Origin of the sequence: Pseudomonas sp. DWRC2-2 (assembly GCF_049897885.1) — a bacterium.
In the GTDB taxonomy this organism is placed as follows: domain Bacteria; phylum Pseudomonadota; class Gammaproteobacteria; order Pseudomonadales; family Pseudomonadaceae; genus Aquipseudomonas; species Aquipseudomonas azotoformans_A.
On sequence record NZ_JAFCXD010000001.1, the window covers coordinates 1445981 to 1559822 of the forward strand.

The following is a 113842-nucleotide window of genomic DNA, read 5'->3' on the forward strand; positions in this document are numbered from 1 at the left end:
GGCGTGCGGCGGAGCACCTGTTGACGATCATGGCAGGTAACAAGATCGCCAAGCCGGTGGTGGACATGGGGTTTGAGTTGCAGGTGCGGGAGAGTACCTGACCCTGCTAGATTGGTTGCTCTCCACTGCCAGGGAAGCACCATGGGACACTCACTGAAAATCTTGGGTCGCACGTCCTCCATCAACGTGCGCAAAGTGCTCTGGACCTGTCAGGAACTGGGCATCGACTATCAGCGTGAAGACTGGGGCATCGGCTTCAAGCCCACCCAGTCCGCCGACTTCCTCGCCTTGAACCCCAACGCCCAGGTGCCGGTGCTGATCGATGACCACGGCGTGTTGTGGGAATCCAATACCATCTGCCGTTACCTGGTCAGCCTCTACCAACGCCACGACCTGCTCCCCGCCGACCCCGCGCCACGCGCCCGGGTCGAGCAATGGATGGACTGGCAAGCCACCGAACTCAACCCGTCCTGGGGCTACGCGTTCCATGCGCTGGTGCGCCAGAATCCGGACTACCAAGACCCGCAGCGCATCCAGGCCGGCGTGCAGGCCTGGAACGACAAGATGAGCCTGCTCGAACAACAGCTGATCAAGACCGGCGCCTACGTCACCGGCGATGAATTCACCCTGGCCGACATCCTCGTCGGCCTCTCGGTACACCGCTGGCGCAACGCGCCGCTGGAGCATCCTCCCTACCCGGCGGTGGAGGCGTATTACCAGCGCCTCAGCCAGCGCCCTGGCTTTAAAACCTTTGCCCTCGACGGCCATAACTAAAACAAGGACTGCACCGTGAAAGGACTCAACGTACTGCTCACCGGCGCCTGCGGCAGAATCGGCAAGACGTTTTTCGACGCATCCAAAGACCGTTACCGCTTTACCCTCACCGACCGCATCGCACCGGATTTCGACTTGGGCGAGCACCGCTTCGTGCACGCCGATCTCAGCGACCCATCCAAACTCGCGGCCTTGCTCGACGGCATCGACGTGATCGTGCATCTGTCGGGCATCCCCCACGCCAGCGCCTCGTTCGATGAATTGCTGCCAAACAATATCCTCGCCACCACCTACCTGTTCGAAGCGGCCGTGACGGCCGGGGTAAAGCGCCTGGTATTCGCCAGCAGCGCGCAAACCATCGAAGGCTACCCGGTAGACCGCCAGATCACGCCCGGCATGCCGGTGCTGCCGGCCAATCTGTATGGCGTGAGCAAATGCTACGGCGAGGCGCTGTGTGGCTACTACGCGGCGAAAACCCCGCTATCCACCATTGCCCTGCGCATCGGCGCCTTCGAATTCCCCGAAACCCACGACCTCAACAACGCCCGCGACCTCAGCGCCTGGCTCAGCCCGCGTGACGCGGTGCAGTTGCTGCAACGCTCGGTAGAAGCCGAGGGCGTGAAGCACCTGATCGCCCATGGCATTTCCAATAACCGCTTCAAGCGCCTGGACCTGAGCGAAACCACGCGGGTGCTGGGTTACCATCCCCAGGATGATGCGTTTCAAACATTCGAGATTCCGATCACTTATTGAGTTTCCCCATGCCCGCACTCTCTAGCACCGACGGCATCGATCCGATCCGCGCCGCCCATATCAGCGCACGCATCGATCGCCTGCCTGCCGTCGCCACGGTCTGGCGCCTGGTGGCGTTGCTGTCCATCGGCGGCTTTTTCGAGCTGTACGACCTGTTCCAGACCGCCTACATCAGCCCCGGCCTGATCAGTGACGGGATTTTCCACACCGGCAGCGAAGGCGTGTTCGGTTTCTCGGACCAGGCCGCCTTTGCCTCGGCAACCTTCCTCGGCCTGTTTCTCGGCGCCAGCCTGCTCAGCCCTATCGCCGACCGTTTCGGACGGCGGGCGATCTTCACCTTTGCGTTGATCTGGTACACCGTCGCCACGGTATTGATGGGCATCCAGACCTCCGCCGTGGGCATCATCTGCATGCGCTTCCTGGTCGGCATTGGCCTGGGCATTGAGCTGGTGACCATCGACGCCTACCTCTCGGAACTGGTGCCCAAGCGCATGCGCAGTTCGGCGTTTGCCTTTGCGTTTTTTATCCAGTTCCTGTCCGTGCCGGCGGTGGCGTTGATGTCGTGGTGGTTGGTACCACAGGCGCCGTTCGGCGTGTCCGGCTGGCGTTGGGTGGTGTTGTCGAGCGCCGTGTTTGCGCTGTTTATCTGGCAATTGCGCAAGCGTTTACCAGAGTCGCCGCGTTGGCTTGCACAAAAAGGACGTTTCGAAGAAGTCGGTGTGATCATGGACAACCTTGAAGCGCGCTGTCAGAAAGATCACGGCAAACCACTGGATGAGCCCGAGCCCGAAGCCGTCAGCGTGCAGGGCAGCGGTCGCTTTGCCGATATCTGGCAACCACCATACCGCCGCCGCGCCTTGATGCTGATCGTGTTTCACGTGTTCCAGGCCATCGGCTTCTTCGGTTTTGGTAACTGGCTGCCTGCGTTGCTGTCGGGCCAGGGCGTCAGCGTGACCCACAGCCTGCTCTACGCCTTCATCATCACCCTCGCCTACCCGCTGGGGCCGTTGCTGTTCGTGAAGGTGGCCAACCGCTTTGAGAACAAATGGCAGATCGTCGGCTCGGCGTTGGGCGCGATGGTCTTCGGCAGCCTGTTCGCCCTGCAAACCACGGCGGTGGGGCTGGTGATCTGTGGGGTGATGATCACCTTCTGCAACGCGTGGCTGAGCTTCAGTTATCACTCGTACCAAAGTGAATTGTTCCCCACCAACATCCGCGCACGGGCGGTAGGGTTCTGTTACTCGTTCAGCCGTTTGTCCACGGTGTTCAGCAGCTTGTTGATCGGTTTTATCCTCGAACACCTGGGCACACCGGGGGTGTTGGCATTCATTGCCAGCAGCATGTTGATCGTGATGATCACCATCAGTTGGTTCGGGCCGCGTACGCGGAACCTGGCGCTGGAAAACATCGCCCACTGACAGCAACGCTGCCATTTGTCGTGACTGTTATTTCTGACAGTAGACTTGAAGTCGCTATAGGCATCAGATTTTGAGCAGGGCTTGGACAGCTCTAGAAGTCCCTTAGCGAACACATCAGGATAACGTCATGACAAATTCCCAAGTTGAACGCGACGACAAAAATCCCACCAATGGAACATTTACCGCACAACTGGTCAGGGGCAGCGTGATTTTTGAATACATCGCCGACGAAATCAGGCTAAAGAAAACGCCCTTCGGCTATGTATTGGATACCACTATGCAAGGCTCAAATGCCGCTTACCTGGAGTTTCACCTCCCAAGTGGAATTACGGGAGACCGAGACAAATACACCATCAGCAACCCCAGCGGACAAGTGACCGCCAGCTGCGAATTGAAATACACCTCCGACCCTGCTCCCCTCAAGTTTCAAGCTTCGTCCGGAGAAATTACATTTTATGAATTCAATACCAGCACTGGAAAAGTCCATGCCCGGTTCTACATGAGAGCCACAGGTGCAGGGGGTGAGTTGCTGGAAGTCAATGGAGGGGAGATGCAGTTAGTGGGTATCGGCCTTTGAGATAATGAGCAGGCCTGCAGGGGCTTTCAAACTGCCAGCAACCGGCAAGAAATGGCCGGCAGCAGGACAACTCTTGCCATAGCAGCTTGGCCAGGCCCCAAATTCCCTAGCGTTCACACCCGGCACGCTATTTGCTCCACCTGTGGCACCGAACATTTCCCCAGGTGACGATCATGCTGGTTAACAACAACACCTTAGCCGTGTCGACCGTTCAACAACTCAAACGGCCCGACATGGACCCCGCCAACGCCGCTGCCAGCGCGCTGTACAGCGGTGCCCTGCAAGCCGCGCAACAAAGCGTGACCGTGCCGGCCGCGCAGAAGGAACTGGACAAGGCCAACGACCGCATTGACGAGGCCTTCGCCAAGACCCGCGTGCAGTTGCAGACTTCCACAGAGGCCGTCACTGCCGCTACGACGACACCGGACGTACCGAAAACCGGCGCCACCGCCAGCACCGCACGCTCTGAGTTCACTGACTACATGAGCAAATCCCCGGCCGAGCGCATCCGTGAGCAGTTGCTCAAGGAACAGGGTTTGACTGAGGCGGACGTGCAGAACATGTCCCAGGAAAAGCAGGATGCGATTTCCAAGCAAGTGGCCGAACGCCTGAAGCAACAGCAAGAGCAGCAGGTAGCGGCAAAGACCGTTGACCCGCAAGCGCAGGCAGTGAAAGAGACCCTGGCGGCGATCTAAGCCGCACCGCAGATCAACGGTGAAAACCGTCTTGTGTGGGAGCTGGCTTGCCTGCGATGCGGATCACTCGGTATTTCTGATGTACCGAGGTGATGCTTTCGCAGGCAAGCCAGCTCCCACAGTGATCGGGTTATCAAGCCGACAATGCGTTTATTGCAGTTGCAACGTCGAATTGAACTGCCCGATCGCATCCACCACATGCCGTGACCCTTCCTGAATCTCCAGGATCACCTGCCCCGCTTCATTCGCCAATTCCACCCCCAAGCCCGTGCGGCTCAAGCTCGATTGCATGCTTGATACCGCGCTCAGCGACAAGTCGTGGTTCTTGCGCACCACATCGACGATTTCCACCGTCGCCTGGCTGGTTCGCGCCGCCAGGCTGCGCACCTCGTCCGCCACCACCGCAAAGCCGCGCCCATGCTCACCGGCCCGTGCTGCTTCGATCGCGGCGTTGAGCGCCAGCATGTTGGTCTGCTCGGCAATGCTGCGGATGGTCTGCACGATGGCGCCGATGATGTCCGATTGTTTGCTGACCGCATCGATGCTCTGCGCCGCCTGGTTCAGGTCGTGGGAAATTTCCTCGATGATCTGCACGGTTTGCTGCACCACCTCCGAGCCCTTGCGGGCGCAGGCGTCATTTTGCACCGAGGTGGCGTGGGCCGAGTCGGCGGCGGTGCGCAAGGTGGTGACTTGGTCAGTGATGTCGCTGGCGAACTTCACCACTTTGTACAGGCGCCCATTGGTGTCGAAGATCGGGTTGTAGGACGCCTCCAGGAACAGGGTCTTGCCGTACTTGTTTTTGCGCTCGAAGCGGTGCGAGTGGTATTCGCCACGATTGAGCGATGCCCAGAACGCCTTGTAGGCCGGCGACTCCACTTCGTTGCGGTGGCAGAACAGGCTGTGGTGCTGGCCGACGATTTCATCCAGGGAGTACTGCACGGTCTTCAGGAAGTTTTCGTTGGCGTTGATGATCTGGCCCTGCGGGGTGAACTCGATCACCGCCATGGAACGGCCAATAGCATCGATCAGGCTCTGGTTTTCATGTTCGTGGTGGACCCGCGCCGTGATATCCGACGCGACTTTGATCACGCTTTGAACGTGATTGGCCTTGTCCAGCACCGGCATGTAGCTGGCTTCCAGCCAGACTTCCTGGCCATGCTTGTTCAGGCGCATGAAGGTGCCACTAAGGGCCTCGCCCCGCGCCAGGTCGCGCCATAGCTTGGCGTAGGCGTCGGTATGGGTGTAGGGCTCGTCGCAAAAGAGCCGGTGATGTTTACCGCGTATTTCCTCGACGCTGTAGCCCATGGTTTTGCAGAAGTTGTCGTTGGCGTCGAGGATCACGCCACTGGGGTCGAACTCGATAATGGCCATGGAACGGCTGATGGCGGCCAGTTTGGCGTTGGATTCGGTGAGGGCGCAGGAGAAACGTTCGATTTGTTGCAGGTCGGATTTGTGATGGCGGTTGAACATGGTCAGATCACCCTAGATTCCCGGCGCCTGGAAGGCGCATTCCATTCATTTGTTGGATATTGCTGGCACACCTTCATGGGGAAATAACCATCCGAATCGCTTTATATGCCAAGCGTCATCAACGGTTCTGGGTGAGCATAGACAGGGCTTGGCGCTATGCAAGGCCACTAGTCAGCCAGCATTTTTAACAATGCGAGGGCGGCGGCTGACGGTGGGCGGTCCGGCGAGCCGACCAAGGCAAATTCGCGGTGCAGCGGCACATCCAACGCCATCACGCGCAGGCCCTTGCGCTGGGACGGCAAGGCCATTTCCGGCACCAGTGTGACGCCGACGCCCTCACGCACCAGGCTGAAGGCACTGTTCCATTCACGCACCTCCACGCGGATATCGCGCAGGGTCAGGCCTGCCGCGGCGCCCAGGCTGCGGGCATTGGCGGTGCAGCCACCGGTAGCCAGCACGAAAGGCTGCTCAAGCAATTCCTCAAGCGACACCGTGGCATCCGCCGGGCGTTGCGCCAGCGCATGCGCCACTGGCAGCACGGCCATCCATAAGTCACGGCCCAACACCGTCGCATTGCGCTCGGGCGTGGGGTTGAGCACCACGCCTAAATCGATAAGGCCAGTGTCGAGCAGGGTGAGCACTTCGTTGTCAGTGACATCCAGGGTGGTGACCTCGATACCGGGATAGAGCTGCGCAAAACGCTGCAAAGCAGGTGTCAGAAACGTCGCCAGCACCATGGGGAAACTGGCGATGCGAATCGTCCCACGCAGCATCGGCCTGGCTTCGTCCACGGTGCTGCGAATCGCCTGCAAGGCCCCAAGCATCACCCGCGCCTGCTCGATCACACTCAAGCCCAGGGCGGTGGGCAGGGTTTTGCGCGGTTCACGGGTAAACAACTGCGCACCCAGCGTCGCCTCCATACCGGCCATGGCCTGGCTGGCGGCGGATTGGGTCATGCCCACCCGTTCGGCAGCGGCAGTGATGCTGCCGTGATCGGCCACGGCCACCAGCAAGCGCCAGTGCATCAGGTTCATCATGGCAGTAGCTGTCCTTATGGCGGGGGTCTGAACATTTAATTTTACGCACGGTGCCACGCCCGCGAGACTGGCGCAAATTCAACGGAGCTGCCCCAGATGAAACTGTATTTCTTCCCCCACGCCTGTTCCCTCGCCCCGCATATCGTGCTGCGCGAATTGGCGCTGCCGTTCGACCTGGTCCTGGTGGATAACCAAGCCAAGACCACCGCCGACGGCGACGACTTCCTGCAGATCAACCCCAAAGGCTACGTTGCTGCGCTGAAACTGGACAACGGCCAGGTGCTGACCGAAGCCAGCGCGATCCTGCAATACCTGGCCGACCTGAAACCCACCGCAGACCTGGCGCCGTCCACTGGCAGCTGGGAACGCGTGCGTCTGCAGGAATGGCTGAACTTCATCGCCACCGAGATTCATGGCGGCTTGGCGGTGTTCTTCAACGGCGCGATCCAGGGCGAGGTGAAGGCCTCATTCCAGGCCACCCTGTTCAAGCGCTTCGCGGTGCTGGTGCAGACGCTGGAGCGCGAGGATTACCTGTTGGGTGCGCGGTACTCGGTGGCGGATGCCTACCTGTTCGTGGTGCTGCGTTGGGCGGCGTTTCATGCGATTGATTTGGGTGAGTGGCCGGCGCTGGCGGCGTTTCAGCAGCGGGTGGGTGAGCGACCGGCGGTGATTGCGGCGTTGGCCGCCGAAAACCCATGAGTCGAGATGAAGGCACTCAACGCCAGCACATCCACCGAACCCGAGCGATCCTGGTCCAGGTGGACCACCTGGCTACGCACGGTTTCATGGATCTGCCGAGCGCCTTCACCTAAACGTAGCTCGCCGCGCAAGTCCACCGCCTGCGCGGCAACGATCAGTTCAATGCTGACCAGCCACAACACCCGCTCGGTCAAGCGACGGGTCTTGTCGACCACGGCCAAAGCCTGGCCCGCATAGTCTTCAACACGGTCCGCCACCGGCACGCTCACCGCCGGCAGCGGATTGGCCAGGTGCCCGATTTCCGCGACCAACGCCGAACTGGTGCGCTGCAAGGCGGCCATACCGACATGACCGGGTTGAGTGATGAGGAAGCGCGGCAGATCACTCGAAGCCGGCGATAGCAATTTGGCAATCCGCTCGGCGCTGCATGCGGCTACTCGATTGAGCGCCAGGCCCAAGCCTTCAGCTGCCAGCGCCAAATGCGTGCTGTCGAAATTCGCCGTGGCTAACACAAGCGCCTCTTCGCTGATCAACGCCGGGTTATCCGCACCGCTGCGCAACTCCAGTTCGACCAGCTCATGCAACTGTTGCAACGCCTGCTGCGCCGCACCCTGGACCACCGTGGCACAGCGGAAGCTCAAGGGGTCCTGCAGACGACGCGGGCTGTCCGCCAGCTCACCGCCCGCCAGCAACTGCAACAACGCCGCCGACTGCTCGGTTTGCCCCGGTGCCGGCCGCAGGCGCGAAGCCCATGGCTGGAACGGACTCAGGTTGGCCCGATAGCCCTCGCACGATAACGCCAGCGCCGCCAGCACCGCTGCCAACACTTGCTGTGCCTCGGCGACCAGCAATGCGCCGAGCCCGACACTGGCGGCATTCGCCGAGACCAGCGCTAATCCATCCTTGCCGGTCAAAGGCACCGAGAGCGCCAGGCTCAAGTGTGCCAACGGCGCCAGGTCGCTCTCGCCCAAGGAACCGAGCAACGGCACCTCCGGTTCGGCACCCGAGTTAAGTAAATCCAGCAACGCCTGCGCAGCTTGCGCTGAAATACCCGAACGCCCCTGAGCCAATCCGGCCAGGCGCGCAGCAGTGATGGCGCGCAGCTCCTGGCGATTGGCCAAGCGTCCGACACCCACCGCGCGCCCCAACGGAATACTCGCCTGCACGGGTGCCACGGGCGTGTCCACCGCAGCACCGAGGCCGGTGTTTACGCCATAAATTGGCGTGCCTTCAGCCGCCAGTTTCACCAACAACTGGTGGCCTTCATCGATGCGCTGACGGGCCTGCACAGAGAAATCCGCCGGCACATCCTGCCGGGCAATCGCCAGCAAATCTGCCAGGGCTAAACCTTGGGGATCGAAGTGAATCATGCCCAGCGCAGCCGCTGGCCAATCCCCAGGCGCTTGGCTTTCTCCAGCAGTGCATGGCCCAGCGCGATGTCACTGAGGCTCAGGCCACGATGCCAGAACAGGATGGTTTCCTCAGCGGTTTCCCGGCCGTTTTTCAAGCCGGCCACGATCTGGCCCAATTCGGCATGCAGGGTTTCGGCACTGAGTTTGCCTGCGTCGACATGGGCACGTAGCGCGCCAAAAAGCCCGCCTTTGCACTGGCCCCAATCATCCACGACCAACTTGCTCATGATGTCGGTCAGCGACAATTCCACCGCGCTCATGGTGCCGTAGGGCACCACAAAGGCGCCGGGTTTGATCCACTCGGTGCGCAACAAGGGCTCGGGCTGGTCCAGGCGCGACGCCTCGACCACGATGTCGGCGCCACGCACGGTGGACTCCCAATCGTCGGTGACGATCACGGGTTTTCCCAGGTCCTTGCGCAGGCGCTCAGCGAAGGCTTCGCGGCTTTCGCTGCGGCGTGAGTGCACGCGGATTTCGTCGAAGTCGAACAGGTGATCCAGCAAGCGCACGTTCCAATACGCCGTGCCACGCGCGCCAATGTGCGCCAGCACTTTGCTGTCGGGCCGGGCCAGGTATTTGGCGCCGATGGCCGTAATGGCACCGGTGCGCATATCGGTGATCGCCGAGGCATCCAGGATCGCCTTGGGAATCCCGGTGGCCGGGTCCAGCAGGTTGAGGATGGCCAATTCCGAGGGCAAGCCCTTGCGGTAGTTGTCGACAAAATCCCCCACCACTTTGACGCCCGCATAGCCAATATCGCCGCCGAGTACACCGCGCAATACGTTGAAGTGGCCGTTGATCTCACCGCCGGGAATCAGGTGGGTCCGCGGCTCGATCACCGCCTCGCCACGGCCCTGGATCGCCAGGCTGGCTTCGATGGCGGTGAGGATCTCGTCGTTGGTGAGGCCCAGTTCGTCGATGTCCAGGCCGTTGAGAAAGTCGATGTAGATCGGTTGCATGGTCATGGCGCCTTGAATACCGCCTGCTGCACATCGACCTTTTTCGGGATCAGGCCGTTGGCAAAGAACAGGTCGGCCGTGCGTTGTTGGTTGCCGACGTCAACCGCTTCCAACGGGCGAATCGGCGCGGGCGAGCGGTGTTCGAAGTAGCTTTTGACCACGGCCGGTTGCAGGCCCAGGGTCTTGGCCATCAGTGCGATGCTGTCTTCGGGCTGGTCGAGGGACAGGCGCTGCGCCTTGGCCAGGGTCTGGATGATCGCGCCAATGGATTGCGGATATTGCTTGGCAAATGGGCTGCTCACCACGAAGAAACTGCCCGCTGGATTGAGGCCCTGGCCGTCGCCCAACACGCGGGCAGAACCGTCGACCACGGCCGCGGAGTAGTACGGGTCCCACACCACCCACGCGTCGACTTTGCCTTGCTCGAACGCAGCGCGGCCATCGGACGGCGACAGGTACACCACGTTCACGTCCTTCCATTGCAAACCGGCGCGCAGCAGGCTTTTCAGGAACAGGTTGTGGGCGCTGGAGCCCTTGAGCAGCGCCACGCGCTTACCCTTGAGTTCGGCCACGCTCTGCACGCTGCTGGCTTTGGGCACCAACACTGCTTCGGTCTTGCCCTCGTTGGGTTCGACGGCGAAATACTGCAAATCGATGCCTGCGGCCTGGGCGAAGATCGGTGGGATGTCACCGATATTGCCGATGTCCAGGCTGCCGCCGTTCAGCGCCTCGATCAGCGGCGGGCCGCCGAGGAACTCGATCCACTGCACCTGGGTACCGGGCAACGCGTCCTCGAAGAGTTTGTGCTCACGGGCCAGCACCATGCTCACAGAGCTTTTCTGGTAGCCGATGCGCAACGTGGCCGGTTCGGCCGCCAGCACCTGACCGGCGACCAGTGAAAGTACCGCAGCAGCGAATATTTTAAGCATCAGAGCGCCCCCTTCAGCTTGGCCGCCACATCGGCTGGCACCCATTGTTGCCAGACGTCTGGATGGTCTTTGAGGAAGGCTTCAGCCACTTGGCGGGGCGGCGTGCGTTTCTCGCTCATTTCCCCGAGGATGCCGTTAAGCAGATCAATCGGCAGGTCGACCTTTTCAAACACGCTCACCAGTTGCGGATACTGCGCCTTGAACGGTGCCGACACACCAATGGCCAGGCGCGCCGGCATCGAGCGGGTGCCGATGGGGTTGGGGTTTTTCGCGTCGGACAGGGTCTTCCAGGCTTCGGCGTTGAACGGCGGCTCTTCCAGCTTGACCAGCTTGAACCGCCCCAACAGCGGCGTCGGCGACCAGTAGTAGAACAACACGGGTTTACCACGACGGATCGACGACGCCACTTCGGCATCCAACGCCGCGCCAGAGCCGGTGCGGAAGTTGACGAAGCTGTCGGTGAGTTTGTAAGCCTTGAGTTTCTGGCTGTTGACGATCTCCGAGGTCCAGCCGGTGGGGCTGTTGAGGAAGCGCCCACGGCTCGGGTCTTCGGGGTCGCGGAACACGTCCTTGTAGCGCGGCAGGTCGGCCACCGACTTCAAGTCCGGCGCCAGCGGCTTGATACCGCGCGCGGCATCGCCCTTGATCACGAACTCCGGCACCCACCAGCCTTCGGTGGCGCCTTTGACCGTGTCGCCGAGGCCGAACACCTTGCCTTCGTTTTCCGCCTTGACCCACGCCGGACTGCGCCCGGCCCACTCTTCACCGATCACCTGGATATCGTCCTTGGCCAGGGCGGCTTCCAGGCTCACGGTGCTGCCGGGCAAGGTGTCGGTCGGCAGGCCGTAGCCTTTCTCGACGATCAGGCGCAGCACTTCGGTGATCAGGCTGCCGCTTTCCCAGGTGATATCACCGAAGTGAATGGGTTTGACGGCTTCGGCGGCGTGGGCGGCTGGGGTCAGCAGGCTCAGGGCCAGCAGACCACCGCCCAGGAGTTTTTTCAGATGCTTCATCGGCAACCTCATAGTTGTGCGGTGATGTTCGTTAAAAGTCATAACTGAGCCGCGTGTAGTAAAACGCCCCTTCCGGCGCCGACGGCGACAAGTAGCTGTACTGCTGGCCCGGGGTCTGGCGCAGGCGGGTGTTGAAGTCGTCGGGCTTGCTGTCGAACAGGTTGTTGGCGCCGACTGACAAGCGCAGTTGTTTAGTGAAGGCGTAGTTCACGTCCAGGTCGGTGTTCCACTGTGCGCCGAAGGTCTGGTCGTACTGGGCGTTGGCTTCGCTGGCGGCGTATTTGCGGTATTCGCCGTAGCGGGTTTCGCTGAGGGCGATGGTCCATGCGCCGATGCGGTGGGTCGCGCCGAGTACCAGCTTGTCTTCGGGGTAGCCGTGTTCCAGAAAACCACGGGCTTCGCGGGTGAGGATGTCGAAGCCGTTGGGGTTTTCGTGGACCTTCTCGATGGTGGTGCGCGCCTTGGTGTAGCCGGCCGACAGGCTCAACGCGCCGTACTGCGCCAGGTCCAGGTTGTACTTGCCGACGATGTCGACGCCACGGGTGCGGGTATTGGCCGCGTTGGTCATGAACTGCGCCCAGGTGTACTGGCCAAACCCGGCGTGCTGCAGGATCTGCTCGGCACGTGGCCCGGAAATACCGCCGCTGTAGAGCAGGCGATCACGAATCGAGATCTGGTAGGCGTCGATGGTCAATGAAGCGTTTTCGACCGGGCGCAACACCAGGCCCAAGGAGTAGTTGGTGGATTTTTCCGGTTTGAGCGGCTCGGCGCCCAGCGCACGGGCGGCCGGGTTGTCGGCGGGCAACATGCGCGTCAGCACCGGGTTGCCGTTGATGTCGACGTTGGTGGTGGTGGTCCACGACGTGCCGATCTGGCCCAGGGTCGGCGCACGGAAGGAGTTGTTCACTGTGGCGCGCAAGCCCACCTGCGGCGTGAAGTCATACCGCGCCGAGAGCTTGCCGGTAGTGGCCGAACCGAAGTCCGAATAGTGCTCGGTACGCCCCGCCAGGCCGACCTGGAATTTGTCGGTGAGCTGGTGCTCAAGGCCAAAGTAAACGCCGCCGACATCCCGCTTGTAGGTGCCGGCGTCGTCTGGTGTGAGACCGGAGGCTTGCACCGCGCCGACCTGCACACCGTTGATGCCGCCAAAGGAGTAGGACTCGTAGTCGCCCTCCTCCAGACGATACTGCTCATGGCGGTAGGCAATGCCCGCCGAGACGGTCAGCGGATGGCTCGACCAGTTGACGTCCAGGTCCTTGGCGTAATCCAGGCCAAGGTTGGTCTGCTCGTTGACCAATGTCGCCACGTCAAACTTGGTCGGGCTGTTCAGGCCGTAGCTCGGGTTGACGGTGTTAAAGGCCAGTTCATCGTGCTTGTCGCGACCGTAGGTGGCGCTGAGGTCAAAGCGGCCAAGCGTGTCGTCTTCATAGCGGGTGCCGACGGTGAGTGCGCCGTCTTCATAGCGGTAGCGGTATTTGGGAATGGTGCCGTTGGGGTAAATGCCCTGCACGTTATTCGGATTATTCGCCAGCAACGGCGGCGTGTTGTTTACCGATTTGTCCTGGCCAAAGGTGGCGAAACTGTAGAGGCGCCATTGGTCGCTCAGGCCGACTTCGGCGTTGGCCGCCAGGTTGAATTTATCGCGCCCGGCACCGCCCCAGCGCGGGTCTTGCAACTGGCCGTCGGCGACGTATTGGTCGCCAATGTCGGTGGGTTTGTTGTTGAGGGTGTTGAAGCTCAGGGTGAGAAAGCCATCCCCCGGCAACCCCAGGCCGTACCAACCGTCAGTGGTTTTGCTGAAGCCGTCGCCCTGGGCGTACTTGCCCAGTTGGGTGTTGACCTGGCCGCCGCTGTCACGCTCCTTGAGCACGATGTTGACCACGCCCGCCACCGCATCCGAGCCGTATTGCGCCGAGGCGCCATCGCGCAGCACTTCGACGTGGTCGATGCTGCTGATGGGGATCATGTCCAGGTCCACCGGCTGCGCGCCAATGAACGGCACGCCACCGGAGATGTTCACCACCGCCGAGGCATGACGGCGCTTGCCGTTGATCAGCACCAGCGTCTGGTCCGGCGCCAGGCCACGCAGGGACGCGCCCTTGGGGTTCTGGCCACGGGTGGCGCTCTGGTTTTGCGGGAAGTTGAACGACGGCAGCAGTTGGAACAGCGCCTGGTTGAGGCTGGTGGCGCCGGTCTGCTTGAGCTCTTCGGCGTTGATCACATCCACCGGCGCGGCGCTGGTCAAGGCGGTGGCGTCACTGCGCCGTGTGCCAATGGCGACCACGCGGTCCAGGGTCGGCGCTTGCGCTGCACGGGTTTGCGCGTTGACGTTGCTGGTGGCGTTTTTGCTCGCGCCTTCCTTGATGATGAACGCGCCGTCCGGGCTCACCTGGACTTGCAGGCCGGTGCCCTTGAGCGCGGCGTCCACCGCCTGTTGCGCCGACAGAGAACCGTCCACGCTGGCCGAGGAATAGTTACCCAACTGCGGCGTAAACGAGATCACCTGGCCGCTTTGGCGGCTGATGTTCAGCAGCACTTCATCCAACGGGCCAGGTGCGATGTGATAGACCTGGCGCACCTCTTCGGCACTCGCGGCAAACGACAACAACAGACTGGCGAACGGCACCAGGGCAAAGGTTCGAAGCGGCACACGGTTGAACTGATTCACTTTGGCTCCCCCCAAGGAAACTCGACGGCGCTGCTCCCCGCAGCGCTTACGGGAGTGATGTGGGACGGCGGGGGGAAAACTTGCAGATCGTTTGGTTATGTCGATAGAACCGAGGTCACGCAGCATTGACGGTCACCCAAAAACCGGTGCGGCGGGTGATGTGGATCGGCAAGGTGCGCGCCAGGGTGTCGAGGATTTGCTGGGGGTTGTCCAACCGGTACAAGCCGCTGACGCGCAGGCCCGCCACAGCGGGGTCCAGGCGCAGCACGCCGTTGTGATAAGGCCGCAATGCGTCGATGACTTCGGCCAGTGGCCGGTCGCGCACTTGCAGGAAGCCATCGACCCAGGCCGTGGCCCCGGAGGAACTGGCCTGCACCGGGCCGAATCCGACGCGGTCGTAATGCACTTCATGGCCGGCGGCGAGTTGCAGGCGCTCGCCCTGCTGGCCGTCGATTTCCACTGCGCCGTTGAGGGCAACCACCTGGCCCTGCCCTTGCCGTTCACGCACCAGGAAACGGTTGCCGTAGGCGCGCAGACGCGCCTGGTCGGTCTGGATCAAAAACGGTCGGATGCGGTCGCTGGCGACCTTGGCCAGCAACTCGCCCTCGCGCAGGCGTATCAGGCGGCGTTGCGGATCAAACTGGATGTCGGCCGCGCTTTGTGCGTTGAGCAGCAATTCGCTGCCATCGTCCAACGCGACGGTGCGGCGCTCGCCAGTGCCGGTGCGGATATCCGCCGTCAGTTCAGTCAATGGCAAGCCCAGCGACTTGGCCAGCAAGGCCGCGCCAACTGCCACACCAGCACCGGCCAGCGCGACCTGCAACACCTGCCGTCGACTGGACGGTGCCTCCAGCGCCTGCTGCAACACCTTGCCACTCACCCCTTGCGCCTGGGGAACCTGGAACACGCCCAAGCGGGTTTCCAACTGTCGGCACAGGGCGTCATGACGCGGGTCGGCGGCGCGCCATTGTTCATAGCGCTGCCAGTCGCCCGTCGAAGCTTGGCCGGAGCGCAACAGCACGTACCAGCGCGTGGCGCTGTCGATCAGTTCGTCGCTCATTCCAGGCAAAGCCGCAGGCAGCGGTTGAAGGCGCGGGTCATGTAGTCACTGACCGAGCGCTGGGAAATCCCCAGTTCGCTGGCGATTTCCGGGTAGGTCAGGCCATTGAGTTGGGAGAGCAAAAAGGTCGCCTTGACCTTGGCCGGCAAGCCGTCGAGTAACTGGTCGATGGCTTGCAGGGCTTCGAGCATTTGCGCCAGCTCTTCGGGAGAGGGCGCGGTGGAGGTTTCGTCGTTATCGAGTGCGTCGAGGTAGGCCCGTTCCAGATCACGCCGGCGCCACAGTTGATACATCAGCCGCTGGGCGATGGTGGTGAGCAGCGCACGCGGCTGGCGAATGGGCATCACCCCCGGCGCACTCAGCAGCTGGACGAAGGTGTCGGCGGCGATGTCTTCGGCGTGGGCGCGGGAATCGAGGTGGCGGTGCAAACGGCTGCACAGCCAGTCGTAATGACTGCGGAACAATCCGCCCACGTAATCGCTGTGAGAAGTGTCGGCGCCGGACATAGTGGCTCCATCTGAGTAGGCTGCGCGTTATGTCCGGTGTTCCGGTGGAGCGATCCTAACAAGGCTGCTTATTCTTTAATAATATTTAAAAGGTATTTTTATATAACCTTATTGAAGTACTGGGTAGCCCGCGCTGGCGGCTTGTTGCTCGTAGCCCAACAGCACTTGATAGTCGTCTTCGCTGGCGGGCAGTACGGCTTGCAGGCCCAGCGTCTCGGCCACCTGCGGTAAATCCTGCAGTGCCTGGTTCATGGCCTGACGGATCTGAATCACCTGCTCATCGCTCAAGCCAACCGGGCCGATATAGGGCAAGGTCGGGCTCGGTGCGCTGCGCGTGACGATGCACAGCGCCGCCACTTCCTGCGGCGCAAAACGGGCGAGGTAGTCGTAGGTGACGCTGTCGATGGCCGCCAGGTCGGCGCGGTCTTCGCGCAGCCAACGCAGGCTCTCGCGGTGGGCGCCGCTGATGGCGACGCTGGCGAAGAAGCGCCCGTCGCGTTGCAAGGGGGCCAGGCATTCGCGCAGCAGGTTCATGCCGCTGTTGGAGTCGTGGCCGTTGATCACGCCACGGCTGTTGTAGAAGTCCGCCAGGGTGTGACGTGGGTTGTCATCGCGGGTCAGCAACAGGCTGCAATGCTCGCCCTGGCTGCTGTGGGGCAGCGCGTAGCACGGTCGGCCAATGACGCGGACCTGGCCGCGCAGCTGGGTCATCAGTGGATAACCGCAGGTCTGGGTCAGGAGCAATTCAGGCGCGAGCCACAGACCGTGCAGGTCGAGGTGATCGGCATTGCGCCGCCCCAGGTTCAGGTGGTCGAGGATGCGCGCAATCCACTGCTGGTTGGCCTGCTCGATCGGCTCGGGCGCGACGTACATCAGCAGCTCGGCATAGTGGTCACTCATGGTCATCTCTCACGCAAAAGGGTGCCGGGGGCTGTCGATGGCCTTGAGGCCGTGGCGGCTGATCAACTGGCCGTAGCCCTGCACCAGGAAGCCGCCGCTGCGCGCCACCCATTGCTCACGCCGGGCCCGGTAGACCGTGGGCAGCAAGTACCAGGGCAGTTTCGGCAGGTCGTGGTGCACCAGGTGCAGGTTGTTGTTGAGGAACAGCCAGGTCCACGGCCAGGACGCTTCGTTGAGCACGGTGCGTTGCTCCGGCTGCGGGTGCGGGCGGTGTTCATAGTAGGAACGGATCGACGCCAGGGACAAGGCTGGCACGCTGACCAGCAGCAGGTAATGCCACACCGAGAGCGCGCTGTAATGGGCGATGAAACTCAGCATCAACACGGTGACGACGCCATGGGCCAGCCACATCGGCCACACTTGGGGCAGGCGCCGGAATTCATGCCGGGCCAAACGCCCGATTGCCAAAGGGGCGGCCAACACAAAGCGACCCAGAACCGTCTTGGTCAGCCAATGCACGCCACGCTCGAACAACGAACTGTTGTCCCATTGTTGCTGGTTGAGGTAACGGCTTTCCGGGTCGATGCCCGGCAGGGTCAAGTCTTCGTCGTTGTGGTGCAGCAAGTGACTGTCGCGGTACAGCGTGTACGGGTACCACACTGCAAAGGGCGCGTAGCCAAGCAGTTTATTGAGCAGCAACGAACGGGTGGGATGGCCGTGGAGCAATTCGTGTTGCACCGACAGCCACAGCGTCACGATTGGAATCAGCAGCAAGAGGCTCAACCCCAGGCCCAGCCAATGGCTGCCCAGGATCACGGCAAACCAACCGGCGTACACGCCGATCAGCAGCAGCCAGGTCGGCCATTCGGTTCTTGCGGTAAAGGTGCTGGCCAGGGCTTCGATTTCCCGGCGTTGGGTTAGATCAAGGTAGTTGGCCATCAGCCGCTCAGAGCAGGTGTTTCCTGCTCTGTGCAATGAGGCGGGAAAATCTTGCAGATCGTTTGGTTCTAAGCTTGTAACTCAGTGACCGAACAGGCCTGTTTCAGACTTCTTGGCCTTTTTGTCTGCGCGTTTTTCATCGGCGGTCTTTGCCGGTTTTTTCTTCGCGGCTTTCTTTGAATCCATACCTTTGGCCATGATGCATGCTCCACTGACAGGGGGTGTAGCACTGGGTATACCACCTATTGCCCGGCAGAAGGCGCTTATAATCCAAGGCCCTGGATAACGCTGCCTGAACACCATGCCCGAATTGAACATCGAACCGCTGGCAGAGCCGCTGTGGCCGCTGCTGAACAAGTTTTACCGCAACCACAACTCGTCAATGAAGGCCCTCAAGGGTGGGCGTTTGTGGGTGGCGCGGGACGCAGAGATCGTCGCCGGGTTGTGCCTGACGCCGGTGGTGGGAGGGCAATGGTTGACCGGGGTGTTCGTTGACCCGGCCTATCGCGGCCAAGGGCTGGCGGCGCGGGTGATCGAGGCCGCGGTTGCCGATGTCGACGGCACCCTGTGGTTGTTGTGTCATCCAGACCTGGAAGGGTTGTATCAACGGATGGGCTTCACCCAGGACACCGTGCTGCCGCAATCCCTCAGCGAACGCTGGGTACGCTACAAGCGCAACAAACCCATGATCGCGATGGGCTTAGATCGTTTGGTGAGGTCGACCGCAGATAATGTGTGATCGGCGCCTGCAGGCCCCATGCTAGCCTCGGCGGCACAGTGGCCCTTTACAGGATGATCATGAAAACGACGCTTGCAGCTCTCTCCCTCACCGCCCTGCTCGTTCCGGTCTTGAGCCAGGCAGCCGACGCACCCATCACCGCCCAGCAGTACCAGAGCGCGCTCGCCGGCACTTGGCGCGACCCGGCCAACAGCGCCCGCGACGGCTATCGCCATCCGCAACAGACGCTGGAATTCTTTGGCCTGGGCGCCAAGCAGACGGTGATCGAAATTACCCCCGGTGGCGGCTGGTACAGCGAAGTGCTGGGGCCGTTGCTCAATGAGCATGGGCATTACATCGCCGCCGTGCAGGCGGCGAGCAGCAGCGCCTACGCGCGTACGTCCGAAGAGAACCTGAAAAAGAAGTTCGCGGCTGATCCAGCTCGCTACGCCAAGGCCGAGGTGGTCGAGTTCGACCCCAAGGCGCCGGTGTTCGGCAAGCCAGCGTCGGCGGATGCCGTACTGACCTTCCGCAATGTGCATAACTGGGTCGAGGCAGGCACTGCGCCGGCCACGTTCAGTGCGTTCTACAAGGTACTGAAACCGGGCGGCGTGCTGGGCGTGGAAGATCACCGGGCCAAGGATGGGGCGGATCTGGAAGCGATCAAGGACAGCGGCTACCTGACCACCGCACAGGTGGTGAAACTGGCGACCGATGCCGGGTTCAAGCTGGCGGGACAGAGCGAGGTGAATGCCAATCCGAAGGACACCAAGGATTACCCGGCAGGCGTGTGGACGTTACCGCCGACGCTGAGATTGGGCGAGCAGGATAAGGCGAAGTATGTGGCGATCGGGGAGTCGGATCGGATGACGTTGCGGTTCGTCAAGTCCACCCAGTAATCCGTTTGAAATGCATTCCAACTGTGGGAGCTGGCTCCCACAGTTCGACCTCATTGGGCTTGAAAGCTAGTCGTCAGCCGTGGGATCCATGTCCGGGAACATCACCTCGATAAACCCGAACTTGGTGAAGTCGGTAATCCGCGACGGGTACAAGCGCCCGATCAAGTGATCACACTCATGCTGCACCACCCGCGCATGAAAGCCCTCGGCAATGCGCACAATCGGCTCGCCCTTGGGATCGAAACCCTCGTAGCGAATCTGTTGGTAACGGTCCACCGCCCCCCGCAAACCCGGCACGGACAGGCAGCCTTCATAGCCCTCTTCCAGCACCGGGCTCAGTGGGGTGATCAGCGGGTTGATCAAAATCGTCTGCGGCACCGGCGGCGCGTCCGGGTAGCGTTCGCTGGCTTCGAAGCCGAAGATCACCAATTGCAGGTCCACACCGATCTGCGGCGCGGCCAGGCCGACGCCGCCCACGTGTTCCATGGTCTGGAACATGTCGTCGATCAATTGCCACAGCTCGGGGCTGTCGAACATTTCCGGCGGGACCGGAGGCGCGATGCGCAGCAGGCGTTCGTCGCCCATTTTCAGGATTTCACGGATCATCGCTCAGACTTCATCGGCAGTGGGCTTGGAATGGTCCCGGCCGAGGCCAGAGACGTGCTGTTTTTCATCGGTGTGGCCAGGTTCGTCGAATTCTTTTTCACCCGGATCCTTGCCCTCGGCGGACATGTGCTCGATCACCGCGTTCATCTCCGCGCCCAGCAACAGCACGGCGGCGGAAATGTAGAAGTACAGGAGCAACACGATGATTGCGCCGATACTGCCATACATGGCGTTGTAGTCAGCAAAGGTTTTGACGTAGTAGCCAAAACCCAGCGACGCGACGATCCACACCACCACCGCCAGCACCGAGCCTGGGGTGATGAAGCGGAATTTCTGCTCGACGTCGGGCATCACGTAGTACATGAGGGCCACGGCGAACATCAGCAAAATCACGATCAACGGCCAGCGCAGGATGGTCCACAAGGTCACCACGAATTCCTGCATGCCGATCTGACCGGCCAGCCACTCCATTACCTGCGGGCCCAGCACCATCAGCGCAGCGGCGGCCAGCAACATGCCGGCGATGCCAACGGTGTAGAAAATCGACAGCGGGAAGCGCTTCCAGATCGGCCGGCCTTCAACCACGTCATAAGCGGCATTCATCGCGCTCATCATCAGGCGCACGCCGGCCGAGGCCGTCCACAGCGCGATCACGATACCTACCGAGAGCAGGCCACCCTTGGATTGCTGCAACTGGTCGATTACCGGGTTGACCTGCTCCAGGGCCTGGGGCGGCAACACCAGTTCCGACTGCAGGCGCAGCCAGGTGAAAAAGTCCGGCAGGTGCAGGAAACCGATCAGGGCAATCAGGAACAGCAGGAAGGGAAACAGCGAGAACAGCATCTGGTAGGCCAGTGCCGAGGCGTAGGTGGGCATTTCGTCATCGACGAATTCCTTGACGGTGCGCAGCAGCACTTTGTGCAGCTTGAGACCATCGAGAACCGGAAAAATCATAGCGTCTCCTTTCGCCGCAAAAAGGTTGAGTTCGTGGGCGACTCAGGGGCCGTTTTCTACATCAAGGTAGCCTATTTGGCGACCTTGAAACAATTTCGAAACTTTAATCACAGCATGTGACATAAAAACGGCCATCCGTAGATGGCCGTTTGGACTGCTTGAAAGCGCGCTTACTTGGTCGCTTTTTTTACAGCGTCCTTGGTGTCGCCAACCGCTTTCTGCACTTCGCCTTTCTTTTCCTGAACCACACCTTCAGCGCGCAGTTTGTCGTTGCCGGTGACTTTACCGACACCTTGCTTGATATTGCCGACCGCCTCGTTTGCCACGCCTTTAACCTTGTCAGATGTGCTGCTCATGGTATTTCTCCGAAGGAACAATCAAGGGTTTTGGGTCATTACCTAAAGATTGACCCGAGGCCGTTCAGCAGAGTTTCAATTATTTTTGCCCACGCATTTCATCGCCAGCCGCAGGTTTGGCTTTATGTTTTGCCGCCAACCCCTGAGAATGCCCGGCACATTCAGGCTCAAACGCTGAATAACAGATCCCGTAGGAAGGTTATGAAACTCAATAAAGCACAGGCCATCGCCCGCCGAAACACTGAACTGGGCGGTGCCGTACTCGGCGTCAACAACTGCCATTTCACCGACCTGGACCGCAAACGCAACATCTGGTGGTTCGACCTGCCGGTGGGCCGTATTGCCGTGGGCCAGTACGAGTGGATCCATCTGTTGATGCACAACGCCGAGACTGACCAGCTGCTGCACCTGAAGGTGCCGACCGCGTTTTTGCGTGAGCACATCGAAGGGTTGGTGGTGCGCAATGCGAACAAGCGCAAGCCGGAGATCACGCTGGAGCTGAGTGCCGACAAGGACTCGTTCTTGAAGGATGTGCGGCCAACAGGTGCTAACGTGAGCTTCGCGCATTTCGCCCTGTAACCCCCCTTCAATAAAAAACCCCGCTTCGGCGGGGTTTTTTATGGGTTACTTTTTAAGACCGAGCTTCTTCAGCTCTTCATCGCGCAACTCACGCCGCAGGATCTTGCCCACGTTGGTGGTCGGCAACGCATCGCGGAATTCCACAGCCTTGGGCACCTTGTAGGCGGTGACGTTGGCGCGCATGTGCTCCATCACCTGGTCCTTGGTCAGGGTCGCGCCCGGCTTGACCACAATGAACAGCTTGATGTGTTCCCCGGACTTCTCGTCCGGCACACCGATGGCCGCACACTGCAAAACGCCCGGCAGGCCTGCCAGTACATCTTCCAGCTCGTTGGGGTACACGTTGAAGCCCGAGACCAGGATCATGTCCTTCTTGCGGTCGACAATGCGCATATAGCCGTCGGGCTGGATGATCGCGATGTCACCGGTCTTGAGCCAGCCTTCGCTGTCGAGCATTTCGTCGGTGGCGTCCTGGCGCTGCCAGTAGCCCTTCATCACTTGCGGGCCCTTCACGCACAGCTCGCCGGTTTCACCCAGGGCGAGTTCAGTGCCGTCGTCAGCGATGACTTTGCACACGGTGGACGGCACCGGAATGCCGATGGTGCCGATCTGGATGTGCTGGATCGGGTTCACCGTGGCCACCGGGCTGGTTTCGGTCATGCCGTAGCCTTCGCAGATGCCACAGCCGGTCACGGCCTTCCAGCGCTCGGCGGCGGCCAATTGCAGGGCCATGCCGCCGGACAAGGTGACTTTCAGCGCGGAGAAGTCCAGCTTGCGGAACGCCTCGTTGTTGCACAGCGCCACGAACAGGGTGTTCAGTCCGACAAAGCCGCTGAACTTCCACTTCGACAGTTCCTTGACCATCGCCGGCAGGTCGCGCGGGTTGCTGATCAGGATGTTGTGGTTGCCGATCAGCATCATCGCCATGCAATGAAAGGTGAACGCATAGATGTGATACAGCGGCAGCGGCGTGATCAGGATCTCGCAACCTTCGTTGAGGTTGGAACCCATCAGCGCCTTGCACTGCAACATGTTGGCGACCAGGTTGCGGTGGGTGAGCATCGCGCCCTTGGCCACGCCGGTGGTGCCGCCGGTGTATTGCAGCACAGCCACATCGCCACTGGCCGGGCTGACATCGTTGACCGGTTGGCCGTGCCCCTTGGCCAGCACATCATTGAACTTGATCGCCTGGGGCAAGTGATACGCCGGGACCATTTTTTTCACGTACTTGATGACGCTGTTGATCAGCAGGCGCTTGAGCGGCGGCAACAGGTCGGCGACTTCGGTGACGATCACGTGCTTGACGGCGGTCTTGGGCACGACCTTTTCCGCCAGGTGCGCCATGTTGGCCAGGCAGACGAGGGCCTTGGCACCGGAGTCGTTGAATTGGTGTTCCATTTCCCGCGCGGTGTACAGCGGGTTGGTGTTGACCACGATCAGGCCGGCACGAATGGCGCCAAACACGGCAACCGGGTACTGGAGGACGTTGGGCAGTTGCACAGCGATGCGATCGCCGGGCTTCAAGTCGGTGTGCTGTTGCAGGTACGCGGCGAAGGCGCCGGACAATTCGTACAACTCACCGTAGGTGATGGTCTTGCCCAGGTTGCTGAAAGCCGGTTTGTTGGCGAAGCGCTGGCAGGACTGCTTCAGTACCGCCTGAATATTCGGATACTCGTCTGGATTGATTTGTGCAGCAATCCCGGCGGGGTACTTATCCTTCCAAAAGTCTTCGTTCATGGAAGCCCACTCCTCAGCGACGTCAGCGACGCGAATTCATCATCGCATTTGATGCGATTATTATTGGTGTATGTTTTTTTAGGTGAATCTGGCGCTTTCAAGCAGGCCGAGACGTCACAAAGCGCGCCGAGAGTAGCAGCTTTGCCAAAGGTCGCCTAGAGCCAAAGGTGGGCCCCGTGGTCATAAACGCGACTGTCCTACAATATTCGGTCACACTTTAAACATTGCTGAAATACACCCTGAAAAGGCTCTGGAATAGGGTACTCAGGACAACACAAGACAAATGTGGGAGCGGGCTTGCTCGCGAATGCGGTGTATCAGTCACCAGATATGTCGACTGATACACCGCATTCGCGAGCAAGCCCGCTCCCACACTTTATTGCATCTCAATTCAAGGTCAGGCGATGTCGCGCAACTCACGTCGCAGGATTTTCCCCACCGGCGTCATCGGCAAAGAGTCTCGCAGCACAATATGCTTGGGCACCTTGTACCCGGTGAAGTTGGTCTTGCAGTAGGCCTTCAACTCCTCAAGGCTCACCCCCTCAGCCCGCGCCACCACAAACAGCTTCACCGCCTCCCCCGTGCGCTCGTCCGGCACACCGATCACCGCGCAGTTGGCCACCGCCGGGTGAGCCATCACCACGTCTTCGATCTCGTTGGGGTAGACGTTGAAGCCCGAGACGATGATCAGGTCTTTCTTGCGGTCGACGATGCACACAAAGCCATCCTCGTCGATCACTGCAATGTCACCGGTCTTGAGCCAACCTTCGGCGTCCAGCGCCTCGGCGGTCGCGGCCGGTTGCTGCCAGTAGCCCTTCATCACCTGCGGGCCCTTGATGCACAACTCGCCGCGCTCGCCCAGTGGCAACTCGACGCCCTGGTCATCGATCACTTTCATCGCCGTGGCCGGCACGGGGATGCCCACGGTGCCCAGGCGGGATTTGTTGCCGTAGGGGTTGGTACTGGCCACCGGAGAGGTTTCCGTCAGACCGTAGCCCTCGCCGATGGCGCAACCGGTGATCTGCTCCCAGCGCTCGGCGGTGGCCTTGATCAATGCGGTGCCGCCGGAGTTGGTGAGCTTGAGATGGGAGAAATCCAGGGACTTGAAGTCAGGATGGTCCATCAACGCCACGAACAGCGTGTTGAGCCCTAGCAGCCCGGTAAAACGCCACTTTTTCAGCTCCTTGATAAAGCCGCCGATGTCCCGTGGGTTGGTGATCAGCACGTTGTGATTGCCCGAGACCATCATGCACATGCAGTTCGCCGTGAACGCATAGATGTGGTACAGCGGCAGCGGCGCGATCATCACCTCCTGCCCTTCCTTGATCAGCGGGTGGCCGTCCTCACCGGTCTGGGACATACAGGCGCGCACCTGCTGCATGTTTGCCACCAGGTTGCCGTGAGTCAGCATCGCGCCCTTGGCCAGGCCGGTGGTGCCGCCGGTGTATTGCAACACGGCGATATCGTCCAGGGTCACCGGGTGGCGCGTCACGCCCAGGCCCGCGCCCATGTGCAAGGCGCGCTTGAACGACACCGCGCGCGGCAGGCTGTAGGCCGGGACCATCTTTTTGACCTTGTCGACCAGGGTGTTGACCAGCCAGCCTTTGGCGGCGGGCATGAAATCGCCCATCTTGGCTTCGATCAGGTAGTCGATCTCGGTGTCGCTGCACACCTCCTGCACGCGCGAGCCGAACAGGTTGAGGTAGACCAGCGCACGCACGCCGGCGTCCTTGAACTGGTGGCGCATCTCGCGCGGGGTGTACAGCGGGTTGGTGTTGACCACGATCAGCCCGGCGCGCAAGGCGCCGAACACGGCAATCGGGTAGTGCAGCACGTTGGGCATCTGCACCGCAATGCGGTCGCCCGGCTTGAGGTCGGTGTGCTGTTGCAGGTAACCGGCGAACGCCGCACTCTGGCGCTCAAGCTCGGCGTAAGTCAGGGTGATGCCCATGTTGCTGAATGCCGGACGGTCGGCAAAAGCCTTGCAGGAACGCTCGAAGACCTCGATCACCGACTTGTAGGCCGACAGGTCGATGTCATTGGGAACGCCCGCCGCGCGTTTGTCATTCCAGAAATCAGGTTGCATTATTCTTGTCCTCTTACCTGAGTGTGTCCGGCCGCTTTCCTGACGCTATAAAAAGCGGAGCTTTGGGGACGTTAGCAGCTATGGCCAAACAGGCAAATACGCTAAATCGTGTCATTGATTGTATGAATCTTGCCGCTGATGCGTAGGCAGATACCCAGTCCCTCAACAGATGAGCTATACACTGCAACGACCCTGAGCAAAGGAAGCGCCATGAACCACAGCACCTTCTGGCTGACCGCGAATGACCGCAGCCGCCTGTACGTCAATCAATGGATGCCCGAGGGCCCCGCCAAGGCCGTGGTGATGCTGTCCCACGGCATGGCTGAACACAGTGGGCGTTATGCACGCCTGGCCGAGGCCCTGTGCGGCGCTGGCTACGGCCTGTATGCGCTGGACCAGCGTGGTCATGGCCGTACCGCCGACGAAGGCACCTTGGGCCTGTACGCCGAGACGGATGGCTGGAACAAAGTGGTGGGCGACCTGGCCAGCCTCAACCAGCATATCGGCCAGCAGCAGCCGGGGTTGCCGATCATTCTGCTGGGCCACAGCATGGGCAGCTATATCGCCCAGGCTTACCTGCTGCACCACAGCGCCAGCCTGCATGGGGCGATTCTCAGCGGCTCGAACTTTCAACCCGTGGCGCTCTATCGCGCCGCTCGGGTGATCGCACGCATAGAGCGCCTGCGCCAGGGCTTGCGCGGGCGCAGTGCGCTGATCGAATTCCTGTCGTTTGGCTCGTTCAATAAGGCATTCAAACCCAATCGCACCGCGTTCGACTGGCTCAGCCGTGACCCGGATGAGGTGGACAAGTACATCAACGACCCCCTCTGCGGGTTCCGCTGCACCAATCAGCTCTGGATCGACCTGCTCGGCGGCTTGCAGCAGATCAGCAAAGCGTCCAATCTCGCGCAGATCGATCCGGGCCTGCCGATTCTGGTGATGGGCGGCGAATGTGATCCGGTGAGTGAGGGCAAGCGTCTCAACAGTCTGGCCGACGCCTTGCGAGACGCCGGCTGCCAGCACCTGCAACTGACTGTCTACCCGCAGGCGCGCCATGAAGTGTTCAACGAAACCAACCGCGACGCTGTCACAGCGGATGTGCTGGCGTGGCTCGACCAGGCGCTGACACTGCGCAGGCCGGCCCGCTGCGAATAATTTATCGTTTAAAATCAGTCAATTAAATTACCGATTAGCCACAGGATGCACCTTTAGATGACCCAGGTAACCAACACCCCGTACGAAGCCCTCGAAGTCGGCCAGACCGCCAGCTACAGCAAGTTGGTGGAGGAGCGCGATATCCAGCTGTTCGCCGCGATGTCCGGTGACCACAACCCGGTGCACCTGGACGCCGAGTACGCCAAGGCGACTATGTTCAAGGAGCGTATCGCCCATGGCATGTTCAGCGGCGCCCTGATCAGCGCGGCCGTGGCCTGCGAGTTGCCTGGGCCGGGCACCATCTACATCGGCCAGCAGATGAGCTTCCAGAAGCCGGTGAAGATTGGCGACACCCTGACCGTGCGCCTGGAAATCCTCGAGAAGTTACCGAAATTCCGCGTTCGCATCGCCACCCGTGTGTTCAACCAGCGTGATGAACTGGTGGTGGACGGCGAGGCGGAGATCCTGGCGCCGCGTAAGCAGCAAGTCGTGACCTTGACCGAGTTGCCGCCGATCAGCATTGGCTGATCCTGACGCATAAAAAAGCCCCGCATCGGCGGGGCTTTTTCTATTCAGCGACGCCTCAAGACTGAGCGCGAGCCTGGTTACGCAGGGCTTTCACCTGGTCGTGGTTGCGTTGTACACCGTGGTACTGACGCTCAACCAGGTCACGAATGCCCAGCAGGTTGTGCTTGTTGATCTTCTCGATCGCTTCTTTATAAGCCTTCAGGGCGTGGTCTTCACCGCGCTCGGCTTCGTTCAGCACCGCTTCTTCATCTTTGCCGGTGAGCATCGACTTGACGTCGACCCAGCCGCGATGCAGTGCACCGGCCACGCTGCCGGAATCTTCCGGATCGCCGCCCAACGCACGTACGGCGGTTTTCAACTCAGCGGCGGCGGTGGCGCAGTCGGCGGAACGCTTGGCAAACAGAGCTTTGAGTTCTGGGTGCTTGATGTCTTCAGCGCACTCCTTGAAACCCTTTTGGCCGTCGATGCTGGTCTCGATCAGGTCGTTCAGTACGGAGATCGATTCTTTATTGATGTCAGTCATTTTTCAATTCCTTGTACGGGTTAGAAGGTTGTCTTAATGGTTGCAGCGCCCGTGCCAGGTTTTAACAAAACAACTTATCCTTTAATTTCAACTAGTTACGATAAATTGAACCATCTGTATGTACGTTATTTGCATGATCTGTCATTTGGCCTTCATGCAGAATGCCTGTATTTTCCAAAGTCTTGATACACACACCTGAGCCTTCATGAATCCCGAAAAACTCGAACTGCTGATCACCCGCGAAATGCCCTTCGGCAAATACAAGGGACGGATCATCGCTGACCTGCCCGGCCCGTACCTGAATTGGTTTGCCCGCGAAGGTTTCCCCAACGGCGAGCTGGGGGGGTTGCTGGCCCTGATGCAGGAGATCGACAGCAACGGCTTGTCTGAATTGCTCGAACCGCTGCGCGCCAAACACGGCAAACCCGCCCCTCGCCATTAAAGAGTCATGCCATGCCAAGGAATGCAGACAACGAAAAGCACTGGCATGCCATCGCCCAGCGGTATGTGCTGGAGCCCGGCCCGATCAACCTGGAAAACGGTTACTTCGGCCGCATGAGCCAAGCGGTACAGGCGCAGTACCTGGAGCACGTGGCGTTTATCAACCGCAGCAACTCGCTGCATGTACGCCAACAATTCGAGCGCGGTGAAAACGAAGCGATCCGCCGCCAACTGGCCGGGCTGATCGATGCCGACCCCGCCGCCGTCGCCTTCACCCGCAATGCCACCGAAGCCCTGCAATCGCTAATCCGCAACTACAACCGTCTGCAACCGGGCGACCAAGTGCTGATCAGCGACCTCGAGTACGACACCGTGAAAGGCGCCATGCGCTGGCTGGCGGGCTATCGCGGCGTGGAAGTCATCGAACTGTCCCACACGCACCCGGCGAGTTTCGACAGCCTGGTGCAGACGTATCGCGATGCATTCGTGCAATACCCGCGCTTGAAACTGATGGCACTGACCCACGTGACCCACCGCACCGGGCTGGTCATGCCCGTGGCCGCGATTGCCCAGGCGGCGCGCGAGCAGGGTATCGATGTGATCCTCGATGGCGCCCATGCCCTGGGCCAGATCGAATTCAACCTGGCCGAACTGGGTATCCAATTTGCCGGCTTCAACCTGCACAAGTGGATTGGCGCCCCGCTGACCTTGGGCTTCCTGTACATCGCTCCCGAGCGCCTGGCCGACATCGATCCGGACATGGGCGAATTCCACTACCCCGCCACCGACGTTCGCGCACGTACGCCCTACAGCACGCCGAATTTCCCGGCGCTGATGACCTTGCCGCTGGTACTTGAAGAACATCGGCAACTGGGCGGCGCGGCGGCCAAGGGCGCGCGAGTGAATTACTTGCGGGACTTGTGGGTCAGCCAGGTACGGGCATTGCCGGGGATCGAGGTGCTGACGCCGGACGATCCACGCTTGTATTGCGGGATTACGGCGTTCAAGTTCATTGGGAAGGATCAGCAGGTGATGACGGAGCGTTTGCTCAAGGACTACAACCTGTTCACCACGACGCGTGTGGGTGCGTCGTTTGGCACCTGTATCCGGGTGACGCCAGGGTTGGTGACGCAGGCAGCGGAGATAGCCGTGCTGGTCAAAGCCATCACCGAGTTGAGCGCCGACTAGGCGCCTTTTCTACAGGCAAAAAAAAGCGGTACACCGACCAAGTGCACCGCAAAAATGCCGTTAAGCACAACAACAACGATTCGGTAAATCAGATCAATCCAGCAGCGCCAGCGCCTCGGCGGTGACTTCCTGGATGCGGGCCCAGTCGCCGTTCTTGACCCACTCAGGGTCGAGCATCCAGCTACCGCCCACACACATCACGTTTTTCAACGCCATGTAGTTTTTGATGTTGGCCGGGCCGACGCCGCCGGTCGGGCAGAATTTCACTTCGCCAAACGGGCCACCCAGGGCCTTGATCGCGGCCACGCCGCCGCTGACTTCGGCCGGGAACAGTTTGAAGCGGCGATAGCCCAGGCCATAACCCTCCATGATGCCCGAGGCATTGCTGATGCCCGGCAGCAGCGGGATCGGGCTGTGTACCGAGGCTTCCAGCAGGTCGCGGGTGATGCCTGGGGTGACGATGAACTGCGAGCCAGCCACTTCGGCGGCTTCAAGCATGTGACGGTCGAGCACGGTGCCGGCACCGGTGCACAGTTCAGGGCGTTGCTCGCGCAGGACCTGAATGGCCTTGAGGCCGAACTCGGAACGCAGGGTCACTTCCAATGCGGTCAAACCACCGGCTGCCAGGGCATCGGCCAACGGCAGGATGTCCTGTTCGCGGGCGATGGTGATCACCGGCAGGATCCGCGCCTTGGCGCAGAGGCTGTCGATCAAGGCAACTTTATCCGCCATGGACACGGTCGGTTGAGGGCTTTTCATAGCGGCTGATCCTTGGCTCATGGGCACCAGTAAATCTCTAATGTAGGTTGCAGAAACGCGCGAATCGGCATGGCAGCGACGTCGTCACTGGCCAGCGCGGCGCTCAAGGTGGTCAATTTCGAACTGCCGGAGATCGACAGCACGGTGAAGTTCGCCGTGGCCAGCAATGCGCGACTCATGGTCAGGCGTTGGTGCGGCACGGTCGGCGCCAGCATCGGCCAGCAACGGCGGGTACCGTCGGCCTTCAGTGCTTCGGCGAGGTTCGGGCTGTTGGGGAACAGCGACGCGGTGTGGCCGTCATCGCCCATGCCCAGCACCAGCACATCTATGGTTGGCAACTCGCCCAGCAGGCGATCGGCCTGCTCGGCAGCGTCTTCAAGGTTGGCCGCGGCGCTGTACAGGCTCAAGAACTTGGCCTTGGCCGCCGGACCTTGCAGCAGATGCTGCTTGAGCAAACCGGCATTGCTGTCGGCATGTTCCACCGGCACCCAGCGCTCGTCTGCCAGGGTGATGGTGACCTTGGACCAATCCAGCCCCTGCTTGGCCAGGTGCTGGAAAAACGCCACCGGGCTGCGGCCACCGGAGACCACCAGGGTCGCCTCGCCACGGGCGCTGATGGCCGTGCGCAGTTGCTCGGCCACGTCAGTTGCCAGGCCTTCCGCCAACAGCACCGGCGTGCGGTACTCGTGGGGGGTTACGCCCTGGGGCAGTTTCAAATCAGATATCGCCATACCACGACCTCCCATCCCGCGTGATCAGTGCAATGGAGCTCATCGGCCCCCAGGACCCCGCCGCGTACGGCTTGGGCGCATCACCGGATTTTTTCCACCCGGCGATCAACTGGTCACACCACTTCCACGCGGCTTCGATTTCATCTTTGCGAACAAACAGGTTCTGGTTGCCGCGCATCACTTCCAGCAACAACCGCTCGTAGGCATCCGGGATACGGGCGCTGCGGTAGGTGTCGGAAAAATTTAGCTGCAACGGGCCGCTGCGCAGTTGCATGCCCTTGTCCAGGCCCTGCTCCTTGGTCATCACGCGCAAGGAAATACCTTCGTCCGGTTGCAGGCGGATGATCAGTTTATTGCTGATCTGCAGGCGCTGCTCCGGGGCGAAGATGTAGTGGGACGGTTCCTTGAAGTGGATAACAATCTGCGACAGCTTTTGCGGCATACGCTTGCCGGTACGCAGGTAGAACGGCACCCCGGCCCAACGCCAGTTGCGGATATCGGCACGCAGGGCGACGAAGGTCTCGGTGTCGCTCTGGGTGTTGGAGTTCTCTTCTTCCAGGTAACCAGGCACCGGTTTGCCGGCGCTGTAGCCGGCGATGTACTGGCCGCGCACCACCTGGGTGGTCAGGCCGTCCGGGCTGATCGGCGCCAGGGCCTTGAGCACCTTGACCTTCTCGTCGCGGATACTGTCGGCGGACAAGTCGGCCGGCGGGTCCATGGCGATCAGGCACAGCAGCTGCAGCAGGTGGTTCTGGATCATGTCGCGCAGCTGGCCGGCCTTGTCGAAGTAGCCCCAACGGCCTTCGATACCGACCTGCTCGGCCACGGTGATTTCCACGTGGGAAATGTAGTTCTGGTTCCACTGGGTTTCGAACAGGCTGTTGGCGAAACGCAGGGCGATCAGGTTCTGGACTGTCTCTTTACCCAGGTAGTGGTCGATGCGGTAGGTGCGATTTTCCGGGAAAAACTGCGCCACGGCGTCGTTGACCTTGCGCGAGGACTCCAGGTCCGAACCGATGGGCTTTTCCAGCACCACGCGGGTGTTTTCCGCCAGGCCGACCTTGGACAGGTTCTCGCAGATCGCGCCATACACCGCCGCCGGGGTGGCGAAGTAGGCAATCAGGCGTTGCTCGGTGCCGGCGATGTCCGCCAGGGCCACGTAGTCATCGGCCTTCAGGAAATCGACGTGCACATAAGTGAGGCGTGCCAGGAAACGCTGGGCAATGGCTTCGTCCAGCTCCTTGCCGACGAATTCGCGCAGCGCGTGTTCGATATGGGCCAGGTGCTGTTGCTCGGAACCGGCTTCACGGGCCAGGGCCAGGATGCGCGTATCGTCGTGCAGCAGTCCGGCGCCATCGAGTTGATAGAGGGCAGGAAATAACTTGCGCAGCGCCAGATCACCCAAGGCGCCAAACAGGGCAAAGGTGCAGGGTTCTACGGTTATCGAAGGCATGATGTTTGTTCTTTTATCAAGTTAAGCTACAAATACCTTTTTTCAAGGCATCACTCAAGGAAAAATGTAGTAATAACCACAACATTTTCCCGAAATACGCATTCCGAGTGGTGGTGTTCAGCTACCCTCAGTAGGATAGGCCACCGCAAAAGGCCACTCGTCGATTGGTTGCCACCTTTTTATTTGCATCGTCGCCCGAAGGAAAGACTGAATGGACCGCGTGCGAAATCTTCTGGAACAGATCCGGAACCGCCTCGAAGAATTGAACAAGGCTGAGAAAAAAGTCGCCGAGGTCATCCTGCTCAACCCGCAGCAGGCGACCCGCTTCTCTATCGCCGCCCTCGCCCAGGCTGCCTCGGTCAGTGAACCGACGGTCAACCGTTTCTGCCGTTCGTTCGGCGTGAGCGGTTACCCTGAGCTGAAATTGCAATTGGCACAAAGCCTGGCCAGTGGGGCCGCGTATGTCAGCCGTGCAGTGGAGGCCGATGATAACCCGGAGGCTTACACGCAGAAGATCTTTGGCAGTGCCATCGCGTCCCTGGACAGTGCCTGCCAGGCGCTGGACCCGAACTTGATCAGCAAAGCCGTGGACCTGTTGATCCAGGCGCGGCAGATCCACTTCTTCGGCCTGGGCGCCTCGGCCCCGGTGGCGATGGATGCGCTGCACAAGTTCTTCCGCTTCAACCTGGCCGTGACGGCGCATGCCGATGTACTGATGCAGCGCATGATCGCCTCGGTGGCCCACACGGGCGAGTTGTTCGTGATCATTTCCTACACCGGACGCACCCGTGAGCTGGTGGAAGTGGCGCGCATCGCGCGGGAAAACGGCGCATCCGTGCTGGGCGTAACCGCCGAGAACTCGCCGCTGGCCAAGGCCAGTACGGTGAGCCTGAACATTCCGTTGCCGGAAGACACTGACATCTACATGCCGATGACCTCGCGGATCATCCAACTGACGGTGCTGGATGTACTGGCAACCGGCATGACCTTGCGCCGTGGCGTGGATTTCCAGCCGCATTTGCGCAAGATCAAAGAGAGCTTGAATGACAGCCGGTATCCGGTGGGGGATGAGTTCAACTGACGCCTTGCACCATGTGGCCAGCCAGCCCTTAAACGCCGGCCCTAGCCTGCAAACTGAGATGCGCCCGCTCTCCCGGCGCCAGGCTGGCCCCGGCCATCGCCGACTCCACGCACACAAACCCCGATGCCTCGTTGAAGCTCACGCCCAACAGCGGCCGGCTGCCCGGATGCCACACCACGGTGTCGGCGCTGTCGCCCGTATCGATACACAGCTCACGCTGCCAGGCATGGTCCTTGAGCTGCAATTCACCGTCATGCTGGAACACCCGCTGACAACCACCTTCCACGCGTAGCTCGCCTTCCTGCTGGCAAACCTGGCGATTGAGCTGGTCGTAACCTTGCGCGCCCTCAAGCCCAGACAGCGCTACCTCATCAACGTGACCAATACGCCAGTAAGCATGCAAAGCGTGGCTCAATTGGCACGGCAGCTCGTCCTGATGCTCGGTGCTCAAGCGCAATTCCAGGGTTTCGCCCAGGTGCGCGTGCAGGTCGACTTGCCAGTCGCACAGCTGCAGTTGCCAGTGCAGGCGTACGCCGTCGTCGTCGGTGCTGCTGTCGAGCAGTTTCCAGTCAATCAGCCGCGCCCAGCCATGAGAGGGCCAGGCATTTTCGCTCGGGTGACGGCCATACCACGGCCAGCACACCGGTATGCCGCCCCGGATGGCGCCGACTTGCGGCCACTTGGCTGCACACCACAGCCAAGGCTTTTGACCGGTAGGCTGAAAGTGCAGCAATTGCGCGCCCTGGCGGCTGAACACCGCCTGGCACAGCGGATGGTCGATCACCAACACGTCACGCATCTGGAAGCGTTCCCAGGCGAACACCGGACGCTCGCGCAGGGATTTGAAAAAGCGTTGCAGCGGTTGCTCATGCATGTGCCACAGTCCTGAATGTCTTCACGGTGCTGCCCAAAAAAAGCGGGTAGCCATGGCTACCCGCAAAATGCGCACAGAGAGAAGGAGCTTATCGCAACAACGTTAGAACGTAGACTGAATTTTCAGGCCGGCTACCAACGCGTTGTCGACTTTATCCACGCCGCCAGGCTGCACGACGTATTGCAGGTTTGGACGCACGGTCAGCCAGTTGGTGACGTGGAAACCGTAGTTGAGTTCAACGTTGTATTCAGTCTCACGGATCGGCGTGTACAGCGGGTTATCGTAGTCGCTTACACCATTGGCGGCGTTGAGCAGCTCAGAGTTCTTCTTCACGTCATCGTTGACGTGCAGGCGAGCGACGCCGATACCGACGTCATCTTTTGGACGCGCGTCGAATGGCCCTTTGTACACCAGCATGATCGACTGATAGTTGTCGACCAGGTTGGTTTCCTTGTCGTGGAAGGTGGCGTTGGCCGCGATGTTCAGGCCGCGGGAAGCATCGCCGTTATGCGTGGTGAGTTGCTGCTGGGCAACGAACCAGTAGCCTTTCTTGCTGCTGCGGGTACGGTAAGCCGCGCCAGTGGTCGCTGCATCGTTGCCGTTGATATCTTCACGAACGTCCGAAGCATCGGCGGCACTTTTGTAGTAACCCACACGGTATTCGCCCGGCAGGTTATTGACCTTCGGCGACCAGACCAATTCCACCGGAATCACGGTGCCCTTGGTGCCGCTGCCGCTGAGTTTGAAGCCGTTGCCGTGCTCCAGCTGCGACGGGTTCTGGTTGTACGCACCGATTTGCGCATACAGCTCAGGCGTGATGTTGTACTTCACGCGGATCGCCGCCTGGCTGACCGGCCAGTTGTACCAGGTGTTCACATAGTTACCCACTTGCGAGCCGCAGAACGACAGGTTCTGGAAGTCGCATGGGAAGGTGTTGAAGTCTTCGCCTTCGCCGAAGTAACCGAGTTTCACGTCCAGCTTGTTGTCGAACATCTGGTGCTGGATCCAGAACTGGGTCAGACGCACCATGTGGCCACGGCCGTAGACTTCTTGAGACGAACTCAAGGTGCCGGCACGCGGGTCGCCAATACGGTCATTGGAGATATTCTGGCCATTACGGTTGGTCAACTGGATCTTGGCTTGGGTGTTATCCCAACCCCACAACTTTTGCAGGTCCAGTGCTACGCCCAGACCGAATTGATCGGAGTAACGACCGGTCTTGTCGTTGTTGTACCCACCTTTGGCGTTGTAGCCCATCTCCCCAACGTAGTCAGCCTTGATGTCGATACCTTGCTCGATCAGCTTGGTACGCTCACCACCCCAGTCGCCGGTCATCCATTTCGAATCAGCACTGAATGCATCGGCCGCCATCGCATTGGCGGACAGAACCAGGGCTGCTGCAGCTGACATTTGGCAGATCAGCCGAGTGTTGTTGTGTTGCTTTTTCATCCCTACATCCTCGTCTTTATTGTTATTAAACTGTTTTTATCTAACGCGGTTTACTTTTTTTATCTAAAACAACAACTTATCTGCTTCAACGGCCTTTGAATTGGGCCACATTGTCGGCATGCCCCTGTGCGGGCAATGAAGAAGCAGTGCCCAGTCGCTCGCCGGTGTTGGCGTCGAACAGCAATACCTTGGAAGGATCAAATTGCAGGGTCAGGGTCTCGCCCACCTGCGGTGCCACGTCGGGTGCCAGGCGGCAGCAGACCTTGGTGTCATTGAGTTGCACAAATACCAGGGTGTCCGGGCCGGTCGGCTCGGTGACCTGCACTTCGGCACGGATGCTCGACGCACTGTCGCCCTCGCCCGAGGCCAACATGATTTGCTCCGGACGCAAGCCCAGGATCACGTCGCGGTCTTCAAGGCCAGCATCGGTGGTGTTCAGCGCCAGTTCGCAACGGGCCTGGCCGCTGTCGAGCAGGGCCACCAGGCGACCGTCCTTGCGTTGCAGGCGCAGGGGCACGAAGTTCATCGGCGGCGAACCGATAAAGCTCGCCACGAACTGGTTGGCCGGGTTGTTGTAGATCTCTTTCGGCGTACCGAATTGCTGGATGATGCCGTCCTTCATCACCGCAACCTTGTCGCCCAGGGTCATCGCTTCGATCTGGTCGTGGGTCACGTAGACCGTGGTGGTCTTGAGGCGCTGGTGCATCAGTTTCATTTCGGTGCGCATCTCGACGCGCAGCTTGGCGTCGAGGTTGGACAGCGGTTCGTCGAACAGGTAGATCTTCGGCCGACGCGCCAGGGCACGGCCCATGGCCACGCGCTGTTGCTGGCCGCCGGACAGTTGTCCCGGCTTGCGGTTGAGCAGGTGTTCGATCTGCAGCAACTTGGCCACACGCGCCACTTCGGCGTCGATATCGGCCTGGGGCATCTTGCGGATCTTGAGGCCGAACTCGATGTTCTCGCGCACGCTCATGGTCGGGTACAGCGCGTAGGACTGGAACACCATGGCGATGTCACGGTCCTTGGGGCTCATGCCGCTGACGTCCTGGTCGCCAATCATGATGGCGCCGCCGGTGATGGTTTCCAGACCGGCGATGCAGTTCATCAGCGTGGATTTGCCGCACCCCGAAGGGCCGACCAGGATCAGGAACTCGCCTTCCTTGATCGACAGTTCGATGTTCTTCAAGGTGTCGGGCAGGCCGGCGCCATAGGTCTTGTTTACATTGCGAAGTTCAAGCGTAGCCATGATTACCCCTTGACCGCGCCGGCCGTGAGGCCGCGCACGAAATACTTGCCTGCGATCACATAGACCAGCAGGGTCGGCAGCCCGGCGATCATCGCCGCCGCCATATCCACGTTATATTCCTTGGCCCCGGTGCTGGTGTTGACCAGGTTGTTCAGCGCCACGGTGATGGGCTGGGAGTCACCACTGGAGAACACCACGCCGAACAGGAAGTCGTTCCAGATCTGGGTGAACTGCCAGATCAGGCAGACCATGATGATCGGGGTCGACATCGGCAGAATGATCTGACGGAAGATGGTGAAGAAACCTGCACCGTCCAAACGCGCGGCCTTGATCAGCGCATCCGGTATGCTCACGTAGTAGTTACGGAAGAACAGCGTGGTGAACGCCAGGCCGTAGACCACGTGCACGAACACCAGGCCGGTGGTGGTGCTGGCCAGGCCCATCTTGCCCAGGGTGAACGACGCCGGCAGCAACACGGTCTGGAACGGCAGGAAGCAGCCGAACAACAGCAGGCCGAAGAACAGCTGCGAGCCTTTGAAGCGCCAGAACGACAGCACATAACCGTTCAACGCACCGATGGCGGTGGAGATCAGTACGGCCGGAACGGTGATCTTGATCGAGTTCCAGAAGTAACCGTCTACCGTGGCCCAGGCCTTGACCCAGCCGATGCCGGTGACCACGGTCGGCCAGCTCAGCAGGTTGCCGGAGCTGATGTCTTCCGGGGTCTTGAAGCTGGTGAGCAGCATCACCACCAGCGGCACCAGATACAGCAGCACGGCGAGGATCAGCACCGCGTAGATCGCGATGCGACTCAGGCTGATGGGTGATTTGGAGGCGAGACTAGTCATTACGTTTGGTCCTCAGCTCGGAGTAGAGGTAAGGCACGATGATCGCGAGGATCGCACCGAGCATCAGGATGGCACTGGCCGAACCCATGCCCATCTGGCCACGGCTGAAGGTGAACGAGTACATGAACATCGCCGGCAGGTCGGACGAGTAGCCTGGGCCGCCGGCGGTCATCGCCGCTACCAGGTCGAAGCTCTTGATCGCAATGTGCGCCAGGATCATCACCGCACTGAAGAACACCGGACGCAGGCTTGGCAGCACCACGCTCCAGTAGATGCGCGGCAGGCTCGCGCCATCGATCTGCGCAGCGCGCACGATGGACTGATCCACACCGCGCAGGCCAGCCAGGAACATCGCCATGATGAAACCCGAGGCTTGCCAGACGGCGGCGATCACCAGGCAGTAGACCACGCGGTCCGGGTCGATCAGCCAGTCGAGACGGAAGCCTTCCCAGCCCCAGTCACGCAGGAGCTTGTCCAGGCCCATGCCTGGGTTGAGCAGCCACTTCCAGGCGGTACCGGTAACGATCATCGAGAGCGCCATCGGGTACAGGTAAATGGTGCGAATGAAGCCTTCACGACGGATTTTCTGGTCGAGGAAGATCGCCAGGGTCACGCCGATGACCAGGGTGATACCGATGAACATCCCGCCAAACACCGCCAGGTTCTTGCTCGCTACCCACCAGCGGTCGTTGTCGAACAACCGCGCGTATTGCGCAAGGCCCGCCCATTTGTAGGTCGGCAGGAACGTGGAATTGGTGAACGACAGCACAAACGTCCACAGGATGTAGCCGTAGAAGCCCACCAGCACGATGAACATGCTGGGCGCCAGCACCAGTTTGGGTAGCCAGCGCTGCAGTGCATCGAACGGCGAGGCTTTGCTGAACACAGCAACAGAACTCATGGGAAAATCCAGTACAGGGAAAAAGGACTACAGGAACAAGCCTTGTGGGGGGCGAGGGAGTCCCCCACAAGGTCAACCGTTACTTGGCAGACTTGATCGCAGCGCCCAATTTCTTGGCGGTGTCGGCCGGGTCGGCTTTCGGGTCGTTGATGTAGTTGGTCACGACATCAAAGAACGCACCTTGCACAGCCAGGGTAGTGGCCATGTTGTGCGCCATGCTTGGCTGCAGGCCGCCGGTCTTGGCGTCTGCCAGGAAGTCCTTGGCAGCGGTCTGGGCGCAGGAGTCGAAGCCGTAGGAATCCATTTTGTTCAGCATGTCGTTGCGAACAGGGATCGAACCCTTGTTGATGCTGAACACTTTCTGGAAGTTCTCACCCAGCACGACTTTGGCAATGTCTTGCTGGCCAGCAGCGGTGCCTTTGTCTTTCTGCTTGAACACCGCCAGGGAGTCGATGTTGTAGGTGAAGGCTTTGTCGGTGCCTGGGAAGGCTACGCACTCGTAGTCCTTGCCAGCGACTTTCTTGGCCGCGGTCCATTCGGACTTGGCCCAGTCACCCATGATCTGCATGCCGGCCTTGCCGTTGATGACCTTGCCCGCTTCGAGGTTCCAGTCCTGACCTTTACCGTCGACGTCCATGTAGGTCGCGACTTTCTTCAGTTCGGTCAGGGCCTTGACCATTTCCGGACCGGTCAGCGCGCCGTTATCCAGGTCAACCAGGGCTTTCTTATAGCCATCGGCACCCATCACCGACAGAACGACCGCTTCGAACACGGTGCTGTCCTGCCAAGGCTGGCCACCGTGGGCGAGCGGAATGAAGCCTGCGGCTTTCAGCTTGTCGCCGGCTGCGTAGAATTCTTCGAGGGTGGTCGGGTTCTTGGTGATACCGGCTTTCTTGAAGACTTCCGGGTTGATCCACAGCCAGTTCACGCGGTGGATGTTGACCGGTACGGCGACGTAGTCACCTTCGTACTTCACGGTGTCGGAGACTTTCTTGTCGAGCAGGGAGTCCCACTTCTCTTCTTTGGCGACGTCTTTGAGCACGTCGGTGTCGAGCAAGCCGGTGGACGCCCATTCCTGGATGTCGGGGCCTTTGATCTGGGCAACGCCTGGCGGGTTGCCAGCAACCGCGCGGCTTTTCAGCACGGTCATGGCGGTGGCGCCACCGCCACCTGCTACGGCGCCGTCTTTCCAGACGAAACCGTCTTTCTCAACTTGGGCCTTCAGGACATCTACAGCCGCCTTTTCACCGCCCGAGGTCCACCAATGCACAACTTCAACCGTCCCTTTCGAGTCGGCGGCAAATGCAGAGAGGGGAAACAACGAGGCAATGGAAATAGCAACGGCGAGGCGATTAATCGCGTTCATCTGAGTACCTTTTCTTGTTGTTATGCATGCAAGTCTTAGGCTTGCGCTGCACGGAGTTTAAACATGGATTTTTCAGGCGCAGGTAACAAAGGGATGGACAAATGTCACCAACCGGTGACATAGCGCCCAGCCCCGATGGCACTGGCCATGCTTGGCGCCAGCGGCAGCGCAGGCAGCAATACCGCTTGCCAGGCATGGTACAGGTCGGGCTTGCCACCCCAGATGACGCTGCTGGGTTGGTTGTGGGGGCTGAGTTCGTGGTGCCAGCTGCCGTGAATACGGTCGATGAAGTGGGTTTCGCAAAACTCCCAGAAACGCCGGTACCAGGTTTCGTAATGCAACTCGCCGGTGCGTTTGAGCAACGCCTGGGCTGCGGCGCTGGCTTCGGCGTGGGTCCAGTGCAGGCGTTCGCGCACCACCGGGCGCTGGTTCCAGTCTAGGGTGTAGACGATGCCGGGGGCACCATCCACGGACCAGGCGTATTCGCAGGCGCTGGCGAACAAGCCCTTGGCATCGGTCACCAGCCACTCGGGGGTGGCAAGCCCGGCATGCAGGCGCGCGGCTTCCAGGTGCAGCACCAGCCGCGCCCATTCAAAACCGTGGCCGGGAGTGATGCCGTAGGGGCGGAAGCCGTCGGCGGGGTTGTCTTCGTTGTAACCGAGCAAGGGTTGCCAGTGCGTGTCGAAATGTTCGATCACCATGAACTGGTTCCCCGTCGCGTGGGTGTGGATAACCCGCTCGACAATACGCAAGGCGCGGTCCAGCCAGCGCGTATCGCCGGTAACATCGGCCAGCGCGAGGAAGGCTTCAGTGGCGTGCATGTTGCTGTTGGCACCGCGATAGGCTTCGACGCCGCTCCAGTCCTGGGCGAACGATTCGAGCATCACGCCCTCCTCCTCGCTCCAGAAAAACTGGTCGATGATATGGACGGCGTCGGTCAGAAGGTTTTGTGCACCGGGTGCACCGGCTACCACCGCCGAGCTGGCGGCCAGGGCAACAAACGCGTGCAGATAAGCGGCCTTGCCACGGTTGCCATCGAGGGCGTAGGGCGTGGCAAACCAGCCACCGTGCTCACTGTCACGCAGCGGGCCACTGAGGGCTGCAACGCCATGCGCAACCAGCTCGGCATACCCCGGCAAGCCCAAGGCGTGGGCCATGGCGAAGCTGTGAGTCATGCGGGCGGTGTTCATGGTTTCGGCGTGGGCATCGGCCGGCAATTGGCCTTTGTCGTCCAGGTTGCCAAAGCCGTCGGGCAGTCGGGACGCCTTGGCGAAGGCCAGCAGGCGCTGTCCCTCGGCCGCAAGCCAGGCGTGGTGGGCAGGCGCGTTCAGCCAACTGCTGGCAGGCAGTGGTTGCGAGGTCATGGGTGGCCCTTATTGTTTTTTGTGGGATGACCGGAGTCTAAACAAGGGCGCGGCGACGGCAAGTAACGAAGGGGATGGGAAATGTCACCACGCGGTGACATTTCCAACAGCAACCTTATTGCCCGAGCGGGGTGACCCTTGCCGGTGCATTCAACTGCTGGTTCAGGTTCTGCACCTGGCTCTGCAACGTGGTGATATTGCGCGTGGTCTGGATACGGAACACGTCGAACTCTTTATTGGTCGGTGCATCGTTGTTGGCCGGTTGGTTGTCCTGGGCGCTCTTGAGCACCACAAGGTCCTGCTCGATACGGGCGATGGCAGCGCTTGGATTGCCTTGTTTCTTCAAGGCGGCCACGTCCGCAGTGAGCTCCTTGATTTCGTTATCGCGCTTGCCTGCGTCAACTTGCGCCGCCTTGAGCGTCGCCACGGCGTCGGTCAGCGCCTGCACTTGGCCCTGCAGCTTGCTGTTGGCGTTGGACAGGTCGGTGGTGCTGGCGGTCATTTGCGCCAGGCGTTTATCCAACTCGGTGGCTTGCCCAGCCACGCCGACCTGCTGCTTGCCCTGCTCCAGCAACTGGCTTTCAAGCTGCTTGATCTGCAGTTTCAGCGCTTCGCTGCCGTTGTTGACGCTGGCCTCGCTGGCCACGACCTTGCCGGAAATGTCCTGCAGGCGCCCCGCCGCTTCTTCGCTGATGCGCGCGAAGCTTTCCTGGGTGGCCACCAACTGCTGGCCCATCAGGGAGATCTGCTGGAAGCTCCACCAGGCCAGGCCCGCAAAGGCGATCAGCAGCGCGCCGATCAACGCCCACAAAGGCCCGGTGCTGGCGCTCTTGACCTTGACCACTTTGGTGTTGCGCGAGCGCACCGAGGTGGCCGGGGTGGGTTCGAAATCATCGTCATCCCCGACATCGGCCCGCAGGCTGGGAACGTTGTCGAAGTCGTCTTTAGCATCGTTGCGCATGTATCAACCCTGAATCGGTGAAGTGGCGTGCGACGGGAGTATAAACCGCGTTCCCGGCGCACTGATCGACCCGGAACGCCAGATTCGGTTCCCGAAGTGTTGCCGCTTGTGTGCTTACTTGAACCCCGGATCCTGGGCTTTCCACCAACTGCAGAACTCGTCGAGGGCGGTCCACAGGCTGACTTTGGGCTCGTAGTCCAGATAATGCCTGGCGCGGCTGATGTCGAGGGTGAAATCTTTGTTCATCACTTGCATGCCCAGGCGCGACAGCGACGGCTCCGGTCGCCCGGGCCACATCGCGCAAAACGCTTCGTTGAGCGCCGCTACGCTGTAGGACAAACCGTAGGACCGGTAACGCGTCACCTGGGGCAATTGCATTTGACGCATCACGTAGTTCACCACATCCCACACCGGCACCGGCGTGCCGTTGCTGATGTTGTAGGCCCGGCCCAGCGCGGAGCCCGGCGCGAGCAAACTGCTGAGCAAGGCTTCGTTGAGGTTGTGCACGCTGGTGAAGTCGACCTTGTTCAGGCCGTCGCCGACGATGGCCAGGCGGTTCTTGCGCTGCATGTTCAGCAGCCGCGGGAAGATGCTCATGTCACCGGCACCCGTGACGAATCGCGGGCGCAGGGCAATCACTTCAAGGCCGAACTCCTGGGCTCCGAACACCTTCTGCTCGGCCAGGTATTTGGTGGCCGCATAAGGGTGCTTGAAGCGCTTGGGCACTTGCTCTTCGGTCAGGCCCAGGTGATCGCGGCCGTCAAAGTAGATGGAGGGCGATGACAGGTGCACCAAACGCCCGACGTGCTGCTTGAGGCAGGCTTCGACGACGTTTTCGGTGACCAGCACGTTGCCTTGGTGAAAGTCCTGATATTTACCCCACAAGCCGACGGCGCCGGCGCAGTGCACCACGGCCTCGACATCGCGGCACAGGTGTCGCACCAGGTCGGCGTCATTCAGATCACCCTGGATAAACTCGGCGCCGCGCCTGACCAGGTGCTCCACACCTTCGGCACGTCGCCCGTTGACCCGCACGTCCAGGCCCTGCTCCAAGGCGAAACGTGCAAAGCGCCCGCCAATGAAGCCGCTTGCGCCGGTGACCAGAATCTTCATGTATTACCCCATGTTCTTACGTTTTTCATCGCTGTTGCCTTGACGCACGCCATCACTCCAACGGCACCAACCATTGACCACAGGCCTGGGCCAGATGGTCGGTCAGCAAGCCCAACAGTTGCCCGCCACTGCGCCAATGATGCCAGTACAACGGCACATCGATGGGCTTATCTGGCAATAACTCGACCAATATGCCCTTTTCCAATTGGTCGCGAACCTGCAATTCCGGCACCAGCCCCCAGCCCAGGCCCGCCTCGGTGAGGCGGATAAAGCCTTCAGACGATGGGCACAAATGGTGCTCGAAACCGCCGTCCACGCCGAGAGAAGCCAGGTAGCGGTGCTGCAGGAAATCATCCGGCCCGAACACCAGTGCCGGGGTGCGCGCCAGTTGATCGGCGCGTACGCCCTGGGGAAAATGCCGGGCGATAAACGCCGGGCTGGCCAACGCCCGATACCGCATGGCGCCCAGCAACAGGCTGCGCGCGCCCGCCACCGGACGCTCGCTGGCGCAGATACAGGCCGCCACCTCACCCGCGCGCATGCGTTTGAGGCCGACAGTCTGGTCTTCCACCACCAGATCCAGCAGCAAATGCTGCTCGGCGCAAAACCCGCTGACAGCCTCGGCCCACCACGTGGCAAGGCTGTCGGCGTTCAACGCGATGCGCAGGCGTTCGGGCATGCCCTCTTCATCCAGCGCCGGCACCTGGCTTTGCAGGTCACGCTCCAGCAAGCGCACCTGTTGCACATGGTTGAGCAGGCGACGGCCGATATCAGTGGGCGTCGGCGGCGTGGCCCGCACCAGTACCGGCTGGCCAATACGTGCCTCCAGCAACTTGATGCGCTGGGAGATCGCCGACTGCGACAGCCCCAGCACCTGAGCGGCACGCTCGAAGCCCGCCTGTTCCACCACCGCCGCCAGGGCAGAGAGTAATTTATAGTCGAACATCAGTTTCTCTAATGAGCGATCAGTAATATTTGTTTTTCTTATACATCCCAGACAATGAGAATAGCCAGCATCGCTTCTCTCTTTATAAGGAACCTCCCATGGCTGGCGAAACCGCCCTGGCTACGCTGCTGCGCAGCATGAGCCCCCAACTCAATGACGGCGACTATGTGTTCTGCACCGTGCCCGACAACCGCATCCCTGCTGGCTGCGAGGTAATCGGCAGCTTTCGCGAGCAGGAAGGTCTGACCCTGATCGTCGAACGCCAGCAAGCGGAACAGGCCGGCCTGGCTTTTGACTACGTCGCCGCGTGGATCACCTTGAATGTGCATTCGGCCCTGGAAGCCGTGGGCCTCACCGCCGCCTTCGCCAGTGCGCTGGGCAAGGCCGGCATCAGTTGCAACGTGATTGCCGGTTATTACCACGACCACCTGTTCGTCGGGCGTGCCGATGCCGAACGCGCCCTGCAGGTGTTGCGGCAACTGGCAGCAGACGCGGAGTAAATCCTATGTGGCAAAGCTATTTGAATGGTCTGCTGGTGGCGCTGGGCCTGATCATGGCCATCGGCACTCAAAATGCCTTTGTACTGGCGCAGAGCCTGCGCCGCGAGCATCACTTGCCGGTGGCGGCGCTATGCGTAGTGTGTGATGCCCTGCTAGTGGCCGCCGGGGTGTTCGGCCTGGCGACGGTGCTGGCGCAAAGCCCGGTGCTGCTGGCGGTGGCACGCTGGGGCGGCGCGGCGTTCCTGATCTGGTACGGCGCGTGCGCACTGCGCCGGGCCTGTTCGAAACAGAGCCTGGACCAAGGCGACACTCTCAAAGTGCGCTCGCTGCGCGCGGTGTTGCTGAGCGCGCTGGCCGTGACCCTGCTCAACCCGCACGTGTACCTGGACACTGTATTGCTGATCGGCTCACTCGGCGCACAGCAAACTGAACCCGGCGCCTACGTGGCCGGCGCCGCCAGCGCATCGTTCCTGTGGTTCGCCACCCTGGCACTCGGCGCGGCGTGGCTGGCACCCTGGCTGGCGCGCCCCGCAACCTGGCGCCTGCTAGACCTGTTGGTGGCGGTGATGATGTTCAGCGTGGCCTATCAATTGATCGCGGCTTAGGGAATATTCCAAAACGCTCTGGAACCTCTATCCCACACAGTTGTTGCGTGGTTTTGCCGCACCCCCGGTGCTATGATCCGGACCCTGCGCCGCAAAGAGTACAAACTCCCCGGCGCTTGTTTGGCCGCCCGTGATCGGCCTTGCGCTCACCGCAACTGACCTGATTAGGAGAATCATCATGGCTTTCGAATTGCCGCCGCTGCCCTACGCACACGATGCCCTGCAGCCGCACATCTCCAAGGAAACCTTGGAATTCCACCACGACAAGCACCACAACACCTACGTCGTGAACCTGAACAACCTGGTGCCAGGCACCGAGTTCGAAGGCAAGACCCTGGAAGAGATCGTCAAATCCTCTTCGGGCGGCATCTTCAACAACGCCGCTCAGGTCTGGAACCACACCTTCTACTGGAACTGCCTGGCGCCAAACGCTGGCGGCCAACCGACCGGCGCATTGGCTGAAGCCATCAACGCGGCGTTCGGTTCGTTCGACAAGTTCAAGGAAGAGTTCACCAAGACCTCCGTCGGCACCTTCGGTTCCGGTTGGGGCTGGCTGGTGAAAAAGGCTGACGGTTCCCTGGCCCTGGCCAGCACCATCGGCGCCGGCAACCCGCTGACCAACGGCGACACCCCGCTGCTGACCTGCGACGTGTGGGAACACGCCTACTACATCGACTACCGCAACGTGCGTCCAAAGTATGTGGAAGCGTTCTGGAACCTGGTCAACTGGAAGTTCGTGGCTGAGCAGTTCGAAGGCAAGACCTTCACTGCCTAAGCAACGCTTGCAGTAGAAAAAGCCCGGCATTGCCGGGCTTTTTTGTGGGCGCTCCACAACGCTGGCCAGACCGGAATCGTGGAACCCGCAGGAGGGAATCTGCCACCCACGCAGTGAGAGGAATAACCCTTTCACACTCTGCTGGAGAATCAATGATGGAAGAAATCGGAAAAGCAGGCGGGCAGATGGCGATGCAACTCATCAGCGGGCTGATGAAAGGCCTCGCCGGTGGCGCAGGTGGCGGTAGCGAAGGCGGTGGTGCCAGTGCACCCGGCAAGCCGGGTGAGGACATGATGCCGCCAGCGCCGCCAAAGATCGAGATCTCCGCCTATCAGTAATAGAACGGCATTGTTCTGACCACCGATAAGTCGAGTACCCAGACGGCGGAGCAAATCCGCCGTTTTTTTCTGTTTTTTTCTGTGCATCCAGCCTCAAGACGCCTGCGGCCCTAATGTTCCTTTGACTGCCCTCACGGGATTGCCAATACTCATGGCATATTGAAGGCCACCCGCATGAGACAAGGAATGCCCCTTTGAAGCTGGAACTCAAGAACAGCTTGTCGGTGAAGTTGCTACGGGTTGTGCTGCTGTCGGCATTGATCGTGGGCGTAGCGCTGAGCGTGGCGCAGATCGTTTTCGATGCCTACAAGACGCGCCAGGCCGTGGCCGGCGATGCCCAGCGCATCCTCGACATGTTCCGCGACCCCTCGACCCAGGCCGTCTACAGCCTGGATCGCGAGATGGGCATGCAAGTGATTGAGGGCCTGTTCCAGGATGACGCGGTGCGCATGGCGTCCATCGGCCATCCCAACGAAACCATGCTCGCCGAGAAAAGCCGCGCATTGCAGCAATCGCCCAGCCGCTGGCTGACCGACCTGATACTCGGCCAGGAACGCACATTCACCACCGCATTGGTCGGCAAAGGCCCCTACAGCGAGTATTACGGCGATCTGAGCATCACCCTCGACACGGCCACCTACGGCAAGGGGTTTATTGTCAGTTCAGTGATCATCTTTATTTCCGGGGTATTGCGCGCCCTGGCGATGGGCCTGGTGCTGTACCTGGTCTACCACTGGCTGCTGACCAAGCCGCTGTCGCGGATCATCGAGCACCTGACCTCAATCAACCCGGACCGTCCCAGCGAACACAAGATCCCGCAACTCAAGGGCCACGAGCGCAACGAATTGGGGCTGTGGATCAACACCGCCAACCAGTTGCTCGAATCCATCGAACGCAATACCCACCTGCGCCATGAGGCGGAAAGCAGCCTGCTGCGCATGGCCCAGTACGACTTCCTGACGGGCTTGCCGAACCGCCAGAAACTGCAGGAGCAACTGGACAAGATCCTCATCGACGCCGGTCGCCGCCAACGCCGCGTGGCCGTGTTGTGCGTGGGGCTGGATGACTTCAAGAGCGTCAACGAACAGTTCACCTACCAGGCCGGCGACAAACTGCTACTGGCCCTGGCCGACCGATTGCGCGCCCACAGCGGCCGCCTCGGTGCCCTGGCCCGGCTGGGCGGCGACCAATTCGCCCTGGTACAGGCCGATATCGACCAGCCCTACGAGGCCGCCGAACTGGCGCAAAGCATCCTCGATGACCTGGAAGCGGAATTTGCTCTCGACCACGAAGGCATCCGCCTACGCGCCACCATCGGCATCACCCTGTTCCCGGAAGACGGCGACAGCACCGAGAAGCTGCTGCAAAAAGCCGAGCAAACCATGACCCTGGCCAAGACCCGGTCGCGCAACCGCTATCAGTTCTATATCGCCAGCGTCGACAGCGAAATGCGCCGTCGCCGCGAGCTGGAAAAAGACCTGCGCGAAGCCCTGAGCCGCGACCAATTCCACTTGGTGTACCAGCCGCAGATCAGCTACCGCGATCACCATGTGGTCGGCGTGGAAGCGCTGATCCGCTGGCAGCATCCGGAACACGGCCTGGTGCCGCCGGACCTGTTTATCCCGCTGGCCGAGCAGAACGGCACCATCATCCCGATTGGCGAATGGGTACTCGACCAGGCCTGCCGGCAATTGCGTGAATGGCACGACCTGGGCTTCACCGAGTTGCGCATGGCGGTAAACCTGTCCACCGTGCAATTGCACCACACCGAGTTGCCGCGGGTGGTCAATAACCTGATGCAGATCTACCGCCTGCCGCCGCGCAGCCTGGAACTGGAAGTCACCGAGACCGGCCTGATGGAAGACATCAGCACCGCCGCCCAGCACCTGCTGAGCCTGCGCCGTTCCGGGGCATTGATTGCGATTGATGACTTCGGCACCGGCTACTCGTCCCTCAGCTACTTGAAAAGCCTGCCGCTGGACAAGATCAAGATCGACAAGAGCTTCGTGCAGGACCTGCTGGACGATGACGACGACGCCACCATCGTGCGGGCGATCATCCAACTGGGCAAAAGCCTCGGTATGCAGGTGATCGCCGAAGGCGTGGAAACCGCCGAGCAGGAGGCCTACATCATCTCCGAAGGCTGCCATGAAGGTCAGGGTTATCACTACAGCAAACCCTTGCCGGCGCGGGAGTTGGCGGCTTTTTTAAAGCAGTCGGAGCGCAATAACGCCGCGATTCTCTGATGCAGCAAAACGATACTGAATATTTCCCGCGTATAACCCTTTACACAAAATGCAAATCTTTCGCATTATGTCGCAGTTTTTGCGCTCCCCCGCGCGCCCCATCAACAACCGAAGCAGGATGTTCGCCATGATTCGTATGCCCCTGGCCACCGCCAGTCTGCTGGCCATTGCCATTTCTCTCGCCGGTTGCGGCGAAGGTAAAGACAAGGCCGCCGCGCCTCAGGCGCCGACCCCGGCTGCCAGCACTACCGCTCCAGCGGCTGCCACCCCTGCCGGCCAGGTCGACGAAGCCGCTGCCAAGGCCGTGGTCGCGCATTACGCAGACATGGTGTTCGCGGTCTACAGCGATGCCGAGTCCACCGCGAAAACCCTGCAAACCGCTATCGACGCGTTCCTCGCCAAGCCGAACGACGAAACCCTGAAAGCCGCGCGCACCGCTTGGATCGCCGCCCGCGTTCCTTACCTGCAAAGTGAAGTGTTCCGCTTCGGCAACACCATCATCGACGACTGGGAAGGCCAGGTGAACGCATGGCCGCTGGACGAAGGCCTGATCGACTATGTCGACAAGTCCTACGAACACGCCCTGGGTAACCCAGGCGCCACTGCCAACATCATCGCCAACAACGAAATCCAAGTCGGCGAAGACAAGGTCGACGTGAAGGACATCACCCCGGAAAAACTCGCCAGCCTCAACGAGCTGGGCGGTTCCGAGGCCAACGTCGCCACCGGCTACCACGCCATCGAATTCCTGCTCTGGGGCCAGGACCTGAACGGCACCGGCCCAGGCGCCGGCAACCGTCCTGCGTCGGACTACCTGACCGGCGACGGCGCCACTGGCGGCCACAACGAGCGTCGCCGCGCCTACCTGAGCGCCGTGACCCAACTGCTGGTCAGCGACCTGGAAGAAATGGTCGGCAACTGGAAACCCAACGTTGAAGACAACTACCGCGCCACCCTGGAGGCAGAACCTGCCACCGACGGCCTGCGCAAAATGCTGTTCGGCATGGGCAGCCTGTCCTTGGGTGAACTGGCCGGTGAGCGCATGAAGGTTTCCCTGGAAGCCAACTCGCCGGAAGACGAGCAGGACTGCTTCAGCGACAACACCCACAACTCGCACTTCTACGACGCCAAGGGCATCCGCAACGTCTACCTCGGTGAGTACACCCGCGTCGACGGCACCAAAATGACCGGCGCCAGCCTGTCGTCCCTGGTGGCCAAGGCCGACCCGGCAGCCGACACCGCACTGAAAGCGGACCTGGCGGCTACCGAAGCGAAGATCCAGGTCATGGTTGACCACGCCAACAAGGGTGAGCACTACGACCAGCTGATCGCTGCCGGCAACGATGCCGGCAACCAGATCGTCCGTGACGCCATCGCCGCCCTGGTCAAGCAGACCGGTTCGATCGAAGCGGCGGCGGGCAAGCTGGGTATCAGCGACCTGAACCCGGATAACGCTGATCACGAGTTCTGATCAATGCGCAGTTGAATGAGGCGACCTTCGGGTCGCCTTTTTTGCGTGCGGATGTCGACAATCAATCAGACACCACACAATCCATGTGGGAGCGGGCTTGCTCGCGAATGCGGTCTATCAGCTACAAATTCTTCAACTGACACGCCGCCTTCGCGAGCAAGCCCGCTCCCACATTAGCCTCTCATCGCTTCCAAGCCCCGGTTTACAAGCCCTGCACCGCAGGTAGAATGGCGCCACCTCCAACATCCGAGCGAATTTCATGGCGTTGCCGACCCTGCGCATCATCGGTTTCATCATCGGCATCTTCCTGATCACCCTCGCGATCGCGATGGTCGTGCCCATGGCCACCCTGGTGATTTTCGAACGCACCAGCGACCTGCCTTCCTTCCTGTGGGCCAGCATGATCACCTTTATCGCCGGCCTGGCGCTGGTGATCCCCGGGCGCCCCGAGCATGTGCACCTGCGCCCGCGGGACATGTACCTGCTGACCGTCAGCAGCTGGGTGGTGGTGTGTATCTTTGCCGCGCTGCCATTCCTGCTGACCCAGCACATCAGCTACACCGATTCGTTTTTTGAAAGCATGTCCGGCATTACCGCCACCGGCTCCACGGTGTTGAGCGGCCTGGACGCGATGTCGCCGGGTATCTTGATGTGGCGTTCGCTGCTGCACTGGCTCGGCGGTATCGGCTTTATCGGCATGGCGGTAGCGATCCTGCCGCTGCTGCGCATTGGTGGCATGCGCCTGTTCCAGACCGAATCCTCGGACCGTTCGGAAAAGGTCATGCCCCGCTCGCACATGGTGGCGCGACTGATCGTGGCGGCCTACGTGGGCATCACCATCCTCGGCAGCCTGGCGTTCTGGTGGGCCGGCATGGGCTTGTTCGATGCGATCAACCATGCGATGTCAGCGATTTCCACCGGCGGGTTCTCCACCTCCGATGAATCCCTGGCGCACTGGAAGCAACCGGCGGTGCACTGGGTAGCCGTGGTGGTGATGATCCTCGGCAGCTTGCCGTTTACCCTGTATGTGGCCACCTTACGCGGTAACCGCCGGGCGTTGATCAAGGACCAGCAGGTCCAGGGCCTGCTCGGTTTGTTGCTGGTGACCTGGCTGGTATTGGGCACCTGGTACTGGTGGACCACCAACCTGCACTGGCTGGACGCGCTGCGTCATGTGGCGCTGAACGTCACGTCGGTGGTGACGACCACAGGGTTTGCACTCGGGGACTACAGCCTGTGGGGCAATTTCTCACTGATGCTGTTCTTCTACCTCGGCTTTATCGGCGGCTGTTCGGGCTCGACGGCCGGCGGGATCAAGATCTTCCGCTTCCAGGTTGCCTATATCCTGCTCAAGGCCAACTTGAACCAGCTGATTCACCCGCGCGCGGTGATCAAGCAGAAGTACAACGGCCACCGTCTCGACGAAGAGATCGTACGGTCGATCCTGACCTTTTCGTTCTTCTTCGCCATCACCATCTGCGCCATCGCCCTGGCCTTGTCGCTGCTTGGCCTGGACTGGATGACTGCCTTGACCGGCGCCGCGAGTACCGTTTCGGGCGTGGGCCCGGGCCTGGGCGAAACCATTGGCCCGGCGGGCAATTTCGCCAGCCTGCCGGATGCGGCCAAGTGGATCCTGTCGCTGGGCATGCTGCTCGGCCGGCTGGAGATCATTACGGTCTTTGTTCTGTGTATTCCGGCGTTTTGGCGCCACTGACGCTCGACGCGTCCAACAACCGCGCCCGGTATTCGCCGGGCGTGACATCGAACCAGCGACGAAACGCGCGGAAGAAGTTGCTCGGGTCGGCAAAGCCCAACAGGTAGGCAATTTCCAGCAGGGTCATGCTGGGTTGCGCCAGGTATTGCTCGGCCAGTTCACGGCGGGTGTCATCGAGCAGGGTCTGAAAGCTGGTGCCCTCCTCCTGCAAGCGCCGCTGCAAGGTGCGCTGGGACAAGTGCAACGTCTGGGCCACCACTTCACGCTTGGGCTCGCCCTGGGGCAACAGGCGGCACAACACCTGCCGCGCCTTGTGGGTCACGCGGCTTTCCGAGAAGCGCGCCAGGTATTCACCGGCAAAGCGGTCATGCAGCAAGGCCATGGCCTCGTTGGCCGTGGGCAGCGGCGCGTCCATGTCGGCCCGCTCGAAAATCAGCGCGTCGTAGGGTGCATTGAACTCCAGCGGCGCATGGAAGGCTTGTTTGTACGGGGCCAGGTCCGCCGGTTGCTCACCTTGCAGCACCACTTTGCGCGGCTGCAGCGTGCGGCCGGTCAACCAGCCGCACAGGGCCAAGGCACTGGCCAGCGAGGCTTCGGCGCTTTGCCGGGTAGGCGGCAGGTGGTCACCGTGTACCGTCAGAATCAGCGCATAACCTTCGGGGATCAGTCGGAAACTCAGGTCGGCACTTTCAGCGATAATCCGCTGGTAGCGCACCAGCCGCATAAAACCTTCGGCCAGGGTGTTGCTGGACATCAATGCATAACCGGCCACATGAAAGGACGCCGGGCGCACCACTTTGCCCATGTTCAGGCCGATCGCCGGGTTACCCGACAGCTCCACCGCGCGCTGCCACAGGCGGGTCATGGAGTCCTGCGGAAACCGCGCATCGGGATCGCTCAGGGCGGCGTAGTCGAGGCCGAGCTGCTTGAACAAGGCGCGGCAATCCAGGCCGTCCATTTCCAATGCCTTGACTATCCCCATCGCCCAGCTTGCAGAAGTTGTTCGTTCGCTCATGGCGTCTTCTTAATAAAGCAGGCTCAAACGGCAGCCAGGAAGCCAAGGATACTAAAGTGGCATCTATTGTCACTGGCTGTTACCACTGATCACTCTAGACTCAAATAAGCTCCCCGCCGAACATCTGTTGGGCGGCATAACAATCAAAGGGCCGGTTACCGTGGAAAACGTCAAGCGATTCAATAGCTTTGCTGAGTTTTACCCTTATTACCTGAGCGAACACGCCAACAGCACCTGCCGGCGCCTGCACTTTATCGGCACCACGCTGGTCATCGGCATTTTGGCGTACGCCATCGGCAGAGGGTCGCTGGGCTTGCTGATCGCCTTGCCCATTGCCGGTTACAGCTTTGCCTGGATCGGCCATTTCTTCTTCGAAAAGAACCGTCCGGCGACCTTTCAGCACCCGTTCTACAGCCTGTTGGGGGATTTTGTGATGTACCGCGACATGATCCTGGGCAAGGTGCCGTTCTAGCCGAACGACCGTTTAAACGATGAAAGTTCATCCATCTGCCGACATTAAAATCTTTTTGTCATTTGCAGTGCTGTATCCTGCCAAGGCTTTTTGAGAGCGCGGAATCACCTGCGATTGAAAAAACAGACCTTGCGAGGAGCGACGACGATGCACGAGATACCTAATCTCCCCTTCCCAAGCCTGCACCCTACAGAGCAGCCAACACCGCAGCAGGCCAGTGATAAACAGCCTGAGGCCAAAGAAGCAAAACCAGTCGACAGCGAAAGCCAGGACTGACGCCGTACCAGACCGTGTGGAAAGCGCAGCTTTGAGCGCTTTCCACACTGCCTGAACCCATCGAGACGCCTGCCATGACCGATACCCTCCCCGACAACCCGGATACCGCTGTACTCGACGCGGCCTTGCAGATGGTCGAGATCTGGAACCGCCTCAGCGCCGACAAACAAGCGCTGCTGCTCAAGCGTTTCGGCACCCAGGAAAACGCCCTGGCCGCCCTGGTCACCACCCAATTGCTGGCCCCTGCCCAAGCCTGACGTCTTTCTGAGCCGAGGTTTTTGCGTTTTACCGCCCTGCGCAAGCCAAACCACCGGTATCATTAGCAGCCTATCTTTACCTGCCGCGACAGTGGACCTTTCCCATGCCCGATACCCAGCGCCCCATGGCGGTCACGCTGCAAGTTGTTTCCATCGTGTTGTTCACCTTCATTGGCTACCTGAATATCGGCATTCCCTTGGCCGTGTTACCGGGCTATGTCCACAGTGAGCTGGGTTATGGCGCGGTGGTTGCCGGCCTGGTGATCAGCGTGCAATACCTGGCTACCCTGCTCAGCCGCCCGTATGCGGGCAAAATCATCGATAACCTGGGCAGCAAGCGCGCCGTGCTGATCGGCCTGGCGGGCTGCGGCCTGAGCGGTGTGTTCATGCTGCTCGCGGCGTGGTTTTCCAGCCTGCCAGCCTTGAGCCTGGGCAGCCTGTTGATCGGCCGCCTGGTCCTTGGCAGCGCGGAAAGTCTGGTAGGTTCGGGCGCGATCGGCTGGGGCATCGGACGGGTCGGCGCGCAGAACACCGCCAAGGTGATTTCCTGGAACGGCATCGCCAGCTACGGCGCGCTGGCCGTCGGCGCGCCACTGGGCGTGTTGCTGGTAAGAAATTTCGGGCTGTGGAGCATGGGCGTCAGCATTATCTTGCTGGCCATCGTCGGCCTGCTGCTGGCCTGGAACAAAGTCGCCGCACCGATTGTTGCCGGCGTGCGCCTGCCCTTCATGAATGTGCTGGGCCGCGTATTGCCCCACGGCTGTGCCTTGGCGCTGGGTTCCATCGGCTTTGGCACCATCGCCACCTTCATCACCTTGTATTACACCACCCAGCACTGGGATAACGCGGTGTGGGCCCTGAGCCTGTTCGGCGCCAGCTTTATCGGCGCACGGTTGTTGTTCGGCAACCTGATCAACCGGATCGGCGGCTTTCGCGTGGCGATTGCCTGCCTGTCGGTGGAGATCCTCGGCTTGCTGCTGTTATGGCTGGCGCCGGACGCCAACCTGGCCCTCGCTGGCGCGGCGTTGAGCGGCTTCGGCTTTTCCCTGGTGTTCCCGGCGCTCGGGGTGGAGGCCGTCAACCTGGTGCCGGCATCCAGCCGAGGTTCGGCGGTGGGCGCCTACTCGCTGTTTATCGACCTGTCACTAGGCATCACCGGACCGCTCGCCGGGGCCGTGGCAGCCGGCTTCGGCTTTGCGTCGATCTTCCTCTTCGCCGCCCTTGCAGCCCTGGGTGGTTTGCTGCTGAGCCTGTACCTGTACCGTCAGGCACCCAAGGCCCGTGAGGCACGTGGCGACTAGAAGTCGACCTTGCCGCGCCCGGCCTTGATGCTGCCGCGCTTGGTCTTGGATTCAAGCCGGCGCTTTTTCGAGCCCAGGGTCGGCTTGGTCGGGCGGCGTTTTTTCTCCACCTTGGTGGCGCTGAGGATCAATTCCACCAGACGTTCCAACGCATCCGCGCGGTTCTGCTCCTGGGTCCGGTATTGCTGGGCCTTGAGTACCAGCACGCCTTCACTGGTGATGCGGCTGTCGCGCAGCGCCAGCAAGCGCTCCTTGTAGAACTCGGGCAGCGACGACGCCGGGATATCAAATCGCAGGTGCACGGCACTCGACACCTTGTTGACGTTCTGTCCACCAGCGCCCTGGGCGCGAATGGCGGTCAGCTCGATCTCGGCGTCGGGCAGCTGCACATTGTTGGAAATCACCAGCATCAATCAAAAACCTTAAGCAACGGACAAGCCCAACTCGGACAACAACATCGACGCCTGGGCTTTGGAAATCACGGCGCCTTTGAACAGTTTGGCATCATTCAGGCGAAACCCGCTTAAATCCGCCCCCCGCAAGTCGGCGCCAGCAAAATTGGCGCCATTGATACGAGCGTGGGCCAGGCTGCAATCGATCAGCTCGGCCTTGCGAAAGTCGGCATCCGACAAATCGCTGTCGGAGAAATCCAGGTTATTCAGCACGGTGCGGGCAAACGACAGCCCGGACAAGAAGGCGCTGTTCAACCGCGTTTCGCTGAAGCTCAAGCCCAGCGAAGCGCAATGGGTGAAATTGGCGCCGGTCAACTTACAGTGCTCAAAGCTCGCCTGGGACAGCTTGCTGCGCTGCCAGCGGGTGTTGTTCAGATCGCAGCTGTGGAAGTGCGCTTCCAACAGGTTCGCCGCTTCGAAAATGGCGAGACTGGCGCGGCAGCTTTTCCACTGCGTGCCTTCCAGCCGCGAACCGAGAAAGGAGGCCTGGACCAGGATGCAGCGCTCGAACACCCAGTTATCCAAGGCCATGCGCGACAGATCAGCGCCGCTCAAATCCACTCCGATCAGGCGCAAGGGGCCGCCATGCTGGTCGACCAGGTCTTCCAGTTCATCGCGCTGCAAGGCGCCGCCGTCGATGTCGGTGTGTTGCATGGGGCCTCCAGGCACGCTGAAAAAACGAGGGGCGATTCTAACCTGCCCCTGCACACAAAAAACCCGGCACGGCGCCGGGTTTTCTGTTTGAGGAAAGGTCCTACTCCAGAACCGTCCCCGTTGTGCCCATGGCTGCGCGGGCACTGCGCTTGTTCTTGACCCAGTAACACACCGCCATAAACGCCACCCACACCGGGATCGCGTACACCGACACCTGGATCCCCGGAATCATCAGCATGATCACCAGGATAAACACCACGAACGCCAGGCACACATAGTTACCGTACGGATACCACAGCGCCTTGAACAGCGGCACCTGGCCGGTGCGGTTCATGTGTTGGCGGAACTTGAAGTGGGAGAGGCTGATCATCGCCCAGTTGATCACCAGCGTGGCCACTACCAGCGACATCAGCAGTTCCAGCGCGTGTTGCGGGATCAGGTAGTTCATCAGCACCGCCACCAGGGTGATCGCCGCCGACGCGAGGATGGAGCGTACCGGTACGCCGCGCTTGTCGATCTTCGCCAAGGCCTTGGGCGCATCGCCCTGCTCGGCCATGCCCAACAGCATGCGGCTATTGCAGTAAGTGCCGCTGTTGTACACCGACAGCGCGGCGGTCAGGACCACGAAGTTGAGGATATGCGCAGCGGTGTTGCTGCCCAGCATCGAGAACACCTGCACGAACGGGCTGCCGCTGTAGGCGTCGCCGGAGGCGTTGAGGGTGGTGAGCAGGCTGTCCCATGGGGTCAGCGACAGCAGCACGACCAGCGCACCGATGTAGAAGATCAGGATTCGATAGATCACCTGGTTGATCGCTTTCGGGATCACGGTGCGTGGCTGGTCCGCTTCAGCGGCGGTGAAGCCGAGCATTTCCAGGCCGCCGAAGGAGAACATGATGATTGCCATGGCCATCACCAACCCGCCGACGCCATGGGGGAAGAAACCGCCGTGCTCCCACAGGTTGGTCACCGAGGCCTGTGGCCCGCCGCTGCCGCTGACCAGCAAATAGCTGCCCAGGGCGATCATGCCGACGATGGCCACCACCTTGATAATGGCAAACCAGAACTCGGCTTCACCGAAGACTTTGACGTTGGCCAGGTTGATCAGGTTGATCAGCACAAAGAAGGCGGCGGCCGAGACCCAGGTCGGGATCTCCGGCCACCAGTAGTGCACATATTTGCCGACCGCCGTCAGCTCCGACATGCCCACGAGGATGTACAGGATCCAGCAGTTCCAGCCCGACAGGAAGCCGGCGAAACCGCCCCAGTACTTGTGGGCAAAGTGGCTGAAGGAACCAGCGACCGGCTCTTCGACGATCATTTCGCCGAGTTGGCGCATGATCATGAAGGCAATGAAGCCGCAGATGGCATAGCCCAGGATCATCGACGGGCCAGCGGATTTGAGCACCCCGGCCGAGCCGAGGAACAGGCCGGTGCCGATGGCGCCACCCAGGGCGATCAACTGGATATGCCGGTTTTTCAGGCCGCGTTTCAGCTCGCCTGAAGAGGAAGGGGGAACACTCATGAAAAGGCTCTCACGCAAGGTTTGATGATGTTGAATGCAGATTGCTGCCTTGAATTACCGACTCAAGCAGCGCCGCTCAAACCCCAGCGCAAGCACCAGGAGTACAGCGTCTTTCTAACGGTCATGCGTCACCTGTTTGTTTTTATCTGTGACGAAATCGAACCCGTCCGGCTCGTGGCCAGGCGGAGTGATCAGGGTGGGTAAACCCTGGGGTCTTGGCCTTTTGCGTGGTTACGCAAGGGGGTCACAGTAAAACGCGGCGGATTGTACACCGCTCGCCAGCTTGGGGGCGCCCTCGAGAGACGAGTGCGACGATCTGTCAGGTAATCCTTACAGGGCCGGGTCAGCCAATAATGTCGCCATTTACTCGTAAATTAATCGTTACAGCACGGAAAATTAACGTTACAGCCGTGATCTTAAGGAAAATTGTCGCTCGGAAATTTCCTACAATTTAGCCTGCGTAGTTCCCTGAATTTGCTAAAGAAAAATTCAAACACAAAAAACAGAACAAAAAATCCAAATGAAACCGTGTCAATAAAAATTTTGCATTTTGAAACACTCTCTCCTAGGTTCTTCCCACTTGCCAGCGAAGCCCGTTGGCAAGCCGTTCTCAAACAACGTCCTCTAGGAGATACACCATGCAAGCACTGGAAAACGACCTGGAAACCGAACTGCAACTCGACGATTGGTTTGAAGCGCCGACCCATGAGGCCGCCGTTGAAATGATGCAAGCCGACGCCGTTGTGCCGTTCGGCACCGCGATGTGGCCATTCTAAATATCGGCAGGCATCCGGCAGGTGCTGTGCACGGCATCTGCCTCCTTACCCAAGGCACAGAAGGAAACACGTCATGGACAAGGCCCGCGCCGTCGAACACTTTCTCTACTACCTCGCGCACCACCCGGCCCTCAATGGCCTGAGTCGCCCCACCGTGCTGCTGGGCCATACCGAGCGCTACGACGCCATCGCCCAGGCGATCACCCACAGCAGCGCCGCCCGCTTCAACTTCCAGGTGCAGCGCCTGGACCTCGCCGCCAGCGACACCCTGGCCGAGGCCATCGAAGCTTGCGACCTGTACCTGTTTCTCTACGACTCTTCCACCCTGCCCAACCCTCGCGCCGAAGGCCCGGACTTTATCCGCGCCCTGCAGGGTGTGATGGCCGAACACTGGAAAAAATCCCTGCTGTTCAAGGACTACGGCGACTACTTCTACGACACCTTCAGTGTCGAGCCCCAGCGTATTGCCGACCTCAATGCCACGCTGATCCGGCGCATGTCCCAGGCCACGGTGCTGAGCTTTACCGACAAGCACGGCTCACGCCTGGAAGCGCCGATGAGCAGCATCAAGAAGTGGACCAATATCAACGGCATCGGCAACCACGACCTGGCCCCCGGCGAGATCGCCACTCACAGTGAAGCCATCAATGGCCAAGTGAGGTTTGTCGGCACCTTTCTCAGCACCATCCCGTTTGCGCGTAAATATGGCGTGCTGGCGTCACCACTGGAGCTGTGGATCGAGAACTCGACCATCTGCAGCGTGGCCAGTGACGTGCCAGGGCTGGCGGAGGATTTCAACAAGTACCTGAATGCCAATCCGTCGAATCGACGCGTCGAGGAACTGGGGATTGGCACCAATGAAGGCGTGAAGGATCTGTATGCGCGCAATGCCGGGTTCGAGGAGCGCCACTGCGGGCTGCACCTGGGTTTGGGGGGCGGGCAGAAAGGCAGCCATCACTTGGATCTGATCTTTGCCAGTGGGGTGTTGGCGTTGGATGACAAGCCGGTATTCGATGGGACTTTTGCGTTCTGACAAATGCTGTGCATAAAAAAACGCCAACCCGAGGGTTGGCGTTTTTGTGCAGCCCTTACATCACTGCGGCTTCTTGCGGCCAAAACCAGGACGCTGACCCGAACCGGCCGGGGCGCCACGGCGCTTGCCCGACGGCTCGTCCGCGACCAGTTTCGGGCCAGGGCGCTTGTTCGCCGCCGGCTTGGCTGGACGCTTGGTGCTGGCGTTATCGGCCGGGCGATCCGCTTCACCCCGGTTGCTGCGACCACCGGCCGGGGCCGGGCGCGGTGCACGTGGCGCACGTTCACCTTCCTGGCGCGATGGCGCGGTTGGGCGACGCTCACCTTCGATCTGCGGCTCACGCGAGATACGACCGCCGGATGCCGGTGCATTCAGCGCCGGGCGCAGGGTGCGGGCCACACGCTCGGTACGTGCCACAGGACGCGACGATTTACGCTGCATACGCTCAAGCTTGTCTTTGCTCTTGGCGTTCATCTGCGGCATCGCGACCGGCGTCAGGCCGACTTCGGCACTGAGGATGTCGACTTCGTACTGGCTCATTTCGCGCCAGCGGCCCATCGGCAGGTCGGAGTTCAGGAACACCGGGCCGAAACGCACGCGCTTCAGGCGGCTGACCACCAGCCCCTGGGATTCCCACAGGCGACGCACTTCACGGTTACGCCCTTCCATCACCACGCAGTGGTACCAGTGGTTGAAACCTTCGCCGCCTGGCGCCTGCTTGATGTCGGTGAACTTGGCCGGGCCGTCTTCCAGCACCACGCCCGCTTTGAGGCGCTCGATCATCTCGTCATCGACTTCGCCGCGCACACGCACGGCGTATTCGCGGTCCATCTCGTAGGACGGGTGCATCAGGCGGTTGGCCAGTTCACCGTCAGTGGTGAACATCAGCAAGCCAGTGGTGTTGATGTCCAGACGTCCGATGTTGATCCAACGGCCTTCTTTGGGCTTGGGCATCTTGTCGAACACGGTCGGACGGCCTTCCGGGTCGTCACGGGTGCAGATCTCGCCGTCCGGCTTGTTGTACATGATTACGCGGCGCACCGATTCGGCGGCCTCTTCACGCTTGATGACCTTGCCATCAATGGTGATTGCATCGTGCAGGTCGACGCGCTGGCCGAGGGTGGCCTCGACGCCGTTGACCTTGATGCGCTTCTGGGTGATCCAGGCTTCGACGTCGCGGCGCGAGCCCACGCCGATACGCGCCAGCACCTTTTGCAGTTTTTCGCCTGCTGGGCCGATTTCCTGGCTGTCGTTCTGGTCTTTGTCGTTCATCTTAAGCACCTCCCGGTGGGTCGATTCAGGCGTGGCCTGAAGAGTGTTGAAAGCGGGGCTTTGGCCGAATAGCTCGGTAAAGGGTCGCGAATCATACGCGCATGGTGCGCGTTGCGCATCAGAGACTAGTCGATAACACCCTAATCATTTGCTTTTCCGCCGACCGGTGGCACCCAGGGCCAGCAGGCGCAGCTCGGCTTCGGCCAGGACAATGCGCTTGTCGGCCTTGTCGAGCTTCTTCCAGGCGCGGATCTCGCGCTTGCTGCGGCCACAGCCGACGCAGATGTCGGCGTTGAATTTGCAGAGGCTGATGCAGGGGTCTTTGGTGGAACTCATGGTTTGTCCCTGACACTGGAGATCAAAATGTGGGGGTTTAGCAGTGTTTGGAAATATCGCGTCAGTCTTCGAACTGGCGACGCTCGGCTTCGATGGCTTCTGCCAGGGCGCGGGCTTCGTCTTCTTCGTCGCTCAGCGACGGCTGATCGAGGGCGGCGACGGCAGCCAGGAGTTTTTCCCGGGCTTCAGCCACGCCGAGGATATCTTCTTCGGGCTCAGGCTCGGATTCAGGTTCGACCTCGGGCTCAATGTCCACGTTCACTTGGGCTTCAGGCGCGTCCGCACCGTCACGCAGCAGGTCATCAAAGTCAGTCTTGATGCCCTGCTCCATGTCGTCCAATTCCAGCAGCAACGTATGGAAACTGGTCTCGTCCTTCGGCTCTTCCGGCTCGGCGCTGGCATCGGCCAATTCCTGCAGGCTTGCGGGGACGGGCGCGTCGTCAAAATCGAGCACCGGCTCGGCTTCCATCTCGCGCAGTTCGGCCAGCGGCGGCAGGTCGTCGAGGTTCTTCAGGTTGAAGTGGTCGAGAAACACCTTGGTGGTGGCGAACATCGCCGGTTTGCCGGGCACGTCACGGTAGCCGACGATGCGGATCCACTCGCGTTCCAGCAAGGTCTTGACGATATGACTGTTGACCGCCACGCCCCGTACATCTTCGATCTCGCCACGCGTAATCGGCTGGCGATAGGCGATCAGCGCCATGGTCTCCAGCATCGCCCGCGAATAACGTTGCGGACGCTCTTCCCACAAACGGCCGACCCACGGGGAAAACTTCTCACGGATCTGCAGGCGGTAACCCGACGCCACTTCGCGCAGTTCAAAGGCGCGGCCATCGCAGGATTTGCGCAGGATTTCCAGCGCCTTCTTGAACACCGGCGGCTCAGGGCGCTCGGCTTCTTCAAACAGTTCGAACAGGCGTTCCAGGGATTGCGGCTTACCTGAGGCCAGTAGGAAGGCTTCCAGCAGCGGCGCCAGCTCGCGGGGTTCAGTCAGATTCATCGATTCAGCTCTTTATTCGGCTCGCGCCCGCACGTGGATAGCCGCAAAAGGCTCATTCTGGACCAGCTCGACCAAGGACTCCTTGACCAATTCGAGGATCGCCATAAAGGTCACCACTACGCCCAAGCGCCCTTCTTCTTTAGTAAACAGTTCTACAAAAGGCACAAAACCACCGCCCTTCAGGCGCTCAAGCACATCGCTCATGCGCTCGCGGGTCGACAACGCCTCGCGGCTGACCTGGTGGCTTTCAAACATATCGCCCCGGCGCAGCACCTCGGCCATGGACATCAGCAACTCTTCCAGGCTCACGTCCGGCAGCAGTTTGCGTGCGCGGGCTTCGGGGGCGTCGAGCTTGGGCACTACTACGTCGCGGCCCACCCGGCTCAAGCCGTCGATGCCTTCGGCGGCGGCCTTGAAGCGTTCGTATTCTTGCAGGCGGCGGATCAGCTCGGCGCGCGGGTCGTCTTCTTCGGCTTCCACCGTTTCCGAACGCGGCAGCAGCATGCGCGACTTGATCTCGGCGAGCATGGCGGCCATCACCAGGTATTCGGCGGCCAATTCCAGACGTACCGATTGCATCAACTCGACATAGCCCATGTACTGGCGGGTGATTTCCGCCACCGGAATGTCGAGGATGTTGATGTTCTGTTTACGGATCAGGTACAGCAGCAAGTCCAGCGGACCCTCGAACGCTTCAAGGAAGACTTCCAGGGCGTCCGGGGGAATGTACAGATCCAGCGGCATTTCCATGACCGCCTGGCCATACACCATGGCAAACGGCAGTTCCTGCTGGGCGCCCGCCTGGGGATCAACGGTTTCCACGGCTGACATTCAGGCCTCGACCATGAACGGGGCCGGGTCGCCGCAACCCACGCGAATCACCTCGGGCTCACCGTCGGCCAGGTTGATCACGGTGGAGGCCTTGTTGCCGCCGTAGCCGCCGTCGATGATCAGGTCGACCTGTTTTTCCAGCAATTGACGCATTTCGTAGGGGTCGTACAGCGGCTCATCTTCACCCGGCATGATCAGCGACACGCTCATCAAGGGCTCACCCAGCTCTTCGAGCAGCGCCAGGGCGATGGGATGTTCCGGCACCCGCAGGCCAATGGTGCGCTTTTTCGGGTGCAACAGCAGTCGCGGCACTTCGCGGGTGGCGTTGAGAATAAAGGTGTAGGGCCCCGGCGTGTGCGCCTTGAGCAGGCGGAAAGTACCGGTGTCGACCTTGGCGAACAGGCCGAGCTGGGACAGGTCGCTGCAGATCAGCGCGAAGTTGTGCTTGTCGTCCAGCTGGCGCAGGCGTCTTACACGCTCCACCGCGCCCTTGTCGCCGATCTGGCAACCAATGGCGTAGGAGGAATCCGTCGGGTAGATCACCACGCCGCCGGCGCGAATAATCTCGACGGCCTGCTTGATCAGGCGCGCCTGGGGGTTTTCCGGATGAATCTGGAAGAATTGACTCACGTGTTCTACCTGTTCAGACGGTGGCAATAATGGGGTCATGCTTGAATCGCCCCGACAAGAGCGGCAGGTCTTCGGGTACCTGGCGATACTCGCCGATTTCGGACCACCCACCTGGGCCATGAAAATCACTGCCGGCGCTGACCAGCAGACCAAATTCGCGGGCAAGGATCGCCAGGCTGCCGACCTGTTCGGCGGGTTGATGCCCATTGACCACTTCGATCGCGTGGCCGCCCGCTCCAATATAGTCGCTGATCAGCTTGCGGCGCTTGCTGCGGGTGAAATCGTAATGCCAGGGATGCGCCAGGCTCACCCAGGCGCCGGAGGCACGCAGGGTCCCGACCGTGTCTTCCAGGGTCGGCCAGTGTTGCTTCACATCCCCCAACTTGCCAGCCCCCAGCCATTTGCGGAAGGCTTCGGCGCGGTCTTTGACGAACCCTTCACGCACCATCCAGTCGGCAAAGTGCGGCCGCGCCGGTGCATTGCCGCTGTCGCCCAGTTCCTGCTGGATGGCGCGGGCGCCGTCGAGGGCGTTCGGCATGCCTTTAAGGCTGAGCTTGCGGCTTATTTCTTCGGACCGCAGCCAGCGGCCATCGTGCAAATCAGCAATGGCCTGCACCAGCGGCGGGGCTTGCTGATCGAAACCATAGCCGAGCACATGAATGGTGGCGCCGCCCCAGGTGCAGGACAATTCCACGCCGTTGACCAGTTGCATGCCCAATGAATGCGCGGCTTCGCGGGCTTCGTCGAGGCCTTCGAGGGTGTCGTGGTCGGTCAACGCCAGGACTCGCACGCCTTTTTCAAACGCACGCGCAACCAGTACCGCGGGCGCCAGGGCGCCGTCGGAGGCCGTGCTGTGGCAGTGCAAATCAACATTCACGGGGATGTGTAACCTCAAGTCAGCTGGCGCTTTCGCTACCAAGGATGTTTGTTATTATGCCGCCACATCCAGCTTCTGGCTCTTACTGTGAAACAATTCATCGACTTCATCCCGCTGTTGCTGTTTTTCATCGTTACCAAACTCGACCCCAGGGTCATCGATATCGCCGGTCACCCGGTGTCGTTCGGGGGCATCTACAGCGCCACCGCCGTCCTGATCATCAGCTCTATCGTCGTCTACGGCGCTATCTTCATCTCCCAGCGCAAGCTGGAAAAAAGCCAATGGCTGACCCTCATTGCCTGCCTGGTATTCGGCGGCCTGACCCTGGCCTTCCACAGCGAAACCTTCCTCAAATGGAAAGCGCCGGTGGTGAACTGGCTGTTCGCGCTGGTGTTTACCGGCAGTCACTTCATCGGTGACCGCCTGCTGATCAAGCGGATCATGGGCCATGCGTTGACACTGCCGGAGCCGGTTTGGACACGCTTGAACGTGGCCTGGATCGTGTTCTTCCTGTTCTGCGGCGCCGCCAACCTGTTCGTGGCCTTTACCTTCCAGGATTACTGGGTCGACTTCAAAGTGTTCGGCAGTCTGGCCATGACCGTGTTGTTCCTGGTGGGCCAGGGCATCTACCTGTCGCGACACATGCATGACGTTGCCCCTACCACGCCTAAAACCGAGGACTGACATGCTCTACGCCATCATTGCCACCGACGTGGCCAATTCGCTGGAAAAACGCCTGAGCGTACGTCCGGCCCATGTCGAGCGCCTCAAGCAGCTGCAGGCCGAAGGCCGTATCGTGCTGGCCGGCCCGCACCCTGCGGTAGACAGCAACGACCCAGGCGATGCCGGTTTCACCGGTAGCCTGATCGTCGCCGAGTTCGCCTCCCTGGCCGACGCCCAGGCCTGGGCCAAGGCTGATCCTTACGTGGCGGCCGGCGTTTACGCTGACGTCGTGATCAAGCCGTTCAAGCAAGTCTTGCCTTGATAACGGCCGCGCCGAACCTAATCGGTTCGGCGCATGCCTAATTGCTCATTATTCTCGGTACCCTGCCGACAACGTTCTGAATATTCGTGTGGAATCAGGAGTTCCGATGCGCTTACGTCAGTTGTGTCTGTTGGCAGTGGTAATGATCGGGGCTACGGCCCACGCTGAAGAAACCTCGAACACCGGCAGTTCCACGCCCCTGTCCTTGAGTGCCGGCGCCCAGATCACCGAGTTGCAGCAACGTTTGAAAGAAAGCGAACGCCAGCGTGAAGAACTGAGCAAGCAACTGCAAAACGCAGATGCTGCCCGCGAAAGCGCCCAATTGAGTCGCCTTCGCCAAGAGAACCAACGCCTGGCCCAGCAACTCAAAGATACACAGGGCGGCGCCTTGACCCGCTGGCTGACCGAGCAACAACAGTGGTTCGTCACCGGTGGGGCCGTCGCACTGATCGCCCTGCTGTGCGGGATCTTCGCCAGCGGGGGGCACCGTCGCCGTCGACAATGGCTAAATTGAGTGAGTCATGAGCGAGCTGTTACTGATAGATGATGACCAGGAGCTCTGTGAGCTGCTGACCAGTTGGTTGAGCCAGGAAGGCTTTCAGGTGCGCGCCTGCCATGACGGCTTGAGTGCGCGCAAAGCCTTGGCCGACAGCGCGCCGGCTGCGGTGGTGCTCGACGTGATGCTGCCCGACGGCAGCGGCCTTGAATTGCTAAAGCAATTGCGCAACGACCACCCGGAACTGCCGGTGCTGATGCTCTCGGCCCGCGGCGAGCCGCTGGACCGCATCCTCGGCCTGGAACTGGGCGCCGACGATTACCTGGCCAAGCCCTGCGACCCACGCGAGCTGACCGCCCGCCTGCGCGCCGTATTGCGTCGCAGCCATCCGGCCGCCGTGTCGACCCAGCTGGAATTGGGCGACCTGTGCTTCAGCCCGGTGCGCGGCGTGGTCAGCATCGACGAGCAGGAGTTCGCCCTCACCGTTTCCGAAAGCCGCCTGCTGGAAGCGCTGCTGCGTCAGCCCGGCGAACCGCTGGACAAGCAGGAACTGGCGCAGATCGCCCTGGGCCGCAAGCTGACCCTTTACGATCGCAGCCTGGACATGCACGTCAGCAACCTGCGCAAAAAAATCGGCCCACACCCGGATGGCCGGCCACGGATCGTGGCGTTGCGTAGCCGGGGCTACTACTACAGCCTCTGAAATCAGGAGCCCTGGGCTCCTGGTTTTGTCAGCGCCCATCCAAATCGTCTTTACCCAAGCTTTACCCACACCTGACCGCCGCTGACCTTGATCTCCTTAATCTACTCACATCCGGACTCACCGGAATAGAGACAGGAGAATCACCATGCGCAAGACCCTTATCGCTTTGATGTTCGCCGCTGCCCTGCCCACCGTTGCCATGGCGGCAATGCCTGAAGGCCCAGGCCCGATGGGCGGCCCGGAAGGCCACATGATGGGTGGCCCGGGCCACGGCGGTGAACACGGTCCGCGTGGCAAAGGCGGCCCTTTCAGCCAACTGGACCTGAGCAAGGAACAGCGCCAGCAGATCGGCAAGTTGATGGGCGACCAATGGCACGCTCGCAAAGACCTGACCAAGAAGTACTTGGACAAACTGCCAGCCGCTGACCAGAAAGCCATGCAGGACGAAATCGCCGCCGGCAAGCAGAAAACCCAGGCGGATATTCGTGCGGTGCTCAAGCCTGACCAGCAGAAGAAATTCGACGAGATCGTCAAGCAGCAGGAACAGCGTCGCGCCGAATGGAAGGAATTCCAGGCCTGGAAAGCGCAACAGCCGCAAAAAGCGCAATAATGCACCCGCGTTAACGCTCCCAGCCCAGTGGCCACCGCCACTGGGCTTTTCCTGTTTGAGGGTTTCCTGTGCGTTCATTGTTCTGGCGCATCCTGGCCAGTTTCTGGTTGGCTATCGCCTTGGTTGCCGGGTTGTCGATCCTGCTTGGGCACATGCTCAATCAAGATGCCTGGATTCTCAGCCGTCACCCCGGCCTCAATAACCTGGCCGAAGAGTGGACCCAGCTCTACGAAGCCCAGGGCGAGGACGCGGCCCAAGATTTGCTGCAACAACGCAAACGCCAGTACCACATCGACGTACAAGTGCTGAATGAAAGCGGCGAGCCGGTGGTGCGCGGCACCTTCCCGCGCCGCGCCGCCGCTTTCGAAGCCCGTCAGAATGACAGCCAGGACGGCCACCTGCCCTGGCGCCGCCTGACCGCCGAGTACACCAGCGAAAAGACCGGCGACACCTACCTGCTGATCTACCGCATTCCCCACCCGGAACTCGACGCCTGGCACCGCAGCAGCCTGTTGTGGCCGTTGAGCGCGCTGGCGATTGCGCTGGTAGTGCTGACCCTGTTCAGCCTGCTGGTGACGCTGTCCATCACCCGCCCCCTCAGCCGTTTACGCGGCGCGGTACACGACCTTGGCCAAGCCACCTATCAGCAAAACAGCCTGGCGCGCCTGGCCAACCGTCGCGATGAATTCGGCGTGCTGGCCACCGATTTCAACCGCATGGGCGCCCGCCTGCAAAGCCTGATCGGCAGCCAGCGCCAATTGCTGCGCGACGTGTCCCACGAACTGCGCTCACCCTTGGCGCGCTTGCGTATCGCCCTGGCCCTGGCCGAACGCGCCAGCCCCGAAGAGCGGGAAAAACTCTGGCCGCGCCTGACCCGCGAGTGCGACCGTCTGGAAGCCTTGATCAGTGAAATTCTGGTACTGGCCCGCGTTGATGCCGACAACGCCAGCGCCGAAGAAGTCGACCTCACCGTCTTGCTCAAAACCTTGCAAAAAGACGCCCAGCTCGGCGCGCCGGACCAGGTGGTGCAACTGAACGCCGACACGGACCTGCACCTGAAGGGCTGGCCGACCATGATCGAACGCGCGGTGGATAACCTGCTGCGCAATGCCCAGCGCTTCAATCCACAAGGCCAGCCGATCGAGCTGCACGCCCAGCGTCAGGGTGACCGGATCCTGATCAGCGTGCGCGACCACGGTCCCGGTGTTGACGCCGAACACTTGAGCCAACTGGGCGAACCCTTCTACCGCGCCCCCGGCCAGACCGCACAAGGCCATGGCCTCGGCCTGGCGATTGCGCGTCGCGCCGCCGAGCGCCATGGCGGTAGCCTGATCCTGGCCAATCATCCCGACGGCGGTTTTGTTGCCAGCATCGACCTGCCGTTGAAACCAGGGGTTGTCACACCAGCCTGATGATCTTCTATAGTGGCCCTTCTCTTACGGAGGGCCTTTGATGACTGACCTGCTGACTCCCATCCAAGCCGCACTCGCTCTACCACAAACGCCACTGACCTTTACCGAAGCCGGCGCCCTGCCCTCGACCTTCGCCGTGACTGAGCTGGCCAGCGCCAGCATCGGTGCCGCGGGCCAGGCGGTGGCGCAGTTGATCCAACAACAGACCGGACGCCTACCCAGCGTCAGTGTGGACCGGCGACTTGCGTCCTTCTGGTTTTCGTCTTCTATCCGCCCGGTAGGCTGGGAAACACCGCCGCTATGGGACCCGGTGGCCGGCGACTATGCCAGCGCCGATGGCTGGATTCGCCTGCACACCAATGCGCCCCATCACCGCGCGGCGGCCGAGCGTGTGCTGGGCAAGGTGACCGACCGGGCCGAAATGGCCGCCAAGGTTGCCAAATGGAATGCCGCCGAACTGGAACAGGCGATTGTCGATGAGGGCGGTTGCGCCGCGCAGATGCGTGACTGGCAAGCCTGGCAGGCCCACCCCCAAGGGTTGGCGGTGAATGCCGAGGAACTGGTGCAGCGCCAGACCTTTGCAACCACCACCGACAAGCGCTGGCTCGGCTCGGTTGCACGGCCACTGGCGGGCCTCAAGGTATTGGACCTGACCCGCGTGCTCGCCGGCCCCGTCGCCAGCCGCTTTCTCGCAGGCCTGGGCGCTGATGTGCTGCGCATCGATTCGCCCACCTGGAACGAACCCGGCGTAGTACCGGAAATGACCCTGGGCAAACGCTGCGCCCGCCTGGATCTGAAAAGCCCGGAAGGCCGACAGGTTTTCGAAGGCCTGCTCAAGGAAGCCGACATCCTGTTCCATGGTTACCGCGCCGATGCCCTGGAACAGTTGGGTTACACCGCCGATGGACTGCAAACCCTCGCCCCCGGCCTGATTGACGTCAGCCTCAACGCCTACGGCTGGAGCGGCCCGTGGCGCAACCGTCGGGGTTTCGACAGCCTGGTGCAGATGAGCAGCGGAATCGCCGCCGCCGGCATGGCCTGGAAACAGTCGAACAAACCAGTGCCGCTGCCGTTGCAGGCGTTGGATCACGCCACCGGGTATTTGATGGCGGCCAGTGCGATTCAAGCATTGAGCGAACGGTTGAAGTCCGGGCGTGGTGGCGCGGCGCGGTTGTCATTGGCGCGAACGGCGAGCTTGTTGGTGGAGGCTGGACAAGTGCCGGAGCAACCCGCGTTACGTGCCGAAGCGCCAACGGATCAAGGCGTATTGGTGGAGCAGACAGCCTGGGGCCAGGCACATCGATTATTGCCACCGGTGACCATCAGCGGCACGCCGTTGCAGTGGGATTTGCCGGCTGGGGAATTGGGCTCACATCGGCCTCAGTGGTGACCTTGAGTCCGCATTCGCGAGCAAGCCCGCTCCCACATTTTGACCGAGTACCTCCATGGAATGCGGTCGGATGTGGGAGCGGGCTTGCTCGCGAAGAGGCCAGTACAGGCACTATCAATCCGCCCGCTGCAACGACGTCCACAAGTGCTGCGCCGCATACGCCCGCAGCGGTCGCCAAGCCTCAGCCCGTGCCAGCAACTGGCGTGGGCTCACCGGCCCACCTTCCAACGCCACCAGCGCATTGATCAACCCGATATCTCCCGACGCAAACGCATCCGCCTCGCGCATCTGGCGCATGGCGATGTACTGCGCGGTCCAATCACCAATGCCTGGCAACGCCACCAACCGCGCCACACCGGCCTTGAGGCTGGCCTGGGGTTCGAACAATCGAGGATCATTCAGCAACGCCTGGGCCACACCCGACAAGGTCCGCCCACGCGCCTTGGGCATGCCCAGCGTCGCCAGGTCCGCCGCTGCCAACACCTCGGCGGTGGGAAATACATGGGTGATACCGGCGTGCGGGGTTTCCAATGGCTGGCCGTATTGGGTCACTAGTTTTCCTGCCAGACGAATCGCAGCCACCACAGTGATTTGCTGGCCCAGCACCGCGCGAATCGCCAGTTCCAGGCCATCCCAGGTGCCCGGCACACGCAGGCCCGGACGCGCCGCAACCAGTTGCGCCATCAAGGGGTCCGTCGCCAGTTGCGGGTTGATCAACTGGGGTTGGGCGTCCAGATCAAACATCGCGCGCAGGCGACGCTCGATCTCAGGCAAAGCCGCCGCGTCTGGAAAATCCACCTCCACGTCGAGCCAATCGCCATCCCCCCTTGCCACACTGATCCAGCCCTGCTGCCCGCCGAGGCGGATACTGCGCCGGTACACGCTCGCTTCGACCGTCTCCATCCCGCCGATCGCCCGCGCCGACAGAAACCCCACCATTGCCGCCCAATCGTAGGGCGGCTGATACGCCAGTCTCACAACGACAACACCCCGCTGTACAAGCCATACGCCGCCAACCCTGCGCCGGCGATCACGCAGCTGAAAATGCCTTTTTCCATGTGGGTAAACAAGGGCTGGCCCTGCTCACGCTTGGCGAGGGCAAACAGGATCACGCCCGGCGCATACAACAACGCCGACAGCAGCAGGTACTTCAAGCCCCCGGCGTAGAGCAGCCATACCGCGTAGCCGAGGGCAATCAGGCCGACCAGCAGGTCCTTCATGCGCTGGCCGTGGGCGCCTTCATAGGTTTCGCCGCGACCGCTCAGCAGCACCGCATAGGCGGCCGACCACAGGTAGGGCACCAGGATCATCGACGAGGCCAGATAAATCAGGGTGGTGTAGGTGCTGTGGGAAAACAGCGTGATCACCAGGAACAGCTGGATCATCACATTGGTCAGCCACAGCGCATTGACCGGCACCTGATTGACGTTTTCCTTTTTCAGGAAGGCCGGCATGGTCTTGTCATGGGCGGTGGCGTAGAGGATTTCCGCGCAGAGCAGCGCCCACGACAATAAGGCGCCGAGCAGAGACACTGCCAGACCGATGCTGATCGCCATCGCGCCCCACGGGCCGACGATATGTTCCAGCACACCCGCCAGGGACGGGTTTTGTAATTGCGCCAGTTCCGGCTGGCTCATGATCCCCAAAGACAGCACGTTCACCAGCACCAGCAACGCCAGCACACCCAGGAAGCCGATCACCGTGGCGCGGCCCACATCCGAGCGTTTCTCAGCCCGCGCCGAATAGACACTGGCGCCTTCGATGCCGATGAACACAAACACGGTGACCAGCATCATGTTGCGCACCTGGTCCACCACGCTGCCGATCTTCGGGTTGCCCAGGCCCCAGATATCGCGGGTGAAGATATCCGCCTTGAACGCCACGGCGGCGATCACGATGAACATCAGCAGCGGCACAATCTTGGCCACGGTGGTGATCTGGTTGATGAAAGCCGCCTCCTTGATTCCGCGCATCACCAGGAAATGCACCGCCCACAGCAACAAGGATGCACAGCCGATGGCCACCGGTGTGTTGCCCTGGCCGAACACCGGAAAAAAGTAGCCGAGGGTACTAAATAGCAACACGAAGTAACCCACGTTGCCCATCCAGGCGCTAATCCAGTAGCCCCAAGCCGATGAAAACCCCATGTAGTCGCCGAAACCCGCCTTGGCGTAGGCGTACACCCCTGAATCCAACTCGGGCTTGCGGTTGGCCAAGGTCTGGAACACGAATGCCAGGGTCAACATGCCGACGGCGGTGATTGCCCAACCGATCAGCACGGCCCCCACCTCGGCGCGGGCAGCCATGTTCTGCGGCAAGGAAAAAATCCCGCCGCCGATCATCGAGCCCACCACCAGGGCGATCAAGGCGCTGAGTCGAAGTTTCTGGGCCGGTTGGGACATACACACTCCTGGTCAATAACTGTTTGAGCCAACAACCGTGCACTCAACTAATTAACTCAGCGAGTGTAGCGTTTATTAGAGAAGGCGATAAAACAGACACGTTCATAACGTAATGGCATGTCAGTTACACACAATTAGGCTTATTTAGAATTTAAATACTGCACACGCATTACGCTTATAGCGCTTTGGTGAAACTTCGTTCAAAAAGTTTGCACATCTGGAAATACGGTCTAGCTTCAAACGTCCACGGACCTGACTAATAGATTAACCATAAAGCGAGAGAAACGCTCTGCAAAGCACTTCTCCGAGGATTTATATCGCCCACGAGTTTCCAGCCTAAGTCATTAATTCACAATGGAATGTGCCAATGAGGTGATCTGAGTCAGCTGTTTGAATAGCGCACGGAATTATTCTGTGGTCTCTCTTCTCCTGCATTGGAGTTATGCAATGTCTGAATCTCCCGGAAAACTTCGACTCGGCGCACTGGTTGCACTTGTCGTGGGCTCGATGATTGGCGGCGGGATCTTCTCACTGCCGCAGAACATGGCCGCCAGCGCCGACGTCGGCGCGGTGTTGATTGGTTGGGTGATTACCGCCATCGGCATGTTGACCCTCGCTTTCGTGTTCCAGACCCTCGCCAACCGCAAGCCCGACCTCGACGGCGGCGTGTATGCCTATGCCAAGGCCGGGTTCGGCGACTACATGGGTTTCTCGTCTGCCTGGGGCTACTGGATCAGTGCCTGGCTGGGCAACGTCGGTTACTTCGTGTTGCTGTTCAGCACCCTGGGGTATTTCTTCCCTATCTTCGGCGAAGGCAACACGCCGGCTGCGGTGATCGGTGCCTCGGTGCTGCTGTGGGCCGTGCATTTCCTGGTATTGCGCGGCATCAAGGAAGCGGCGTTCATCAACCTGGTGACCACCGTCGCCAAGGTCGTACCGCTGGTGCTGTTCGTGTTGATCGCGCTGTTTGCGTTCAAGCTGGAGATCTTCACCGCTGACATCTGGGGTGTAAAAAACCCCGACCTGGGCAGTGTGATGAACCAGGTACGCAACATGATGCTGGTCACCGTCTGGGTGTTCATCGGCATCGAAGGCGCGAGCATCTTCTCGTCCCGTGCGGAAAAACGCTCCGACGTGGGCAAGGCCACCGTGATCGGCTTTATCACCGTACTGCTGTTCCTGATGCTGGTGAACGTGCTGTCCCTGGGCATCATGACCCAACCGGAACTGGCCAAGCTGCAAAACCCGTCGATGGCCGCCGTGCTGGAGCATGTGGTAGGCCACTGGGGCGCGGTGCTGATCAGCGTCGGCCTGATCATCTCGCTGCTCGGGGCGCTGCTGTCGTGGGTGCTGCTGTGTGCGGAGATCATGTTCGCCGCCGCCAAGGATCACACCATGCCGGAGTTCCTGCGCAAGGAGAACGCCAACCATGTGCCGGTCAACGCTCTGTGGCTGACCAACGCCATGGTGCAGTTGTTCCTGGTGATCACGCTGTTTTCCGCCAGCACTTACCTGTCGCTGATCTACCTCGCCACCTCGATGATCCTGGTGCCTTACCTGTGGTCGGCGGCCTACGCGCTGCTGCTGGCGGTGCGCGGCGAGACCTACGAGAACGCCCTGAAAGAGCGCAAGAAAGACCTGTTCATCGGCGCCATCGCCCTGATCTACGCGATCTGGCTGCTCTACGCCGGGGGCACCAAATACCTGCTGCTCTCCGCCCTGCTCTACGCCCCCGGCGCAATCCTGTTCGCCAAGGCCAAGCGTGAACTGGGCAAACCGATTTTCACCAACGTCGAGAAGCTGATTTTCGCCGCAGTGGTCATTGGCGCCCTGGTGGCGGCCTATGGGCTCTATGACGGCTTCCTGACCCTGTAACACCTGAATCTTTTGTTCACTGGAGGATCTGAAATGACCACGGAAAAAGTGAAGTACGGCGTACATTCCGAAGCCGGCAAACTGCGCAAAGTCATGGTGTGCTCCCCAGGCTTGGCCCACCAGCGGCTGACCCCCAACAACTGCGATGAACTGCTGTTCGATGACGTGCTGTGGGTGGCCCAGGCCAAGCGCGACCATTTCGACTTTGTGACCAAGATGCGCGAGCGGGATATTGATGTGCTGGAAATGCACAACCTGCTCACCGACATCGTCGCCATCCCCGACGCGCTGGACTGGATCCTGGAGCGCAAGATCACCGCCAACACCGTCGGCCTGGGCCTGGTGGATGAAGTCAGCTCCTGGCTGCGCAGCCTGGAGCCACGCAAAATCAGTGAGTTTCTGATAGGTGGCGTGTCCGCCGATGACCTGCCGAGCAGCTTCGGTGGCAAGACCATCGAGATGTTCCGCGATTTCCTCGGGCATTCCAGCTTCATCCTGCCGCCGCTGCCCAACACCCAGTTCACCCGTGACACCACCTGCTGGATCTACGGCGGCGTGACGCTGAACCCGATGTACTGGCCGGCGCGACGCCAGGAAACCCTGCTGACCACCGCCATCTACAAGTTCCACCCGGAGTTCACCAACGCCGACTTCCAGATCTGGTACGGCGACCCGGATCAAGAACACGGCGCGTCCACCCTCGAAGGCGGCGACGTGATGCCCATCGGCAACGGCGTAGTCCTGATCGGCATGGGCGAGCGTTCGTCGCACCAGGCCATCGGCCAACTGGCGCGCAATCTGTTCAAGAACAAGGCGGTGGAAAAAGTCATCGTGGCCGGCCTGCCGAAATCCCGCGCCGCGATGCACCTGGACACCGTGTTCAGCTTCTGCGACCGCGACCTGGTCACCACCTTCCCCGAAGTGGTCAACCAGATCGTCGCCTTCACCCTGCGCCCTGACGAGAGCAAGCCTCACGGCATCGATATCCAACGCGAGAAAACCAACTTCCTCGACACCGTCGCCGCGGCCCTCGGCCTCAAGGCCCTGCGCGTGGTGGAAACCGGCGGCAACAGCTTCGCCGCCGAACGCGAACAATGGGATGACGGCAACAACGTGGTGGCCGTGGAGCCAGGCGTGGTGATCGGTTACGACCGCAACACCTACACCAACACCCTGCTGCGCAAGGCCGGTGTGGAAGTCATCACCATCAGTGCCGGTGAACTGGGCCGCGGCCGTGGCGGCGGCCACTGCATGACCTGCCCGATCATCCGCGACCCTATCGACTACTAAACGACCATCCACCCGGCGGCGCATATCCCGCGCCGACCGGGCCGATTACCGAATCCAAGGAGAATCATCATGGCGTTCAACATTCACAACCGCAGCCTGCTCAGCCTGGAACACCACACTCCGCGCGAGCTGCGCTACCTGCTGGACCTGTCCCGCGACCTCAAGCGCGCCAAGTACACCGGCACCGAACAGCAACACCTCAAAGGCAACAACATCGCGCTGATCTTCGAAAAAACCTCCACCCGCACCCGCTGCGCCTTCGAAGTGGCCGCCTATGACCAAGGCGCCAACGTCACCTACATCGACCCGGGCTCCTCGCAGATCGGCCACAAGGAAAGCATGAAGGACACCGCCCGCGTACTCGGGCGCATGTATGACGCCATCGAATACCGAGGCTTCAAGCAGGAGATCGTCGAAGAGCTGGCCAAGTTTGCCGGCGTGCCGGTGTTCAACGGCCTGACCGATGAATATCACCCGACCCAGATGATCGCCGACGTGCTGACCATGCGCGAACACGCCGACAAGCCGATCCACGAGATCAGCTACGCGTACCTTGGCGATGCCCGCAACAACATGGGCAACTCGCTGCTGCTGGTGGGCGCCAAGCTCGGCATGGACGTGCGTATCTGCGCGCCTAAAGCCCTGTGGCCCCACGATGACCTGGTTGGCCGCTGCAAGCAATACGCAGAAGAGAGCGGCGCGCGCATCACCCTCACCGAAGACCCGAAAGCCGCGGTCAAGGGCGTGGACTTCATCCACACCGACGTGTGGGTATCGATGGGTGAGCCGGTGGAAGCCTGGGCCGAGCGTATTGAGCAACTGCTGCCGTACCAAGTGAACGCCGAGCTGATGAAAGCCACCGGCAACCCACGCACCAAGTTCATGCACTGCCTGCCGGCGTTCCACAACAGCGATACCAAGGTCGGCAAGCAGATTGCCGAGCAGTATCCGCACCTGGCCAATGGCATTGAAGTGACAGACGACGTGTTCGAGTCGCCGGCCTGCATCGCCTTCGAGCAAGCAGAAAACCGCATGCACACCATCAAGGCGATCCTGGTGTCGACCTTGGCCGACCTGTAACCCTTTCTTCGGGGGAGCCCGCTCCCCCGCTGCTTTGAAAAAGGACAGACGCTATGCGTATCGTCGTTGCACTGGGCGGTAACGCCCTGCTCCGCCGTGGTGAACCCATGACTGCGGACAACCAACGCGCCAATATCCGGATCGCCACCGAACAGATCGCCAAGATCCACCCCGGCAACGAGCTGGTGATCGCTCACGGCAATGGCCCGCAAGTCGGCCTGCTGTCGTTGCAGGCGGCGGCCTACACCCAGGTCTCGCCGTACCCGCTGGACGTGCTCGGCGCCGAGACCGAAGGCATGATCGGCTACATCATCGAACAGGAACTGGGCAACCTGCTGGACTTCGAAGTGCCCTTCGCCACCCTGCTCACCCAAGTCGAAGTGGACGCCAAGGACCCGGCTTTCAAGAACCCGACCAAGCCCATCGGCCCAGTGTATTCCAAGGCAGAAGCGGAAAAACTCGCCGCCGAAAAAGGCTGGGCCATTGCGCCGGACGGCGACAAGTACCGTCGTGTGGTCGCCAGCCCGCGCCCTAAACGTATCTTTGAAATCCGCCCGATCAAGTGGCTGCTGGAAAAAAGCAGCATCGTGATCTGCGCGGGGGGCGGCGGCATCCCGACCATGTATGGCGAGGACGGCAAGCTCAAAGGCATCGAAGCGGTGATCGACAAAGACCTGTGTTCGTCGCTGCTGGCGTCGCAGTTGGACGCCGATCTGCTAGTGATCGCCACCGACGTCAACGCCGCGTTTATCGATTTCGGCAAACCCACCCAGAAGGCCATCAGCCAGGCCCACCCCGACGAAATGGAAAACCTCGGCTTCGCCGCCGGTTCCATGGGGCCCAAGGTACAAGCTGCCTGCGAGTTCGCCCGCCAGACTGGCAAAACCGCCGTCATCGGTTCACTCTCGGACATCGAAGCCATCGTCCAGGGCAGCGCCGGTACGCGCATCAGCACGGCAAAACCTGGCATCACCTATCTGTGAAGTAGAGGAGAGACGCCTATGGCCACCTTTGAACCGGGTCACTTGCACGTTGAACGCCACGCGCTGAATGCGCAGGACTACAGCTACAACCTGTGTATCGACTACGAAGTCAGCCAGGACCCCAAGGAAGGCAAGGGCATGCTGTTCAAGCTGCATGGCTCGGTGCAGGGCAAGGACCTCAAGGAAGAGTTCTTCCTGCCCAAGGACCAGGCGTTCGACTTTGCGCGGCATGCGATGAACATTGCGCAGAAGTACGGCATGCCGAAGATCGCCGTGTTGAACGGCGCGATGCACAAGCAGTACGACTTGATGTTCGAGGATGTGCGGCATCAACTGGATGTGAAGGCAGGCGATCCGGTCAAGCCCGAACACCTCGAATAACCCGATTTCCCAGGCACAAACAATCAAATGTGGGAGCGGGCTTGCTCGCGAATGCAGTGTGTCAGTCAGCAATTTTTTCACTGACCCACCGTATTCGCGAGCAAGCCCGCTCCCACATTTTTGATCTCCATCACCTGTCAGGCATACTGGCCACCCTCAGTACGCCAGAATCCAGATCCGCCCCATGCGTATCCACGTCAGCTTCATCGACCGCGTCGGCATTACCCAGGAAGTCCTGGCCCTGCTCGGTGGGCGCAATCTCAACCTGGATGCGGTGGAGATGGTACCGCCCAACGTCTACATCGACGCGCCGACCCTGAGCGCCGAAGTACTCGAAGAACTGCGCGACGCCCTCTTCAGCGTGCAGGGCGTGCAAGCGGTGACCGTGGTGGACATCCTCCCCGGCCAACGTCGCCACCTGCAACTCGACGCCTTGCTGGCCGCCATGACCGACCCGGTGCTGGCGTTGGACAGCGCGGGCAAGATCCTGCTGGCCAACCCGGCGCTGATCGCCCTGTATGGTCGCGAGCCGGCGGGCGAAAGCATCAGCGAACTGTTCAATGACCCGAAGCTACTCGACACTTTACTGGAGCAAGGCTTCCGCTTGCCGCTGCGCGAGATCAGCGTCAACGGCCAGACCCTGCTGCTGGACGCCACGCCGATCACCGACGCCGGCGCCCTGCTCACCCTCTACCAACCCAACCGCATCGGCGAACAGCTGTCGGCGCTGCACCATGACCATGCCGAAGGCTTTGACGCGCTGCTCGGTGAATCCCCGGTCATCCGCACGCTCAAGGCCCGCGCCCAGCGGGTAGCGGCGTTGGATGCCCCGTTGTTGATCCAGGGCGAAACCGGCACCGGCAAAGAGCTGGTGGCGCGGGCCTGCCATGCGATCAGCGCGCGCCACAGTGCGCCCTTCCTCGCCTTGAACTGCGCGGCGCTGCCGGAGAACCTCGCGGAAAGCGAGTTGTTCGGTTATGCACCGGGCGCCTTTACCGGCGCGCAACGCGGTGGCAAGCCGGGGCTGATGGAGTTGGCCAACCAGGGCACGGTGTTTCTGGATGAGATCGGTGAGATGTCGCCGTACTTGCAGGCCAAGCTGCTGCGGTTTCTCAACGACGGCAGCTTCCGCCGCGTGGGCGGCGACCGTGAAGTGAAGGTCAATGTGCGCATCCTCAGCGCCACCCACCGCGATCTGGAAAAAATGGTCAGCGAAGGCACCTTTCGCGAAGACCTGTTCTATCGCCTCAACGTGCTCAACGTCGAAGTGCCGCCATTGCGCGCACGCGGCCAGGACATCCTGTTGCTGGCCCGTTATTTCATGCAGCAGGCCTGTGCGCAGATCCAACGCCCAATCTGCCGCCTGGCACCCGGCACGTACCCGGCGCTGCTCGGCAACCGCTGGCCGGGCAACGTTCGGCAACTGCAGAACGTGATCTTCCGCGCCGCCGCCATCTGCGAAAGCAGCCTGGTGGACATTGGCGACCTGGACATCGCCGGCACTTCGGTGGCGCGCCAGAGCGACGGTGAAATCGACAGCCTGGAACAGGCGGTGGAAGACTTCGAGCGCAACCTGCTGGAAACGCTATACACCAGCTACCCTTCGACGCGCCAACTGGCCAGCCGGTTGCAGACCTCCCATACGGCGATTGCCCATCGCCTGCGCAAGTACGGCATCCCGAATAAGGTCTGAGAACGACATCGGCTGTACTGAAAGCGCTACAGCGTAACGATATCGCTACAACCCTGTTTTTTGCGCGCCATGCAAGGCTTTGATCCGCATAGGCTTTTTTTCCTGCGCCCAGCTGTAGCGAAATCGCTACAGTCATAATGCATAACGCTATAACAAATTTTATTAACTCATTGATTTATAACGAATAAATAAGATTGGCCGCGATATTGCTAAGCAACTCCCCATTATTCCAATCCCGTCCACCAGACGAATCTGGCCTTGAGGAGTTTCCATGAGCGAGTTGCGTTTCACTGAAGATCACGAATGGCTGCGCGCCGAAGCTGACGGCAGCGTCACCGTGGGTATCACCGCTTTCGCGCAGAACGCGCTGGGTGATGTGGTTTTCGTGCAACTGCCGGAGTTGCAGGCCTATGACAAGGGCGCCGAGGCGTCCACCGTTGAGTCGGTCAAAGCGGCCAGCGGCGTGTACATGCCTTTGGACGGTGAAGTCCTTGAAGTGAACGACAAATTGGATGACAGCCCGGAGCTGGTCAACGAAGACCCGATGGGCGAAGGTTGGTTCTTCCGCTTTAAACCGGCCGATGCCGGTGCGGTCGCTAAACTGTTGGATCAGGACGCGTACGACCGCCTGATCAAAGCCAACGCTGAAGCCTGAGGAGCGCGCCATGTCGATCAACATCAGCACCGCCAACGAATTCATCGCCCGCCACATCGGCCCGCGCCAGGAAGATGAGCAGCAGATGCTCGCCAGCCTGGGCTTCGACTCCCTGGAAGCATTGAGCGCCAGCGTCATCCCGGAAAGCATCAAGGGCACCAGCGTGCTCGGCCTGGAAGACGGCCTGAGCGAAGCCGACGCACTGGCCAAGATCAAGGCCATCGCCGGCAAGAACCAACTGTTCAAGACCTACATCGGCCAGGGTTACTACAACTGCCACACGCCGTCGCCGATCCTGCGTAACCTGCTGGAAAACCCGGCCTGGTACACCGCCTACACCCCGTATCAACCCGAGATTTCCCAAGGCCGCCTGGAAGCGCTGCTGAACTTCCAGACCCTGATCAGCGACCTCACCGGCCTGCCGATTGCCAACGCCTCCTTGCTCGATGAAGCCACCGCCGCCGCCGAAGCCATGACCTTCTGCAAGCGCCTGAGCAAGAACAAGGGCAGCAACGCCTTCTTCGCCTCGATCCACAGCCACCCGCAAACCCTCGACGTGCTGCGCACCCGTGCCGAGCCTTTGGGCATCGACGTGGTGGTGGGCGATGAACGCGAACTGACCGACGTCAGCCCGTTCTTCGGCGCCCTGCTGCAGTACCCGGCGAGCAACGGTGACGTGTTCGACTACCGCGCACTGACCGAGCGCTTCCACGCCGCCAATGCCCTGGTGGCCGTGGCCGCCGACCTGCTGGCCCTGACCTTGCTGGCCCCGCCGGGCGAATTCGGCGCCGACGTGGCCATCGGCAGTGCGCAACGTTTCGGCGTGCCGCTGGGCTTTGGTGGCCCGCACGCGGCGTATTTCTCCACCAAGGATGCGTTCAAACGCGATATGCCGGGCCGTCTGGTCGGTGTGTCCGTCGACCGTTTCGGCAAGCCGGCCCTGCGCTTGGCCATGCAGACCCGCGAGCAACATATCCGCCGCGAGAAAGCCACGTCGAACATCTGCACCGCCCAGGTGCTGCTGGCCAACATCGCCAGCATGTACGCCGTGTACCACGGCCCCAAAGGCCTGACCCAGATTGCCCAGCGTGTGCACCAACTGACCGCGATCCTGGCCAAGGGCCTGACCGCCCTGGGCTTGAAGGTCGAGCAGGAACACTTCTTCGACACGATTACCCTCAGCACCGGCGCCAACACCGCCGCGCTGCACGACAAGGCCCGCGCACAGCGCATCAACCTGCGTGTGGTGGATGGTGAGCGTGTGGGTGTGTCGGTGGACGAAACCACCTCCCAGGCCGACATTGAAACGCTGTGGGCGATCTTTGCCGACGGCAAGCCCCTGCCCGCTTTCACCCAGACGGAAAGCACGCTGCCAGCCGCCCTGCTGCGCCAGTCGCCCGTCCTCAGCCACCCGGTCTTCAACCGTTATCACTCCGAAACCGAGCTGATGCGCTACCTGCGCAAGCTGGCCGACAAGGACCTGGCGCTGGACCGCACCATGATCCCGCTGGGCTCGTGCACCATGAAGCTCAACGCCGCCAGTGAAATGATCCCGGTGACCTGGGCCGAGTTCGGTGCCCTGCACCCGTTCGCCCCGGCCGAACAAAGCGCCGGCTACCTGGAGCTGACCTCCGACCTGGAAGCCATGCTCTGCGCCGCCACCGGTTACGACGCGATCTCCCTGCAGCCGAACGCCGGTTCCCAGGGCGAGTACGCAGGTCTCTTGGCCATCCGTGCCTATCACCAGAGCCGTGGCGACGAGCGCCGCGACATCTGCCTGATCCCATCGTCCGCTCACGGCACCAACCCGGCCACCGCCAACATGGCGGGCATGCGCGTGGTCGTGACTGCGTGCGATGCACGCGGCAACGTCGACATCGAAGACCTGCGCGCCAAGGCCATCGAGCACCGCGACCACCTGGCCGCGCTGATGATCACCTACCCGTCCACCCACGGCGTGTTCGAAGAAGGTATCCGCGAAATCTGCGGCATCATTCACGACAACGGCGGCCAGGTGTACATCGACGGCGCCAACATGAACGCCATGGTCGGCCTGTGCGCACCGGGCAAATTCGGTGGCGACGTGTCCCACCTGAACCTGCACAAGACCTTCTGCATCCCTCACGGCGGTGGCGGCCCAGGCGTCGGCCCGATTGGCGTCAAATCGCACCTCACGCCGTTCCTGCCAGGCCATGCGGCCATGGAGCGCAAGGAAGGCGCGGTGTGTGCGGCGCCATTCGGCAGCGCAAGCATTCTGCCAATCACCTGGATGTACATCAGCATGATGGGCGGTGCGGGCCTCAAGCGCGCTTCGCAACTAGCGATCCTGAATGCCAACTACATCTCCCGTCGTCTGGAAGAGCACTACCCCGTGCTCTACACCGGCAGCAACGGCCTGGTGGCACATGAATGCATCCTCGACCTGCGCCCACTCAAAGACAGCAGCGGCATCAGCGTGGACGACGTGGCCAAGCGCCTGATCGACTTCGGCTTCCATGCGCCGACCATGTCGTTCCCGGTGGCCGGCACCTTGATGATCGAGCCAACCGAAAGCGAATCCAAGGAAGAACTGGACCGCTTCTGCAACGCGATGATCGCCATCCGCGAAGAAATCCGCGCGGTGGAAAACGGCACCTTGGACAAGGATGACAACCCGCTGAAAAACGCGCCGCACACCGCTGCTGAACTGGTGAGTGAGTGGACCCACCCGTACACCCGCGAGCAGGCGGTGTACCCGGTGCCGTCGTTGATCGAAGGCAAGTACTGGCCGCCGGTTGGGCGGGTGGACAACGTGTTTGGTGATCGCAATTTGGTGTGTGCGTGCCCGTCGATCGAGAGCTACGCATAACCTGAGACTGTACTCGGTCAAAAATGTGGGAGCGGGCTTGCTCGCGAATGCGGTCTGTCAGTTGATACAACTGTGATTGACCCACCGCTTTCGCGAGCAAGCCCGCTCCCACATTTGACCGAGCCAGGCTTAGAAAAATAATAAGAAACCGGAGAACAACTCATGTCTTTAAGCGTGTTCGACCTGTTCAAGATTGGCATCGGCCCCTCCAGTTCCCACACCGTTGGCCCGATGCGTGCCGCCGCTCGATTCGTCGAGGGCCTCAAGCGTGACGACCTGCTGAGCGCCACCACCAGCATCAAGGTGGAACTCTACGGATCGCTGGGCGCCACCGGTAAAGGCCATGGCAGCGACAAGGCCGTGCTGCTGGGCCTGGAAGGCGAACACCCGGACACCGTGAATACCGAAACCGTGGCCACCCGCCTGGCGCAGATGCGCAAGGACGGCCGCCTGAACCTGCTCGGCGAACACAGCATTGCGTTCAACGAGAAAGAACACCTGGCGATGATTCGCAAACCGCTCGCCTACCATCCCAACGGCATGATTTTCCGTGCCTTCGACGCCGCCAATATCCAGATCCGCAGCCGCGAGTACTACTCGGTCGGTGGTGGGTTTGTGGTGGATGAAGACGCCGCCGGCGCCGACCGGATTGTCGAGGATGCCACACCGCTGACCTTCCCCTTCAAGCATGCCAAAGACCTCCTCGGCCATTGCACCACCTACGGGTTGTCCATCAGCCAGGTGATGCTGACCAATGAGAGCGCCTGGCGCCCTGAAGCGGAAACCCGCGCCGGGCTGCTGAAGATCTGGCAGGTGATGCAGGACTGTGTGGATGCGGGCTGTCGCAACGAAGGGATTTTGCCCGGCGGTTTGAAGGTCAAGCGTCGCGCCGCGGCACTGCATCGCCAGCTGTGCAAACACCCGGAGTCGGCGCTGCGCGACCCACTGTCGGTACTCGACTGGGTCAACCTTTACGCCCTGGCGGTCAACGAAGAAAACGCCAACGGCGGCCGCGTGGTCACGGCGCCCACCAACGGCGCGGCGGGCATCGTGCCGGCGGTGCTGCATTACTACATGCGCTTTATCCCCGGCGCTAACGAAGACGGTGTGGTGCGCTTCCTGCTCACTGCCGCCGCCATCGGCATTCTGTACAAGGAAAACGCGTCGATCTCCGGCGCCGAAGTCGGCTGTCAGGGCGAGGTCGGCGTGGCCTGTTCCATGGCGGCCGGGGCGTTGTGCGAAGTGTTGGGTGGCAGCGTTTCCCAAGTGGAAAACGCCGCTGAGATCGGCATGGAACACAACCTCGGCCTGACCTGCGACCCGATTGGCGGGCTGGTGCAGGTGCCGTGCATCGAGCGCAATGCGATGGGCTCGGTCAAGGCGATCAATGCGGTGCGCATGGCCTTGCGCGGTGATGGGCAGCACTTTGTGTCCCTCGACAAGGTCATCCGCACCATGCGCCAGACCGGCGCCGACATGAAAAGCAAATACAAGGAAACCGCCCGTGGCGGTTTGGCGGTCAACATTATCGAGTGCTGACGCCTAACGGCGCGCCAGCACGTTTTTCAGGAGCTGAATATGTCCACCGAAACCCTGTTGAAAACCCCTCTGCACGCCCTGCACATCGAACTGGGCGCCCGCATGGTGCCCTTCGCCGGCTACGACATGCCGGTGCAATACCCGTTGGGCGTGATGAAGGAACACCTGCACACCCGTGATCAGGCCGGGCTGTTCGACGTGTCCCACATGGGCCAGATCCGCCTCACCGGCGCCAATGCCGCCAAGGCCTTGGAAACCCTGGTGCCGGTCGACATCATCGACCTGCCGGTGGGCATGCAGCGCTACGCGATGTTCACCAACGACCAGGGCGGCATTCTCGATGACCTGATGGTGGCCAACCTGGGTAACGACGAACTGTTCCTGGTGGTCAACGCCGCCTGCAAGGACCAGGACCTGGCCCACCTGCGCCAGCATATCGGCGACCAGTGCACCATTGAGCCGCTGTTCGAAGAACGTGCGTTGCTGGCCCTGCAAGGCCCTTCGGCGGTGAAGGTACTGGCGCGCCTGGCACCGGAAGTCACCAAGATGACCTTCATGCAGTTCGCCACGCTGCGCCTGCTGGGCGTGGACTGCTACGTCAGCCGCTCGGGCTACACCGGCGAAGACGGTTTTGAAATCTCAGTGCCCGCCGCCAATGCCGAAAGCCTCGCGCGCAGCCTGCTGGCCGAGACCGAAGTGCAGGCCATCGGCCTGGGCGCCCGCGACTCGCTGCGCCTGGAAGCCGGCCTGTGCCTGTACGGCCACGACATGAACACCGACACCACACCGATCGAAGCCAGCCTGCTGTGGGCGATCTCCAAGGCCCGTCGTGCCGACGGCGCCCGTGCCGGGGGCTTTCCGGGTGCCGACAAGATCTTCACCCAGCAGCAAACCGGTGTGAGCCGCAAACGTGTAGGCCTGTTGCCACAAGAACGCACGCCGGTGCGTGAAGGCGCAGAAATCGTCGACGCCGACGGCACCGTGATCGGCAGTGTGTGCAGCGGCGGTTTCGGTCCGACCCTCGGCGGCCCGCTGGCCATGGGTTACCTGGACAGCGCCTTCACCGCACTGGATACCGAAGTCTCTGCGTTGGTACGTGGAAAAAAGGTGCCACTACGTGTAAGTAAAATGCCATTTGTGCCGCAACGTTACTACCGTGGTTGATTGACTGTTTCTATAAGTAACGCGATTGCGTTAACGCGCACTAATTTGTAACGCAATCGCCATAAAACAGTGCACTCTCGATAGTCTTTTTTATAGGGATCAAGCTATAACAAGTGACCAACTCTATCGAATAAGTCGGATCCACAACATTCACCCAAGTGTCATAAGCCCCAGCAAAACCTGGGCTTTTGGCAGGGCTTGTTTTTTCTCTATTAGTTGGCGTAGAGTTTGCCCACTGTGTTTGCATGGGTCGCTTGGAACCTGGACCTGGGCAGTAGCTGAAGTAGTTGTGCTACAACCCGTTCGACGTCTCTTACTTTCCTGCAACCCAGCCCAGTACTCTTTCCTGCGAAAGGGGCTGTCATTAATTTTTAGCGTCAAGGAAATAAGAAAATGGCTGAACGTCAGAGCGGTACCGTCAAGTGGTTTAACGACGAGAAAGGGTTTGGTTTTATCACTCCAGAAAGCGGTCCGGATCTGTTCGTGCATTTCCGCGCTATTCAGGGCAACGGCTTCAAGAGCCTGAAAGAAGGCCAGAAAGTGACGTTCGTTGCTGTGCAAGGCCAAAAAGGCATGCAGGCTGACGAAGTACAAGCGGAAGGTTGATCCCTCCTGCGACAAAAAGCCCCTGATGGTGACATCAGGGGCTTTTTTATGTGCGTTTGCTCGTAAAATGGCTTTTTTCACAAGAGAGCCCTGCCATGTCAAAACCCCTGCTGAGCCCTCAAGGCGAATTTCCCGCCGTTGGCCTGGGCCGTCGCCTGGCAGCGATGTTCTATGACTTTCTGTTGTGCACTGCCCTGCTGATCGTTACCGCGTTCGTCTACAAACTGATCTGGATCGCGTTTGTCGGTGAAGCGAAGATGCGCACCCTGACCGAGTCCGGCGCGCTGGACGGCGACCCGTTGCTGTCGACGATTCTGCTGTTCGTGCTGTTCGGTTTTTTCGCCAAGTTCTGGACCCATTCCGGGCAGACCCTGGGCATGCAGGTGTGGGGCGTGCGCGTGCAGAACGCCGATGGCTCACGGATCAGCCTGTGGCAGGCGCTGTTGCGCTTTGTGGTGTCGATTGCGTCGTGGTTGTGCGTGGGGCTGGGGTTTATCTGGTCGCTGGTTGATAAGCGCAAACGCAGCTGGCATGACATCTATTCCGACAGCCAGCTGGTTCGCATCCCCAAACAGAAAAAATAACGACTCAGGCGTTGCCGGCCAGTTTCAGGCGGGCAGCCTGAGTGAAATCAAGCATGCGCTTGAGCGGGCGCACGGCCTGCGGGATCACTGAGGGCTCGACGAAGATCTCGTTGCTGCCCTCGCGCAGGCACTGCAGCGTGCGCTCCAGCGTGTTCATCGCCATCCACGGGCAATGTGCGCAACTGCGGCACGCCGCGCCATTGCCGGCGGTAGGCGCCTCGACAAAGACTTTGTCCGGGCACAGCTGCTGCATCTTGTAGAAAATGCCGCGGTCGGTGGCGACGATGAAGGTCTTGTTCGGCAGGCGCTGGGCAGCCGCAATCAACTGGCTGGTCGAACCTACGGCGTCTGCCAGTTCGATCACCGAGGTCGGCGACTCAGGGTGCACCAAAATCGCTGCATCCGGGTACAGCGCCTTCATGTCTTCAAGCTGCTTGGACTTGAACTCTTCGTGGACGATGCAGGCACCGTCCCACAGCAGCATGTCGGCACCGGTCTGGCGCTGGATGTAGGTGCCCAGGTGCTTGTCCGGGCCCCAGATAATCGTCTCGCCGTTGTCCATCAGGCTTTCGACGATTTCCAATGCGCAACTCGATGTCACCACCCAATCCGCCCGGGCTTTGACCGCCGCCGAGGTGTTGGCGTACACCACCACGGTGCGCTCGGGATGTTGGTCGCAGAACGCCGAAAATTCCTCCACCGGGCAACCCAGGTCCAGGGAACACGTGGCTTCCAGGGTGGGCATGAGGATGCGTTTTTCGGGGGTGAGGATCTTGGCGGTCTCGCCCATGAAACGCACGCCGGCGACCAATACGGTCTTGGCCGGGTGGGCAGCGCCGAAGCGGGCCATTTCCAGGGAGTCGGAGACGCAGCCGCCGGTTTCTTCGGCCAGGGCCTGGATCACCGGGTCACAGTAGAAGTGGGCAACCAGCACCGCGTCTTGAGCCTTGAGCTCGGCGGCGATGGCGGTACGCAGGTTCGCCTCTTCAGCGGCGCTGAGGGCCTTGGGCTGCTTGGCGTCGAGGTGGGCTTGAACCAGAAGGCGTTCGGAAATTTGCGTCATGTTCGCAAGACCTGCAGGCGCAGTTGCGCGAAAGTCGAGTGTACCACCGGCTCTGGAGCCCTTCGGGCGCCGCCGGACGAAGTGATTGTGTTCATCAAGCACGGGTTAAGGTGAAGCTGCGCAAGGCTACAGAATATCCAAGGGTTTCAAAAGCCTAATCTGGCATTCGTCGGTGCGTCTGCCGGGCAAAAAAAAGGCGCCTCCATCACTGGAGATGCCTTTTTACAGCCGTGTCAGCGTGCCAGTGCGGACGGATCTTCCTGCAACATCACCGAAGCATGCAGGCTGGCCAGGGCTTCCTTGAGAGTGGACTCCTCCAGCGCATCCTTGGACTTCTTGCTTTCCTTGGCCGCGTATTCGAGCAACACCAGATAGTCGCGCTTGACCGACGCCTCTTTCGGCACCGTGGTGTCTTCCACCAACTTGCCCATCACATATTGCTGCGTGCGGGTGTTCTGGCTGGCACTTTGATCGAGGGTTGCACTGGCCAGCAGGCCGTCCTTGTAGGAAAGCTTGGCCGAACTGCTGGCCTTGTCCTGCACTTGTACGTAGCGATAGTTCTGCGACTCTGCGTTGCCGTCCAGGGCAGGCGCTTTGCCGCCCTTAAGCCCCTTATGGAAACTCGCGGACAGGCTCGACTGCTGGTCCTGGCTGACACTGCGATCCAACAGGCTGTTGCCGCCAACGCGGGTCTTTTGCGAGACCTCGTAGGCGAAGCTGTCCACCTCAGACGGGCGCATCGGGTTAGGCGATTCGCTGGCCTGTTTGATGGATGCCTTGAAGTCCGCCAAGCCGGTCAGCAAGCCCTGGTCGGTCGAATTGCGCGTCAACGCTTCGGGCAGGGTAACGCCCTGTGGGTAATGGCTGTTCATGGCACTGAAAGCGTCTTTGAACATCGCCATCAGCTCTGGCTTGGCACTGCCGCGCTCCTGCGCCCGGTCGAATTGGGCGAGATAGCTTTGCAGGGCCTTGGCTTGTTGTTTGGCGTTGCCGAGGATCGCAGCGTTTTTCAGGTCGACGGCCAGGTTCAGCTCGCCGAGCGGGCCACTCATGCGGGTAGTGCGGCTTTGGCTATCGGCATGGAAGGCCAGGCTCAGGTCCTGGCCGTCCAGGGATTTGAGCGTGGCATTGAGGTCCACCGACGCCAGCAGCTTGGTGTCAAACTGCGTCAGTTGGCTCAGGTCGAGCTTCGGTGGCATTGCCGTCAACCCATCCACGGCGGACTGGAAGGCGCTGCCCAGTTTGCCGACGGCCTTGAGCTCCTCATCGGTCAAGGTGCCACCGTCTAACGTCGCTTGCACACCCAGGCCATCGGTCTGGCTTGAGAGGCTGAAGGTGACGGTCTTGCCGCTGGCGGTCTTGATGCTGAGACTGACCTGATTGTCGGCCTTGGTGTGCAGCAGGCTCTGATCAAGTTTGATTTCACCCGCGTTCGCCGCGCGGTCGGCACTCGCGAACATCACCGACTGGGAAACCGCTGCCCCGCCCTTGGCGAACTGCGCAATCAGACCGGCGCCCAAGCCACTGAAGCGGCTGGCCGTCGACTGCGAATTGAAGTTGGCGTTGAGCGACTTGCTGAGCGCGTCCTGGCTGTCACTTTCCCAGGCGCGCACGGTTTCTTGACCCGGTAGTTGCCCGCGACGGGAATAGGTGTCGGAAAGCGTATCGGAGACGACGTTGCCCAGGCTGACGACTGCAGAGGGCCTCTTCAGGCTGACTTCAACGTTGTGCGTCAGGGTTGCAGGCGGCGTTTCTGTCGGACGGGCGATAAGCGTATTGCCGGTATTAATAGGCGAAAGCGTGGTCATGACGATCCCTGTCTTGAGCTGGACAATGCTCAATTTAACCAAGACTTCGATCGATTGACAGCACGTAGATAGCAAAGAGCCATGCCAAAAAGCTGGCTCCTTGCGGTTTTGCGAAAATCAGAACCGGTAAGTCACCGATCCACCGAACCCATTGGCGCTGTTTTCATACTTGGCATTGTACGTCAGCCCTACCTGGGAAAGGTTCTGATGGACCTTGATCGGCTCCTCCTTGAGGTAGGAATACGCCACATCGAACGTCAGGTTGTCGACGGGCGTCCAGCCGGCGCCCAGGCTGAAAACAGTGCGATCCCCCGTAGGAATCCGCACGGAACGGTCGGTGTTGTTAGTCGGCGTCTGGTCCACCGAGAAACCGGTCCGTAGTACCAGTTGTTTGTTGACCCGATACGCCGCGCCGATAGCGTGGGACCAGGTGTCATGCCAGTGCTGTTGCTCGGTGATCGAGCCCAGGCCGCCGAATTGAGCGGTAAGGTCGGACACCCCGTCGTTGTTGATGGTGATCTTCTTCAACTGGCTCCAACGGGTGTAGGTGCTGCCGAGGTAGAGGGTCCAGTCGTCATTCAGTTGATGGGTGACCGAGAAATCCACCGAGGACGGCGTGGTCACGTTCAAACTGGCGTCATAACGCTGCGGGCCACCGTCAAAGGCATCGGAAATCACCCCGGAGGCGTGGGTCTTGCCGGTGAGGTGGTACACCACCTGCGAGTGGTAGGTCACGCCGATACGCGTACTTTCGAGGGGTTGCACCAGGATACCGGCGTTGAACCCGGTGGCGTTGTCGTCGCCTTTGACCTTCACGCTTTCGCCGGCTCCGCCACCCAGCGGCACATTGGAATCCAGCTCGCCACTGATGCGGTTGAAGGTCGGGCCGAAACCTACCGACACCTTGTCGTTGAAGGCATAGCTGACCGTCGGCTGCACGGTGATGACCGAAACCTTGCTCTTGTTGCCGAAGCCATTGCCCTGGAAGCTGTGCTCATAGTCAGTCACTAGGCCGAACGGTGCATAGATGCCCAGGCCAAACGCCCAGTGCTCATCGATGGGCGTGACCAGGTAGCCCATCGGCACGGCAATGCCGGGCACCATATCGCCCTTGTTGGTGCCTGGGTTGTCGGCACCGAACTGCGAGGAACTGGCGTTCTTGATATCGGTTTTGGCATCGAGGTAAGTCGCACCGAGACTGACTTCATTCTGCTTCAAGCGAGACATACCGGCGGGGTTGCCGAACACGGTACTGGCGTCTTCGGCCGATGAGGAACGACCGGCATAGCCCGTGCCCATTGAACTGATACTTTGTTCATTGAGCGCGAAACCACCGGCGAACAGCGGGGTTGAGGCAAGGGAAACGGCGAGCGCCAAGGCGCCTTTAAGAGTTTTGTTATTCATTATTAGGACTCGAATTGTGGGGCAGCGACGAGGAAGCTACCAACGTTCGAGCGGGGGGTTTATGAAGAGTTTTTCATGCGGGTGATTGTCGGACAATCCTAGGATATTCAAAGACTTTAGCTGTTTTTCATCCCCAATAATGACCTTGAAGCCTGATCATGACCCATTGGTTTTGAACAGAGCCTGACAATGGCTCGGATACAAAAAACCCCAGGCACTTCGTATGCCTGGGGCTTTCTCTGTATTCCAACAGGCAAAAAAAAACCCGGAAATCCTCACTTGCGTGGGCCTTCCGGATTTTCTAAACCGCCAAAAATGGTGGGTCGTGTGGGATTCGAACCTACGACCAATTGGTTAAAAGCCAACTGCTCTACCAACTGAGCTAACGACCCGCTGTGTGGTGGCGCGTATAATACTGATTTCTAAGGATTATTCAACACCTTATTTGAAATAAATCAGAAATAACGCGTTGGGTCAGTAATTCCGGCCGCTTGGAAGCCTTCTGCACGCAGTCGGCAGCTGTCGCATTTCCCACAAGCGCGGCCGTCATCGTCTGCCTGATAGCAGGAAACAGTCAGCGAATAATCTACGCCAAGTCCTACACCAGCCTTGACGATATCGGCCTTGCTCAGGTTTTGCAGCGGCGCCAGGATACGGAAACCCTGACCTTCTACACCGGCTTTGGTCGCGAGGTTGGCCATGCGCTCGAACGACTCGACGAACTCTGGGCGGCAGTCCGGGTAACCGGAGTAATCCACTGCGTTGACGCCGATGAAGATGTCGCGAGCGTCGAGCACTTCTGCCCAGCCGAGGGCCAGGGACAGGAACACAGTGTTGCGTGCCGGCACATAGGTCACCGGGATACCTTCGCTGGGCGCTTCCGGCACATCGATGCTGCTGTCGGTCAGCGCGGAGCCACCGATGCCGTTGAGGTTCAGGCCAATCACTTTATGCTCGACCACGCCCATCTCACGGGCGACACGCGCGGCGGCATTCAGCTCGGCGCGGTGACGCTGGCCGTAGTCGAAGCTCATGGTGTAGCAGCTGTAGCCTTGCGCCTGGGCCATGGCCACCACGGTGGCGGAGTCGAGGCCGCCGGATAGCAGGATTACCGCGCGTTTTTGATCCATTGTGTGTTCAGTCATATCAGCGTCCTGGCTCGTCGTTCCAAAGGTATTTATGCAGCTGCAATTGCAGGCGCACCGGTAGGTTGTCTGCAACCACCCAATCGGCGAGGTCGCGTGCATTCAGGTCATGGTGGCTTGGCGAGAACAGCACTTCGCCTGCGCGGCGGTCCAGCCCGTATTGAATCAGCTTGGAATTCGCCCAGTCGTAGTCGTCGCGGGAACAAATGACGAACTTGACCTGGTCGTTGGCCGTCAGCAGCTCGATGTTCTCGTAGCGGTTGCGGTGCGCTTCCTTGGAGTCGGGGGTCTTGAGGTCGACCACGCGGCTGACACGGGGGTCGACCGCGGAGATGTCCAGGGCGCCACTGGTCTCCAGGGAAACCTCGTAGCCGGCATCACACAGCTGCTTGAGCAACGGGATGGCATTGGGCTGGGCCAACGGCTCGCCGCCGGTCACACAGACGTAGCGCGGCTTGTAGCCGGCGACCTGCTCCAGAATGTCATCGAGGGTGCGCACCGTGCCGCCACTGAAGGCGTAGGCGCTGTCGCAGTATTGGCAACGCAGGGGGCAACCGGTCAGGCGCACAAATACTGTGGGCAGGCCAGCCGTTCGCGTTTCACCCTGCAACGAGTAAAAAACTTCGGTAATACGTAATGTGTCTTGCATAGTCGCCACGGGCGTAACAGCTAAACAGGCTGTCCGCCTCCGTCAGGCACTTAAAGGAACCCCGCCAACGCGCAGGCCCCAAAAAGCGTGTTTCATAAAAGGGCGTGGATTCTAACGAAAAAACCCGCGCCAGGCGCGGGTTTCTTCTAAACGGGCTGCATCGCTTACAAGCGCTGCAGATCCCGTTGAGCCAACTGGGCAGCGGAAGTCCCCGGATACTGGGCCACAACCTGCTGCAGAATGCCTTTGACCTTGTCGGTATGACCCAGGCGGCGTTCTACGTCAGCGAGTTTGTACAGTGAATCCGGAACCTTGGCGTGCTTGGGGTAGAGCTGGCTGACCTTGGCAAATGCCTGGCCCGCGCCCTGTAGATCACCCTTGGCCAGGTTGACTTCACCCAACCAGTATTGGGCATTGCCCGCGTACTGGCTGTTCGGGTATTTGCGCAGGAAAGCGGTAAAGGCCTGGCTGGCCTTATCGAAATCCTTGGCTTTGATCAGGTCGAAGGCTGCATCGTAATACAGCTTTTCCTTCGCCGGATCACCCGGTTCGCTGCTCGCGGCAGGGGCTTGGCTGGCAGCCGCCCCTGCTGCTGCACCACCGGCAGCAGCGCTTGGCGCGCCACCGGTAGAAGAATTATCAGGAGTTGCGGCAGGTTGAACGCCGGCTCCAATGCGTCGATCAAGATCCTGGTAACGCTCCAGGCCTTCTTGCTTCAGCTGGTTCACTTGGTTTTGCAGCACTTCAATGGTGCCTTGTTGCTGCGCCAGTTGATCCTGCATGCGTTGCAGCTGGTTGAACAGTTCGCCCTGTGCCGAGGGAGCGGACGTAGCCGCTCCCCCCGCATAGGCGCCGTTCGTGCCATAACCTGCTGGCGGATAACTGCTCCCGCTATTGTTATAGCCAGAGTTGCTATCTTCCACAGGAACCGCAGCCCACACCGCAAGCGGTGCGAGGCTGAGAGCCAATACAGTTAGAGCACGACGGCACGTTCGCATGACGAATTACTTACGCAGTTCGACGCGACGGTTTTGAGCCCAGGACTGCTCGTCGTGGCCAGTAGCAACTGGACGCTCTTTACCGTAGGAAACCAGTTCCAGTTGGCCTGGAGCAACACCTTGCAGTACCAGGTAGCGCTGAACGGCTTTCGCACGACGCTCGCCCAGTGCCATGTTGTACTCACGAGTACCACGTTCGTCAGTGTTACCTTCCAGAACAACGCGAGCGCCGTTAGCTTTCAGGTCCTTCGCGTGAACGTCCAGAGCGCGCATGGCCTCTGGTTTCAGGTCCGAACTGTCGTATTCGAAGTAGAAAGTGGTGATAGCGCGCAGAGCAGCTTCTTCGCTCAGGGAGCCGTCAACCGCACCAGTGTTAGCGCCGTAACCAGCGTTTGGATCAACAGCTGCGCCTTCACCGGCATTGTCGCCGCCTTTAGACGAGCAACCAACGGCTACGGACAGAGCCAGAGCCAGAGCAGCAAACTTACCAAACTTCAGCATTTCCATCGTGAAACTCCTAATGAACCCCAGTGTGTTAAGTACTTCTTTTTGTAGCGCCGCGTCAGTTCAGGTAAGGGGACCAGGATGGTTCTCTGACTTCGCCTTGTGCGGTAGGAAGTGGGAGCCTTACGCGTCCATTTATGGACACGAGCATCAAGACTCCCCGGCCCTGCTGGCGGGTGGCGTAGATTACCATGGTGCCGTTGGGCGCAACAGTGGCTGACTCATCAAGGTTGGTATCTGTGAGGATTTTTACGGTTCCGCGCTGCAAATCCTGGGCCGCAACCCGGAAATTAGTGAAACCATCCTGACGGTGAATCATCACCAACGTCTTTTCATCGGCCGAAAGTTTAGGGTTGGCGTTGTAGTTGCCAATAAAGGTGACGCGTTCTGCCCCACCACCATTCACGTTCGCCTTGTAGACCTGTGGCTTGCCGCCGCGGTCAGAGGTGAAGTAGATGGTCGAACCATCCTTGCCCCAGAACGGTTCGGTGTTGATGCCCGGGCCGCTGGTTGCGCGAGTGATCTGGCGCGAAGCCATGTTCATCACGTAGATATCCGGGTTGCCATCTTTGGACAGTACAAACGCCAGGCGCGAACCATCCGGAGACCAGGCCGGAGCACCGTTGAGGCCTTCAAAGTTGGTGATCTGCTCACGACGGCCAGTATCGATGTGCTGGACGAAGATACGCGGACGCTTCTGTTCGAAGGACACGTAGGCAATACGCTTGCCGTCCGGCGCGAAGCGCGGCGACAGGATTGGCTCACGGGATTGCAGCAAAGTCACAGCCCGCGCACCGTCGTAGTCCGAACGCTGCAAAGTGTAACGAGTGTTGTCTACGGAGAAACGTTCAGCCGTTACGTACAGCAGACGCGTCGAGAAAGCACCCTTGATACCGGTGAGTTTTTCAAACGACTGGTCCGAGATGTAGTGGGCCATGTCGCGGATCTGCTCGGCCGTGCCCGACACGCTGCCGGTCAGAACCTGCTGCTCGGTCGCCACGTTGAACAAGGTGTAGGTGATTTGCAGACGACCACCGGCCGGCGTGATGTTGCCGACCATCAGGTACTGCGCGCCTACCGCTTTCCAGTCACGGAACACGACTTCGCTGGCCTGGTTTGGCTGGCTGATCATGTTGCCTTTTGGAATCGGTGCGTAGTAACCCGAGTTGCGCAGGTCGTCGCTGACGATCTGGGCCATGTCGTCCGGCAGCACGCTGCCGCCTTGCCAACCGAACGGTACTACCGCGATCGGGGTGGCCCGATCGCTACCGCTGGTGACCAGGATGTTCTTTTCATCCGCCGCCGCTATCCCTGCCATACAGCAAATAACGACAAGCATTCCTCGAAGAAGGTTTCTCACAAGGCTAGATCCTCAGGTGTGAATGTCATCTTGAATGAACGATAGGGAGCGAAGTCGCTTGGTTTCATTCCCTGCATCTCGGTCAACCGGCCAATATTCTTGACCGCGGCAACCGCCGAACTGTCGAACGAACCGTCACCACTGGACTTGGACACGCTGACCGAAGTCACCGTACCGTCCGGCAACATGCCGATCTGCAGCACTACTGTCATGCCTTTACGTGCCGAAGGTGGACGTGTCCAACCCTCTGCTGCCCGCGCCCGAATCAGGTCGTCGAAACTGCCCGCAACTTCATCGCCACGTTCATCGGCCAAGGCTTGCTGACGCTGCGGCGTGTCGGAGAGCAAGTCTGCCAAGGCCTGGGCCTTTTTCTCTTCGGCGGATTTGCGCGCTGCTTCCTGAGCCTTTTTCTTCTGGGCATCGGCGGCAGCTTTCTTCTTCGCGTCGTCGGCGACTTTTTTCTTCGCCTCGTCTGCTTCAGCTTTTTTCTTGGCGTCTTCGGCGGCTTTCTTCTTCGCGTCTTCGACTATTTTCTTCTTGGCGTCTTCAGCGGCCTTTTTCTTGGCCTCTTCTTCAGCAGCCTTCTTGGCTTCTTCTTCAGACTTCTTCTTGGCTATATCAGCCAATTGTTTCTCTTCGGCCTTTTTGGCTTCGGCAGCTTTCTCGGCTTTCTTGGCTTCATCAGCCTTTTTCGCCTCGTCCGCTTTCTTCGCTTCGTCAGCCTTTTTCGATTCCTCGGCCTTTTGAGCCGCCTCTTCTTTCTTTTGTTCCGCAGCAGCCTTCACCGCTTCCTGCTCGACCTTCTTCTGTTCCATCTGTTCGACTTCAGTCTGGCGCGCAGCCGACTTCTGGGCCTCACCCGCAATCTTCTGATTGGTCTGGGTGGTGGCCTGACTTTTCGATTTCAGCTGATACAGGGTCGCCTGCACGATCGGCTTGGCTGGCGGCAGGTCCGGGGTCATGGCAAAGCTGACGAACAGCATGCCAAACACCAGGACGTGCAGGGCAATTGCCCAGACGCTAGGCCAGAAGAAGCTTTCCGAGGCGGACGGCTCTCGCTGTTGCTGCATCAGGGCGCCTCGGTAATCAAGCCAACGTTACCCACGCCGGCCTTCTGCAGTCCGCCCATGGCGCCCATGACGGAGCCATAGTCGACCACTTTGTCGCCGCGAATGAAGACTTGGGTGTGCTTGCCGCCTTCATTGCCAGAGCGAATGATCTTGGTCACCGCGTCGGTCATCTGCGGCAAGGTCATGGCCTTGTCCTGCTGTTTTTGGGTATCGACTTCGCTGCCAAGGTTCCAGTAATAGGTCTTGTCAGCCTTGATCGAAATGGTCAGGACCTGGGTGTTGTTGTCTTGCGGCAAGGCTTCGCTGGAAACCTTGGGCAAATCAACCTTCACGCCCTGATTGAGCATCGGCGCGGTCACCATGAAGATAACCAGCAGCACCAGCATCACGTCGATGTAAGGCACTACGTTCATCTCGGCGACCGGCTTGCGCTTTTTGCGAGCTCGAGCGATTAAAGCCATTGGGAATTACCTGCTTATTCTTCGCTGGTGTGCACTTTACGGTGCAGGATCGCCTGGAATTCGTCGGCGAAGGTGTAGTAACGGCCGATCAACGTTTCGCTGGTGGCGGCAAAACGGTTGTAGGCAATTACTGCGGGGATAGCAGCGAACAGGCCGATCGCGGTGGCGATCAGGGCTTCGGCAATACCCGGAGCCACGGTGGCCAGGGTCGCTTGCTGGGCCTGGGCCAGGCCACGGAAGGAGTTCATGATGCCCCACACGGTACCGAACAGGCCGATGTACGGGCTCACGGAACCGACGGTGGCAAGAAACGGCAAGCTTTGCTCAAGCTTCTCTTCTTCGCGGGAAATGGCGACACGCATGGCGCGGGCCACGCCTTCCATGACCGCTTCCGGGTCAACGCCAGGCTGCTGGCGCAGGCGGGAGAATTCCTTGAAGCCGGCGCGGAAGATCTGCTCAACGCCAGAATCCGGGTCAGGGTTGCTGCCCGCCTGGCGGTACAGCTTGGACAGGTCGATACCCGACCAGAAGCGCTCTTCAAAGCTCTCCAAGGCACGTCGACCGGCACGCAGCAGGTTGCTGCGCTGAAAAATCATGACCCAAGAGGTAACCGATGCGGCTACCAGGGTCAGCATGACCAGTTGAACCACAACACTGGCATTGCTGACCAGGCTCCACATGGAGGAATGGTCGACGACGGTAGGTTCCACGCTAAATCTCCTGCTTTGATTGTTTACCCGCGCCGCTTACGTCGGCAAAGGCCGCACGTAGAGCTTCGGGAATGGCCCGGGGTTTCAAACTATTGGTGCGCACACAGGCCACCAGGAACTGCCCCTCACAGAGCAGCGTTGCATCCGTTGCCCGCCTGACCTGCTGCTTGAAACGCAGGCTGACACGGTTCAATTCGATTACTTCAGCGCTGACCAACAACTCGTCGTCCAGCCGCGCCGGCGCGTGATACCGCGCCTCGCTGGAATGCACGACGAATAACAGGTCCTCCCCTGCCAGCTGGGACTGGGCAAAGCCCAGTTCCCGTAGCCGCTCGGTTCGAGCCCGCTCCATGAACTTGAGGTAGTTGACGTAATACACGATGCCGCCCGCATCGGTGTCCTCGTAATAAACGCGACAGCGATGTGCGAACGACTGATCCCCGTTTTGCGCGCGCATACTCTAGTGCTTACTCCTCAGGTTGCCAATCCGGCTGGGCAACTGTTTTTTCATCCATCGAAACATTTCCAGTGACTGAATGACGACACCAGCCACTAGGACAGCACAAACCTCGGATAAATCGTCTGGCGTGAAGCTTTTAATCGTCTACTGCATCGAGGAATTCGTCTACTACAGGCATCTCGCCCAATCGTGACGGAATGTTTAACCCGAAGTGCAGATAGGCGTGACGCGTGACGACTCGCCCCCTCGGGGTACGCATGATGTAACCCTGCTGGATCAAGTACGGCTCCAGCACATCCTCAATGGTATGACGCTCCTCACTGATGGCCGCGGCCAGGCTGTCGACCCCCACCGGGCCGCCGTCGAACTTCTCGATCATGGTCAAGAGTAGACGTCGATCCTGGTGATCGAAGCCATGCTCATCCACATCCAGCAGGTTCAACGCCAGGTCGGCCACTGCCTTGGTGATGTGCCCCTTGGCCCGCACCTCGGCAAAGTCGCGCACGCGGCGCAGCAAACGGTTGGCAATTCGAGGCGTACCGCGGGCCCGACGGGCGATTTCAAACGCGCCTTCCGGGTCCAGGGGCAAGCCGAGAATGCCCGCCGAACGGCTGACGATGGTCGCAAGGTCTGCCGTGCTATAGAACTCTAGACGTTGAACAATGCCGAAACGGTCTCGCAACGGGTTGGTCAACATACCCGCACGGGTGGTGGCGCCCACCAGGGTGAACGGTGGCAGGTCGAGCTTGATCGAGCGCGCTGCCGGGCCTTCGCCAATCATGATATCGAGCTGGAAGTCCTCCATCGCCGGGTACAGCACTTCCTCGACGATCGGCGAGAGCCGGTGGATCTCGTCGATAAACAGCACGTCGTGCGGCTCAAGGTTAGTCAACAGTGCCGCCAGGTCACCCGGCCGCTCCAGCACCGGGCCGGAGGTGGACTTGATCGACACGCCCATTTCCTGGGCAATGATATTGGCCAACGTGGTCTTGCCCAACCCAGGAGGGCCAAAAATCAGCGTGTGGTCCAAAGATTCACTGCGCCCACGCGCAGCCTGGATGAACAGCTCCATCTGCTCGCGCACGGTGGGCTGGCCGATGTAGTCGGCCAGGCTCAGGGGGCGGATGGCGCGGTCCTGGACCTCTTCACGGTCGCGCGGGCCAGTGGCTGCAATCAGACGATCAGCTTCAATCACTTAAATCATTCCCTTCAGGGCGCGGCGGATCATGTCTTCACTGCTCAGGTTCTTGTCCTTGATGGCCGACACGGCCTTGCTGGCTTCCTGCGGCTTATAGCCCAGGGAAATCAGCGCGCTGACCGCATCGCTTTCGGCGCTGGCAACCTGGCCAGCCGGCATATCCGGCTGATTCGGCACCAGGGCGAACATGCTCGGCACCACTTCCCAGGCCTTGAAGCGGTCCTTGAGCTCCACCAGCAGGCGCTCGGCAGTCTTCTTGCCGACACCCGGCACCTTGGTCAGCGCCGACGTGTCCTGGGCCGAAACGGCGCGCACCAGCTCATCCACTTCCAGGCTCGACATCAACGCCAGGGCCAGTTTCGGACCCACGCCGTTGAGGCGGATCAGTTCGCGGAAAAAGTCGCGGTCGCGCTTGCCGATGAAACCATAGAGTAGCTGCGCGTCTTCGCGCACCACCAAGTGGGTGTGCAGCGTAATCGGCTCACCGACCGACGGTAGGCGATACAGGGTGGTCATGGGCACTTCCAGCTCATACCCCAGCCCGTTTACATCCAGAATCAGGTGCGGCGGCTGTTTCTCAGCCAGGGTGCCGCGCAAGCGTCCAATCACGGTTCAGATCCTTAAAGCGTGGGGTCAGCGCATGGCCTGACCGGAAATTTCGATTGCGCTGATGCTATCAGAGACGCAGGCGACCGCCACGACTGCGTGCAGTACCCAGGCCATGTGGCAACAGGCTGGAACGGGTGTGCGCGTGGCAAATGGCAATGGCCAGGGCGTCGGAGGCGTCGATCTGCGGTTTTGAGGTGAGCTTGAGCATGTGCATGACCATCATCTGCACCTGCTCTTTGTTAGCAGCACCCGTACCGACCACGGCCTGCTTGACCTGGGTCGCGGTGTATTCGGCAATTTCCATGCCCTCCTCCGCTCCAGCCACGATGGCGGCGCCACGGGCCTGGCCCAGCTTCAACGCCGAATCGGCATTTTTTGCCATGAACACCTTTTCGATGCCCATGGTGACCGGTCCGTAGGTCTGGATCACTTCACGCACGCCGCGATAGACGATCTGCAGGCGCTCGGCCAACTCGCCCGCGCCGGTGCGGATGCAGCCAGAGGCGACATAGACACAGCCGCGCGGGGTCTGTTGCACCACGCCAAAACCGGTGATGCGCGAACCGGGGTCGATACCTAGGATTAAAGTCATAACGCCTGCGGGTTAAGTAAACACAATTTTTGACACCGTGAAGATCCAATGTGGGAGCGGGCTTGCTCGCGAAGACGGTGGATCAGCCAACATTTTCAGCGACTGACACACCGCATTCGCGGGCAAGCCCGCTCCCACAGTTTGAACTACGTCATCCTTCAGACTAGCTGTGCAGCGACTTCTTCCGGGATATCCGCGTTGGAATACACATTCTGCACATCATCCAAATCTTCCAGCATATCCAGCATCTTCAGCACTTTCTGCGCACCGTCCAGGTCCAGCTCGGCGCTGGTGGTCGGCAGCATCACGATCTCCGCGTCGGTGCCTTTGAAGCCAGCGGCTTCCAGCGCATTGCGCACGGCGTAGAAGCTGGCGAACGAGGTGAACACGTCGATGGAGCCGTCTTCGTTGGTCACCACGTCGTCGGCATCCGCCTCCATCGCGGCCTCCATCAGCGCATCTTCATCCGTGCCGGGTGCAAAGGTGATCTGCCCCTTGCGCTCGAACAGGTAAGCCACCGAACCGTCGGTGCCGAGGTTGCCACCGCACTTGCTGAACGCATGACGTACCGCTGCCGCGGTGCGGTTGCGGTTGTCGGTCATGCACTCGACCATCACCGCCACGCCGCCCGGGCCGTAGCCTTCGTAGCTCAGCTCGACCATGTCGTCGGTGTCGGCAGCACCAGCGCCACGGGCCACGGCGCGGTCGATGATGTCGCGGCTCATGTTGGCGCCCAGCGCCTTGTCCAACGCCAAGCGCAGGCGCGGGTTGGAGCCGGGGTCACCACCGCCCTGGCGGGCGGCGACGGTCAGCTCGCGAATCCACTTGGTGAAGATCTTGCCTTTCTTGGCATCCTGACGCTCTTTGCGGTGCTTGATGTTCGCCCACTTGGAATGGCCAGCCATAACACAACTCCGAAATTCTGTAGAAACCTTGATCACCCCCGCCCCAGGCGAGGAATAGTCCTTTAACGCAAAGGCGCATCCGAAGATGCGCCTTTTTAGACTGCGTAAACCTCAGTGCGCTTTCACGCAGCAGCCTTACTCAGCCTTAGGCGTCTCGCGCAGGCGGATGTGCAGTTCGCGCAATGCCTTGGCATCCACCACACCTGGCGCCTGGGTCATGACGTCCGCAGCGCTCTGGGTTTTCGGGAAGGCGATCACTTCACGGATCGACTGGGCGCCGGTCATCAGCATCACCAGACGGTCCAGGCCGAACGCCAGGCCACCGTGCGGCGGTGCGCCGTATTTCAGGGCGTCGAGCAGGAAGCCGAATTTCTCTTCCTGTTCCGCTTCGTTGATGCCCAACAGGCGGAACACCGCTTGTTGCATCTCTTTACGGTGGATACGGATCGAACCGCCACCCAGCTCAGTGCCGTTGAGCACCATGTCGTAGGCGCGGGACAAAGCGCCTGCCGGGTTGGCTTCCAGCTCAGCCGGCGAGCACTTCGGCGCGGTGAACGGGTGGTGCAAGGCGCTGAAGCTGCCGTCGTCGTTCTCTTCGAACATCGGGAAGTCAACGACCCACATCGGGGCCCATTCACAGGTCAGCAGGTTCAGGTCGTGACCCAGCTTGATCCGCAGCGCGCCCAGAGCTTCGCTGACGATCTTGGCCTTGTCGGCGCCGAAGAACACGATGTCGCCGTCGACTGCACCGACGCGATCGAGGATCGCGTTCAGGTTGTCCAGCGGGATGTTTTTAACGATCGGCGATTGCAGTCCTTCAACACCGTTGGCGCGCTCGTTGACCTTGATGTACGCCAGGCCCTTGGCACCGTAGATGCCGACGAACTTGGTGTAGTCGTCGATCTGTTTGCGCGGCATGCTCGCGCCGCCAGGCACGCGCAGGGCGGCGATGCGGCACTTAGGGTCGTTGGCCGGGCCGCTGAACACCTTGAAGTCGACTTCCTTGAGTTGGTCGGCCACGTCCACCAGTTCCAGCGGGTTACGCAGGTCTGGCTTATCGGAACCGTAGCGGCGCATGGCTTCTTCGAAGGTCATGTGCGGGAAGTCGCCGAATTCCAGGTCCAGCACTTCCTTGAACAGGTTGCGGATCATCTGCTCGGTCAGGCCCATGATCTCTTTTTCATCGAGGAAGCTGGTCTCGATGTCGATCTGGGTGAATTCCGGCTGGCGGTCGGCGCGCAGGTCTTCGTCACGGAAGCACTTGGCGATCTGGTAGTAACGGTCGAAGCCGGCCACCATCAGCAGTTGCTTGAACAGCTGCGGCGACTGCGGCAGGGCGAAGAACGAACCCGCGTGGGTACGGCTTGGCACCAGGTAGTCACGCGCGCCTTCCGGGGTGGCCCGGGTCAGGATCGGGGTTTCAACGTCCAGGAAGCCGTTTTCGTCGAGGAAGCGGCGGATGCTGGTGGTCATGCGCGAACGCAGGCGCAGCTTCTCGGCCATTTCCGGACGACGCAGGTCCAGGAAGCGATAGCGCAGGCGGGTTTCTTCGCCGACGTCGGAGTATTCGTTGAGTGGGAACGGCGGGGTTTCCGACTCGTTCAGCACTTCCAGCTCGTAGCCCAGCACTTCGATGCCGCCGGAGGCCATGTTCTTGTTCACGGCGCCTTCCGGACGCAGGCGAACCTTGCCGGTGATCTTCACGACGTATTCGCTGCGCACGCGGTCGGCAGCGGCGAAGCTTTCGGCGCGATCCGGGTCGAACACCACCTGGGCCAGACCATCACGATCACGGATGTCGAGGAAGATCACCCCGCCGTGGTCGCGGCGACGGTGAACCCATCCGCAAAGGGTGATTTCCTGACCTTCCAGGGTCTCGTTCAGTTGGCCGCAATAGTGGCTGCGCATCATGGTCGTGGTTTCACTTCTCGTAATTCGTAATTCGGTGGAGGCTTGCCTCGTCACCGTACATTAAAGCAGGGGACGGATAATGCAGGAGCCTGCGCGTAGAGTTCAACTCAGTCTGCTTTGTCGCCGCCCGCCAGGTTCTTCTTCGAGCCGGTCTTGAAATCGGTCTCGTACCAGCCGCTGCCACTCAGGCGGAAGCCTGGCATGGACAACATTTTCTTGAGCTCCGGCGCTTGGCAGGCCGGGCAATCGACCAGCGGCGCGGCGCTGATCTTCTGAATGGCTTCCAACTGATGACCACAGGAAGCACATTGATAGTCGTACATGGGCATGGCGATGTCTCGGCGATCAGAACGTTACTGCGCCACGCCTGCTCCGGAACAACCCCGGCACGCGCAGCAAAGCGCGAGATTATATCTGGTAAATCGAGGCAGCGCAGCCGGCTTTCTGCCCCGGGGCCTTGCCCGCCTCAAAGGAAGGCTGACCCCGAAGCCCGGTGGCTAAGAAGGTTGAACACGCTCTTTCAAGGCGTGAACCACACACACCACCCTGACCAACCCACTGAAGTTCTTCACCCCGCCATGACGCAAGTGCACTTCCCGATCCACATAGGACAGCAACGCACTGACCGAACAGGCGTTGATCCTGGCAATTTCCGTGAGGATATTCCAATAGATCTGCTCCAGCCGCAGGCACGTGGAAAACCCGTTGAGCCTTACCGACCGGGACAATGGCTTGGCCAGCCCCATGTCGAACCCTTTTGCAAAGGGGTCGACCTTTATTTTATGAAAACCACTGGTTTCCATGATTCCATTACCCACTCCACGTGACATACACCTGACACTCCATTGCCAAACAGCCGCCCATGGGATATCCCATTAGGCAATGGCCTTATAAAACCGCAGGCAGAGTGCAGCAGCCAGAAGACGCGACGTTGATAGGCGTAGGACAACGCCAGGAAATGCGCGGAAACAAGCGAGCGGCGCCGGGAAGGCGCCGCCAAGGGCAGTTGTTTACTTATTTTCGAGCAGGGAACGCAGCATCCACGCGGTTTTCTCGTGAACCTGCATGCGCTGGGTCAACAGGTCGGCCGTCGGCTCATCGCTGACCTTGTCGAGCAGCGGGAAGATGCCGCGCGCGGTGCGCGTGACCGCTTCCTGGCCTTCTACCAGTTGTTTGATCATGTCTTCAGCATTCGGCACGCCTTCTTCTTCCTTGATGGAAGAAAGACGCGCGTAGACCGAGTAGGCACCCGGCGCCGGGAAACCCAATGCACGGATACGCTCGGCAATAGAGTCCACCGCCAGCGCCAGCTCGTTGTATTGCTCTTCGAACATCAGGTGCAACGTGCGGAACATAGGGCCCGTGACGTTCCAATGGAAGTTGTGGGTCTTCAGGTACAGTACATAGGTATCGGAAAGCAGTCGCGAAAGCCCGTCGACGATGGATTTGCGATCTTCTTCACTGATACCGATATCGATTGCCATGTTTATCCCCTTCAATTGACAAGCATTCATTGATCAGGTGCAGGTCCACTCTAGCAAGTGTGCCGGTGATGCGCAGCCCGGCGCGGCAATTCGCCCCGCCCCGGCCTGTGAAAACGACACAGTCTAAGCCTTGGGCCCATGTAGGAAATCTCCCAGAAGGCCGCTTGAAAAGCCCGCACGTGTCTAGGACAAGCGTTTGACGCAGAAATGCCGTCGCCCTTGCAACACCTCGAAATGCTTGATTTGAGTAGGCACAGCCTTTGCTGTTAAATAGGCGGCGTGTCGTCGCCGTTACTTTCTGCGGCAGCGGCATAGGCTGATACCCCGCGCACGTGCCCAACGCCTCCCATTGTTCAGAAGCGAACCGTGCCAGTCAGCTCCTCCTTGTGATCCGTCTTAACGTGAGTTAATCAAAATGTTGAAAATCGTCCACCTGCTAACGGGCGTTGCAGCTTTGCTGCTGTCCTTTATCCCGACCCTGCAGCCTGAAAGCCTGCCGTATCTGGAACAACACGACGCTCTGTACCTGGCCTTGTTCGGCCTTCTTAACCTGACGCTGGCACCGGTGATCCCTTACTGGAACAAAGGCACGCGTCATCAACTGCAAAACCTGGTCAGCGCGCTGTTGGTACTGACTGTTGTCGTACAAACCCTCACCCTACTGGCACCCATGCCTGAAGTCGGCGGCCACCCGGCCATCCTGCTCAGCCTGGTGATTGCTGTGGTCGCCATTGTTCTTCACCTGGCCATCAGCTTCTACCGTTCGTCCCCTGCGGCCTCGTCGCAAACCTACGACATGACCAATCGGGATACCGGTACCGTCAAGTGGTTCAACACCTCCAAAGGCTTCGGCTTTATTTCCCGTGATTCGGGCGACGATATCTTCGTCCACTTCCGGGCCATTCGCGGCGAAGGCCATCGCGTTCTGGTGGAAGGCCAGCGTGTGGAATTCTCCGTTATGAATCGCGACAAAGGCCTGCAGGCCGAAGACGTGATCGCTGCACTGCCGCGTCGCTGATACCCGCCTTCGCAGCAAAAAAAACCGCGACCCAGCCTGGCTGGATCGCGGTTTTTTTATGCGCGCCTATTAATAGTGAGGCGGCGGCGCTTCTTCTTCAGACGTTTCGAACTGACCGCCCATTTCTTCCTGGCGCTTGAGCAACGCGGTCATCTGCAGTTGCAGGCGCTCGACGGCCCGCTGCTGGGTGACGAGGATGTCGTTGAGGGTCTCGATGGTGTCGTCCTGGAAGGCCAGGCGGCTTTCCAGATCGTTGACGCGGTCTTGCAGATCCATGATTCAACCCTGGGTAAAGACGAAGTCGGCGGGCAACAGCTCGCGCAGACGAGCACGAATGGCGGCCACGTGTTCATCGGTATAAGGCTGCGCCGGGTGTTTGCCCCATACCGGCGCAGGCCAGGCGGCATCATCACGTTTGCGCACGATCACATGCACGTGCAACTGGCTGACCACGTTGCCCAGGGCGCCGATGTTCATCTTGTCGGCGGACAAGCCTTCATTCAGCAACTGGGCCAAGGCGGTGGTTTCTTGCCACAGGCGCTGCTGGTCGACGACATCCAGTTGAAACACTTCGCTGATACCGTTGATACGCGGTACCAGGATGAACCAGGGGTAGTTCGAGTCATTGGACAGCAGCAGGCGGCACAGGGGGAAATCCCCGATGACCAGTGTGTCTTGTTGAAGGCGTTGGTCTAAAGCGAACACCGCGGGCACTCCGTTCGGCAGGTCAGGTTCAAGGCGCCAGCATACCTGCGAATCGCTGTTGCTTCACGTCGGCCATACGCGCACAGGCAAGGCGTGGCGAAAAAAAACGCACCATTTCGAGCCAAACGGATTTTTCGACTACGCTCAATGACCAATCCTTCAGTGATCAGCTAAGCGTTGATCAAAACATTGCGACGAGAACCGCGATGCAGAGGCCTCAGAAAACAAGGCATTGAGCCATCACCGGAACACTGAGGCATCAGAGGGCATGCACCAAAATGACCCAATTGCGCCTCAAAGAGATCCGCCGATTACCCACTGACTGGGGTGAACGGGTAACGTTTTTCCCGGATACAGGATTTATGCACCACACCACAGGCACAGAGACCAGGCTTCAAGGCCAAACCAAACGGCGTAAAAACCCCGTGCTTATGCGGTTTTCACGAAGCGGTAACGTTTTTCACGAAAAAATGACATTCGATCTACGGTTTAGGCACGCTTGCTGCATTCATCCCTTTATCGTCGGCAAAGGCACCGGAAGGGAAGCAGGTGTTTCGCGATGAAAAACAGCAGCGGTTCAATGCACGCCAAGGAAGATTTCAAACTTGGAAAGTAACGTTTTTTGCGCTCTTTTAACGGTTTGGAAACAGTATTGAAGTTGTCAGCCTCGTTACAGTGAGGCTGTGAATTTGCGACATGGATATAGCAATCTACGACAAGCTCGTAAAGAAGCTGAAAGGAAAGTTGGGCAAGTATCGCCAATATTGTCAGCGTGATATAACTTTGCGCCGACACAAAAAGAAAGAGCCGCCCAGACAAAAATATAGGTGGGACGGCAGTACTCTTCCTAAAACCAAAGGAGCAAATCACGATGCGCGTGATGAAGTGGAGCATGATCGCCCTGGCTGTTTCAGCAGGCACTACGCAGTTCGCAATGGCGTCCGCCCAAAGCGATTCCAAAGGCTTTGTTGAAGACAGCACTTTCAGCATTAATACTCGCGCCCTGTACTTCAGCCGCGACTTCCGTAACAACCCGTCGGGCCCGGACTCTCAGAGCCGTGCCGAAGAATCCGGCCTGGGCTTCAACGCCCTGTACTCTTCGGGCTTCACCCAAGGCACCATCGGTGTCGGTGTTGACGTGATCGGCCTGCTGGGCGTCAAGCTCGACAGCGGCAAGGGTCGCGCTGGAACTGGTCTGTTCCCAACCGGCTCCGACGGTCGCTCGCAAGATGACTACTCCAAAGGCGGCGGCGCGGTTAAATTCCGTATCTCCGATACTGTGCTGAAAATTGGCGACCAATACACCACAGCCCCAGTATTCGCTTCAGACGACAGCCGTTTGCTGCCAGAGCTGCCGCAGGGTATCTCGATCACCAGCAGCGAGATCAAGGGCCTGAAGCTTGAAGGCGGTCACTTCACTTCCAGCGTCGCGCAAAACCAGACCTACCATGACAGCCTGGGCCTGACCAAAACCGACTTCGTCGGTGGCGTCTACTCCTTCACTCCTGAGTTCACCGGTAGCCTGTACTACGCGAAAACTGAAGATTATTTCCGTAAGTACTACAGCAACCTGAACTGGACCCACGCGATCAGCGACGACCAGTCGTTTGCCTTGGACTTCAACATCTACGACACCAAGAGCGAAGGCGAAGGCCTGCAACGTGCTTCCAAAGACAGCGCTCTGCCGTTCGCAGAACGTACCAAGCTCGATAACCGTGCGTTCAGCTTGCAGGGTGCGTACACCATCGGTGCACACACCTTCACCCTGGCAGCCCAGAAGGTTACCGGCGACGGCGACTACGGCTACGGCGTAGACGGCGGCGGCACAGTGTTCCTGGCCAACTCCATCGCCCGTTCCGACTTCAACGCCGAAGGCGAAAAGTCCTACCAGGCGCGTTATGACATCAACATGGCCACCTTCGGCATTCCTGGCCTGAGCTTCATGACTCGTTACGTGACCGGTAGCGGCGCCAACACCGCCACCACCTCGAACGGCAAAGAGTGGGAACGCGACATCGAAGCCAAATACGTGATCCAGAGCGGCCCAGCCAAAGACCTGAGCCTGCGTGTACGTCAAGCGACCTATCGTTCGTCTGATGGCGTGTACTACGGTTCGTCGTCGATCGACGAACTGCGTCTGATCGCGCAATACCCGCTGAACATCCTGTAATTGACCGTTTTATTACAGCGATGACTTAAGGCTTTCGCCTTAAACAAAAAGCCGCTCTCTTGTTTAACAAGGGAGCGGCTTTTTTATGGCTTTAATGTTTCAGCAACAAAATAACTAGCAAGCTAACTAACGACATTAACAGCGGCGTCCTGAACCTGACCTAACGGCCAAGTTCAAGGCAGTTAATGGTCATTACTTGGCAGCTGTTTCCTGCATCACGCGAATTACTCGCTGCGGAAACGGAATATCAATCCCCGCTGCTTTCAAACGGTCACGTGCAAGTTCGTTCAAAATGAACACCACGTCCCAATAATCTGCGGTCTTGGTCCAGCACCGCAGGGAAACAGTGATCGAACTATCACCCAAGGTCGACACCACTGCAACAGCCGCCGGGTCTGCCAGTACACGCGGGTCTTTGGCCAGTTCCAGCAACACTTCACGGGCTTTCTGCAGGTCAGCTTCATAGTCGACACCCACGTCAAACACCACCTTGCGGGTCGGCTGACGGTTGGTGTTGGTGATGAGGCCGTTGGACAAGCTGCCGTTGGGGATGATCACGGTCTTGTTGTCACCGGTACGCAGCACGGTGTGGAAGATCTGGATGCTGTCGACGGTGCCGGAAGTGCCCTGGGCTTCGATCCAGTCACCAATGCGGAACGGACGGAACAACAGAATCAGCACGCCGCCAGCGAAGTTCGCCAGGCTGCCTTGCAATGCCAAGCCGATGGCCAGGGTAGCAGCACCGATCGCGGCCACGAACGAAGTGGTGGCGACGCCGATCATCGAGGCCACGTTGACCACCAGCATGACCTTGAGCGCAATGTTCGCCAGGCTGGTGATGAAGTGTTGCAGCGCCAGGTCGGCATTACGCAATGCCAACAAACGCCCCACTCGGTGGGTCAACACGTTGATCAGCCACCAACCGATGGCCAGGGTGAGCACCGCCAGCAAAAAACGGCTGCCGTATTCCATGATCATCGGGATCCACGACTCTGAGGTCTTGATCAGGTGATCCACTTCAGCATTCAAATCCATCTACATTCTCCTGTTTACCGGATGTTCGGCCATAAATGCAATTGAGCCCCGTAGGGCTCAATCGTCGGCGCAGGTTCTGGGGCGTGGGACGTCAAAAACGCCCACAGGTTCCCCAAAGTGCCATCAGTCGCGGAAGTTATTGAACTGCAGCGGCATGTCGAAGGTCTTGGCGCGCAGGGCCGCGATGGCCTCTTGCAGGTCGTCACGCTTTTTGCCGGTGACGCGAACCTGCTCACCCTGGATGGCAGCCTGGACTTTCAGCTTGGCATCCTTGATGTGAGCAACGATCTTCTTCGCCAGCTCCTTGTCGATGCCTTCCTTGAGGACGGCTTCTTGCTTCATCAACTTGCCGGAGGCGTAGGCGTCCTTGATTTCAAGGCATTGCGCGTCGATTTTGCGCTTGACCAGCGACAGCTTGAGGATCTCGATCATCGCTTCCAGCTGGAAATCGGCTTCAGCGGTCAGGTTGACGGTCAGCTCTTTTTCCTTGAATTCGAAGCTGCCCTTGCCTTTCAAGTCATAGCGACGGTCCAGTTCCTTGACGGCGTTCTCGACGGCGTTGGTGACTTCGTGTTTGTCCAGTTCGGATACCACGTCGAACGAAGGCATGTCATTTCTCCAATATAAGGGGCGGGCTCAGTAGAGATGGAGCGCGCCCAAGCTAAAATGCCGGGGCATTATAGCGGTTCTTTTGTCCCGTTCGCTGCGGGCGACCCTTTGGAGCACAAACTGATGTCGACCACCTGGCATATTCTCGGCCCCGGCAGCCTGGGCACACTCTGGGCCACGCGGCTGGCGCGTGCTGGCGTGCCCGTGCGGTTGATCCTGCGCGATGCAGCGCGCCTGGCCAGCTATCAGGCAGCCAAAGGGCTGACGCTGGTAGAACAGGGCATGGAACACACATACCCGGTAATTGGCGAAACGCCCGACAGTCCCGAGCCGATTCATCGCCTACTCGTGGCGTGCAAAGCCTACGACGCACAGAGTGCCGTCGCACAGTTGCAACACCGGCTGGCACCCGACGCCGAACTGATCCTGTTGCAGAACGGCCTCGGCAGCCAGGACGCGGTGGCCGCGCAACTGCCCCAGGCACGCTGCATCTTTGCCTCCAGCACCGAAGGCGCATTTCGCGACGGCGATTGGCGTGTGGTGTTCGCCGGCCATGGCTACACCTGGCTAGGCGACGCGAGCCATCCCACCCCGCCGCTTTGGCTGGATGATTTACAGGCCGCCGGCATCCCCCACGATTGGAGCACCGACATCCTCACGCGGCTGTGGCGCAAGCTAGCGCTCAATTGCGCCATCAACCCGCTGACCGTGCTCTATCAATGCCGTAATGGCGAACTGCAAGCCCATCACTGCGAAGTCGCGACCCTCTGCGCCGAGCTGGCGGAGCTGCTGGCGTGCTGCGGCCAACCCGCTGCCGCGCAGGACCTGCAACACGAAGTCGAACGGGTGATCCAGGCCACTGCCGCCAACTACTCGTCCATGTATCAGGACGTGACCGCCGGCCGTCGCACCGAAATCAGCTATCTATTGGGCTATGCTTGCCAGGCGGCTGCCCGTCACCATCTGAACCTGCCGCACCTGCAACAACTGCAACTGCGACTGGTGGAACGCTTGCAAGCACGCGGATTGCCCCGCGACTGAGCCACGCGCTACCCTGCCCGCCTGTCTATCACCTGGGAAAACCCTGATGCCGCTGCGCCAGCGTCTTGAAAACCTACCGGTCGGGCAGAAACTGCTCGCCGCCCTGCTGGTGCTATTGACCACCGTGTTACTGGTGGCCAACCTGACCTTTATCAGCGCCGCCTACTGGATTTCCCAGGAAAGCATGGCACCCCAGGCCTTGCAGGCCATCGGCCGCCTGGTGTCCAACCCCGCACTCGCCGCCGAAGCCCTCGAATCGCCCGCCAAGGCAGACGCGCTGCTCAACGAACTGACCAGCTATTCACCGTTGCGCGCCGCTGCCCTGTATGACGGCGAAGGCAATCGCCTGGCGCAGATGCAACACGGCGACCGCTTGCACCTGCCGGACAACTATCGGCATATCGAAGCCTGGCGTGTCACCGAGTTTCGCAGCAACCAGGTCATCACCCTGCCCCGCGCCGGCCAGCCGTCCGGGCATCTGCTGCTGGTGGCCAGTAGCGAGCTGCCAGTGGCGTTCTATACCGGCACATTGACGGCCAGCCTGGGCATCCTGATTTTCAGCGTGCTGTTGTGGCTGATCATCGCCCGCCAGATCAAACGCCTGATCACTCGGCCGATCCACGAACTGGAAGAACTCTCCCGCCAGGTCACCCGCGAGGAGAACTACGCCCTGCGCGCCGGCCGCGGTAACCACGACGAAATTGGCAGCCTGGCCGAGGCCTTCAACACCATGCTGTCGCGCATCGAAGCCCGTGAGCAACAGCTCAAGCGTGCGCGGGACGACTCTCAGGCGGCGTATGACCAGGCTCAGGGTCTGGCGGAAGAAACTCGCCACACCAACCGCAAACTGGAACTGGAAGTGCAGGTTCGCAGCAAGATCGAGAAGAAACTCACCGGCTTCCAGAATTACCTGAACAGCATCATCGACTCCATGCCCTCGGCGCTGATCGCCCTGGATGAACAGCTCTACGTCACCCAATGGAACCAGGAGGCCAGCGCCCTCTCCGGCACACGCCTGGACGAAGCCCTGAACCAGCCGATCTACCTGGCGTTCCAGCCGCTCAAACCTTACCTGCCGCAGATCCGGGCGGCGGTGGAACAACACACCGTGGAGCGCATCGAGCGTGTCACCTGGTTCAAGGACGACGAAGCCAAGCACTACGCGCTGACGTTCTACCCGCTGATGGGCGGGGCCGGGCGTGGCGTGGTGATC

116 protein-coding genes, 1 tRNA gene and 1 pseudogene (2 of these 118 cut by a window edge) are annotated in these 113842 nt (G+C 60.4%); 50 read left to right on the forward strand and 68 right to left on the reverse strand.

What is annotated here, in order from left to right:
- The 6 genes from ACP7EW_RS07085 to ACP7EW_RS07110 all read left to right on the forward strand — a co-directional run.
- A protein-coding gene (locus ACP7EW_RS07085) for a LacI family DNA-binding transcriptional regulator (protein ID WP_426216405.1) crosses the window boundary here: on the forward strand, positions 1–101 show its 3' end. The gene continues 931 nt to the left of window position 1, outside the view; only the last 101 of its 1032 coding nucleotides appear in the window; its start codon lies off the left edge, out of view; it ends in the stop codon at positions 99–101.
- A 40-nt stretch (positions 102–141) separates the two neighbouring features.
- Positions 142–774 (forward strand): glutathione S-transferase family protein, encoded by a 633-nt coding sequence (locus ACP7EW_RS07090; RefSeq protein WP_426216122.1) that lies wholly within the window; start codon positions 142–144, stop codon positions 772–774.
- Between the two features lie 15 nt (positions 775–789).
- Positions 790–1527, forward strand: a complete 738-nt coding sequence (locus ACP7EW_RS07095) for an NAD-dependent epimerase/dehydratase family protein (protein WP_426216124.1) — start codon at positions 790–792, stop codon at positions 1525–1527.
- 8 nt (positions 1528–1535) lie between these two features.
- Positions 1536–2945, forward strand: coding sequence for an MFS transporter (locus ACP7EW_RS07100; RefSeq protein WP_426216126.1), 1410 nt, complete (start codon positions 1536–1538; stop codon positions 2943–2945).
- A 127-nt stretch (positions 2946–3072) separates the two neighbouring features.
- A complete protein-coding gene (locus ACP7EW_RS07105) occupies positions 3073–3522 on the forward strand; it encodes a hypothetical protein (RefSeq protein ID WP_269131826.1) in 450 nt (149 codons plus the stop codon).
- A 173-nt stretch (positions 3523–3695) separates the two neighbouring features.
- Positions 3696–4217 carry a hypothetical protein gene (locus ACP7EW_RS07110; RefSeq protein WP_426216128.1) on the forward strand — a complete coding sequence of 174 codons (522 nt, stop codon included), beginning with the start codon at positions 3696–3698 and terminating at the stop codon, positions 4215–4217.
- A gap of 150 nt (positions 4218–4367) precedes the next feature.
- Here ACP7EW_RS07110 and ACP7EW_RS07115 read toward each other — a convergent pair whose 3' ends face one another.
- The 3 genes and pseudogenes from ACP7EW_RS07115 to ACP7EW_RS07125 form a co-directional block, all read right to left on the reverse strand.
- Positions 4368–4937 carry a methyl-accepting chemotaxis protein gene (locus tag ACP7EW_RS07115; RefSeq protein WP_371923946.1) on the reverse strand — a complete coding sequence of 190 codons (570 nt, stop codon included), beginning with the start codon at positions 4935–4937 and terminating at the stop codon, positions 4368–4370.
- Positions 4911–5687 (reverse strand): annotated as a pseudogene (locus tag ACP7EW_RS07120) (PAS domain-containing protein); the annotation flags it as partial. The gene ACP7EW_RS07115 and the pseudogene ACP7EW_RS07120, both read right to left, overlap by 27 nt.
- A gap of 167 nt (positions 5688–5854) precedes the next feature.
- Entirely contained in the window at positions 5855–6724 is an 870-nt protein-coding gene (locus ACP7EW_RS07125; RefSeq protein WP_426216130.1) for a LysR family transcriptional regulator, read from the reverse strand.
- A gap of 96 nt (positions 6725–6820) precedes the next feature.
- On the opposite strand from ACP7EW_RS07125, the gene gstA reads away from it, so the two are divergent.
- Entirely contained in the window at positions 6821–7423 is a 603-nt protein-coding gene (gene gstA, locus ACP7EW_RS07130; protein ID WP_426216132.1) for a glutathione transferase GstA, read from the forward strand.
- On the opposite strand, the gene ACP7EW_RS07135 is transcribed toward gstA, so the two are convergent.
- The 9 genes from ACP7EW_RS07135 to ACP7EW_RS07175 all read right to left on the reverse strand — a co-directional run bounded on the left by ACP7EW_RS07135 (position 7363) and on the right by ACP7EW_RS07175 (position 17809).
- A complete protein-coding gene (locus ACP7EW_RS07135) occupies positions 7363–8793 on the reverse strand; it encodes an aromatic amino acid lyase (protein ID WP_426216134.1) in 1431 nt (476 codons plus the stop codon). The genes gstA and ACP7EW_RS07135 overlap by 61 nt on opposite strands.
- Complete coding sequence (locus ACP7EW_RS07140; RefSeq protein ID WP_426216136.1) at positions 8790–9794, reverse strand: ornithine cyclodeaminase family protein; 1005 nt, start codon at positions 9792–9794, stop codon at positions 8790–8792. The genes ACP7EW_RS07135 and ACP7EW_RS07140 overlap by 4 nt, the downstream gene beginning before the upstream one ends.
- A 2-nt stretch (positions 9795–9796) precedes the next feature.
- A complete protein-coding gene (locus ACP7EW_RS07145; protein ID WP_426216138.1) occupies positions 9797–10723 on the reverse strand; it encodes an aliphatic sulfonate ABC transporter substrate-binding protein in 927 nt (308 codons plus the stop codon).
- Positions 10723–11736 carry an ABC transporter substrate-binding protein gene (locus tag ACP7EW_RS07150; protein WP_038850570.1) on the reverse strand — a complete coding sequence of 338 codons (1014 nt, stop codon included), beginning with the start codon at positions 11734–11736 and terminating at the stop codon, positions 10723–10725. Before ACP7EW_RS07150 ends, ACP7EW_RS07145 begins: the two co-directional genes overlap by 1 nt.
- A 31-nt stretch (positions 11737–11767) precedes the next feature.
- Positions 11768–14404, reverse strand: coding sequence for a TonB-dependent receptor domain-containing protein (locus ACP7EW_RS07155; RefSeq protein WP_426216140.1), 2637 nt, complete (start codon positions 14402–14404; stop codon positions 11768–11770).
- A gap of 115 nt (positions 14405–14519) precedes the next feature.
- Entirely contained in the window at positions 14520–15464 is a 945-nt protein-coding gene (locus ACP7EW_RS07160) for a FecR domain-containing protein (RefSeq protein WP_426216142.1), read from the reverse strand.
- Complete coding sequence (locus ACP7EW_RS07165; protein ID WP_033896308.1) at positions 15461–15970, reverse strand: sigma-70 family RNA polymerase sigma factor; 510 nt, start codon at positions 15968–15970, stop codon at positions 15461–15463. The genes ACP7EW_RS07160 and ACP7EW_RS07165 overlap by 4 nt, the downstream gene beginning before the upstream one ends.
- A 108-nt stretch (positions 15971–16078) precedes the next feature.
- A complete protein-coding gene (locus ACP7EW_RS07170) occupies positions 16079–16870 on the reverse strand; it encodes a phosphate/phosphite/phosphonate ABC transporter substrate-binding protein (protein ID WP_426216144.1) in 792 nt (263 codons plus the stop codon).
- A 9-nt stretch (positions 16871–16879) separates the two neighbouring features.
- Entirely contained in the window at positions 16880–17809 is a 930-nt protein-coding gene (locus ACP7EW_RS07175) for a fatty acid desaturase (protein ID WP_426216146.1), read from the reverse strand.
- Between the two features lie 301 nt (positions 17810–18110).
- Here ACP7EW_RS07175 and ACP7EW_RS07180 point away from each other — a divergent pair, with 301 nt between their 5' ends.
- Positions 18111–18548: a GNAT family N-acetyltransferase gene (locus ACP7EW_RS07180; protein ID WP_061449333.1), complete on the forward strand. Its 438-nt coding sequence runs from the start codon at positions 18111–18113 to the stop codon at positions 18546–18548.
- 59 nt (positions 18549–18607) lie between these two features.
- Positions 18608–19426: a class I SAM-dependent methyltransferase gene (locus ACP7EW_RS07185; protein ID WP_426216148.1), complete on the forward strand. Its 819-nt coding sequence runs from the start codon at positions 18608–18610 to the stop codon at positions 19424–19426.
- A gap of 66 nt (positions 19427–19492) precedes the next feature.
- Here the strand turns inward: ACP7EW_RS07185 and def are convergent, their stop codons facing one another.
- The 3 genes from def to ACP7EW_RS07200 form a co-directional block, all read right to left on the reverse strand.
- The gene (def, locus tag ACP7EW_RS07190) at positions 19493–20032 is read right to left on the reverse strand and encodes a peptide deformylase (protein ID WP_016975972.1); all 540 of its coding nucleotides are present in this window, start codon (positions 20030–20032) and stop codon (positions 19493–19495) included.
- 3 nt (positions 20033–20035) lie between these two features.
- On the reverse strand, positions 20036–20986 hold the full coding sequence (locus ACP7EW_RS07195; RefSeq protein ID WP_016975971.1) for a YihY/virulence factor BrkB family protein: 951 nt from the start codon (positions 20984–20986) through the stop codon (positions 20036–20038).
- Between the two features lie 170 nt (positions 20987–21156).
- Positions 21157–21342 (reverse strand): CsbD family protein, encoded by a 186-nt coding sequence (locus tag ACP7EW_RS07200; protein ID WP_028617689.1) that lies wholly within the window; start codon positions 21340–21342, stop codon positions 21157–21159.
- Between the two features lie 201 nt (positions 21343–21543).
- Here ACP7EW_RS07200 and ACP7EW_RS07205 point away from each other — a divergent pair, with 201 nt between their 5' ends.
- Positions 21544–21921 carry a hypothetical protein gene (locus tag ACP7EW_RS07205; RefSeq protein ID WP_033896314.1) on the forward strand — a complete coding sequence of 126 codons (378 nt, stop codon included), beginning with the start codon at positions 21544–21546 and terminating at the stop codon, positions 21919–21921.
- 45 nt (positions 21922–21966) lie between these two features.
- On the opposite strand, the gene fadD1 is transcribed toward ACP7EW_RS07205, so the two are convergent.
- Together fadD1 and fadD2 are read right to left on the reverse strand one after the other, a co-directional pair.
- A complete protein-coding gene (gene fadD1, locus ACP7EW_RS07210) occupies positions 21967–23658 on the reverse strand; it encodes a long-chain-fatty-acid--CoA ligase FadD1 (RefSeq protein WP_033896315.1) in 1692 nt (563 codons plus the stop codon).
- 397 nt (positions 23659–24055) lie between these two features.
- Positions 24056–25744: a long-chain-fatty-acid--CoA ligase FadD2 gene (gene fadD2 / locus ACP7EW_RS07215; protein WP_426216151.1), complete on the reverse strand. Its 1689-nt coding sequence runs from the start codon at positions 25742–25744 to the stop codon at positions 24056–24058.
- A gap of 210 nt (positions 25745–25954) precedes the next feature.
- Here fadD2 and ACP7EW_RS07220 point away from each other — a divergent pair, with 210 nt between their 5' ends.
- Positions 25955–26899 carry a lysophospholipase gene (locus tag ACP7EW_RS07220; protein WP_426130928.1) on the forward strand — a complete coding sequence of 315 codons (945 nt, stop codon included), beginning with the start codon at positions 25955–25957 and terminating at the stop codon, positions 26897–26899.
- A gap of 57 nt (positions 26900–26956) precedes the next feature.
- On the forward strand, positions 26957–27427 hold the full coding sequence (locus ACP7EW_RS07225) for a MaoC family dehydratase (protein WP_010208208.1): 471 nt from the start codon (positions 26957–26959) through the stop codon (positions 27425–27427).
- A 55-nt stretch (positions 27428–27482) separates the two neighbouring features.
- Here the strand turns inward: ACP7EW_RS07225 and ACP7EW_RS07230 are convergent, their stop codons facing one another.
- Positions 27483–27950 (reverse strand): ferritin-like domain-containing protein, encoded by a 468-nt coding sequence (locus ACP7EW_RS07230; protein WP_010208206.1) that lies wholly within the window; start codon positions 27948–27950, stop codon positions 27483–27485.
- A 205-nt stretch (positions 27951–28155) separates the two neighbouring features.
- Here ACP7EW_RS07230 and ACP7EW_RS07235 point away from each other — a divergent pair, with 205 nt between their 5' ends.
- Complete coding sequence (locus ACP7EW_RS07235; RefSeq protein WP_426216153.1) at positions 28156–28392, forward strand: DUF3820 family protein; 237 nt, start codon at positions 28156–28158, stop codon at positions 28390–28392.
- Between the two features lie 11 nt (positions 28393–28403).
- Complete coding sequence (locus tag ACP7EW_RS07240) at positions 28404–29579, forward strand: aminotransferase class V-fold PLP-dependent enzyme (protein ID WP_426216155.1); 1176 nt, start codon at positions 28404–28406, stop codon at positions 29577–29579.
- Between the two features lie 93 nt (positions 29580–29672).
- On the opposite strand, the gene ACP7EW_RS07245 is transcribed toward ACP7EW_RS07240, so the two are convergent.
- Genes ACP7EW_RS07245 through zwf form a run of 3 tightly spaced genes read right to left on the reverse strand, consistent with a single transcriptional unit; the run spans position 29673 to position 32522 of the window.
- Positions 29673–30338, reverse strand: coding sequence for a bifunctional 4-hydroxy-2-oxoglutarate aldolase/2-dehydro-3-deoxy-phosphogluconate aldolase (locus ACP7EW_RS07245; protein WP_025858441.1), 666 nt, complete (start codon positions 30336–30338; stop codon positions 29673–29675).
- 17 nt (positions 30339–30355) lie between these two features.
- Positions 30356–31069: a 6-phosphogluconolactonase gene (gene pgl, locus ACP7EW_RS07250; RefSeq protein WP_426216157.1), complete on the reverse strand. Its 714-nt coding sequence runs from the start codon at positions 31067–31069 to the stop codon at positions 30356–30358.
- Positions 31056–32522: a glucose-6-phosphate dehydrogenase gene (zwf, locus tag ACP7EW_RS07255; RefSeq protein WP_033896321.1), complete on the reverse strand. Its 1467-nt coding sequence runs from the start codon at positions 32520–32522 to the stop codon at positions 31056–31058. The genes pgl and zwf overlap by 14 nt, the downstream gene beginning before the upstream one ends.
- A gap of 220 nt (positions 32523–32742) precedes the next feature.
- Here zwf and ACP7EW_RS07260 point away from each other — a divergent pair, with 220 nt between their 5' ends.
- Positions 32743–33603 (forward strand): MurR/RpiR family transcriptional regulator, encoded by an 861-nt coding sequence (locus tag ACP7EW_RS07260; RefSeq protein ID WP_174555598.1) that lies wholly within the window; start codon positions 32743–32745, stop codon positions 33601–33603.
- A 28-nt stretch (positions 33604–33631) separates the two neighbouring features.
- On the opposite strand, the gene ACP7EW_RS07265 is transcribed toward ACP7EW_RS07260, so the two are convergent.
- From ACP7EW_RS07265 to ACP7EW_RS07310, 10 genes are all read right to left on the reverse strand, one after another.
- On the reverse strand, positions 33632–34477 hold the full coding sequence (locus tag ACP7EW_RS07265; RefSeq protein WP_314531227.1) for a D-hexose-6-phosphate mutarotase: 846 nt from the start codon (positions 34475–34477) through the stop codon (positions 33632–33634).
- Positions 34478–34579: 102 nt separating this feature from the next.
- Complete coding sequence (locus tag ACP7EW_RS07270; RefSeq protein ID WP_016975394.1) at positions 34580–35926, reverse strand: carbohydrate porin; 1347 nt, start codon at positions 35924–35926, stop codon at positions 34580–34582.
- An 85-nt stretch (positions 35927–36011) separates the two neighbouring features.
- Positions 36012–37172, reverse strand: a complete 1161-nt coding sequence (locus ACP7EW_RS07275; RefSeq protein ID WP_016975396.1) for an ABC transporter ATP-binding protein — start codon at positions 37170–37172, stop codon at positions 36012–36014.
- Between the two features lie 2 nt (positions 37173–37174).
- The gene (locus ACP7EW_RS07280) at positions 37175–38020 is read right to left on the reverse strand and encodes a carbohydrate ABC transporter permease (protein WP_016975397.1); all 846 of its coding nucleotides are present in this window, start codon (positions 38018–38020) and stop codon (positions 37175–37177) included.
- Positions 38013–38921 carry a carbohydrate ABC transporter permease gene (locus ACP7EW_RS07285; protein WP_033896325.1) on the reverse strand — a complete coding sequence of 303 codons (909 nt, stop codon included), beginning with the start codon at positions 38919–38921 and terminating at the stop codon, positions 38013–38015. Before ACP7EW_RS07285 ends, ACP7EW_RS07280 begins: the two co-directional genes overlap by 8 nt.
- A 79-nt stretch (positions 38922–39000) precedes the next feature.
- Positions 39001–40287 carry an ABC transporter substrate-binding protein gene (locus ACP7EW_RS07290; protein WP_061449338.1) on the reverse strand — a complete coding sequence of 429 codons (1287 nt, stop codon included), beginning with the start codon at positions 40285–40287 and terminating at the stop codon, positions 39001–39003.
- Between the two features lie 104 nt (positions 40288–40391).
- The gene (locus ACP7EW_RS07295) at positions 40392–41651 is read right to left on the reverse strand and encodes an AGE family epimerase/isomerase (RefSeq protein ID WP_426216160.1); all 1260 of its coding nucleotides are present in this window, start codon (positions 41649–41651) and stop codon (positions 40392–40394) included.
- Positions 41652–41766: 115 nt separating this feature from the next.
- Positions 41767–42612, reverse strand: a complete 846-nt coding sequence (locus ACP7EW_RS07300; RefSeq protein ID WP_426216162.1) for an ATPase — start codon at positions 42610–42612, stop codon at positions 41767–41769.
- 114 nt (positions 42613–42726) lie between these two features.
- On the reverse strand, positions 42727–43725 hold the full coding sequence (locus ACP7EW_RS07305) for an NAD-dependent epimerase/dehydratase family protein (protein ID WP_033896329.1): 999 nt from the start codon (positions 43723–43725) through the stop codon (positions 42727–42729).
- Positions 43726–43777: 52 nt separating this feature from the next.
- Positions 43778–44671 (reverse strand): LysR family transcriptional regulator ArgP, encoded by an 894-nt coding sequence (locus tag ACP7EW_RS07310; protein WP_016975403.1) that lies wholly within the window; start codon positions 44669–44671, stop codon positions 43778–43780.
- 98 nt (positions 44672–44769) lie between these two features.
- Here ACP7EW_RS07310 and ACP7EW_RS07315 point away from each other — a divergent pair, with 98 nt between their 5' ends.
- The 7 genes from ACP7EW_RS07315 to ACP7EW_RS07345 all read left to right on the forward strand — a co-directional run bounded on the left by ACP7EW_RS07315 (position 44770) and on the right by ACP7EW_RS07345 (position 52320).
- A complete protein-coding gene (locus ACP7EW_RS07315) occupies positions 44770–45171 on the forward strand; it encodes an ACT domain-containing protein (RefSeq protein ID WP_038851608.1) in 402 nt (133 codons plus the stop codon).
- A gap of 5 nt (positions 45172–45176) precedes the next feature.
- Positions 45177–45776, forward strand: coding sequence for a LysE/ArgO family amino acid transporter (locus ACP7EW_RS07320; RefSeq protein WP_033896331.1), 600 nt, complete (start codon positions 45177–45179; stop codon positions 45774–45776).
- A gap of 178 nt (positions 45777–45954) precedes the next feature.
- On the forward strand, positions 45955–46551 hold the full coding sequence (locus tag ACP7EW_RS07325; protein WP_016975406.1) for a superoxide dismutase: 597 nt from the start codon (positions 45955–45957) through the stop codon (positions 46549–46551).
- A gap of 152 nt (positions 46552–46703) precedes the next feature.
- The gene (locus tag ACP7EW_RS07330) at positions 46704–46889 is read left to right on the forward strand and encodes a hypothetical protein (RefSeq protein WP_426216166.1); all 186 of its coding nucleotides are present in this window, start codon (positions 46704–46706) and stop codon (positions 46887–46889) included.
- A 194-nt stretch (positions 46890–47083) separates the two neighbouring features.
- On the forward strand, positions 47084–49135 hold the full coding sequence (locus ACP7EW_RS07335; protein WP_269131848.1) for a putative bifunctional diguanylate cyclase/phosphodiesterase: 2052 nt from the start codon (positions 47084–47086) through the stop codon (positions 49133–49135).
- A gap of 127 nt (positions 49136–49262) precedes the next feature.
- Positions 49263–50606: an imelysin family protein gene (locus ACP7EW_RS07340; RefSeq protein ID WP_038851605.1), complete on the forward strand. Its 1344-nt coding sequence runs from the start codon at positions 49263–49265 to the stop codon at positions 50604–50606.
- A gap of 259 nt (positions 50607–50865) precedes the next feature.
- On the forward strand, positions 50866–52320 hold the full coding sequence (locus tag ACP7EW_RS07345; protein WP_033896335.1) for a TrkH family potassium uptake protein: 1455 nt from the start codon (positions 50866–50868) through the stop codon (positions 52318–52320).
- Here the strand turns inward: ACP7EW_RS07345 and ACP7EW_RS07350 are convergent.
- Positions 52277–53335, reverse strand: a complete 1059-nt coding sequence (locus ACP7EW_RS07350) for an AraC family transcriptional regulator (RefSeq protein WP_033896336.1) — start codon at positions 53333–53335, stop codon at positions 52277–52279. The genes ACP7EW_RS07345 and ACP7EW_RS07350 overlap by 44 nt on opposite strands.
- Before the next feature lie 160 nt (positions 53336–53495).
- Here ACP7EW_RS07350 and ACP7EW_RS07355 point away from each other — a divergent pair, with 160 nt between their 5' ends.
- From ACP7EW_RS07355 to ACP7EW_RS07365, 3 genes are all read left to right on the forward strand, one after another.
- Positions 53496–53807, forward strand: coding sequence for a DUF962 domain-containing protein (locus tag ACP7EW_RS07355; RefSeq protein ID WP_015885568.1), 312 nt, complete (start codon positions 53496–53498; stop codon positions 53805–53807).
- A gap of 350 nt (positions 53808–54157) precedes the next feature.
- Positions 54158–54340, forward strand: a complete 183-nt coding sequence (locus ACP7EW_RS07360) for a hypothetical protein (protein WP_038851602.1) — start codon at positions 54158–54160, stop codon at positions 54338–54340.
- Between the two features lie 104 nt (positions 54341–54444).
- Positions 54445–55641, forward strand: a complete 1197-nt coding sequence (locus ACP7EW_RS07365; RefSeq protein ID WP_033896338.1) for an MFS transporter — start codon at positions 54445–54447, stop codon at positions 55639–55641.
- Here ACP7EW_RS07365 and arfB read toward each other — a convergent pair.
- The 3 genes from arfB to ACP7EW_RS07380 all read right to left on the reverse strand — a co-directional run bounded on the left by arfB (position 55638) and on the right by ACP7EW_RS07380 (position 58269).
- Positions 55638–56051 carry an alternative ribosome rescue aminoacyl-tRNA hydrolase ArfB gene (gene arfB / locus ACP7EW_RS07370; RefSeq protein ID WP_017737978.1) on the reverse strand — a complete coding sequence of 138 codons (414 nt, stop codon included), beginning with the start codon at positions 56049–56051 and terminating at the stop codon, positions 55638–55640. The two genes, ACP7EW_RS07365 and arfB, sit on opposite strands and share 4 nt — an antisense overlap.
- Before the next feature lie 12 nt (positions 56052–56063).
- A complete protein-coding gene (locus ACP7EW_RS07375; protein WP_426216171.1) occupies positions 56064–56747 on the reverse strand; it encodes a pentapeptide repeat-containing protein in 684 nt (227 codons plus the stop codon).
- Positions 56748–56847: 100 nt separating this feature from the next.
- Positions 56848–58269 (reverse strand): amino acid permease, encoded by a 1422-nt coding sequence (locus ACP7EW_RS07380; protein WP_426216173.1) that lies wholly within the window; start codon positions 58267–58269, stop codon positions 56848–56850.
- Between the two features lie 638 nt (positions 58270–58907).
- Between ACP7EW_RS07380 and ACP7EW_RS07385 the strand changes: the two genes are divergently transcribed.
- Both ACP7EW_RS07385 and ACP7EW_RS07390 read left to right on the forward strand, forming a co-directional pair.
- Positions 58908–59045 carry a hypothetical protein gene (locus ACP7EW_RS07385; protein WP_003175756.1) on the forward strand — a complete coding sequence of 46 codons (138 nt, stop codon included), beginning with the start codon at positions 58908–58910 and terminating at the stop codon, positions 59043–59045.
- A 73-nt stretch (positions 59046–59118) separates the two neighbouring features.
- Positions 59119–60078, forward strand: coding sequence for a leucyl aminopeptidase (locus ACP7EW_RS07390; RefSeq protein ID WP_269131855.1), 960 nt, complete (start codon positions 59119–59121; stop codon positions 60076–60078).
- A 60-nt stretch (positions 60079–60138) separates the two neighbouring features.
- On the opposite strand, the gene rluB is transcribed toward ACP7EW_RS07390, so the two are convergent.
- The 6 genes from rluB to ACP7EW_RS07420 form a co-directional block, all read right to left on the reverse strand.
- On the reverse strand, positions 60139–61350 hold the full coding sequence (gene rluB / locus ACP7EW_RS07395) for a 23S rRNA pseudouridine(2605) synthase RluB (protein ID WP_338575665.1): 1212 nt from the start codon (positions 61348–61350) through the stop codon (positions 60139–60141).
- A 144-nt stretch (positions 61351–61494) separates the two neighbouring features.
- Entirely contained in the window at positions 61495–61686 is a 192-nt protein-coding gene (locus tag ACP7EW_RS07400) for a DUF1289 domain-containing protein (RefSeq protein WP_177111165.1), read from the reverse strand.
- Positions 61687–61747: 61 nt separating this feature from the next.
- The gene (gene scpB / locus ACP7EW_RS07405) at positions 61748–62686 is read right to left on the reverse strand and encodes an SMC-Scp complex subunit ScpB (protein ID WP_426216176.1); all 939 of its coding nucleotides are present in this window, start codon (positions 62684–62686) and stop codon (positions 61748–61750) included.
- Between the two features lie 12 nt (positions 62687–62698).
- The gene (locus tag ACP7EW_RS07410) at positions 62699–63397 is read right to left on the reverse strand and encodes a segregation and condensation protein A (protein WP_177053511.1); all 699 of its coding nucleotides are present in this window, start codon (positions 63395–63397) and stop codon (positions 62699–62701) included.
- A 120-nt stretch (positions 63398–63517) separates the two neighbouring features.
- Positions 63518–64147 (reverse strand): L-threonylcarbamoyladenylate synthase, encoded by a 630-nt coding sequence (locus tag ACP7EW_RS07415; protein WP_033896346.1) that lies wholly within the window; start codon positions 64145–64147, stop codon positions 63518–63520.
- 13 nt (positions 64148–64160) lie between these two features.
- A complete protein-coding gene (locus tag ACP7EW_RS07420; RefSeq protein ID WP_033896347.1) occupies positions 64161–65024 on the reverse strand; it encodes a PHP domain-containing protein in 864 nt (287 codons plus the stop codon).
- Between the two features lie 87 nt (positions 65025–65111).
- Here ACP7EW_RS07420 and ACP7EW_RS07425 point away from each other — a divergent pair, with 87 nt between their 5' ends.
- The 7 genes from ACP7EW_RS07425 to ACP7EW_RS07455 all read left to right on the forward strand — a co-directional run bounded on the left by ACP7EW_RS07425 (position 65112) and on the right by ACP7EW_RS07455 (position 70620).
- Positions 65112–65708 (forward strand): septation protein A, encoded by a 597-nt coding sequence (locus ACP7EW_RS07425; protein ID WP_033896348.1) that lies wholly within the window; start codon positions 65112–65114, stop codon positions 65706–65708.
- Between the two features lies 1 nt (position 65709).
- Positions 65710–66009 (forward strand): YciI family protein, encoded by a 300-nt coding sequence (locus ACP7EW_RS07430; RefSeq protein ID WP_015885584.1) that lies wholly within the window; start codon positions 65710–65712, stop codon positions 66007–66009.
- A 106-nt stretch (positions 66010–66115) separates the two neighbouring features.
- The gene (locus ACP7EW_RS07435) at positions 66116–66523 is read left to right on the forward strand and encodes a translation initiation factor 2 (RefSeq protein ID WP_426216178.1); all 408 of its coding nucleotides are present in this window, start codon (positions 66116–66118) and stop codon (positions 66521–66523) included.
- 7 nt (positions 66524–66530) lie between these two features.
- Positions 66531–67208 (forward strand): response regulator transcription factor, encoded by a 678-nt coding sequence (locus tag ACP7EW_RS07440; protein WP_003193803.1) that lies wholly within the window; start codon positions 66531–66533, stop codon positions 67206–67208.
- A 145-nt stretch (positions 67209–67353) separates the two neighbouring features.
- Positions 67354–67818: an LTXXQ domain-containing protein gene (locus tag ACP7EW_RS07445; protein WP_016975427.1), complete on the forward strand. Its 465-nt coding sequence runs from the start codon at positions 67354–67356 to the stop codon at positions 67816–67818.
- A gap of 68 nt (positions 67819–67886) precedes the next feature.
- Positions 67887–69230 (forward strand): sensor histidine kinase, encoded by a 1344-nt coding sequence (locus ACP7EW_RS07450; protein ID WP_426216180.1) that lies wholly within the window; start codon positions 67887–67889, stop codon positions 69228–69230.
- Positions 69231–69270: 40 nt separating this feature from the next.
- On the forward strand, positions 69271–70620 hold the full coding sequence (locus ACP7EW_RS07455) for a CoA transferase (protein ID WP_426216182.1): 1350 nt from the start codon (positions 69271–69273) through the stop codon (positions 70618–70620).
- 114 nt (positions 70621–70734) lie between these two features.
- Here ACP7EW_RS07455 and ACP7EW_RS07460 read toward each other — a convergent pair whose 3' ends face one another.
- Positions 70735–71598 (reverse strand): DNA-3-methyladenine glycosylase family protein, encoded by an 864-nt coding sequence (locus ACP7EW_RS07460; protein ID WP_426216184.1) that lies wholly within the window; start codon positions 71596–71598, stop codon positions 70735–70737.
- On the reverse strand, positions 71595–73022 hold the full coding sequence (arcD, locus tag ACP7EW_RS07465) for an arginine-ornithine antiporter (RefSeq protein ID WP_095017422.1): 1428 nt from the start codon (positions 73020–73022) through the stop codon (positions 71595–71597). Before arcD (ACP7EW_RS07465) ends, ACP7EW_RS07460 begins: the two co-directional genes overlap by 4 nt.
- Positions 73023–73469: 447 nt before the next feature.
- Between arcD (ACP7EW_RS07465) and arcD (ACP7EW_RS07470) the strand changes: the two genes are divergently transcribed.
- The 12 genes from arcD (ACP7EW_RS07470) to ACP7EW_RS07525 all read left to right on the forward strand — a co-directional run bounded on the left by arcD (ACP7EW_RS07470) (position 73470) and on the right by ACP7EW_RS07525 (position 87720).
- Complete coding sequence (gene arcD, locus ACP7EW_RS07470; RefSeq protein WP_426216186.1) at positions 73470–74897, forward strand: arginine-ornithine antiporter; 1428 nt, start codon at positions 73470–73472, stop codon at positions 74895–74897.
- Positions 74898–74930: 33 nt separating this feature from the next.
- Positions 74931–76187 (forward strand): arginine deiminase, encoded by a 1257-nt coding sequence (gene arcA, locus ACP7EW_RS07475; RefSeq protein ID WP_426216188.1) that lies wholly within the window; start codon positions 74931–74933, stop codon positions 76185–76187.
- Between the two features lie 69 nt (positions 76188–76256).
- Complete coding sequence (locus tag ACP7EW_RS07480) at positions 76257–77267, forward strand: ornithine carbamoyltransferase (protein ID WP_177073977.1); 1011 nt, start codon at positions 76257–76259, stop codon at positions 77265–77267.
- A gap of 53 nt (positions 77268–77320) precedes the next feature.
- Entirely contained in the window at positions 77321–78250 is a 930-nt protein-coding gene (gene arcC, locus ACP7EW_RS07485; RefSeq protein ID WP_426216191.1) for a carbamate kinase, read from the forward strand.
- 18 nt (positions 78251–78268) lie between these two features.
- Complete coding sequence (locus ACP7EW_RS07490) at positions 78269–78631, forward strand: DUF5064 family protein (protein WP_033896358.1); 363 nt, start codon at positions 78269–78271, stop codon at positions 78629–78631.
- A 184-nt stretch (positions 78632–78815) separates the two neighbouring features.
- Complete coding sequence (locus ACP7EW_RS07495) at positions 78816–80324, forward strand: sigma-54-dependent transcriptional regulator (protein WP_426216193.1); 1509 nt, start codon at positions 78816–78818, stop codon at positions 80322–80324.
- 271 nt (positions 80325–80595) lie between these two features.
- Positions 80596–80979 (forward strand): glycine cleavage system protein GcvH, encoded by a 384-nt coding sequence (gcvH, locus tag ACP7EW_RS07500; protein WP_426216195.1) that lies wholly within the window; start codon positions 80596–80598, stop codon positions 80977–80979.
- Positions 80980–80989: 10 nt separating this feature from the next.
- A complete protein-coding gene (gene gcvP / locus ACP7EW_RS07505) occupies positions 80990–83827 on the forward strand; it encodes an aminomethyl-transferring glycine dehydrogenase (RefSeq protein WP_426216197.1) in 2838 nt (945 codons plus the stop codon).
- Positions 83828–83989: 162 nt separating this feature from the next.
- Positions 83990–85366, forward strand: coding sequence for an L-serine ammonia-lyase (locus ACP7EW_RS07510; RefSeq protein ID WP_426216199.1), 1377 nt, complete (start codon positions 83990–83992; stop codon positions 85364–85366).
- 39 nt (positions 85367–85405) lie between these two features.
- The gene (gene gcvT, locus ACP7EW_RS07515) at positions 85406–86530 is read left to right on the forward strand and encodes a glycine cleavage system aminomethyltransferase GcvT (RefSeq protein WP_061449353.1); all 1125 of its coding nucleotides are present in this window, start codon (positions 85406–85408) and stop codon (positions 86528–86530) included.
- A 393-nt stretch (positions 86531–86923) separates the two neighbouring features.
- Entirely contained in the window at positions 86924–87136 is a 213-nt protein-coding gene (locus ACP7EW_RS07520) for a cold-shock protein (RefSeq protein WP_003365337.1), read from the forward strand.
- Positions 87137–87231: 95 nt separating this feature from the next.
- Entirely contained in the window at positions 87232–87720 is a 489-nt protein-coding gene (locus ACP7EW_RS07525) for an RDD family protein (RefSeq protein ID WP_033902224.1), read from the forward strand.
- Positions 87721–87724: 4 nt separating this feature from the next.
- Here ACP7EW_RS07525 and nadA read toward each other — a convergent pair whose 3' ends face one another.
- The 21 genes from nadA to ACP7EW_RS07630 form a co-directional block, all read right to left on the reverse strand.
- Complete coding sequence (gene nadA, locus ACP7EW_RS07530) at positions 87725–88783, reverse strand: quinolinate synthase NadA (protein ID WP_038845978.1); 1059 nt, start codon at positions 88781–88783, stop codon at positions 87725–87727.
- Positions 88784–89016: 233 nt separating this feature from the next.
- Positions 89017–90591, reverse strand: a complete 1575-nt coding sequence (locus tag ACP7EW_RS07535; RefSeq protein ID WP_426216202.1) for a lactate dehydrogenase — start codon at positions 90589–90591, stop codon at positions 89017–89019.
- Positions 90592–90708: 117 nt separating this feature from the next.
- Positions 90709–91995, reverse strand: a complete 1287-nt coding sequence (locus ACP7EW_RS07540; protein WP_426216204.1) for an OmpP1/FadL family transporter — start codon at positions 91993–91995, stop codon at positions 90709–90711.
- A gap of 316 nt (positions 91996–92311) precedes the next feature.
- A tRNA-Lys gene (locus ACP7EW_RS07545) sits at positions 92312–92387 on the reverse strand.
- A 63-nt stretch (positions 92388–92450) separates the two neighbouring features.
- A complete protein-coding gene (queC, locus tag ACP7EW_RS07550) occupies positions 92451–93125 on the reverse strand; it encodes a 7-cyano-7-deazaguanine synthase QueC (RefSeq protein WP_426216408.1) in 675 nt (224 codons plus the stop codon).
- A 16-nt stretch (positions 93126–93141) separates the two neighbouring features.
- Positions 93142–93789, reverse strand: a complete 648-nt coding sequence (queE, locus tag ACP7EW_RS07555; RefSeq protein WP_010208116.1) for a 7-carboxy-7-deazaguanine synthase QueE — start codon at positions 93787–93789, stop codon at positions 93142–93144.
- A 164-nt stretch (positions 93790–93953) separates the two neighbouring features.
- Positions 93954–94787 (reverse strand): tol-pal system protein YbgF, encoded by an 834-nt coding sequence (ybgF, locus tag ACP7EW_RS07560; RefSeq protein ID WP_025854758.1) that lies wholly within the window; start codon positions 94785–94787, stop codon positions 93954–93956.
- A gap of 6 nt (positions 94788–94793) precedes the next feature.
- Positions 94794–95294, reverse strand: coding sequence for a peptidoglycan-associated lipoprotein Pal (gene pal, locus ACP7EW_RS07565; RefSeq protein WP_003209827.1), 501 nt, complete (start codon positions 95292–95294; stop codon positions 94794–94796).
- A gap of 55 nt (positions 95295–95349) precedes the next feature.
- A complete protein-coding gene (tolB, locus tag ACP7EW_RS07570) occupies positions 95350–96630 on the reverse strand; it encodes a Tol-Pal system beta propeller repeat protein TolB (RefSeq protein ID WP_033898484.1) in 1281 nt (426 codons plus the stop codon).
- A 17-nt stretch (positions 96631–96647) separates the two neighbouring features.
- On the reverse strand, positions 96648–97721 hold the full coding sequence (gene tolA, locus ACP7EW_RS07575) for a cell envelope integrity protein TolA (protein WP_033898485.1): 1074 nt from the start codon (positions 97719–97721) through the stop codon (positions 96648–96650).
- The gene (gene tolR, locus ACP7EW_RS07580; protein ID WP_161630238.1) at positions 97721–98173 is read right to left on the reverse strand and encodes a protein TolR; all 453 of its coding nucleotides are present in this window, start codon (positions 98171–98173) and stop codon (positions 97721–97723) included. Before tolR ends, tolA begins: the two co-directional genes overlap by 1 nt.
- 23 nt (positions 98174–98196) lie before the next feature.
- The gene (gene tolQ / locus ACP7EW_RS07585) at positions 98197–98892 is read right to left on the reverse strand and encodes a protein TolQ (protein ID WP_015885609.1); all 696 of its coding nucleotides are present in this window, start codon (positions 98890–98892) and stop codon (positions 98197–98199) included.
- Position 98893: 1 nt separating this feature from the next.
- Positions 98894–99349: a tol-pal system-associated acyl-CoA thioesterase gene (ybgC, locus tag ACP7EW_RS07590; RefSeq protein WP_015885610.1), complete on the reverse strand. Its 456-nt coding sequence runs from the start codon at positions 99347–99349 to the stop codon at positions 98894–98896.
- 139 nt (positions 99350–99488) lie between these two features.
- Positions 99489–100547: a Holliday junction branch migration DNA helicase RuvB gene (gene ruvB, locus ACP7EW_RS07595; protein WP_015885611.1), complete on the reverse strand. Its 1059-nt coding sequence runs from the start codon at positions 100545–100547 to the stop codon at positions 99489–99491.
- Positions 100548–101159 (reverse strand): Holliday junction branch migration protein RuvA, encoded by a 612-nt coding sequence (gene ruvA / locus ACP7EW_RS07600; protein WP_003175802.1) that lies wholly within the window; start codon positions 101157–101159, stop codon positions 100548–100550.
- A 67-nt stretch (positions 101160–101226) separates the two neighbouring features.
- Entirely contained in the window at positions 101227–101751 is a 525-nt protein-coding gene (gene ruvC, locus ACP7EW_RS07605) for a crossover junction endodeoxyribonuclease RuvC (protein WP_016975450.1), read from the reverse strand.
- 158 nt (positions 101752–101909) lie between these two features.
- Positions 101910–102656 (reverse strand): YebC/PmpR family DNA-binding transcriptional regulator, encoded by a 747-nt coding sequence (locus ACP7EW_RS07610; RefSeq protein WP_314531074.1) that lies wholly within the window; start codon positions 102654–102656, stop codon positions 101910–101912.
- Between the two features lie 135 nt (positions 102657–102791).
- A complete protein-coding gene (gene aspS / locus ACP7EW_RS07615) occupies positions 102792–104567 on the reverse strand; it encodes an aspartate--tRNA ligase (protein WP_033898492.1) in 1776 nt (591 codons plus the stop codon).
- 107 nt (positions 104568–104674) lie between these two features.
- Positions 104675–104896, reverse strand: a complete 222-nt coding sequence (locus ACP7EW_RS07620) for an FmdB family zinc ribbon protein (RefSeq protein WP_010208103.1) — start codon at positions 104894–104896, stop codon at positions 104675–104677.
- 168 nt (positions 104897–105064) lie between these two features.
- The gene (locus ACP7EW_RS07625; protein ID WP_033898493.1) at positions 105065–105397 is read right to left on the reverse strand and encodes a ribbon-helix-helix domain-containing protein; all 333 of its coding nucleotides are present in this window, start codon (positions 105395–105397) and stop codon (positions 105065–105067) included.
- A 180-nt stretch (positions 105398–105577) separates the two neighbouring features.
- Positions 105578–106051, reverse strand: a complete 474-nt coding sequence (locus ACP7EW_RS07630; RefSeq protein ID WP_033898494.1) for a Dps family protein — start codon at positions 106049–106051, stop codon at positions 105578–105580.
- Positions 106052–106466: 415 nt separating this feature from the next.
- Between ACP7EW_RS07630 and ACP7EW_RS07635 the strand changes: the two genes are divergently transcribed.
- The gene (locus ACP7EW_RS07635) at positions 106467–107069 is read left to right on the forward strand and encodes a cold-shock protein (protein WP_033898496.1); all 603 of its coding nucleotides are present in this window, start codon (positions 106467–106469) and stop codon (positions 107067–107069) included.
- A gap of 69 nt (positions 107070–107138) precedes the next feature.
- Here ACP7EW_RS07635 and ACP7EW_RS07640 read toward each other — a convergent pair whose 3' ends face one another.
- Positions 107139–107345, reverse strand: a complete 207-nt coding sequence (locus tag ACP7EW_RS07640) for a SlyX family protein (protein WP_010208093.1) — start codon at positions 107343–107345, stop codon at positions 107139–107141.
- Positions 107346–107348: 3 nt separating this feature from the next.
- On the reverse strand, positions 107349–107774 hold the full coding sequence (locus ACP7EW_RS07645) for an HIT domain-containing protein (RefSeq protein ID WP_426216207.1): 426 nt from the start codon (positions 107772–107774) through the stop codon (positions 107349–107351).
- Between the two features lie 871 nt (positions 107775–108645).
- On the opposite strand from ACP7EW_RS07645, the gene ACP7EW_RS07650 reads away from it, so the two are divergent.
- The gene (locus ACP7EW_RS07650) at positions 108646–109944 is read left to right on the forward strand and encodes an OprD family porin (protein ID WP_033898499.1); all 1299 of its coding nucleotides are present in this window, start codon (positions 108646–108648) and stop codon (positions 109942–109944) included.
- A 192-nt stretch (positions 109945–110136) separates the two neighbouring features.
- Here the strand turns inward: ACP7EW_RS07650 and ACP7EW_RS07655 are convergent, their stop codons facing one another.
- Complete coding sequence (locus ACP7EW_RS07655) at positions 110137–110979, reverse strand: mechanosensitive ion channel family protein (RefSeq protein ID WP_426216210.1); 843 nt, start codon at positions 110977–110979, stop codon at positions 110137–110139.
- Positions 110980–111102: 123 nt separating this feature from the next.
- Positions 111103–111588, reverse strand: coding sequence for a YajQ family cyclic di-GMP-binding protein (locus ACP7EW_RS07660; RefSeq protein WP_003175814.1), 486 nt, complete (start codon positions 111586–111588; stop codon positions 111103–111105).
- A 123-nt stretch (positions 111589–111711) separates the two neighbouring features.
- Between ACP7EW_RS07660 and ACP7EW_RS07665 the strand changes: the two genes are divergently transcribed.
- Together ACP7EW_RS07665 and ACP7EW_RS07670 are read left to right on the forward strand one after the other, a co-directional pair.
- A complete protein-coding gene (locus ACP7EW_RS07665) occupies positions 111712–112629 on the forward strand; it encodes a putative 2-dehydropantoate 2-reductase (RefSeq protein ID WP_426216212.1) in 918 nt (305 codons plus the stop codon).
- Between the two features lie 46 nt (positions 112630–112675).
- Positions 112676–113842: the 5' portion of a sensor histidine kinase gene (locus ACP7EW_RS07670; protein WP_269131877.1), read on the forward strand. Its footprint extends 870 nt past the window's final position; only the first 1167 of its 2037 coding nucleotides appear in the window; it begins with the start codon at positions 112676–112678; its stop codon lies off the right edge, out of view.

Coding starts and splice junctions, on each gene's coding strand:
- ACP7EW_RS07090 (WP_426216122.1), top strand. CDS start 142: ATGGGACACTCACTGAAAATCTTGGGTCGCACGTCCTCCATCAACGTG.
- ACP7EW_RS07100 (WP_426216126.1), top strand. CDS start 1,536: ATGCCCGCACTCTCTAGCACCGACGGCATCGATCCGATCCGCGCCGCC.
- ACP7EW_RS07105 (WP_269131826.1), top strand. CDS start 3,073: ATGACAAATTCCCAAGTTGAACGCGACGACAAAAATCCCACCAATGGA.
- ACP7EW_RS07110 (WP_426216128.1), top strand. CDS start 3,696: ATGCTGGTTAACAACAACACCTTAGCCGTGTCGACCGTTCAACAACTC.
- ACP7EW_RS07125 (WP_426216130.1), bottom strand. CDS start 6,724: ATGATGAACCTGATGCACTGGCGCTTGCTGGTGGCCGTGGCCGATCAC.
- gstA (WP_426216132.1), top strand. CDS start 6,821: ATGAAACTGTATTTCTTCCCCCACGCCTGTTCCCTCGCCCCGCATATC.
- ACP7EW_RS07135 (WP_426216134.1), bottom strand. CDS start 8,793: ATGATTCACTTCGATCCCCAAGGTTTAGCCCTGGCAGATTTGCTGGCG.
- ACP7EW_RS07140 (WP_426216136.1), bottom strand. CDS start 9,794: ATGCAACCGATCTACATCGACTTTCTCAACGGCCTGGACATCGACGAA.
- ACP7EW_RS07145 (WP_426216138.1), bottom strand. CDS start 10,723: ATGCTTAAAATATTCGCTGCTGCGGTACTTTCACTGGTCGCCGGTCAG.
- ACP7EW_RS07150 (WP_038850570.1), bottom strand. CDS start 11,736: ATGAAGCATCTGAAAAAACTCCTGGGCGGTGGTCTGCTGGCCCTGAGC.
- ACP7EW_RS07160 (WP_426216142.1), bottom strand. CDS start 15,464: ATGAGCGACGAACTGATCGACAGCGCCACGCGCTGGTACGTGCTGTTG.
- ACP7EW_RS07165 (WP_033896308.1), bottom strand. CDS start 15,970: ATGTCCGGCGCCGACACTTCTCACAGCGATTACGTGGGCGGATTGTTC.
- ACP7EW_RS07170 (WP_426216144.1), bottom strand. CDS start 16,870: ATGAGTGACCACTATGCCGAGCTGCTGATGTACGTCGCGCCCGAGCCG.
- ACP7EW_RS07175 (WP_426216146.1), bottom strand. CDS start 17,809: ATGGCCAACTACCTTGATCTAACCCAACGCCGGGAAATCGAAGCCCTG.
- ACP7EW_RS07180 (WP_061449333.1), top strand. CDS start 18,111: ATGCCCGAATTGAACATCGAACCGCTGGCAGAGCCGCTGTGGCCGCTG.
- ACP7EW_RS07185 (WP_426216148.1), top strand. CDS start 18,608: ATGAAAACGACGCTTGCAGCTCTCTCCCTCACCGCCCTGCTCGTTCCG.
- def (WP_016975972.1), bottom strand. CDS start 20,032: ATGATCCGTGAAATCCTGAAAATGGGCGACGAACGCCTGCTGCGCATC.
- ACP7EW_RS07195 (WP_016975971.1), bottom strand. CDS start 20,986: ATGATTTTTCCGGTTCTCGATGGTCTCAAGCTGCACAAAGTGCTGCTG.
- ACP7EW_RS07200 (WP_028617689.1), bottom strand. CDS start 21,342: ATGAGCAGCACATCTGACAAGGTTAAAGGCGTGGCAAACGAGGCGGTC.
- ACP7EW_RS07205 (WP_033896314.1), top strand. CDS start 21,544: ATGAAACTCAATAAAGCACAGGCCATCGCCCGCCGAAACACTGAACTG.
- fadD1 (WP_033896315.1), bottom strand. CDS start 23,658: ATGAACGAAGACTTTTGGAAGGATAAGTACCCCGCCGGGATTGCTGCA.
- fadD2 (WP_426216151.1), bottom strand. CDS start 25,744: ATGCAACCTGATTTCTGGAATGACAAACGCGCGGCGGGCGTTCCCAAT.
- ACP7EW_RS07220 (WP_426130928.1), top strand. CDS start 25,955: ATGAACCACAGCACCTTCTGGCTGACCGCGAATGACCGCAGCCGCCTG.
- ACP7EW_RS07225 (WP_010208208.1), top strand. CDS start 26,957: ATGACCCAGGTAACCAACACCCCGTACGAAGCCCTCGAAGTCGGCCAG.
- ACP7EW_RS07230 (WP_010208206.1), bottom strand. CDS start 27,950: ATGACTGACATCAATAAAGAATCGATCTCCGTACTGAACGACCTGATC.
- ACP7EW_RS07235 (WP_426216153.1), top strand. CDS start 28,156: ATGAATCCCGAAAAACTCGAACTGCTGATCACCCGCGAAATGCCCTTC.
- ACP7EW_RS07240 (WP_426216155.1), top strand. CDS start 28,404: ATGCCAAGGAATGCAGACAACGAAAAGCACTGGCATGCCATCGCCCAG.
- ACP7EW_RS07245 (WP_025858441.1), bottom strand. CDS start 30,338: ATGAAAAGCCCTCAACCGACCGTGTCCATGGCGGATAAAGTTGCCTTG.
- pgl (WP_426216157.1), bottom strand. CDS start 31,069: ATGGCGATATCTGATTTGAAACTGCCCCAGGGCGTAACCCCCCACGAG.
- zwf (WP_033896321.1), bottom strand. CDS start 32,522: ATGCCTTCGATAACCGTAGAACCCTGCACCTTTGCCCTGTTTGGCGCC.
- ACP7EW_RS07265 (WP_314531227.1), bottom strand. CDS start 34,477: ATGCATGAGCAACCGCTGCAACGCTTTTTCAAATCCCTGCGCGAGCGT.
- ACP7EW_RS07270 (WP_016975394.1), bottom strand. CDS start 35,926: ATGAAAAAGCAACACAACAACACTCGGCTGATCTGCCAAATGTCAGCT.
- ACP7EW_RS07275 (WP_016975396.1), bottom strand. CDS start 37,172: ATGGCTACGCTTGAACTTCGCAATGTAAACAAGACCTATGGCGCCGGC.
- ACP7EW_RS07280 (WP_016975397.1), bottom strand. CDS start 38,020: ATGACTAGTCTCGCCTCCAAATCACCCATCAGCCTGAGTCGCATCGCG.
- ACP7EW_RS07285 (WP_033896325.1), bottom strand. CDS start 38,921: ATGAGTTCTGTTGCTGTGTTCAGCAAAGCCTCGCCGTTCGATGCACTG.
- ACP7EW_RS07290 (WP_061449338.1), bottom strand. CDS start 40,287: ATGAACGCGATTAATCGCCTCGCCGTTGCTATTTCCATTGCCTCGTTG.
- ACP7EW_RS07295 (WP_426216160.1), bottom strand. CDS start 41,651: ATGACCTCGCAACCACTGCCTGCCAGCAGTTGGCTGAACGCGCCTGCC.
- ACP7EW_RS07300 (WP_426216162.1), bottom strand. CDS start 42,612: ATGCGCAACGATGCTAAAGACGACTTCGACAACGTTCCCAGCCTGCGG.
- ACP7EW_RS07305 (WP_033896329.1), bottom strand. CDS start 43,725: ATGAAGATTCTGGTCACCGGCGCAAGCGGCTTCATTGGCGGGCGCTTT.
- ACP7EW_RS07310 (WP_016975403.1), bottom strand. CDS start 44,671: ATGTTCGACTATAAATTACTCTCTGCCCTGGCGGCGGTGGTGGAACAG.
- ACP7EW_RS07315 (WP_038851608.1), top strand. CDS start 44,770: ATGGCTGGCGAAACCGCCCTGGCTACGCTGCTGCGCAGCATGAGCCCC.
- ACP7EW_RS07320 (WP_033896331.1), top strand. CDS start 45,177: ATGTGGCAAAGCTATTTGAATGGTCTGCTGGTGGCGCTGGGCCTGATC.
- ACP7EW_RS07325 (WP_016975406.1), top strand. CDS start 45,955: ATGGCTTTCGAATTGCCGCCGCTGCCCTACGCACACGATGCCCTGCAG.
- ACP7EW_RS07330 (WP_426216166.1), top strand. CDS start 46,704: ATGATGGAAGAAATCGGAAAAGCAGGCGGGCAGATGGCGATGCAACTC.
- ACP7EW_RS07340 (WP_038851605.1), top strand. CDS start 49,263: ATGATTCGTATGCCCCTGGCCACCGCCAGTCTGCTGGCCATTGCCATT.
- ACP7EW_RS07345 (WP_033896335.1), top strand. CDS start 50,866: ATGGCGTTGCCGACCCTGCGCATCATCGGTTTCATCATCGGCATCTTC.
- ACP7EW_RS07350 (WP_033896336.1), bottom strand. CDS start 53,335: ATGAGCGAACGAACAACTTCTGCAAGCTGGGCGATGGGGATAGTCAAG.
- ACP7EW_RS07360 (WP_038851602.1), top strand. CDS start 54,158: ATGACCGATACCCTCCCCGACAACCCGGATACCGCTGTACTCGACGCG.
- ACP7EW_RS07365 (WP_033896338.1), top strand. CDS start 54,445: ATGCCCGATACCCAGCGCCCCATGGCGGTCACGCTGCAAGTTGTTTCC.
- arfB (WP_017737978.1), bottom strand. CDS start 56,051: ATGCTGGTGATTTCCAACAATGTGCAGCTGCCCGACGCCGAGATCGAG.
- ACP7EW_RS07375 (WP_426216171.1), bottom strand. CDS start 56,747: ATGCAACACACCGACATCGACGGCGGCGCCTTGCAGCGCGATGAACTG.
- ACP7EW_RS07380 (WP_426216173.1), bottom strand. CDS start 58,269: ATGAGTGTTCCCCCTTCCTCTTCAGGCGAGCTGAAACGCGGCCTGAAA.
- ACP7EW_RS07385 (WP_003175756.1), top strand. CDS start 58,908: ATGCAAGCACTGGAAAACGACCTGGAAACCGAACTGCAACTCGACGAT.
- ACP7EW_RS07390 (WP_269131855.1), top strand. CDS start 59,119: ATGGACAAGGCCCGCGCCGTCGAACACTTTCTCTACTACCTCGCGCAC.
- rluB (WP_338575665.1), bottom strand. CDS start 61,350: ATGAACGACAAAGACCAGAACGACAGCCAGGAAATCGGCCCAGCAGGC.
- ACP7EW_RS07400 (WP_177111165.1), bottom strand. CDS start 61,686: ATGAGTTCCACCAAAGACCCCTGCATCAGCCTCTGCAAATTCAACGCC.
- scpB (WP_426216176.1), bottom strand. CDS start 62,686: ATGAATCTGACTGAACCCCGCGAGCTGGCGCCGCTGCTGGAAGCCTTC.
- ACP7EW_RS07430 (WP_015885584.1), top strand. CDS start 65,710: ATGCTCTACGCCATCATTGCCACCGACGTGGCCAATTCGCTGGAAAAA.
- ACP7EW_RS07435 (WP_426216178.1), top strand. CDS start 66,116: ATGCGCTTACGTCAGTTGTGTCTGTTGGCAGTGGTAATGATCGGGGCT.
- ACP7EW_RS07440 (WP_003193803.1), top strand. CDS start 66,531: ATGAGCGAGCTGTTACTGATAGATGATGACCAGGAGCTCTGTGAGCTG.
- ACP7EW_RS07445 (WP_016975427.1), top strand. CDS start 67,354: ATGCGCAAGACCCTTATCGCTTTGATGTTCGCCGCTGCCCTGCCCACC.
- ACP7EW_RS07455 (WP_426216182.1), top strand. CDS start 69,271: ATGACTGACCTGCTGACTCCCATCCAAGCCGCACTCGCTCTACCACAA.
- arcD (WP_095017422.1), bottom strand. CDS start 73,022: ATGTCCCAACCGGCCCAGAAACTTCGACTCAGCGCCTTGATCGCCCTG.
- arcD (WP_426216186.1), top strand. CDS start 73,470: ATGTCTGAATCTCCCGGAAAACTTCGACTCGGCGCACTGGTTGCACTT.
- arcA (WP_426216188.1), top strand. CDS start 74,931: ATGACCACGGAAAAAGTGAAGTACGGCGTACATTCCGAAGCCGGCAAA.
- ACP7EW_RS07480 (WP_177073977.1), top strand. CDS start 76,257: ATGGCGTTCAACATTCACAACCGCAGCCTGCTCAGCCTGGAACACCAC.
- arcC (WP_426216191.1), top strand. CDS start 77,321: ATGCGTATCGTCGTTGCACTGGGCGGTAACGCCCTGCTCCGCCGTGGT.
- ACP7EW_RS07490 (WP_033896358.1), top strand. CDS start 78,269: ATGGCCACCTTTGAACCGGGTCACTTGCACGTTGAACGCCACGCGCTG.
- ACP7EW_RS07495 (WP_426216193.1), top strand. CDS start 78,816: ATGCGTATCCACGTCAGCTTCATCGACCGCGTCGGCATTACCCAGGAA.
- gcvH (WP_426216195.1), top strand. CDS start 80,596: ATGAGCGAGTTGCGTTTCACTGAAGATCACGAATGGCTGCGCGCCGAA.
- gcvP (WP_426216197.1), top strand. CDS start 80,990: ATGTCGATCAACATCAGCACCGCCAACGAATTCATCGCCCGCCACATC.
- ACP7EW_RS07510 (WP_426216199.1), top strand. CDS start 83,990: ATGTCTTTAAGCGTGTTCGACCTGTTCAAGATTGGCATCGGCCCCTCC.
- gcvT (WP_061449353.1), top strand. CDS start 85,406: ATGTCCACCGAAACCCTGTTGAAAACCCCTCTGCACGCCCTGCACATC.
- ACP7EW_RS07520 (WP_003365337.1), top strand. CDS start 86,924: ATGGCTGAACGTCAGAGCGGTACCGTCAAGTGGTTTAACGACGAGAAA.
- ACP7EW_RS07525 (WP_033902224.1), top strand. CDS start 87,232: ATGTCAAAACCCCTGCTGAGCCCTCAAGGCGAATTTCCCGCCGTTGGC.
- nadA (WP_038845978.1), bottom strand. CDS start 88,783: ATGACGCAAATTTCCGAACGCCTTCTGGTTCAAGCCCACCTCGACGCC.
- ACP7EW_RS07535 (WP_426216202.1), bottom strand. CDS start 90,591: ATGACCACGCTTTCGCCTATTAATACCGGCAATACGCTTATCGCCCGT.
- ACP7EW_RS07540 (WP_426216204.1), bottom strand. CDS start 91,995: ATGAATAACAAAACTCTTAAAGGCGCCTTGGCGCTCGCCGTTTCCCTT.
- queC (WP_426216408.1), bottom strand. CDS start 93,125: ATGGATCAAAAACGCGCGGTAATCCTGCTATCCGGCGGCCTCGACTCC.
- queE (WP_010208116.1), bottom strand. CDS start 93,789: ATGCAAGACACATTACGTATTACCGAAGTTTTTTACTCGTTGCAGGGT.
- ybgF (WP_025854758.1), bottom strand. CDS start 94,787: ATGCGAACGTGCCGTCGTGCTCTAACTGTATTGGCTCTCAGCCTCGCA.
- pal (WP_003209827.1), bottom strand. CDS start 95,294: ATGGAAATGCTGAAGTTTGGTAAGTTTGCTGCTCTGGCTCTGGCTCTG.
- tolB (WP_033898484.1), bottom strand. CDS start 96,630: ATGCTTGTCGTTATTTGCTGTATGGCAGGGATAGCGGCGGCGGATGAA.
- tolA (WP_033898485.1), bottom strand. CDS start 97,721: ATGCAGCAACAGCGAGAGCCGTCCGCCTCGGAAAGCTTCTTCTGGCCT.
- ybgC (WP_015885610.1), bottom strand. CDS start 99,349: ATGCGCGCGCAAAACGGGGATCAGTCGTTCGCACATCGCTGTCGCGTT.
- ruvC (WP_016975450.1), bottom strand. CDS start 101,751: ATGACTTTAATCCTAGGTATCGACCCCGGTTCGCGCATCACCGGTTTT.
- ACP7EW_RS07610 (WP_314531074.1), bottom strand. CDS start 102,656: ATGGCTGGCCATTCCAAGTGGGCGAACATCAAGCACCGCAAAGAGCGT.
- aspS (WP_033898492.1), bottom strand. CDS start 104,567: ATGATGCGCAGCCACTATTGCGGCCAACTGAACGAGACCCTGGAAGGT.
- ACP7EW_RS07620 (WP_010208103.1), bottom strand. CDS start 104,896: ATGCCCATGTACGACTATCAATGTGCTTCCTGTGGTCATCAGTTGGAA.
- ACP7EW_RS07625 (WP_033898493.1), bottom strand. CDS start 105,397: ATGTCACGTGGAGTGGGTAATGGAATCATGGAAACCAGTGGTTTTCAT.
- ACP7EW_RS07630 (WP_033898494.1), bottom strand. CDS start 106,051: ATGGCAATCGATATCGGTATCAGTGAAGAAGATCGCAAATCCATCGTC.
- ACP7EW_RS07635 (WP_033898496.1), top strand. CDS start 106,467: ATGTTGAAAATCGTCCACCTGCTAACGGGCGTTGCAGCTTTGCTGCTG.
- ACP7EW_RS07640 (WP_010208093.1), bottom strand. CDS start 107,345: ATGGATCTGCAAGACCGCGTCAACGATCTGGAAAGCCGCCTGGCCTTC.
- ACP7EW_RS07650 (WP_033898499.1), top strand. CDS start 108,646: ATGCGCGTGATGAAGTGGAGCATGATCGCCCTGGCTGTTTCAGCAGGC.
- ACP7EW_RS07655 (WP_426216210.1), bottom strand. CDS start 110,979: ATGGATTTGAATGCTGAAGTGGATCACCTGATCAAGACCTCAGAGTCG.
- ACP7EW_RS07660 (WP_003175814.1), bottom strand. CDS start 111,588: ATGCCTTCGTTCGACGTGGTATCCGAACTGGACAAACACGAAGTCACC.
- ACP7EW_RS07665 (WP_426216212.1), top strand. CDS start 111,712: ATGTCGACCACCTGGCATATTCTCGGCCCCGGCAGCCTGGGCACACTC.